A 115,343-nucleotide genomic window follows, 5' to 3' on the forward strand; every position below is an offset into this window, starting at 1 on the left:
TGTTGTCGGAAGTAAGAAAATTTCAGATTTATTGAAGACTTTCCAACAAAAGAAACAGCATTTAGCTATTGTAATTGATGAATTTGGTGGTACTGAAGGTATCATTACTTTAGAAGATATTTTGGAGGAGCTTGTAGGTGAAATTCAGGATGAAGAGGATGATGAAGAAAAATTGGTAGATAAAATTGGTGAAAATACGTATTGGGTACAGGCTACACAGCCTTTAGATGAAATCAATGAACATTTACCGAAGAAATTACCTCTTTCTGAAGAAAGTGAATATAACTCACTAGCCGGTCTTATTCTTCATGAATTAGAAGATATTCCGGAAGAAAATCAGGAATTCGACTTATTAAATTATCATTTCAAGATTTTGAAAATGAATAACAAGAGCGTTGAGCTTGTAGAATTGGTTTATGATGAACCAAATAGCCTGAGTGATCTGGCTGAAAAATTAGGGGAAGTTTAAAAATAATTAAAAATGATTTTTTATAACAGTATAAAAGATTACGAAGATCCAAAACGCCAATATGAAGAAGAAGTTCTGGTATTGGAAGAAACGGATGATGTTTATAAATTGATCTTGCATAACGATGATATTCATACCTTTGATTATGTAATTGATTCTCTTATAGAGATTTGTAAACATACGTTAGAACAGGCCGAGCAGTGTACAATGTTGGTACATTACAAAGGCAAATGCACAGTGAAAACAGGATCTATGGATATTGTGAAGCCTATGCATGAAAAACTTATTTCAAGGGAATTAACTAGCGAAATCGTATAAAATAAAAGCTCTAACAATTTGTTAGAGCTTTTTTATTGTAGGTTTCATATTTTGTGATATTTTAATGTTTTTTTAATAATTATTGTCAAAAAACATTGGTATTTCGATAATCTTTTTTATTTTAGCTAAATAACATTAAAAAACATCATATGAAATTAAAAATTAACTCTTTAATTCTGGGCTGTGTACTCTCTTGCTCAGCATTAGCGGCGCAGGAATCGTCGTTAGAAGCTCCGGCTAAAAGGTGGCTCACTGAAAATTCCAGAAGTTTGGGAATTCAGAATTTTAGTCAGCTTAAATTAAATTTCGTCAAGAAAGGAAGTACTGGAGAAACATTACGTTTTCAGCAGATGATTAAGGAAGTGCCGGTTTTTCAATCAGAAATCGTATTACACTTTAACAAAGAAGGAAAAATAACTTATACTTCTACAGACAGTTTTAAAAGAGATATTAAAGATATCAATACAAATCCGTCTATTGCAGCTTCAGAAGCTCTTCAAAAAGCTCATACAGCTTCAAAAACTAAAGGAGAAATCACTTTTGAAGAAAATAAATTATTAGTTTATCTTACAGAAAACGGAGAAACTAAATTGGTTTACAGAATTCTTACCAACTCTCACGACAATCCTGGAAGCTGGGAAACAATCATAGATGCACAAAACGGAAACGTATTAAGCGTAAAAGATATTGCAAATTATCATCATGGTAAAAATGAAGCTCCAAAACCGACAAAAAAAAATCAAAAAAAAGAGGTAAGCGCTAAAAAAGTTCTGGTATCTGGTTCAGGATATATTTTCAATCCGGATCCACTTTCTCAAATGCAGGTTGCGTACGCAGGACAGTATCTTGACAACAATGATGCTACCAATGCAAGTTTAGATGCAGCGAGAACTTTAGTTACAATCCCGGAATTGGATTTCACAGGCGGAGTTTATAAATTAAAAGGATCTTATGCAGAGATTAAAGACTTAGAAACACCTTCTACAGGACTTTTTACTCAGGCAACCAATCAATTCTTATTTAATAGAAATGATCAGGGATTTGAAGCGGTAAATGCTTATTGGCACGTTGATAACAGCTTACGTTACATTAATCAAACATTAAATATTGCTTGTATACCATTAACGAATGCAGGAATATTATGGTACGATCCGCATGGATTGGACGGTGATGATAATTCTTATTACAGTAACGGAAGATTAGTTTTCGGAGAAGGAGGTGTAGATGATGCTGAAGATGCAGACGTTGTTTTGCATGAATTAGGACACGGACTTCACGATTGGTTAACCAACGGAAGTTTATCTCAGGTTCAGGGATTAAGCGAAGGTTGCGGAGATTACTGGGCGCAGTCATACAGTAGAAGTTTAAATCAATGGCCTTCATCAGCACCAGCCTATAACTGGATGTTCAGCTGGGATGGTCACAATGAATATTGGGCAGGAAGAATCACCAATTACACTGTTTTGTATCCTGGATCAGGAGCGATTCATACAAGAGGGCAGATTTGGGCTTCTGCATTGATGAGAATATATAATAAAATTGGGAAGGCAAAAACCGACAGAGCCTTTTTAGAAGGATTATCAATGACGGATTCAAGCACAAATCAGCAAAATGCAGCTATTGCTGTAAGACAGGCTGCTATTGATATGTTGGGAACTTTCGGATATACTTGTAGCGATATCACTACAATGACGCAGGAATTTACAGCTGCGGGATATACTTTGCCAGCTTACAATTGCGTCTTAAGCGTAGATGATGTTGCTAAAAAAGAAATTATCGCTATTTATCCGAATCCGGTTACTGATATCTTGAATATTTCAATGAAAGTAAACAAAGAAGAAAAAGTAGAAGTTTATAATATGGAAGGAAGAAAAGTATTGGAAACTACCATTAATAATGGGAAAAACACAATCAATGTTTCTCATCTTCAGACAGGAGACTATATTTTAAATATCAAAGGAATAGATTTATCTACTAAATTTATCAAAAAATAAGACTTAAAAAAGTTGAATTAAAATCCGGTGTTTGCGCATCGGATTTTTTTATTGGATAAATTCCGTACCCATTATTTTATTTGCATTCAACTAAAATAGTATATTTGTAAAAACTATATAGAAACAAAAAGAATGCTTGTAATAGGAATTGCGGGAGGTACAGGATCCGGCAAAACTACAGTTGTTGATAAGATACTTCAACAGCTTGATATCGAAGGAATGAACATCCTTTCTCAGGATAATTATTATCATGATAACCATAATTTAACGCTTACAGAAAGAGAAGCCTTAAATTATGACCATCCAAAGTCGATAGATTTTGAATTGATGCTGAAACACGTAAAAGCTTTAAAGAATCACGAGCCTATAGAACAGCCGATTTACAGCTTTGTGACGCATTCCAGAACCGGAGATCACGTAACTGTAGAACCTAAAAATGTATTGGTCGTAGAAGGAATTTTGGTACTTACAAATAAAGAATTGTTGAAGGAATTTGATCTGAAAGTATTTGTACATGCAGATTCTGATGAAAGATTAATCAGGAGGATCAGGAGAGATACACAGGAGAGGGGAAGAGATCTGAGCGAAGTTTTACACCGTTACCAGACGACTTTAAAGCCAATGCATCAGGAATTTATTGAGCCTTCAAAAAATGAAGCCGATCTTATTATCCCGAACATGAAGCAAAATTCTGTAGCAATTGATTTTCTGACTACCGTCATCAAAAACTCGTTAAGAAAACACTAAAAATGGAAGAGAATAAACTTATTAAAGAAATTAAACCAAAGTCGGAGACATTCATATTTATTAAAAATTATGTTTTAAATAAATATGTACTTACAATCTGTCTGTTCTTGGTTTGGATGGTTTTCTTTGATAAAACTTCGTTTCTTGTTATCAATGAACTCAACGGTGAGATCAATAAATACGAAGAACAATTAGCATATTATAAAACTGAATACGAAAAAAATGATACGTTTTATAAGAAACTAATGAACAATAAATCGGAAAAAGAAAAATACGCAAGAGAAAATTATTTTATGAAAAAACCGAATGAAGAAATCTTTATTCTGGTTGTAGACAGCACAAATGTTGCTAAAAAATAATTAAAAGAAGTGAATTATGAATAGTCAATTCGCTTTGCTTGTCAATTTTTTAAAGATTTATTTTATTACTAATTACCCATTATTCATTACTTATAATTGATATGTCAAATACAGATACTTTTCCAAACTGGGAAAATTTAGTAAAGAAGCAACTTAAAACAGAAGATATTTACACCATTCTGAAAAAAGAAAATTTAGAAGGAATTGATGTAAAACCTTTCTACAGTTCGGTTCAACAACCTTTAGTAAACCTTCCAAAAGTTGAGGAAAGCACACATTTGGTAGCAAAGTATCATGAAAGTTTAGAAGATGACGTTTTTGCGTTTCTATTGGAGCATAACGTTGAAAACCTTGAGGAGAAAACAATTTTCATTAATAATAAAGATTTGGCGGAGCATATTAGTCCCGCAGATAACGATCAATATTTTTCGTTAATCGATGTATTTGATGAAAAAAATGGAATTATTGATGATCAGTTGGCTAAAGAATTATTAGCTAAAGACTTCAAAAGAAATATTTGTGTTGATATTTCTCTTCATCAAAATGCTGGTGCTGCAATCTATCAGCAGTTGGGTATTGCTTTAGCAAAAGCAAAAGAGCTTGTAGAAGTTTATGGACAGGAAATTTTTAATAAACTGATCTTCAAAATAGCTGTGGGAGGAAATTATTTCTTCGAAACGGCTAAATTAAGAGCTTTTAAACTTGTTTTTAACCAATTTTCTAAGGAATACGGTTTAGATGAAATCCCTTACATTTTTGCAGAAACTTCATTAAGAAATAAAGCAGTTGCGGACAGTGAAAACAACCTTATCCGTTCTACATTGGAGCTTGCGTCTGCGATGATAGGAGGTGCCGATGCTGTTTACAGTACGAATTATGCAGTTGAAAAAAGCACGGAAAATTCGGAAGAAATCTCTTTCAAACAACAGATTGTTTTAGCTTACGAAAGTATCATTAATGTATTTGAAGATGCGTCTAACGGAAGTTATTATGTTGAAGATATTACGCAACAGATTGCGGACAAATCTTGGGCTTTCTTTGTTGAAATTGAAGAAGCTGGAGGTTATTTAGAGCTTCTAAAAAATGGAGTTATCCAAAAAAAGATCTACGACCAAGCTGTTGAAGAACAAAATTGGGTTGAAGATGGTAAAATAAAAATAATTGGAGTTAATTTATATCCAAAATTAGACGTTAAAAAGTCTGTTGCTGAATTATATAACGAAAAAGAAATAAAAGCCGTTCGTTGGGCTGAAATGTTTGAATAATGAAAGAAAAACTGATCGATTTATTTGAATATACCTATCATTTCAACAAAGAAATGATTAAAACTATTTCTGAAAACATCTCTAAGATCGACGATAAAACAATCAGTTTGATCAATCACACTTTAAACGCTCAACAAGTCTGGAATTCAAGAGTTTTAGGCGAAAAATCTTTTGAAGTCTGGCAGATTAATCCTTTTGAAAGCTTACAGGAGATTAATCATCAAAACTTTCAGAAAAGCATTCAAATCGTTGAAAATTCAGATTTTGACCTAAAAATTGAATATCAAAATTCAAAAGGAACAAAGTTTGAAAACACTATTTTTGAGATGCTTTTTCAGGCAATAAATCATTCGACATATCACCGAGGGCAAATCAATTCTTTACTAAAGCAAAACGGAATTGAACCTGTATTAACGGATTATATTTTTTATAACAGATAAATTTAAACATAATCATCTGTGTTGATCTGTGAAAATCTGTGGTTAAAAAAAATAACCATACCAAAATATTTAACCACAGATTACACAAATTTTCACAGATGATTGAGCATATAATTTTGCGAAAATTTAAATAAAAACACACAAATACGATGAAAGAAAATGAGATAAGTTTTTATGTCAGGAAATCAATATTTTCAGTATATAACGAACTTGGTCCCGGCTTATTAGAAAAAGTTTATGAAAATGTTTTAGCTTATGAACTTCAAAATAATGGATTACAAGTTAAAACCCAGGTTCCAATGAAGGTCAAATATAAAGATGCTTTTATTGACTCTAGCTTTATTGCTGATATTATTGTAGAAGATAAAATTATTATTGAGGTAAAAGCAGTTACAGAAATAAAGAATATTCATCATCAACAATTGTTGACCTATTTAAAATTAACAGATTTAAAGCTAGGTATTTTAGTCAATTTCTACACTGATTACATCGACAAAAGTATTTTTAGAAAAATAAACGGAAATCTGGATTAATTAAATAAGAAAAAATAAAGCAGAAACATCTATCAAATAATCTTACGAATCTGTGGGAAATAAAAAAATACAAAACAAAGAAATCCAAAACTACATCAATGCAAATCTAACCACAGACTTGCATTCATTACTATTAAAAAAATCCCCATTTCCTGAAGTTTCCATGCAGGAAATTGTTCAACAGATCAAAGGAAAACAAGTCGCACAGAGAAAATTTCCATTTTTATTAAAAGAAGGAATTATTTTCCCACCACAGCTTAATCTAGAACAATCATCCTCAGAAAAAACAGCTTTATATAAATCTGAAATTTTAAAAGGAAAGAAATTCATAGACTTAACAAGCGGTTTCGGAATCGATGCCTATTATCTTTCTCAAAACTTTAAAGACATCACGCTTGTTGAACAAAATTCCGAACTTTTAGATATTGTAGAACACAATTGGAATGTTTTAGAAAAGAAGGCGAAATTCATCAACCAAAAATTGGAAAATTTCCTCAATGAAAATCAAGAAACTTTTGATGTCATTTACTTAGATCCTGCGAGAAGAGATAATAATAAAAACAAAGTCTTCTTATTGGAAGATCTTTCACCAAATATCTTGGAAATTCAGAATAAATTACTATCAATTTCAAATGAAGTAGTCATAAAACTATCTCCATTGATTGATTTGAAGTATCTAGTTTCTGTATTACCGAATATTTTCAGAATTGAAATCATCGCACTCAAAAATGATGTAAAAGAAATTGTCATTTTCTTATCAAAGGAAAATTTAGGGGAGATTATTTGCAAATGTGTGAACTTAGAAAGCGGAGAATCTGACTTTGAATATGAGTTTGGAGACGAAGAAAATGCTCATTCTGAATATTCTGAGCCCGAAAAGTTCATTTATATTCCAAATCATTCGATTTTAAAGGCTGGAATTTTTAATTTGATTTCAGAAAAATTTAACCTGAAAAAACTTCATCCAAATAGTCATTTCTATACTTCTGATGAGAAAATAAATGATTTTCCGGGAAGGGTTTTAGAAGTTAAAGTAATTGATAGTAAGGATGTTAAGAAGAAAGAGCAATTTAATATCATCTCAAAAAATTATCCACTAAAACCGGAAGAACTCAAAAAGAAATACGGACTAAAAGACGGTGGTGAAAGCTACCTTATTTTTACACAATCCAAAAAAGGAAAAATTATTTTAAAATCAATATAAAAATGTTGCCGAAAAAAGCAAGATTTCTTAATTTTGGGCAATCAAAAATTTAGGCATGAGAAAATTAATTATATGTTTAGCTATTGCAACTGTAGCTGTAAGCTGTAAAAAAATACAAGCTGGAGGAAATAAGAATATCATTAAACTTGAAGAAGGTACAGAAAGATATTCTGATGATCACCAGGGAGGTGCTGAAGCTCACGGTCATGGTCACGAAGCTGCTGCAGAGCATAAAGAAGAGGCTACTGCTGAAAAACACGGTGCTGAAGCTCCGAAAACAGACAGTACAGCTGCTGTAAAACCTGCAGAGGCTGATAAAGCTAAAGCTGAACACTAATTATTTAGTAAAAATATAAAGAATGTCCTGCAGAAATGTGGGACATTTTTTTTGAAGCTTTATCCCGCTTTTCGCACTCGCTATTTTGATAGTTTCGGGGCGGTGGCAAAGCCACCGCCCCGAAACTATCAAAATGAGCTCAAACAAATTCTGCAATCGGGGCTAGGGTTGCAGTTGGTTATTTAAACATTTGAAAGATATCCGGAAAGTTTGTCATGCTGAAAGCATCTAGACGCGAATCTTTCCAAACTATTTTCTAATACTATACTTAGATCCTTACAGGATGACAAACTTCGCGGAAATTAGAAAAAAAACTATATAGATAATCCACTTAAAACCTGCATAATAATAAACCTGAGGAAAATTATCTCTTTTTGTTTGCTCCTGCAGGGCATTTTTTTTACTTTTAGCAAAACAAATTTTTACAATGCAAGAGACATTAAATTACATTAACGAAAACAAACAGCGTTTCGTAGATGAGTTATTTGAGTTACTGAGAATTCCTTCTATTTCTGCTGATCCTGCTTATAAAGATGACGTATTGAAATGTGCAGATGTTGTCGCAGAACACCTTAAAAATGCAGGTGCTGATCATGTTGAAGTATGCCAGACAAAAGGATATCCTATCGTTTTTGGAGAGAAAATTTTAGATAAAAACTTACCGACAGTATTGGTTTACGGACATTACGATGTTCAGCCTGCTGATCCGTTGGAACTTTGGACAAAACCTCCTTTCGAGCCTTATATCGAAAAAACAGCACTTCATCCGGACGGAGCAATCTTCGCAAGAGGTTCTGCAGATGATAAAGGACAGTTTTTCATGCATTTAAAGGCTTTTGAAGCGATGATGAAGACCAATTCTCTTCCTTGTAACGTTAAATTTATTTTAGAAGGTGAGGAGGAAGTAGGCTCTGTAAGCTTAGGAGATTTCGTAAACGAAAACAAAGAGAAATTATCTTGCGACTGTATTTTAATTTCTGACACTCATATTTATAGCAACGAGCAACCGACTGTTACAACAGGTTTAAGAGGTTTAAGCTATGTTGAAGTTGAAATCGAAGGTCCAAACAGAGATTTACACTCTGGTCTTTATGGTGGAGCGGTTCCAAACCCGATTCACGTACTTTCTAGAATGATTGCAAAGTTGATCGACGAAGACGGACAAATCACAATTGACGGGTTCTATGACAACGTAGAAGACGTTTCAGACGAAGACAGAGCTGATATGAATAAATTGAAGGATAATCCTGAAGAATTCAAAAAATCTATTGGATTGGAAGGTGTAGAAGGTGAAAAAGGATACACGACACTTGAAAGAACTTCTATCCGTCCTACATTAGACTGTAACGGAATTTGGGGTGGTTACACTGGAGAAGGTGCAAAAACAGTTATTCCTTCTAAGGCTTCTGCTAAAATATCGATGCGTTTGGTTCCTTATCAGACTCCGGAAGAAATCACTGAAAAATTCACGAAATATTTCAATAAAATCGCTCCGGATAACGTAAGAGTAAAAGTAACTCCACATCACGGAGGAATGCCTTACGTTTTACCGACGGATACTAAAGAATTTGCCGCTGCAAAAAAAGCGATGGAATCATCATTCGGAAAAGAAGTTCTTCCATACAGAGGTGGAGGAAGTATCCCAATTACAGCAATGTTTGAGCAGATCTTAGGTGCTAAGTCTGTGTTGATGGGATTCGGATTAGATTCTGATGCGATCCACTCTCCAAACGAACATTACGGATTATTCAACTTCTATAAAGGAATTGAAAGTATCCCATTGTTTTTTGAGAATTATTCAAAATAATTTAAAATTATAAAATGATAAAACGCTCTTATTTTAGGGCGTTTTTTTGTTGTCTAAATGTTTTTCATCTTAATATAAATGACTGATAAGTGATAAATCTTAGTATGAATAAACCATTTTTATTGACAGGTTTTATTTATTTTAGGGAATTAAAATTAATCTTATGTTAGAAAATAAAGTTGCATATATAACAGGTGGAACCAAAGGCATAGGTTTCGGAATCGCAAAAATTTTACTTGAAAATGGTATTTCGGTGGCATTTTCGGGGAGAAAAAAAGAAGATGTAGAAAAAGCGGAACAGGAATTAAAACAATATTCTCAAAATGTTTTAGGAGTAGTTTCTGATGTGAAAATTCTTGCAAACGAAGAAGGAGCTGTAAAACAAGCAGTTGAAAAATTTGGAAGATTGGATTTTGTGATTGCCAACGCTGGGTTAGGAATCTTTAAACCTGTTGATGAATTATCCGCACAAGAGTGGAATGACATGATAGAAACCAATCTTACAGGAGTTTTCTATACTTTAAAGGCTTCTGTTGAAGAATTAAAGAAGTCCGAAGGTTATTATATTACCATCTCAAGTTTAGCAGGAACTAATTTCTTCGAAAGCGGAACAGGTTACAATGCATCAAAATTTGGAGTTGTTGGATTCACACAGGCTGCAATGGTTGACCTAAGAAAATACAATATCAAATCAACTGTAATAATGCCGGGCTCGGTAGCAACCAATTTCAATGGAAATGTACCTTCAGAAAAAGACGAATGGAAGATTCAGCCTGATGATATGGGAAATCTTGTTTTAGATATTTTAAAAATGAATCCTAGGGTTTTACCTAGCAAGATCGAGTTTAGGGCAACAAAACCAGCCAAGTAAATACATCTAATGCTTTGAATAATAAATTAATAAGTATTATGCATGCATAATATATTTTTTATTTATATTAGCAAAAATTAATTAAAACAAAATCTCTTCATAAAACACCTGTTTTTATGGTGTAAAAAGGGAAACAATAAAATAGTACACATGAAAATATTAGTTTGTATTAGTAGTGTTCCGGATACTACTTCCAAAATTAACTTCACAGCAGATAAATCTGCATTCGACAAAAACGGTATTCAATGGGTTATCAATCCATTAGACGAATTTGCGTTGACAAAAGCGGTTAAACTTCAGGAGTCTCAAGGAGCTACTGTAACAGTGATCAATGTAGGAGATACTGCTACGGAACCGGTAATCAGAAAAGCTTTGGCAATCGGTGCAAATGATGCGGTAAGAGTAAATCTTGATCCAAAAGACAGTTATTCTACAGCTAAAGAAATTGCTGCTGTTGCTCAAAATGGGGGTTATGATTTAATCCTTTGCGGTAAAGAATCTATCGATTATAACGGTGGATCTGTTCCGGGAATGGTTGCTCAGTTGTTGAATCAGCCTTTCGTAAATGCATCTGTAGGTTTAGACGTAAACGGAGCTGAAGCTACTGCAGTAAGAGAAATTGAAGGAGGTAAAGAAACTATTTCTGTGAAATTACCTGCTGTAATTGCGGGTCAGAAAGGATTAGTGGATGAAAAAGATTTGATCATTCCAAACATGAGAGGGATTATGTCTGCAAGAACAAAGCCTTTGCAAGTTGTAGAGCCTACTTCTTCAGAAGTGAAAGTTCAGGGAGTTTCTTATGACAGCGTTCCTCCAAGAGCTACTGTAAAGCTTGTTTCTCCGGATAATTTAGATGAATTGGTAAGATTACTTCACGAAGAAGCTAAAGTTATCTAAAAGCCGGAAGCTGGAGGTAAGAAGTATGAAGTTTAATTCGATTTCTAAATCCACTCTAATCTTTTAATTATTAAATTTTTTAATCTTTTAATTTAAAAAAAATGGCAGTATTCGTATACGCAGAAAATATAAATGGAGTTTACAAGAAAGCAGCTTTTGAAGCGGTTTCTTATGCTAAAGCTGTTGCAGATCAGGCTGGAGATACCGTTACAGCGATCTCTGTAAACCCTACAGATTCTTCAGATTTATTATATAAATATGGAGCATCAAATGTTATCAATATTAAAGACGAAGGTCTTAAAAGCTTCTCGGCTAAAGCTTATGCTCAGGCTGTAAGTGAAGTAGCAAACGGAAACATCATCGTTTTCCCTCACACTACAGATGCCTCTTCAGTTGCTCCAATGTTGGCAGTAATGAACGGACATTCTTTAATTACTAATGCTTTGGCTGCTCCAGAAAGTCTTTCTCCATTCCAGGTGAAAAGAAGAGCTTTCTCAGGAAAAGGTTTCATGCATGCAAAATCTGAAGCAGCTGGTGTAATTATCACTGTTTCTCAAAATGCTTTTGGTGTTAAAGAAAATGCAGTTTCAGGTTCTGAAGAAGTGAAAAACTTATCAGTAGCTAACGAAGATACTAAAGTAATTTCTCACGAACAGAGTTCTGGAAAACTAGACCTTAAAGAAGCTGAAGTTGTAGTTTCTGCAGGTAGAGGTATGAAAGGTCCTGAAAATTGGGGAATGATCGAAGAATTAGCAAACGTTTTAGGCGCTGCTACAGCTTGTTCTAAGCCAGTTTCTGACATCGGTTGGAGACCTCACACAGAGCACGTTGGACAAACTGGTAAAGCAATTTCACCAAATCTTTACATTGCAGTTGGTATTTCTGGAGCTATTCAGCATTTGGCTGGAGTTAACTCTTCTAAAACTATCGTTGTAATCAACAGTGATCCTGAAGCTCCGTTCTTCAAATCAGCTGATTACGGTGTAGTTGGAGACGCTTTCCAGATTATTCCTGCATTAACTGAGAAGATTAAAGCAATCAAAGGATAAGAAAGTGAATTGTGAATTTTGCGTCGAAAGTCAATAGTGAATTTTTAAAATTGACAACGAAGTGAATTGACATTTGACTATTCACATTCAAATAAATACAATAAAAGCTCGGCTTCCGGGCTTTTATTTTTGTCTAAAAAGTAAATCCTACAATAAAAAATTAATTTATATTTGTAGTTATGGATTATAAACAGCTAATTATTCGCGGAATATCGTACAGCCAGACCCAATCAGGGGCGTACGCTTTGTTATTGGAACATGAAGAAACACACATAAAATTACCTGTTGTTATAGGAAATTTCGAGGCACAATCCATTTCTCTTGGTCTGGAGAAAGACATACATCCGCCTCGTCCTCTTACACACGATTTATTCACCAAATTTATAGTTTCTACTAATTATGAATTGATCTCTGTGATCATTTATCAGATCGTAGACGGCGTTTTCTTTTCAAATATTAATTTTAAAAATAAAGTTAATGATGAAGAGTTAATTCTTGATGCCAGAACTTCCGATGCTGTTGCAATGGCAGTAAGATTCGATGCTCCTATTTTTACCACTCAGCAAGTTTTAAATGAAGCAGGAATTTTGCTGGAACTTGAAGATGTTGCTAAAGAAGAACAGCCGTTTTCTGAAACCATTCAGTCGGAAGACAACTTAATATCTCTTTCTATGGAGGAGCTTCAGAAATTATTGGATGAGGCCGTAAAAGAAGAAGATTATGACACCGCTTTGGAGATCCAGGAGGAGATCAAAAGAAGGAAAAAGAAAATTGACTAAAAGAGATATTTTACACTAACTATGAATTTAAAACTACGACTTACCATCCTTAGCTTTCTTCAGTTTTTTGTCTGGGGAGCATGGCTAATTACGATGGCTAATTTCTGGTTCGGTACAAAACATTGGGACGGAACTCAGTTTGGGGCTGTTTTCGGAACAATGGGGATAGCTTCTATTTTTATGCCGACCCTTACAGGAATTATTGCCGACAGATGGGTGAATGCAGAACGAATTTTTTCTGTTTTACAAATCCTTTACGGGATTACACTTTTCATTTTACCACATACAGAGACTCCCAGTTCTTTTTACTTAATAATGCTTGTTGCGATGTGTTTTTATATGCCGACAATCGCTCTTGCAAACTCTATTTCTTATACTGTTTTGAAGAACAGTAATTTGGATGTTGTTAAAGATTTCCCCCCTATTCGTGTTTGGGGTACAATAGGTTTTATTGTGGCCATGTGGGTTACCAATCTTACAGGAAATAAGGCTACAGAAGGACAATTTTATATTGGAGGAATTGCAGCCATTATTTTAGGAATTTACGCATTGACTTTACCGAAATGTCCGCCACAGAAATTAATAGATAAAAGTACATCTATATTTGAACAATTAGGTTTGAATGCATTCAAGTTGTTTGCTAATTATAAAACGGCTTTATTTTTCGGATTTTCTATGCTTTTGGGAGCTGCATTACAGTTGACAAACGCTTATGGAGACGTATTTTTGAGTGAATTTTCTCATTTCCCTAAATATGCAGATTCTTTTGTAGTTCAAAGATCAACCATTGTAATGTCGATTTCTCAGGTTTCTGAGACGTTATTTATTTTGGCGATTCCTTTCTTTTTAAAGAGATACGGAATCAAAAAAGTAATGTTGATTTCAATGTTTGCATGGGTGTTAAGATTCGGATTCTTCGCATACGGAACTCCGGAAGGATATGGTGTTTCATTAATCATTTTATCTTGTATCGTTTACGGGATGGCTTTCGATTTCTTTAATATTTCGGGATCACTTTTTGTGGAAACGACTACAGATAAGAAGATGCGTTCTTCAGCACAGGGATTATTTATGATGATGACAAATGGTTTCGGAGCGTATTTCGGAAGTAATATTGCGGGTTGGGCAATTGATAAATTCTTTACCCATAAATTTGTAAATGCTACAGAATTATCAACTTATCTTGATACAACACCAAGCAATCCTACTTTTCTTGAGATTCTTAAAAATACATTCAATTCAGCTGTAAATGCAGATGGAACTTTAACTTCTGCAGTAATGCTAAGAGACTGGACAAATATTTGGCTAGCTTTTGCGGCTTATGCATTGGTTTTAGCTATTTTGTTTGCTATTTTATTCAGACATGAACATAAACCTGAAGATGTTTCTGTTGTAAAACATTAATTTATTTCAGTTATTAAAATATAAATGCACTTTTGAGAAAAGGTGCATTTTTTTTGTTCTGAAGTAAACTTGAAAAAATTATATCAATAATTTGATCTTTATATGTTCTTAATGAAAGTTGAATATGAATTTACATCAGCATTTAATAATAAAAATCATATTGAAGAAGAAATATGGCTTAAAAGTAGATGTTAAAATCTTTAATGTTAATTTTTAATTAAATAATAAAATAATGTTTTTATTGTGAAATATTTAAAATTATAATATTTATTTTGAAACTAACAAATGTTTGTATGCAAATAATTTGTTTTTAAAACACACTGATATAAAGTGTGTTTTTTTTTGTATTTTGGCACTTTAAGAATTATGAAAAATATTCAGTTATTAGGATTGTTATTGGTGGTTGTGGGTAGTTTTTTACCCTTGGTCCATGTTCCGATTATTGGTAATTGGAATTACTGGAAACTAGACCATTTTCTGGCCATTGCATGCTGGGTTCTCTCTGCCTGCGCCCTTTTCGGGATCGTGAATAATAGTGCGAAAATCGTAAGAAGTTTTGCGGTTCTTTTAATCCTTTTATTCATCCTTAGTTTGATTGCCATTAAAGTTCAGTCTTTAGATTATTTCAGCTTTCTGCCGTTTAAATCTTGGAGAGAAACTTTCGCTGGGGTTGTAAAGCTAAAGTGGGGTTGGGCAATTGAATTTTTAGGGGCTTTCCTAATGATTTTTGCAAAAAATAATAAAGTAAAATAACACACAGATATGAAGTACATAAAAACAATCTCAGTTGCAATATTGTTTTTGGGTGTTTCCCAAATAAACGCTCAAAAGAAAACAACTGACACTAAGAAAAAAGAAGTCGTACAGCAAAAAACTATAGATAATCCTGCCAAATGTAATAATATAAAGGAAGGAACATTTTTACGATCTAATTACCCTCAAAGCCTGTGGTATATGACGGTGAAAGATAATGTTCAGACAGAATATTTTAATGATGGAAAAGATTTTATAAAGTCTACAATGGTTTTTGTTGATGACTGCAACTATAAATCAATTGTACTTGAGAAAACAGATGCAACCAACCCTATAAAAGTAGGAGATGTTTTCAGTAATAAGGTTCTTGCAACTCAGGATAATTATTTAAAAATTCAAACAAAGATTGATCAGGATCAATTTGATCTTGTTCTAATTAAAGTAAAATAGAAAGTTAGCTCGAAAGGGTTTATAAAAAATAGAAAAAATAAAGATATACACATGAAAGAAGTATTCATCGTTTCCGCAGTAAGAACACCAATGGGGAGTTTCTTAGGAAGTTTATCAACTGTTCCGGCTACAAAGTTGGGATCGGCTGCAGTAAAAGGAGCATTAGATAAAATTAACCTTGATCCTAAAAACGTTCAGGAAATCTATATGGGGAATGTTTTACAGGCAGGTGAAGGACAGGCTCCGGCTCGTCAGGTTGCTTTAGGAGCGGGACTTTCAAATGAAACGATCGCTACAACGATCAATAAAGTTTGTGCTTCAGGAATGAAAGCGGTAAGTATGGCTGCACAGGCGATCAAAGCTGGTGATGCAGACGTAATTGTTGCGGGAGGTATGGAAAACATGTCTTCAGTTCCTCATTATTACAATGCAAGAAACGCTACAAAATTAGGAGACGTTAAAATGTTGGACGGAATGGTTCTAGACGGTCTTACAGACGTTTACAACAAAGTTCACATGGGAGTTTGTGCTGAAAAATGTGCAACTGACTACAATATTACAAGAGAAGAACAAGATAATTTCGCTATAGAATCTTACAAAAGATCTGCAAAAGCTTGGAGCGAAGGGAAATTTGCTGATGAGGTTGTTCCTGTATCAATTCCTCAAAGAAAAGGAGATCCTATTATTTTCGCTGAAGATGAAGAATACAAAGCGGTAAATTTCGACAGACTACCTACACTTCCAACAGTATTCAAAAAAGAAGAAGGAACGGTAACTGCAGCTAATGCATCTACTCTAAATGACGGTGCTTCTGCATTGATTCTTGTTTCTAAAGAAAAAATGGAAGAATTAGGTCTTAAGCCTTTAGCGAGAATTGTTTCTTATGCTGATGCTGCTCACGAGCCTGAAAACTTTACAACTGCACCTTCAAAAGCTTTACCAATTGCTCTTAAAAAAGCTGGTTTAACGCTTGCTGATATTGATTTCTTCGAATTTAATGAAGCTTTCTCTGTGGTAGGTTTAGCAAACAACAAAATTTTAGGATTAGATGCTGCTAAAGTAAACGTGAACGGTGGTGCGGTAGCTTTAGGACACCCACTTGGAAGTTCAGGTTCTAGAATTATTGTTACTTTGATTAATGTTTTAAAGCAAAACAATGCAAAATATGGTGCTGCAGCGATCTGTAATGGAGGCGGTGGTGCATCTGCAATTGTTATTGAGAATTTATAATACTTTTTAAAGTATATTTACAACCATTAAGGATTTGATAATTTTTTTAAATTGTTATCAATTTCTTAATGGTTTTTTTATTTTTGCTAAATTAATACTATTATAAATGTCTGAAACAGGGAATCAACCATCACAAAATATTAAGAATAATCCAAAGATTATGAAAGCCTGGGCAGTCTATGACTGGGCCAATTCTGTTTACTCTTTGGTAATTACCTCTGCAATATTTCCTATTTATTACACAATTCTTACCACTGCTTACAACAAAAAGGAATATGTTGCGGCGGCAGGTGAAGTTCAGGAAATTCCTGTGAGAACGATGATAAAAATATTTGGAGAAACTTATGAACCGGATGCTGTTCTGAGTTTTTCTTATGCTTTGTCATTCTTCTTAGTCGTTTTATTATCTCCATTTCTGTCTTCTTTGGCAGATACAATTGGTAATAAAAAATCTTTTTTACAGTTTTTCTGTTATTTGGGAGCTACTTCTTGTATGGGATTGGCGATGTTTACGGGAATGCACAATTTCTTTTTAGGACTTCTTTTCAGTGTAACGGCGAGTGTCGGATTCTGGGGTAGTCTTGTGTTTTACAACTCATTTTTACCGGATATTGCAACACCGGAAAAGCAGGATTCACTCTCTGCAAAAGGATATATTTACGGTTATGTCGGGTCGGTTGTATTGCTTATCATTTGTTTGGTTTTAATACAGGTTGTTGCTAAAGGTGCACATCAGCAGAATATATTTATCCGAATTAGTTTCTTATTAACAGGAGCTTGGTGGTTTGGTTTTTCTCAATATACTTTTAAACATTTACCTCAATTTGGAGATGTTAGAGAAGAGAAACTTCCAAAAGATTTAGTATTATTAAATTATAAAAACATCTTCAAAAAACACGAAGAGCAAGGTGGATTTCTTGAAGTTTTAAAAGATAACATCAGCTTTTATAAAGATATTGCTAAGGAAAGTTTTAGAGAGCTATTTAGAGTCGGAAATAAACTTTTCGCAGATAAAAGCTTGAAGTTTTTCCTATCAAGTTTCTTCTTTTACAGTGTTGGAATGCAGACCATATTTTTAATGGCAACCCCATTTGGAAGTAATGTAATTTTCCCTAAACAGGATGAAAAGTATAAATTAATCATTACTATTTTAGTTATACAAATCATCGCTATTTTTGGAGCATTTTTATTCTCAAAAATTTCAAAAAAGATCGGAAACAAAAACGTGATTACCATTGCTGTAGTTATTTGGATCGTTTGTTGTCTTTCTGCATTCTCATTAAATAAAGAAAATCCGAATCTTCAATATCAGTTTTATGGTTTAGCGGCGCTTATTGGCTTGGTAATGGGTGGTTTGCAGGCAATGTCGAGATCTACTTATTCCAAATTATTACCTGAAAATTCTATGGAAAACACAACGTTTTTCAGTTTCTATGACGTTCTGGAAAAGCTTGCGATTATCTGTGGAATGCTAATATTCAGTGTGCTTATTCAAAAGTTTGGAAATATGCAGTATGCCTTTATTGCAATGTCCGGATTCTTTGCAGTAGGAGCAATTTTAATACGTTTCTTAAAAATTGATTCTCATAAAAGTTAAAAATAAAAGTAAATCCTAACCAAGAAATTAATAAAAACAATAGTTATTAAATTAAAAGCCTGATGATTTCAGGCTTTTTTGCTGATTTTAAACTAATAAATAATAGTTTTAAGATTTAATTAAAAATAGTTTAATATATTCTGATTATTTGATCTTTATTTATACTTTTATAATAAAAAATTAATAATGAAAAGAAAATTTTTACTATTTGGTGCTTTATTTTGGATTGTTTTAAATTTTGCACAAGACTTAAAGCCTGTTGCTAAAAGAATATCAGAATATGAGAAAAACAATAAATCAATTAATTATGATTTATTTGAACTAAATAATTCTAGTAAAATAATTGATTACAGAAAAACAGCAACAGACGCAACAGTTTTTGATGTTAAATCATTAGAATTAAAAAAACTAATGAAAGATAAACTTGAATTTATTGAATTGTCATTCCCCTTTGATGGTGATAAAGAAATAACTGTTGAGCTTTACAAAAACGAAATTTTTACATCTGATTTTAAAGTAAAAACAAAAAAGGATGAAATAGTATCTTACACTCCAGGAGTTTATTATCAAGGAATTGTAAAAGGTGATTATAACTCTGTCGTATCTTTTAGTTTTTTTAATGATGATGTAGTTGGAGTTGTATCAACCTTGAATCTGGGAAATGTAGTTCTTGGAAAACTTAGAGATTCAAACAATTTTGTGAGTTATTCAGAGTCTAAATTAACAATAAAAAATAATTTTACTTGTGAAGTTGATGAATTACCGGAAAATACAAATCTGAAAATAAAATTTGATCTGGGAAAAACCAATAAGAAAACCTTAACGGATAATTGTGTCAGAGTGTTTTATGAGCTAACCAAGAAAGTTTACGAAAGTAATGGCTCTAATACAACTGCAACAATTAATTGGATGACTGCGCTCCATAATAGTATAGCTACTATTTATTATAACGATGATATTAAAATCGCTCTAAGCGAAATCTATGTATGGACTACTCAAGATCCTTATATCGGAGATCATTATACAAATTTAGATATGTTTAGAAATACTAGACCAGTTTTTAATGGTGATATTGCAGAATTGATAGCCGCTCCAGTGGCTTCGGGATTGGCTTTTATAGATTCACTTTGTTCGAATTTAAAGTTTTGTTATGCTCCGGTAAGTGTGAATTACGCTCAATTTCCTTTATATTCATGGAGTATTAATGTTACAGCGCATGAATTGGGACACGGTTTAGGCTCGCCTCATACTCATGCATGTGCATGGAATGGTAATAATACTGCTATTGATGGCTGTGGTGCATTAGTTGGTTCTCTGGGAAGTGCTTGTCCAGGTCCAATGCCTAGTAATGGCGGTACTATTATGAGTTATTGCCATCAAATTCCTAGTATTGGAATAAATTTCGTTAATGGATTTGGCTTTCAACCGGCTGAACTAATAAGAAATATAATTAATTCTAGATCCTGCTTAGGTACAGACTGTATTTCTTCCTGTGCAGAGACGATAGATGAAGTAATTCTTACAAACATAACTCAAAATTCTATGACTATCTCTATTATAGATGGAGTTTCAACATCATGGAAATATAAACTTTCCAAGGTTGATGGAACAGTTATTGAATCCGGAATTACTAATTCTAGTATTTTCAGTTTGAATAATCTTGATGCAAATTCTTATTACAATTTATATATAGGAACGGCATGCTCTAGTGCATCTGCTTATCAAAAATATCAGACAGTTTTAACTGATGGAAATTGGTGTGGAGGCTCCTTATTTACAGATTCTGGCGGTATTTCCGGAACGTATAGTAATAATGAAAAGCTTATTAAAACTTTTTATCCTCTTTCTAATTCGATGTTAAGATTAACATTTACAGAATTTAATTTAGAAAGCTTTAAAGATTACATGTATGTATATAATGGGCCGATAGGTTCACCAGTATTTCCCAATGGTAATGATTTAACAGGTACGGTTTTACCATCTATATTTGTGTCTACGCATCCTACTGGTGCTATTACAGTAGAATTTTTCTCCAATGAGTCAGGTGTAAGAAACGGTTGGAAAGCCAATGTTACATGTAAATTTCTGGGAGTAGAGGATATAGCTATAAAAGATAATACAATAGATATTTATCCTAATCCTGCGAAAACAATGATTGTAATTTCTTCAAAAGAAAAATTAAAATCCTATAAAATTTATGATGAAGCTGGAAGATTAGTAAGTTCTGCAGGTTCATTAAAAGGTAATAAAACTGAGGTAAGCCTTTCCTTAATCCAAACAGGAAATTACGTAATTTCCATAGAAACAGAAAAACAAACTGTAAGCAAGAAATTAATAAAACAATAGTTATTAAATTAAAAGCCTGATGATTTCAGGCTTTTTTGCTGATTTTAAAATACTAAATAATAGTTTTAAGATTTAATTGAAAATAGTTTAATATATTATGATTATTTGATCTTTATTTATATTTTTATAGTAAAAATTAATAATGGGAAGAAAATTTTTACTATTTGGCACTTTATTTTGGATTATTTTAAATTTTGCACAAGACCTAAAGCCTGTTGCTAAAAGAATATCAGAATATGAGAAAAACAAAAGATCAATTAATTATAATTTATTTGAACTAAATAATTCTGATAAAATAATTGATTACAGAAAAACAGCGACAGACGCAACAGTTTTCAATGTTAAATCATTAGAATTAAAAAAGCTAATGAAAGATAAGCCTGAGTTTATTGAATTGTCATTCCCCTTTGATGGTGATAAAGAAATAACTGTTGAGCTTTACAAAAACGAAATTTTTACATCTGATTTTAAAGTAAAAACAAAAAAGGATGAAATAGTACCCTACACTCCAGGGGTTTATTATCAAGGAATTGTAAAGGGAGATTATAACTCTGTCGTATCTTTTAGTTTTTTCCAAGATGATGTGGTAGGAATTATTTCAACACCGAGTTCAGGGAATATTATTCTTGGAAAATTTAGAGACTCAGATAATTTTGTAAGTTATTCAGAATCAAAATTAACTGTACAAAATAATTTCGCTTGTGACGCAGATAAATTACCGGAAAATATAAATCAAAAAATATCATTTGATCCCGGAAAAACAAACAAGAAAACTTTAACTGATAATTGTGTAAGAGTATATTACGAGATAAGTAATAAGGTGTATCTGAATATTGGTTCTAATACAACTTCAGCAATTAATTGGATTACCGCTGTTCATAATAGTGTTGCCACAATCTATTATAACGATGATATTAAAGTTTCTCTAAGTGAAATTTATGTATGGACAACACAGGATCCATATATTGGAGATACTAATACTAATTTGGATATATTTAGAAATACAAGACCTGTTTTTAATGGTGATGTTGCGCAATTAATAGCATATCCTATTAATGTAGGTTTGGCTTCTATAAATACTCTTTGTACTAGTTGGAGACATTGCTATTCGCCTGTTACCATTAGTTATGATCAATTTCCAATATACTCTTGGGATATTAATGTTACGGCACATGAAATGGGACATGTTTTAGGATCTCCTCATACACATGCCTGTGCTTGGAATGGCAATAATACAGCTATTGATGGGTGTGGAGCAATAGCAGGCTCTTTAGGCAGTGTCTGTTCTGGGCCAATACCTGCTACTGGTGGAACTATTATGAGTTATTGTCAAGTAGTTTCTGGTGTTGGTGTAAATTTCGCTAATGGATTTGGTTCTCAACCGGCTGAATTGATCAGAAATACAGTTAACTCTAAATCATGTCTGGGTACAAATTGTATTTCTCCTTGTTCAGAAACGATTGATGAAGTACTTCTTACTAATATTACACAAAATTCAATAAGTATTTCTATCATAGATTGGGTTTCTTTATCCTGGAAATATAAACTCTCCAAGGTAGATGGAACTGTTGTTCAATCTGGAGTTACAAATTCTAGTGTTTTCAGCTTAAATAATCTTGATGCAAATACTTATTATAATTTATACATAGGAACAGAGTGTTCCGGTTCATCGGCTTATCAAAAATATCAAACAGTTTTAACTGATGGAAATTGGTGCGGAGGAACACAATTTACAGATTCTGGAGGAACTACCGGTACCTATAGCAACAATGAAAAGCTTACTAAAACTTTTTATCCTCTTACTGATTCAAAATTAAGATTAATTTTTACAGAATTTAATTTGGAAAGTTTTAAAGATTATATGTATATATATAACGGTCCGGTAGGATCTCCCTTATTTCCAAATGGCAATGATTTAACAGGTACGGTTTTACCGGGTATATTTTCATCAACACATCCTACAGGAGCTATAACGGTAGAGTTTTTTTCTGATGAGCTAGGTGTAAGAAATGGATGGAAGGCAAATTTAACATGCCGTTACTTAGAAGTTGAAGATATAAATGTAAAGGACAATACAGTTGATATTTATCCAAATCCCGCAAAAACAATGATTATAATTTCATCGAAAGAAAAATTAAAATCATACAAAATATATGATGAAGCAGGAAGATTAATAAAATCTGCTGGTTCATTAAAAGGAAATAAGACAGAAGTAAATCTTTCATCAATACAAACCGGAAACTATGTAGTTTCCATAGAAACAGAAACAGAAACCCAAACCATAACCAAGAAATTAATAAAACAATAATTTTTGAATAATTAATAAGAAAAGCCTGATTTTGTCAGGTTTTTTTGCTAACTTTAAGATATTAAATAAGGTTTTTAAGATTTAATTAAATACTAAGAATCAATTTTCTGTTAAAATAAGTTATAATTCGGCGTGGATTTTGCTTATACTGAGCAGAATAATTTTAACTTTGCAAAAAAGATTTATTATATAATGACAAACCCTTTATTTTACGCAAAAATTCTTTTGTTCGGGGAATACGGAATCATTGAAGATTCCCAAGGTTTGACATTACCTTATAGTTTCTATAAAGGTACCCTCAAGTTCTCAGCATTGGATTCTGATTTTGAAAAGAAATCTAATGAACACCTTACAAAATATGCAGAATATCTTCTGAATTTGGAGCTTCCGAAAGGTTTTGAAATTAATGTTTCAACATTTAAGGAAGAGATTTCAAAAGGTTTATTCTTCGACAGTAATATTCCTCAAGGATATGGAATAGGGAGTTCAGGTGCTCTAGTTGCTGCTATTTTCGAACGTTATTCAATTACAAAACGTAATCCTGAGAACATTGCTAAAGACGAACTTAAAAATTTAAGAAGCGTTTTTGGCTTAATGGAAAGTTATTTTCACGGAAAAAGCTCTGGAATTGATCCGCTTATCTGCTACATGAATCTTCCGATTTTAATCGAAAGTAAAGAAAGTGTAGATAAAGTAGCGATTCCTAGAAGCCAGGAAGGTAAAGGAGCAATTTTCTTAATTGATTCCGGAATGACAGGCGAAACAGGGCCAATGGTTCAGATTTTCTTTGAAAAAATGAAGACTGAAGGTTTCCGTAAAACGTTAAAAGAAGAGTTTATCCGTTACAATAATGCTTGTATCGAAGCTTTCCTTAAAAAAGATATGAATCCTTTCTTTAGGAATTTAAAGAAACTTTCTCATTGGGCATACGAACATTTCCGTCCGATGATTCCTGAAAGTATTTTTAATGTCTGGAAAAAAGGATTAGACTCAAATGCTTATTACTTAAAACTTTGCGGAAGCGGAGGTGGAGGTTATATTTTAGGTTTCACTAAAGACTACGAAAAAGCTGAAAAAATGCTTGATGGCTTCCATAAAGAAGTGATTTACAGATTTTAATTGTATTGGAAATGAATTCTGAAAAAGAAACTTTCCAACAAAAAAACTTTGTCCAAAAATCTCTATTTTACAGATTTTCACAATTCGTGGGCTTTCTTTTGGGCGCACGATTTTTTGTGGCTATTCTGCTCACTTTTGCACTGTATGTTTCTACCTTTTTCTTGTTTAATCAGGATGAAAGTTTCAGAAAATTTGTCTTCGATTTTAAAGTTCACGGCATTATTTTCTGTACCGTTTTAACCATTTTGGCGGGTGGAATTATCAACCAATTCTACGATTTTGAAAAAGATCATATCGTAAAACCGTTCAGAACACGAGTTCAAAGCTTCATAAAACAGAAATATTTCCTTTACGCTTACTTGTTTTTAAGCATCATTTCCTTGGGAGTTGCATGGACAATTTCACATAATGTCTTTGTTTTTTTTGTCGTTTATCAGTTTTTTATGTGGTTTTACAGCCATAAATTAAGTCGAGTTTTAATACTAAATAATCTCACTTTTGTAAGCCTTACCCTATATCCTTTTTTCGGAATGATGGTCTATTATGAAACTTTTTCAAAGAAGGTTTTGCTCATGGCGATCTTTCTTTTTTTGATGCTTTTATGCATTGATATTGTAAAAGACACGCTCACAAAAAGCGTAGATAAAGCCTTTGGATATACTACAATTCCTAATTATTTTAAGACGAAAACAACAAAAGGAATCATTATTTCTTTGCTGGTTATTACGATGGCAGTTTCCATGAAACTCATTCTCAGAACAGGAATTTCCGGTTTTATGGCTTATTATTTTTCTGGTGGATTGTTTGTTTTCATCTTTTGTATTTATTTACTTTTAAATTCTTCAAGAAAAAGTAATTTTTTGACAATCAATATATTAAGACTTTGGGTTTTCGTAGGAATCATTGCAATGCTTCTGAACGGAATTGAAGGTAAAATATAGCAGAAAATGTTGGAAAAAGATTAAGGTTATCCTTACCTTTGCAAAACTAAATTTAATAAAAAGGAATGCCCATTTTTAACGATACCAAAGTTGCATTTGCAGATAAATCTGATGCACAGTTAAGAAAAGCGTACTGGATGTTCAAAATGATTGAACAGCCCGCTCTTACAAGTCTTGGAACTTCTATCCTTAATTTCACTGTTCATAATAATTTCCCTTTCGTTACCGGAATTGTAAAAAACACTTTGTTTGATCAATTTTGTGGTGGAGAAACGCGTGAAGAAAGTATGAAAGCCGTGAAACAGCTCTTCAAAAGAGGTGTTGGAAGTATTTTCGATTACTCAATTGAAGGTAAAGAAGATGAAGAAACATTTGATGCTGTTTGCAAAGAAATTAAAGATATTGTAAGATTTTCTGTAGGAAATCCTGCGATTCCTTTTATCGTTTTTAAGCCTACGGCTTTCGGTAGAATTGATCTTTATGAAGCTGTTGGAAAGAATGCAGAGCTTACTTCAAGTCAAAAAGAAGAGTGGGAAAGAGTTGTAAAAAGATTCGATGAAGTATGTAAACTTTGCCATGAACACGACAAAAAAGTAATGGTAGATGCCGAGGAAACCTGGATGCAGGATGCAGCCGATCACTTGTGTGAGGAGATGATGGAGAAGTACAATCAGGAAAAACCTATTGTTTGGAATACAATCCAAATGTACAGAACCGGCAGATTGGAATACATGGAAGGAAACCTTCAGAGAGCCAGAGAAAAGAATTATTTCATTGGATATAAGATCGTTCGTGGAGCTTATATGGAGAAGGAAAGAGCAAGAGCGGCAGAAAAAGGATATGCAGATCCAATCCAGCCAAATAAAGATGCTTCCGATAAAAATTACAATGCAGGAATTGATTTTGTAATGAATCATTTGGATAAAGTTTCGGCGTTTTTCGGGACTCATAACGAGGTTTCTTCCGAGCTGGTAATGGATAAAATGAAGGCTAAATCTCTTGATAATAACAATCCTCATATCTATTTCGGACAGCTTTACGGAATGAGTGATAACATTACATTCTATTTGTCTGATAAAGGCTATAATGCAGCAAAATATCTTCCATACGGACCCGTAAAAGATGTTGTTCCATATCTTACGAGAAGAGCTAGAGAAAACACTTCTGTAGCAGGGCAAACAGGACGGGAATTAGGTCTTATTCAGAAAGAATTGGACAGAAGAAAGAAGAAATAATTTCATTTAAAATATAAATACCTCGCATTTTTTGTGAGGTATTTTTTTATCTATAGTTTAAATTGATAATATGTATTAAATAATTTATTATGTTAATTATATAATATTAAAATAAAAATTTTATTGTCAAGTTCGTAAACTTTTTGTAATTTAGTTGAGCAACATGAAAAAAGCAATAAAATGAACGCTCATTTTACTTTAAATAGCTGAAAAATATAAAGCTTTAGCTTTAGTTTTCTTCTTCAAATATTTTTTTGCCTGATCATTTTCTTTGATCAGGCTTTTTTATGGCTCAAAACTTTCAAATTTTCCGTTTTCGTAGAACAGGACAATACGTTTTATCTTATTAGATTGATTTCCAATTACTTGATCAAGTATTTGCTGATTAGATTTTTCTAATCGCTGAGAATCGAATATTTTCTCCTGAGGTACACTTTGGTGCGGTATAAAAGATTCCTGAGGCCTCTCATTGGGAAGCTCAATTTCTGTTTCATCTGCTCCAAAATCATCGTCATTATTCATCATCGTAAACAGATCGGGAAGTGAAGTAGGCTTGGCTTTATCTTCGTCGATTTCCAATTCTAATTCTTCCAAATCGTTAGTTTCTGGTAATTCGGATTTCAGCATTTCGCCATCGCCGTTCACCAACCAGTCCCATAAAATCTCCGGAAATCGGGATTTTATTTTTATGATAAATTCTAACGACGGTTTATTTCTTCCTGAAGTAACATGAGAAATAGAAGATCGTTGTACATCGATCTCATCTGCAAATTCAGAAGACGTCAATTTTGAATACTCTATAACTTTGGAAATTCTTTCATTTAAACTCATAAAATAAGCTTTTAATCACTTTACAAATGTAAAGATAGTATTTACAATTGCAAAATACAAATGTAAATCAAAATAAAGTTATTGACAATACATTTGTAAACTAATATATTTTACTAAATATCAGATGTTTACATTATGGATAAAATTAAATCGCAAATTTTATTTAACATTTTATCCGCAAAATTCACTTTTTAAGATTTTACCTAAAGTAATAGGCGAAATAAGCTGATTATTGACCGTTTTAACATTGTATCGGCCATTAAATAACCTATTAAGGAGGATTCATCTAAACATCAGCTCATAATTTTAACATATAGAGTAGGAGATTAGCTAAATACCTGATTTTGTATATATTTACTGATTACAAATGTATGTTTTGGATTATTTTACCTCCGTAAACACCCAATATGGGCTCATTTTAGTGTTTAATTATAGTTAAACAACAAAACCTATTTTAAATAAATTTAAAAGCGAGTTACGCTTTTAATTTAATTCAAATTAAACACTGATTTTTAAGGTAGTTTTCTGAATAATTAACAATTTACATTTGTATATAAAAAGTAATTAACATACTTATCCACTATCCACATGTTTAAGTTAATTACACTCATTTCTTGATAAATAGGGTTTTTCACACTTAAAGTGAAGTTCTAAATAACATTTAAGTAGATTTTATAATTGACTGACTTTAAGTTATTTAAATATGTTTAATTAAATTATCCACAATCCACAATTTTATCCACAGACAATCTGTCATTTTACATTGTTTAATAAGTTTACAAACGTTAATTTTATTTTTTGACTAAAAATGGTTAAATTTGACTCTTGTAAACTATTCCACAATGAATTTTGAACAGATCTATTTAGAAAACCCTAATTTTCCAAACCGCTATATTTCCCCTGAAAAATTATTTTCATACTTACAGACGAATCTCGCAGACTATATTCAGGAGATTGGAAAATCGTATTTGGAAAAACCTATTTATAAACTAAGCATCGGAACCGGAAACATAAATATTCTGGCCTGGTCACAAATGCACGGAAATGAGTCGAACGCTACACATGCCATGTTAGACTTGTTGATCACTTTAGATAAAGCTCCGGAACTGAAGGAAGAACTTTTCAGTAAGATCAAACTGGATTTTATTTTTATGCTAAATCCTGACGGCTCTGAAAAATGGACAAGGCTCAATGCTTCGGATATTGATCTTAACAGAGACTTCCATAACGAGTCGAGTAAAGAGATTAAATTTCTGAAAAATGCTGTTGCTTCAAAGAAATATGATTACGCTCTGAATTTACATGAGCAGAGAACAATTTTTACAACAGACGGAATCCATCCTGCGACTTTATCATTTTTGGCACCTTCGGAAAATGTAGAACGTACGCTTACCGAAAACAGAAAAAAATGCATGGCGGTAATTGCGGAAGTTTATCATCATCTGAAAGAATTAATTCCAAATCAGATTGGTAGATATTCGGATGAATTTTATCCGACTTCTACAGGCGATAATTTCATCAAAGCAGGAATGCCTACGATTTTATTTGAAGGCGGACATTTTGTAGATGACTACACGAGAAAAGGAACTAGAAAATATTATACGATTGCATTCTATTATGCACTAAAAGCAATCAGCGAATTAAACTCTGATATTACAGGTTGGGAAGCTTATCTTGAAATTCCCGAAAATCAGGAAACGCATTACGATATCGTTTACAGAAATGTAAAGTTGAATACCGATCATGAATGTATTTTAGATGTCGCTGTTCAGTACCGCGAAATTATGGAGGAGGGAAAAGACGAAATATCTTTTGTACCGTTTGTAATGGAAGTCGGAGATGTGAAGAAAAGAAAAGGCTGGCTCGAGATTGACTGCACCGGAAAGAAATTTATTTCTGCCACTAAATATCCAAAACTGGATGCTGTAGTAGGATTTAAAATAGAAGACTAAAAAAAGCGGAACAATTTGTTCCGCTTTTGTTTTATGTAATTTTTTAGACGTCGCTTTATCAGCAAATTTATTTGCCATTCTTTGCTCCTTAAAAATTGGAGGCATAAAAATAAAACTTTGCGTTTAAAATTTTAGAATTATTAGTTCACAACTTTAATTCCGTTCGCTACAAATCTGATCTCTTCTTTCGGAGTCGTAATCGCGTCAATTTCAGCTTGAGGTTTTTTAGCATCTTCTGCGTAATGTTTTTGCTCATCGATAGAAGTTACTTTTCTTTCAGCGCTTCCGTCTAACACAACAGTTTTACCTTTCAAAGCAGTCGGAACGAAAAATGCATAATCTTTCATTTTTACGAAGAACTGAGAATTATCTTCAGTCTGGATCGTTAACCAACAACCTTTTTTATCACAAACATCAACAACTTTTCCTTTGATAGCTACGTTTTCTACTTTTTTGTTCTCTTTTTTAAGCTTTTTGCTTAATTTATCTACAGAAATAGCTTTAGATTCCACTCCGGAAGAAACTGCGCTTCCGTAAGTATCACCAACTACTGCATTTCCTGCAGGTGGACCGAATTTCTTTGTCTCCTGTGCAAAAGCTAAAGTGGATGCACTTACAGCGACTGCAAATAATATTGCTTTGAATTTCATTTTTAATATTTTTTCCAAAAATACTAATAAATATTGAATCAGAAATCGTTAAAAACTTGATAAAAAACAGGTCAGCATTTCTCATGTTTAAATTCATTTTAAATAAATCTATTTGTTGGAATATCATTTTTTAACGCAATATCCGCAAAGGTATTTTAAACTAATCTTGAAAAAAAAATCGATCGCGAGGGCACTTCGTTCAGCAAATGATAACTATAAAATTTAGTTTAAAGAAACACATTTGTGTTTGAGAAATTTTTAAGTTTAATCCACAAACAAGCATTGTACTAAAAGAAATAATGAATGAATAAATAAATAATTTATTTACTGCTATCATTTGCTGAACGAAGTGCCCTCGCGATCGAAAAAAATAAAAACTATTTATTACAAAAAAACCTTGCGATCGTTGCGTTTAAAACAATAAATATACTTTTTCATTCCAACTAAGCTTAATTTTAAACAAAATCCGAAACGAATCACATATTTATTTATATTTGACGCCTATACTTGACTATGCAAAAAAAACTAAAACTTTGGGACGCCATCATGCTTGTAATGGGTTCCATGATCGGAAGTGGAATCTTCATCGTAAGTGCCGACATGATGCGGAATCTAGGTTCGGGATATTGGCTTATCGTTGTTTGGGTGATCACGGGAATCATGACGGTGGCTGCAGCGATCAGCTATGGTGAACTATCAGCTTTATTTCCTAAAGCAGGAGGGCAATATACCTATCTTAAAGAGATCTTCGGTAAAAAGATGGGGTTCTTGTACGGGTGGGGATTATTTACGGTAATACAGACAGGTACAATCGCTGCGGTGGCAATGGCTTTCGGAAAGTTTACGGCATATTTGGTTCCTGCTCTTAATGATGCAGCACCCATCTTTCAAAGTGGAGAATTTAAAATCACCTGGATACAGATTTTAGCCATCGGAACAATAATTTTATTGACTTATTTTAATACAAGAGGTGTTGAAAGTGGAAAAATATTACAAAATGTTTTCACAGGTTCTAAAATCATAGCCATATTAGGCTTGATTGCTGCTGGATTTATTTTAGTTGATTTCTCTCATTTGGCGGAAAATTTTAGCTTGGGATATGATTCTTTCAGCAATCTTAAAAAAGATGCTCTCGGAAACTTCCTGAAAGAAGGTTGGGAACCTATCGGCGGAATGACTCTACTGGGCGGAATTGCAGCAGCAATGGTAGGTTCCGTATTCAGTTCTGTGGCTTGGGAAAGTGTGACCTTTGTTTCGGGGGAAATTGAAAATCCCCAAAAAAACGTTGTAAAATCTATGATTTACGGAACATCTGCCGTAATGATTTTATACATCGCAGTGAATTATGTTTACTTAAATGCTTTAGACAGAGACGCGATCGCCTTTGCAGAAAATGATAGAGTAGCGGTTGCTGCTTCACACTTTATTTTCGGAAGTGCAGGTACGGTAATTATTGCCGTTTTGGTAATGGTTTCTACCTTCGGATGTAATAATGGATTGATCTTAGCCGGAGCAAGAGTTTTCCAAACTATGGCTAAAGACGGAATGTTCTTCAAACAGGCCGAAAAAAACAACAAAAACGAAGTTCCCGCTAATGCACTATGGATGCAGGGAGTTTGGGCTTGTTTGCTGTGTTTAAGCGGTCAATACGGCAATCTTTTAGATATGATCTCATTCGTGATCGTTTTATTTTACATGATAACCGTTTTTGGAGTTATTTATTTAAGATTTAAGCAACCTGATCTTGAAAGACCTTATAAAACGTGGTTATATCCGGTTACACCGATCGTTTATTTACTTATTGGATCTGGTTTTTGTATTTTATTATTAATTTACAAGCAACAATATACTTGGCCCGGATTCGTAATGGTCTTGCTCGGACTTCCGGTTTATTATTTTATCAATCGAAACAAGAAAATAGAAGAATAAATTTCAAAAGCTGTTTGACTAAGTCGGACAGCTTTTTTTATTACTCATTGCCAATTGCTCATTATTTATATTTAGGAGCTATTTCCCGCTTTCCACTATATCTTTTTCATTACGGCCTCCGCTTCGCTCCGGCCGCAACAAAAAAGGATGTCGTTTCAATCAGGGCTAGGACTGTAATGATTTCAACTACTGTTTGTCTTTTGATAAACCTCATAGGTTTTTAAAACCTATGAGGTTTGAATAACGATGCAGAAAGAATTTTAAACAACAATTTTAAAATATTACAATACTCTATTTCGTGAAAAATGTTTAATTTGGTATTTCGTTTTAAGTAAACAAGACTATGACGTAAAAAATAAAGCTGAATCATGGACACACCAAATTATAGAATGCCTTTTGTTCCATCAACATTAATGACGGAGGGAGGAAGTATCGACACCTGCGACATGGGTGAAAGTATTGCCCACAACATCATGTTGCTGATAACCACCAAAAAGGGCGAAAACAGATATGATGAAAATTACGGAAACGACGTTTGGAATCTGGAATTCGATAATGGAGTTACAAGTGCCGTCTGGGAAAATATTTTTATCAAAAGTCTCAAAAGACAGATACAGGAATATGAACCCCGAATCGTTCAGCCGCAGATCGATGCGCATATACAAATTGTAGAACACAACTACGACACAAAAGAACATACGGAAATCAAAAAAAAAGTAAAAATCGCCATTAATGCAAAAATGGAAGAGTCGGGAGAGCGTTTCAGCTTTTCTACAGAATTATTTTTGAGCCCGATGTCTATCGACTAAATATTTTTATTGTAATTAGAATTTATGAATTTAGACCAGAATATTTATTCCAAAGAATCTGTAAAAGCAAGAATGCTTCAGAACGCAACCAAAGTTTGGGGATTAAAAAGTCCGCAGTCATTGGATCCTTTCGTTAAATTACTGATCGATGCGTTCAGTACAGAAGTTTTTAAAGCAAACAACGAAATACAGACGGTAAACGCCCGCATTTTAGAAAAGCTGGCGAAATTATTGACGCCGTCCATTTATACTCACCCGATTCCTTCGCACGCAGTTGCCTTTACACAACCTTACGAATCTTCGGAAGTTTTGTTGGAGCATACCGAGTTTTTCTTCAAAAAGCAAATGACTTCCACGGTAAAATCGGAGTCGGACAAACAGGTGAATATCCCTTTTACACCGATCGGGAATGTGAGAATCAATAAAGCTCAGACATCAATCATGTTTGTAGGAAATACATGCTACAGTATTGATGATCGATTAAATAAAATTCCAATCTCAAGATTTCAGGGAAAACCTGAGGATTACAGAAAAGTAACCATCGGAATTAATGTCAGCAAATATGCAAGCGAAAATTTTCCTAAATATTTAAGCATTTTCTGTTCGAATCCAGCTTTCGAGCATTTGGATTTTGTTTACAAACTGTTGCCGTACATTACAGTTACCAGCAATGGAAATCCTTTGTTTGTGAGAGAAGGTTTATCTTATCTGAAAAGCAGTCAGCCGGAAGGGTATGAGCAGATGTTTCGTGAACAGTCGATCAGAACAAAAACGATTGAAGATATTAAAAGCATTTATCATCATAAATTCATTGAGATCACAGGAACTTCGGACAGTCTTTTTTCGGAACCCGGAAAACTTCCACAAAATCTGGATTTCCTTGAAGAAAAAGATGAAATTTCAAAACATATTGAAGGAAAACGTTATTTATGGTTGACGTTTGAATTTCCACCACAGTTTTCTGCTGAAATTTTAGATAATTTTTCTTTTGTTTTAAATGCTTTTCCAATTTATAACAGAGCCTGGAAAAAAACAGAGTACAGTCTGGATATTATGGGAAATAATATTCCTTTGGTAACGGATGAGGGCGAGCATTTCCTTTACGTTGATGAAGTTCAGGACGGAGAAGGAAGAAGATATACGGAAATTCCTTTTACTCCGGCAGATGATTTAAAGAAAGGGTTGTACACCGTCCGAAAAGGCGGAATGGAACGTTTTACCAACAGAAATGCAGTCGATATGATTGCAAATGTGTTGGAACTGACAAGAGATGAGATCGCAGCGTTTTCACTTTTAAACAGAGACAATGTAAAAGGTGTCTTGAGCGAAATGTCCGACAAAATGAAATCAATGGTTCAGAAAGTGAATAATGCGAAAAGAAGTATTAAACAGGAACTGAATTATGTGATCATGGAGCCTGTAGAGAAAACGGATCATACGTACGCCTCATTTTGGGTTACACATTGCACGTTGGCCAATCACATGCGTCCGGGAACGGAACTTTCCAATCAGTTAAAATCGCAGTCGTTGGTACTTTTAACGGAAAGTATCGGCGGATCTGAAGAGCAAAAAGGAACCGACAGTATTCAGGCTTATAAATACGCTTTGACGACAAGAGATAAGATTATTTCTTTGGAAGACGTTAAAAACTATTGCAGAATGGTTCTGAAAGACGAAGTAAAAGATGTAAGAGTAAAAAGAGGAACTATGATCAGTAACCGACCAAAAGAAGGTTTCGTGCGAACCGTTGAGGTTGAAATTATTCCCCAAAATTATTCTTTCTACGGAAGAGCTTATTGGGAAAATATGGCCAATATTCTCAGAAACCAAATTATTTCAAAAGCGATCGACGGAATTGAATACGTTGTAAAAATAAGCAACGAAGATGTAGATTTTTTTGAAAATTAAAAATATTAAAACAAAAAATTCCGGAAGCTCAATAGTTTTCCGGAATTTTTATTTTTAAAGAATCATTAAAAAAGCTGATCCATAAGAATGACTTCTCTATTTTCAAGCAAAGGGATAATTTGCTCTGCTACCAAACTTTTATAATGTTCAGAATTACGGTGAATTTCTACTGCAGATTCATCTTTATATCCTTCAAATAAAATCAATGTATTTTCATCGGATTTGCTTTGATGTAATTTATAAAACAAATTTCCTTCTTCCTGACTACTTTTTTGAGCGGCTTCTTTCATAATTTGCAGTACAGCATTCAGCTTCCCTTCTTTCACTTGCCATTTGGCGTATACATAAACAGCTTTCTGATTCATTTTCTTTAGATTTAATATTTAATATTTTGTTTTAACCACAAAAGAGATAAAAGATTAACACATTAGTATTTTAAGTTCATCATTAAACTACAAATAAGAACACATAAGTTTTAAAAATCTTTGATTTTTTAATGATTAATTTATTCTAATGGCTTTTGTAACTTTTGTGGTTAAAATACTTTTTTAGATTCTAAAATTGCCACAATCTTTTCACCAACACCTTTTGCAGAGGCAGGATTCTGTCCGGTTACAATATTTCCATCCGTAATACTGTTGGCAGACCAAGCTTCGGCAGCATGAAAAATAGCACCTTGTTCTGTCAATGCAGTCTGAAGATCAAAAGGAACATCTTCTCTTGCATAATTATCCTCTTCTTCTGTTGTAAAAGATGCAATGTTTTTTCCGTTTACGAGATAAGAACCATTGCTTAATTTTACATTTAATAAAGATACGGGACCGTGACAAACTGCGCCAACAACAGCACCGCGTTCGAAAGTTTCAGCAATTACTTTTTTAAGTTCAGAATTTTCAGGCATATCTACCATAGGAGCCAGACCTCCGGGGATAAAAACAGCATCATAATTATTTACATCTACCGTAGATAGTTTTGAAGCTTTGTGCATATCTTCCCAACCTTTACCTGTTAAGAATTTTAAGTTATCAGGATCGTCAGCTAAATTTAAAGCATCTAAAAATGGTGATTCACCGGTAAGGCTTGCAAAATCAATTTGATAATCTGCTTTTTCAAATTCTGCGTAAGGATGTGCTACTTCAGATAAAAATGTACCTGTTCTTCTGTTATTTGTTCCGATGGTGTTGGCATTAGAAACAATGATTAAGATTTTTGATTTCATGACTTAAAATTTTTTTGTTATTAAATAATTGGATTGATCTTTTTGAAATTGTGTTAATTTCTATAGCAAATGTATGTCGATCCAATGCCTTAACAGAAGGAGCAAAGTCACAAAAAAAGTGTGATCGAAATCACACTTAGTAATAAATTGGTTTAAACTATATAATTTTAACCACAAAAGGGACAAAAGCTATTTGGATAAATTAATTATTAGAAAATCAAAGTTCTCAAAAGAATAAAAAAATCAAAGATTTTTAAAACTTCTGTGTTCTTGTTTGCAGCTTAATGATGAACTTAAAATAACTAAAGTGCTAATCTTTTGTCTCTTTTGCGGTTAATGTAAGTTTATTTATTATTGGAATATAATCTGCTTAATGTTTCCCTGCTTACTCCCAAATATTCCGCAATATACTTTTTAGGGATTTGCGAGATGAGGTCAGGATATAGTTTTGAAAATTCCTCATATCGTTGCTGAGGTGTGGAAGATAGTAAAAGAGTTATTCTTTGTTGTAAAGCGATGTAACCGTTTGTCAATTTTACTCTGAAGAAATTTTCCATTTTATGAAATTCTGAAGCTAACCTTTCTCTACCTTCTAAAGTAAGACACGCAACTTCACCATCTTTTAGGCATTCTACAAACATGGTGGCATTATTTTGTTTAAAAAATCCTATATAATCTGTCATCCACCAATTTTTTTTCGCAAACTGTAGAATATGTTCTTTTCCGTCTTCATCTATATAAAAGACTTTGAAAATTCCGTCTAAGGCAAGAAATTCAAATTTCACTTCATCACCTTCATGAATCAGGAATTGATTTTTACGGACTTTTTTTAGAGTGAAAAATGTTTTAATATAATCAAACTCTTCTTCTGTAATTGGGGTTATTTCCTCGATATGTTCTCTTAGCCTGTTCATGGTTTTGGATTAATAAATGTAAATTTAAAAACAATAAGCTTATTTGAACTTTTAATATGTGAAATTTATTTTAAAACAAAAGATTTTATCTATTTTACAGTTGATAAACTAACATTTTTTAACACAAAAAATTCCATAAAATTCCGTAATTTTGCACAGCGTGATTTTCAGGTAAGATCACATCAAATTATGAGTAAATCAAAAGAATATATAGAAGTTTACGGTGCACGAGAGCATAATCTTAAAAACATTAATGTCAAAATTCCTCGTAATGAATTAGTCGTAATTACCGGACTTTCCGGAAGCGGAAAATCTTCATTGGCTTTTGACACTATTTTTGCAGAAGGTCAGCGTCGTTATATTGAAACATTTTCAGCATATGCCCGTCAGTTTTTGGGAGGTTTGGAGCGTCCTGATGTAGATAAAATCGAAGGACTTTCGCCCGTAATTGCAATTGAGCAGAAAACGACCAACAAAAATCCGCGTTCAACAGTAGGAACCGTTACAGAATTGTACGATTACCTTCGTCTTTTGTATGCGAGAGTTTCCGATGCCTATTCATTATCTACAGGAAAGAAATTGGTAAGCTATACCGAAGATCAGATCTTAGATACGATCAAACAAAATTATAAAGGGGAGAAGTTAATGTTGATGGCGCCTGTTGTACGTTCCAGAAAAGGTCATTACCACGAACTTTTTGTTCAGATGGCTAAAAAAGGATACGGACAGGCAAGAATCGACGGAGAATTACAAGATATTGAATATGATTTAAAGCTTGACCGTTACAAAACCCACGACATCGACATCGTAATCGACCGTTGGATCATCGGAGAAAGTGCTTCCGAAAGCAGAATGGAAAAATCATTACGTACAGCAACGGAAATGGGAGAAGGGCTGATCGGAATTCAGAAGTTGGGAAGTACGGAAATTGAATATTTCTCAAAAAACTTAATGGATGCAGAAACTGGACATTCATTAGCGTTGCCAGAACCCAATACTTTTTCATTTAATTCACCGAAAGGAAGCTGTCCGGATTGTAAAGGTTTAGGAACAATCAAAAAAATCAACACCGATTATTTTGTTGAAAATAATAAATTATCGATCAATCAGGGAGGTTTACTTCCTTTGGAAGATATTAAGTCTAATAAATGGATCTTGTCTCAGATCAAAAGTATTCTTGAGATCTTCGGACTTGGTTTAACGACTCCTTTTAAAGATATTCCTGAGGAAGCATTAGACTATATATATAATGGTTGTCATAAAGAATTCAATAAAGATCTGAAATATGCAGGAATTGCCAAGAAGATAAAGGTCAGTTTTGATGGTTTGATTCCTTTTATGGAAGAAATGATTGATGAAAGAGAATCTTACGAAGCGATTTTATTGGAAAGGCATTTCACAACAGAAGAAACTTGTCCATCATGTAATGGAGCTCGTCTTCAGCCGGGAAGTTTAAGTTTTAAAATTGATGGAAAAAATATTGCTGAGGTTAACGGATTAAGTTTAGCCGACCTGAAAGATTGGTTAGCTGATATTAAAGATAAGTTTTCCGAAAAACATAAAATCATCGCTCATGAAATTTTAAAGGAAATCGAAACCAGACTTCAATTCTTATTGGATGTTGGTTTGGATTATTTAAGTTTGAGTAGAAGTTCAAAAACGCTTTCTGGAGGAGAATCTCAAAGAATTCGTTTGGCAACACAAATTGGTTCTCAGTTGGTGAACGTTTTATATATCCTAGATGAACCAAGTATTGGACTACATCAGAGAGACAACGAAAGATTAATTAATTCATTAAAAAATCTTAGAGACATTGGAAACTCTGTTTTGGTTGTTGAACACGACAAAGATATGATTCTTGAAGCTGATGAGGTTTTAGATATTGGTCCAAGAGCCGGAAAATTCGGTGGCGAGATTCTTTGGCAGGGAAAACCAAAAGATTTATTAAAAGCCGATACAATAACAGCGGATTATATTACAGGAAAAAGAAAAATTGAAGTTCCTAGCGAAAGAAGAGCCGGGAATGGAAAAAATATAGTTTTAAAAGGAGCAACAGGAAACAACCTTAAAAATGTTAATCTTGATATTCCGTTAGGAAAATTAGTGGTTGTGACAGGAATTTCAGGAAGCGGAAAATCTTCCCTGATCAACGGAACTTTGTATCCGATTCTTAACAAACATTTTTACAGAGCGGTTCAGGAGCCTTTACCTTACAAGAAAATCGAAGGTCTTGACAACATCGATAAAATTGTAGATGTAGACCAAACTCCGATCGGAAGAACACCTCGTTCAAATCCTGCAACTTATACGGGAATGTTTACAGACATCAGAAATCTTTTTGCAGAATTGCCGGAAAGTAAAATCCGTGGTTACAAGCCGGGAAGATTTTCTTTCAACGTAAAAGGCGGAAGGTGCGAAACCTGTCAGGGTGGAGGCTTGAAAGTCATTGAAATGAATTTCCTGCCTGATGTGTATGTTCATTGCGAAACCTGCAACGGAAAACGTTTTAACAGAGAAACATTGGAAGTTCGTTACAAAGGAAAATCTATTTCTGATGTGTTGGATATGACAATCGATGAGGCAGTAGATTTCTTCCAGCCGATTCCAAAGATTTTTGCTAAAGTGAAAACTTTGCAGGATGTTGGTTTAGGGTATATTACTTTAGGACAACAATCGACAACTCTTTCCGGTGGAGAAGCTCAACGTATCAAGTTAGCGACAGAATTAGCAAAAAGACAAACCGGAAATACATTATACATTCTCGATGAGCCAACAACCGGACTTCACTTTGAAGACGTTAAAATTCTAATGGAAGCAATCAACCAATTGGTAGAACTAGGAAACTCATTTATTATTATTGAACATAATATGGATGTAATAAAATTAGCAGACCATATTATTGACGTTGGACCAGAAGGAGGGAAATATGGTGGTGAAATTGTTGCCAAAGGAACTCCAGAAGAAATTGTGAAGTCTAAAAAGAGTTTGACAGGGAAGTTTTTGAAGAGGGAATTGGAGTAAATCTTAATACATGAACACATTAGCACAAAAAGATGGAAGAAACTCAAAGTATTTTGAAATTCAGGAAGACGGAGTTTTTATAAAAAATAATTTTGCAAAAGAAATAAATGAATATAAGGCCTATTTTTCTGATATTCAGGATGATGAAACTGTATTTAGAAAAAAGAAAGATTCTGTATTAATTGGAATAGTCATTTCTATGGTATTTAATTCGATATTGTTAACTATCTTTATTAATGATAGTTATCAACTTTCCTATTCAATAGGCATGATCGTTTTTGTAATTGCATTGTTTCCTACTTTGATTGTAGGTGGTATATGTAATAATGAATTCAGAAAGGAAAATTCTAAAAGTCTTACAGCTTCAAAGCCTATTATTTTTTCTTACAGAAAAAAAGAAATGGAAGAGGTTGATTCTTTTATTCTCAGAATTAAAGAATGCAAGAAAGAGTATTATTTAAAAACCTATTATAAAGTTGATAATTTAATTCCTGCTCATGTACAAATTTCTAGAATTCATTGGCTCTATGAAAATAAATACATTAATGAAAGTGATGCAAAATTTATTTTAGATGAAATTGATAGTAAGAGGATTATAGAAGGTTTATAATTTTAAAATATAGGCTAAACAGACAATGTTTAGCCTTTTTCATACTCAATATTAACTCCCAATGTTAAATTTTCAATTATTTTAAAATTTTATTTAACTGATAATCAATGTTTTATATTTCAATATTAACCCAATGTTAACAGCATGTGAATTTAGTATTAATTATTTTTAATACCTTTGGTCAAGAGATACAAAATAAGTTTAATATAATATTTAAAACCAAAGAGTTATGAAAAATAAAATTCAAATATTCGTTGCTACAGTTTTCGTTTGTGGATTTATGGCAGTTGTAAATACAGTTAAAGCTCAGACCACTTCAAATAATACGATTCAGGAAGTACAACTGAATAAGAATGATGCTTTCAGTGAGATAAGAAATCTTTTGATCGATAATTTCGACTTTACAAATTCTGATTACAAGCAAGGTGTTGTGAATTCTCAGGTACAGTTTGACGTTGCAGAAAACGGAAAGATTGTAAATGTACATTCTAAAGGAGATTGCAAAAATGTAAGTAAAGAAATTGAAAAAGTATTAAGCAACCTTCAATATAAAATTGACAGCAAAAAGCTTAATGAAAATATGATCGCTTCGACCTACGTGATGCCTGTAAAAGTAGACATCAACAACAGATAATATTCATAAAATCTTTTTATATAAAAACCACACAATCAATTTGTGTGGTTTTGTTTTTATCAATGAAATTAATTATTTAAAACTGCAAATAGTGAAAATTTTAAACATAAAATTGTAATAATCGAGTATGAATTTCGTTTTAACTTTAACCAACAAAATTAAAACGATATGAAAAATTTAAAGAAACTTAACAAAGAAGAACTAAAATCAGTGTACGGAGGGCAGCCAAAAAAGTATTGCGTGTACTGTGAAAGATTAAATCAGACAGTATGCAGCGAGGTTCCAATTGCTCAATGTCCTTAAAAAACAAAAACTGCTTAAATTAAGCAGTTTTTTTATGTTGAAAATGTAAATCTATTTTTTAACTTGAGAAATAAAACTCTTTAAATTAGATTGTAAATCATTTTTTCCTCCAAACTTTTCAGAAAAAGTAATATTATCAACTTTCCATCCGCTGTCTAGGGCGTTTATTAAATTTACAGTGTCGCTCCAGGTAATTTTTGGAGAAACTTGTGAGTTTTCAAAATCAATGGTAACATCAGCAGCCATACCCAAAGGTTTTGTGTTTTCCATTAATTGAATTGACTTTATTTTGTAAGTCGTATATCCTTCATAAAGACTTGTAAACATCGATCCTTCCATTAACAAAGGCTTATCTGTAGGATGATCACTCTTTTTTACTTTCTCAATATCAGCTTTTGAAGTGTTTATTGCTTCCTGAAAAGTTTTTTCAAGCTCAGGCGAGAATAGGTCTTTGGGAATGGGCTTGTTATAAATTGCATCACTCGACTTTCCATAAGTGGAATACAAGGTTTTTACTTTCTGAGTGATCTCGGCATCAGCTCCCAATGCCTTGGGTTTGGGCTCGTTTTTTATACAGCTTGTTAAAAGCAGAAAAATACTTAGGTAAAAAAATAATTGCTTCATAATTTGTGTGTTTTCTTTAATTTTTTCGAAAAAAGAATTTCAAAACTTATGCCAACAATCATATACAAAATACTTTATCTATTTACGACTTCATATTTCTTTTTAAGGTTTAAGAAAAATTTTTCATACGTTATAAAAGATATCCATGAGATAAAGATCGTGCTAGATAAGATGGTAGAATATAATACAGTATTATATAAAAAACTATTATCTATTTTCGGAATGTATTTTACCAATAAAATAACAATAATCCAGTGATAAAGATAAATTCCGTAAGATATTTTTCCTAAAAATCTTGTAACCTTATTGTCAATATTTATGTTGGGATGCTGAACAATATTATAAATTGAAAAAGCAAAAAGCACGGCATAAATTTCATCATTCAAATGATTGGTTCCAAATTTAAAAAACCATAAAATGAATGGAAGCAAGGTTAAAATTATGGTTAAGAAATTATATTTAAACAAGATTTTATTAATGTATTCTTTATTTCTAAAAAATAAGAAACCAATCAAAGTTCCAAGTCCTAAACAATTAAATTTTGTTCCATAAAAAAATCGACTAATCAGAATATAAATTTCTTCACTTTTAAAAAAGATCTGATTAATAAACTTTAGACCAAAAGGAAGAAGCGTAAAAAATGCAATTAATGCAATAATATAATTTAATGCTTTTTTCCTTTTTGAAATAAACATGAAAATTAATGGCCACACAATATAAAACTGTTCCTCAACGCCTATCGACCATATCTGCGGGCTGATGTCCCATGTTTTCTTAAGCGCATAAGCTACATTGGGAAATATAAATAATGGCAATAAAATTCTGCTCAAAGAATAATCCGGACTAAAAATAATGTAAGACAGAAATAAAACCAAATAATACAAAGGCCAAATCCTTAAAACCCGCCTCATGTAGAAGTTTTTGAGATCTATGCCACCGCTTTTTTCCTGTTCTGCTAATAACAAATAAGTAATAAGAAAACCACTGATAACAAAGAAAAGGATTACAGAAAGATGACCGTCAGGATAGATTAGGGTAGGGCTATCAATAAAATTACGAATCCCGTTGTCTTTTTTGATGATTTCAACATGATCCACCACGACAATTGTCGCGGCTAATGCTCTTAATGTATCTAATCCCTTTAAATGTTTCATCATCTATGACCTGATTGACGGCAAATTTAATGTTTATATTTAAAACTAAAGTAATTCCTTTAAACTTGAAATTATTATCAAAGCAAATCATAAAAATCAATACATTTGATACTATAAATAAATTCTTGTGAATCCCATTCTAGATGTAGTTGTCCGCTCGCTATGTGTTTACCTTTTCATGATGGTAGCCATTCGGTTGTTTGGTAAAAATCAGCTTTCTCAACTTAATGCAGGAGACGTGGTTTTGTTGTTGCTGATTTCCAACGCGGTTCAGAATGCAATGGTAGGGCAGGATACTTCTTTACAAGGAGGATTAATTGCGGCTTTGGTTCTTTTTGCAGCCAATTTTATTGTAAAAAGATTAATGTTTGCCAACAAATCATTCAAAAGTTTTATGGAAGCAGATCCTGTAATTTTGGTGAAGGACGGTAAGGTAGATGAAAAAGCTTTAGATGATGTTAAAATAACCATAGATGAACTTGAAGAAGCCGTCCGCGAACACGGTGTTGACGGAATTAAAAATGTAAAATTATCTATTCTTGAAGTTGACGGAAATATCAGCGTAATTTCAGAAGATGAAAAAGATAAGCAGACGCATTATTCCAGAATTAAAAGGAAAAATAAAAGAAAATATCATTAAATACAATGAATTACGAAATACGAGAAATGCTTCCCGATGACGAACCAAAAGTTCTGGAAATTTACAAGCAGGGAATAGACGGTGGTATGGCTACTTTTGAAACAGAAGTTCCCAATCGAGAAGTATGGAATACAGAGTTTTTTAACGACTGCAGATGGGTTTTGGAAAACGAAAATAATGAAGTGGTTGGTTGGTGTGCCCTAAAACATGTAAGTAAAAGAGAATGTTTTAAAGGCGTTGCAGATGTGAGTATTTATTTGGACAATAAATATCAGGGACTAGGTTTAGGTTCAGTTTTGCTTAAAAAGATGATTTTGGATAGCGAAAACCACGGATTCTGGACTTTACAGGCTAACATCTTCCCCGAAAATGAAGCGTCGATCAGATTTCATCAAAAAAACGGCTTTAAAAACGTTGGTCTCCATAAAAAAATCGCAAAATTAAACGGAGAGTGGAAAGATCTTATCTCGTATGAAAGAAGAAGCGAAATAATTTCTTAGATTAGGTTTAAGTCGATAAAATTATAAAGTTTCTTAAAATTTATATAGAATCAAATAATAAAGCGTTATTGGCATCAGACTTGCAAGTTTTCATATCGTAATTTGAAAATAGTTGATTTATGAAAATGCTAACTAAAATAGTAGGATTTTTCTTACTGATTTTTTCTTTTGCTTATTATCAAGCATCACCCCTACAAAAAGGACGTCATCATCGAGGCCACGGACCATCGAAACATTATTATCACGGGCCGAGACCGCATTACAGACCTGTTGCTTACAGGCATCACAGACCTGCAAGACATTATTATAAACCCAGACATTATTACAGACCGGTAAGACCTCATAGATATTCTCATCACAGAGAATACAGAAGACATTACGCACCGTCTAGACCGGTAGTTGTCGTAAGATTATAAAATAAAAAGCACTGATAATTTCAGTGCTTTTGTTTTATGTTTAATTTAAAACAATAATTGTATCAATAGGAACGGGCTTTAGCCCGTTTAAGATAAAAAATCATCTTCAGAATTGGCTTTAGCCAAAACCTACTATTAATTTCAATTTTAAAATCTAGACTTCTTCGGATTTAAAAAAGTATTAAAGATCATTACTTCCTGTCCAAATTTATTTTCAACGATTTCAGTGATATTTAAAAGCTCACTTTCCATAAAATCATTTCGGACATCATCATTATCGAACATCAAAAGGAGATTGTAATTTTTTCCATCTTCGATATAATCGCTGTGTACTTCAGAAAGGATATATTTGTCTACATCCAGTAGGTTTTCAGTCATTAAAACCAATGTTTCATCCATATAATTTTCCCATTTTTCGATATTATCTTTTGTGCAGTGGAAAGTTATACTTAATACGCTCATATTTTATGAATTTTTAAGATTTTGTTGGTAAATTCTAGGGCAAAAATCGACAAATTTTTCGTAAATTAGCACGTTAATAAAAAATCAAAATAGATAATTTTCAGACTCACAGCTAATGGTCTGAATATCATTATAATAAAATTTGTTTATGCAAAAAGAAGGAGAAAGACTGATTCCTATCAACATTGTTGATGAAATGAAGTCATCTTATATCGATTATTCGATGTCGGTTATCGTGTCAAGAGCGTTACCTGATGTAAGAGATGGCTTGAAACCCGTTCATAGAAGAGTGCTGTATGGTATGTATGGATTAGGGGTTTTTTCTAATAGAAAATATTTGAAATCTGCGAGAATTGTTGGGGATGTTTTAGGTAAATATCACCCGCACGGAGACTCTTCAGTATACGATGCAATGGTAAGAATGGCTCAGCCATGGAGTTTACGTTATCCTCAGGTTGATGGTCAGGGTAACTTTGGTTCAATGGATGGTGACCCGCCTGCAGCAATGCGTTATACGGAAGCAAGATTGAAAAAAATCTCTGATGATATTCTTTCAGATTTAGATAAAGAAACTGTTGATTTCCAGAATAACTTTGATGATAGTTTAACTGAACCTACAGTTATGCCTACAAAAATCCCTAACCTTTTGGTTAACGGAACATCAGGTATTGCAGTAGGTATGGCAACAAACATGGCTCCTCACAACTTATCTGAGGCTGTAAATGCTATTGGTGCATATATCGACAATAGAGATATTACGATTGACGAATTAATGCAACACATCATTGCTCCCGATTTCCCTACAGGAGGGATTATCTATGGTTATGATGGTGTAAGAGATGCTTTCCATACAGGTAGAGGTAGAGTAGTTCTTAGAGCTAAAGTAAGCTTTGAAGAAGTACATAACAGAAATGCAATTATCGTTACTGAAATTCCTTTCCAGGTTAATAAGGCTGAAATGATTGCCAGAACAGCCGAATTGGTAAAAGACGACAAGATTGTAGGAATCTACGAAATCAGAGATGAGTCAGACAGAAATGGTCTTCGTATCGTTTATGAATTGAAAAACGATGCAATTCCTAATGTTGTTCTGAACTTATTATATAAATATACGTCACTTCAAACATCTTTTAGTGTTAATAATATTGCTTTGGTACACGGTAGACCGGAACAATTAAACTTAAAAGATATCATTCACCACTTCGTTGAGCACAGACATATTGTCATTGTAAGAAGGACTCAGTACGAGCTTAAAAAAGCGAAGGAAAGAGCTCATATCTTAGAAGGATTCATGAAGGTGATCGGAACTCAGGATTCGTTAGATAAAGCGATTGCTATCATCCGTCACAGTGCAAACCCTCAAGGTGCAAAAGAAGGGTTGATTCAGGAATTTGAACTTTCTGATATCCAGGCTCAGGCAATTCTTGATCTTCGTTTGGCTCGTTTGACGGGAATGGAACTTGATAAGATCCGTGATGAGTATGATGCAATCATGAAAGAAATTGCAGATTTAGAAGATATCTTGGCAAATGAACCTAGAAGATTCCAAATCATTAAGGATGAATTAGCTGAGGTTAAAGAAAAATACGGAGACGAAAGAAGAACTGAAATCGATTATTCAGGAGGAGAAATGTCTATCGAAGATATTATTCCGAACGAGGCGGTAGTTCTTACAATTTCTCATGCAGGTTATGTGAAGAGAACGTTGCTTTCAGAATATAAAATTCAAAGTAGAGGTGGTGTAGGAAACAAAGCGGCTACAACAAGAGATTCAGATTTCTTAGAGTATATTGTTTCTGCGACCAATCACCAATACATGTTGTTCTTTACAGAAAAAGGTAAATGTTATTGGTTAAGAGTGTTCGAAATTCCTGAAGGGTCTAAAACCGCTAAAGGTAGAGCCGTTCAAAACTTAATTAACATCGAACCGGACGATAAGATCAAAGCATATATCAGAACCAACGACTTGAAAGATGTAGACTATATCAATCAAATGAGCGTTGTGATGATTACTAAAAACGGTACGATCAAGAAAACATCTCTTGAAGCGTATTCTAGACCGAGAGTAAATGGTATCAACGCTATTGAAATTAGAGAAAATGATCAACTGTTAAGTGCGTATTTAACCAACGGAACTTCTCAGATTATGATCGCTACTAAAAATGGTAAATGTATCCGTTTCCCAGAGGAAAAAGTAAGAGAAGTAGGTAGAGGATCTATCGGAGTTCGTGGTATCACGATGGAAGATAGCGATGAGGTTATTGGTATGATTGTTGTGAACGATGTAGAAAATGAAACGGTTCTTGTAGTCTCTGAAAAAGGATACGGAAAGAGAACTGCAGTAGAAGATTACAGAATTACCAACAGAGGAGGAAAAGGAGTTATTACCTTAAATATTACTGAAAAAACAGGAAATCTGATTGCCATTCAAAACGTAACAGACGACGATGGGTTGATGATTATCAATAAATCTGGTGTTGCCATCCGTATGAATATGGATGAAATGAGAGTAATGGGTAGAAATACTCAAGGGGTAAGAATGATCAATCTTAAGAAAAATGACGAAATCGCAGCCATTGCAAAAGTAGCGATGGATAAAGATGTAGAAGAAGATTCTGAAGAAATTCAAGAAGGAAGTGAAATTGTAGCTGATAACCAAGAAGACAATACAGCACCTCAGGTTGAAAATGAAAATCCTACAACCGGGGAAACAGAGAATTCTGATTCTGAAGAATAAAATTGTACAATTAATATAAAATAGTGATTATGAAGAAACTAATTTTAGGTATGGCTATCGTAGCATCAGCTTTAGTTTTCGGACAAAAAGAAGATGCAAATGCTAAGCTACAAGTTGCTAACAAAGCAGCTATGGATGCATACAGTGCGAAAAACTATACCGCTGCGGCTCCTAAGTTTTTAGAAGTTTATAACTTATTGAAAACTAATGGTCAGGATGATAAAACGTATATGTATTATGCTGGATTAAGCTATGCTTTGGCAAACAACAGTGATGAGGCGATTAAAATCTATACAGAATTGATCAATTCAGGATACACTGGAGTTCAGACAACATATACTGCAAAAGATAATAAATCAGGGCAGGTTGCTAATTACGATAAAAGTACTTGGGAATTATTGAAAAAATCTTCTTCAAAAGATTATTCTGATTTCAAGACTGAGCAGACTAAAAGTGTAGAACCGGATTTATATGAAACTTTGTCAACACTACTTTTAAATGCTAAAAAGAATGACGAAGCAGTAGCTATCATTGAAAAAGGATTGGCTAAATATCCTAATAATGCTAAATTAAAAGAATATCAGGGAACAGCATATTACCAATCAGGTAATAATGATAAGTTCTTGGCGAATTTGAAAGAACAATTGGCTAAAAACCCTAATGATGCTACAAATTGGTATAATTTAGGAGTTTTACAGTCTAAAGATCCTGCCACAACTGCTGATGCAGAAGCTTCATTCAAAAAAGCAATTGAGCTTAAGCCTGATTTTTCAAACGCATACCAAAACTTAGTTTTAATAACGATTGGAGATGATTCTAAGGCTGTAGAAGAAATTAATGCTCTTAGAAAATCGAAACCGGACGATGCTACTAAATTAATTGAAGCAAGAAAAGCTAGATTTGAAAAAGCGATACCATCTGCAGAAAAATGGTATCAGGCAACACCAAATGATTTAAATGCTGTTTCTACATTGAAAGACATTTATAACATCACAAAAAACCAAGCTAAAGCTGCTGAAATGAAAGCTAAAGAAGCTGAACTTAACGCTAAAGCAAAATAATAATTCAACCTTAAAGGTAGAAATTAAACCGGGACAAAATTGTTCCGGTTTTTTTTGTGAAAATTTTTCATATCATTCAGAACAAAGCGAAAGCAAAGTGAAGGATCTATTTTTTTAATTAAATCATTAAAATGTATCAATAGGAACGGGCTAAAGCCTGTTTAAAAAATATATAATATTCAATCTGGCTTTAGCCAAAACTTAATTTAAAACGAAAAATACCATAAATATTTTCACAAATAAACACAATCATCTGTGTAAATCTGCGAAATATGTGGGAGAAAAAAATAAGACAATTTCTATCATTTCGACGAAGGTGAAATCTATCTTTTTTCTTTGCTGAGTGAAACGCCTTTGCGATCGAAAATATCCTCAATATTTTAAAGAAAACTTAGCGCTCTTTGCGTTAAAACTAATTTTATCTAAACCAATTTAAAATATAAATTTCAACCTAAAAAATTCAACAAACTTTCCAATGATTATCATCAAAAATCAATGTTAAAATTCTCTGTAATTCCGTATCTTTGGGAAAAATTTTTACAAGATGATCGAGTGGAAAACCGTCAAAGAATACGAAGATATTACCTATAAAAAATGTAATGGTGTAGCAAGAATTGCCTTCAATAGACCGGAGCTTCGAAATGCTTTTCGTCCAAAAACTACTTCCGAATTATATGATGCTTTTTATGACGCTTCAGAAGATTCGTCAATAGGCGTTGTTTTGCTTACGGGTGAAGGACCAAGTCCTAAAGATGGAGGTTGGGCTTTCTGTAGTGGAGGAGATCAAAAAGCTAGAGGACATCAGGGGTATGTTGGTGAAGACGGCAGACATCGTTTAAATATTTTGGAAGTTCAGCGTTTGATCCGTTTTATGCCGAAAGTTGTTATCGCGGTTGTTCCGGGATGGGCTGTGGGTGGCGGACATTCACTTCACGTGGTTTGTGACCTTACTTTAGCGAGTAAAGAACATGCTATTTTCAAGCAGACGGATGCTGATGTTACAAGTTTCGATGGAGGTTACGGTTCAGCTTATTTAGCAAAAATGGTTGGACAGAAAAAAGCCCGTGAAATTTTCTTTTTAGGTAGAAATTACTCTGCTCAGGAAGCGTTGGAAATGGGAATGGTAAATGCTGTAATTCCTCACGACGAATTAGAAGATACTGCTTACGAATGGGCTCAGGAAATTTTAGCTAAATCTCCAACTTCTATCAGAATGCTGAAATTCGCCATGAACTTAACGGATGACGGAATGGTTGGTCAGCAGGTTTTTGCAGGCGAAGCAACCCGTTTGGCGTACATGACGGAAGAGGCAAAAGAAGGAAGAAATGCATTCTTAGAAAAAAGAAAACCGGACTTCGGAAAAGATCAATGGATATCTTAACATAAACAATTGGTAATAAGTAATGAGCAATATTGGCATTACTTATTACCAATTACACATTACTTATAAATTATGTCGGATTGGATAAAAGCCGCAAGGCTAAGAACATTACCGCTTTCTTTAAGCGGAATTATCATGGGAGCTTTCATTGCAAAATGGAGGCTTTATGGAGAAGGTGGAATTTGGGACTGGAAAATTTTTGCTCTGGCACTTGTCGTTACTTTGTTGTATCAGGTACTTTCAAACTACGCCAATGATTATGGTGATGGAGTAAAAGGAACGGATGCAAAAAGAGCAAAAGAAGCAGAATCGAGAGCAGTAGCTTCAGGAAGAATTACGGCAAAACAAATGAAAAATGCGGTGATTCTTTTCTCAGTTTTATCTTTTGTAGCAACGATTGCACTTTTATACATTGCTTTCATTCCAAAATATATGAATGAATTTTACATTTTCATAGGACTGGGAATAGCAAGTATTTTAGCGGCAATTGGTTACACAGTTGGAAAAAAACCTTACGGATATATGGGATTGGGAGATCTTTTCGTGTTTATCTTTTTTGGATTAGTTTCAGTTTGCGGAAGTTATTTTCTGTTTACAAAATCGTTCAGCTGGGATATGCTATTACCTGGAACAGCAGTTGGAATGATGAGTATGGCTGTTCTTAATCTTAACAATATGAGAGATATAGAAAGCGACAGATTATCAGGAAAAAATAGCTTTGCATTAAGAATAGGTTTCAAAAATGCAATGATTTATGAAATGATTTTATTGCAGCTTCCTTTGATTCTAATTATGATATTTTTAGGATTAAATGGTTTCATTCAGAATCAAAATTATTACGTTTTCATCGTGATGATCTTATTGATTCCGTTTGCAAAACTGAGAAGAAAAATCATGGCCGTAAAAGAGCCTAAAGAATTAGATCCATTCTTAAAACAAGTTGGAATTCTGACATTTACAATGGCCGTTCTTACAGCAATTGGACTTAACTTCTTTAAATAAACGTCTAATCTTTGCTAAGTGTTAACGCCTTTGCGAACTTAAAAACATTTAGTTTATTAAAAATCTTAGCGCACTTTGCGTTTAAATAAAAAACACAAATAACACCAATATTTACACGAACTTTCACTAATATTTTAATTGTGTTATTCGTGAAGAAATTAGTGTTATTTGTGTTTAAAGTTTAAATAAAAATTAAAAAATAAATTAGAAATGAAAATACAATACTTAGGACAAAATTGTTTTTTGTTCAATTATAAAGACAAAACTATTTTGAGTGACCCTTTCTACAACTACAAAAAAGCAGAATCGGGATTTGATATTTCAGCTCAAAAAATTGATTATATCTTATTAACTCATGCGCACGGAGATCATATTGCAGACGTGGAAGAAGTTTTACAATTTCACCCAGATGCTACGATAATTGGAGTTCCGGAAGTTTGTGCATATTTTAAAACAGCTAAAAATAAAGACGATGTGAACTTAGGAGGATCGGCAAAAATCGACGATCTTAAAATCTCTATGGTAACGGCTCATCACACGAGTTCTTTCCCTGATGGAAGCTATGGAGGTGTTCCTGTAGGATATATTTTCAGATTACCTGAAGGTAAAAACCTTTATATGGCAGGAGATACAGGTGTAATGGCTGATATGGAGTTATTCCCGAGACTTTTCGGAAACATCGATCTATCAATCTTACCAATCGGAAGTCACTACACAATGTGTCCAAGAAAAGCAGCTTTCGCAGCAGCTGAATTATTGAAAACGCCAAAGGTTATCGGATGTCATTTTGATACTTTCCCTGCAATTGAAATTAATCACGAAAGTGCATTAAAGCATTTTGCAGATAAAAATGTAGAACTTGTTTTGCCTAAACTAGGAGAGGAGTTCGAATTTTAAGTAAAGATAAAAGGTAATTTGAAAATGAAGATTGAAATGTTGAAACGTATAGAAACAAAAAAAGATAATTATAAAATTACCTCTGTTCAACTTAAAAATAAAAAAATGGCAAGCTACCTAAATCACACCGCTACGACCAATTACCTTTGCTGCGTTCCCACCCTGGAGGGTTCTCGGGAGCTGGTTGTTTAGGACTTGCCGTTGCAAAGGTAGGAATATTTTATAAACTTCAAAATAAAATCAAAGAAAAATAATCTGAAAAATCCTTTATTGAAGCTAAATTGCTGAAATTTAGACTAATAATTTTTCAAAAAATTTCTAAAAAATTAAACATGACGAAAAGTCCAACTACAATAGGAATTATACTTTTTATAGCCACTATGATCGTTTTTTTCATAGTATATTACTTCTTTTCAGGAATACATTATTTCGATATTTCGCTGAAAGCCAATGCTTTCGTTTTACCAGTTTTATATGCCGGAGCTGCATTTTGGTCAGTAAAAGTGTATTGGAATGATCACCGATTAAATTTCAGACAAGCTTTTAAAAGAGCATTTATCCCGATGTTTATTGGAGGGATTCTTTCAATTTTCAGCATATATTCGTTCTTAAATTTTGTTGATACAGATGCAAAAAAGTTGTTAAATTACCAATATGTTCAAAGACAAAAATCGGAATTGGACAAAGAATATCTGTCTGCCAAGAAGATTTTAAAGCATCAAAAAGATATTGACGAATTAGAACAAAAATATAAAGAAAGACTTCCAAGTTTTACACCGGAAGCTGTGAAAGGAAAAGATATGCTTACGGCAAGTCATTTTTCAGGATATTTTGCGGCAATTCTTATATTTTACGTAGTTTTGTCTTTGTTTTTCGGAGCATTTTTCAGAACAAGAAGTGTTCACGAGGAACCAATAAATCAAGAATAATTTTTTATTAAAATTAAATGAATCTATCTATAGTTATTCCGTTACTTAATGAGGAAGACTCTCTGGAAGAGCTTTTTTCGAGGATTGATAATGTTTGTAAAACAAGCAGTTTATCATATGAAATCTGGTTTGTGGATGATGGAAGTACGGATCTATCATGGAATATTATTGAGAATTTGAAGATCCAGCATCCTCAGATTCATGGAATTAAATTTTCCAAAAATTACGGAAAATCTCAGGCGCTTCATGCAGCTTTTGAAAGAACAAACGGAGATGTAATTATCACAATGGATGCTGATTTACAGGATTTTCCGGAAGAAATTCCTGAATTGTACGACATGGTAATTAAAGATAATTACGACATCGTTTCCGGTTGGAAAAAGAAGCGTTTTGATAATGTGATGACGAAAAATGTTCCGTCAAAATTATTCAATGCAGCTGCCCGAAAAGTTTCTGGGGTTGAGCTTCATGATTTCAATTGTGGTTTGAAAGCTTATAAAAAACAGGTGGTAAAAACAATCGATGTGTATGGAGATATGCACCGATATATTCCTGTTTTGGCTGCCAATGCAGGTTTCAGAAGAATTACTGAGAAAGAAGTTCAACATCAGGCAAGACCTTACGGAACTTCAAAATTCGGAACAGAAAGATTTATCAGAGGTTTTCTGGATTTGGTAACGCTTTGGTTCGTAAGTCGTTTCGGCGGAAGACCGATGCATTTCTTTGGAGCAGTAGGAACAATCATGTTCATTTTAGGTTTTCTTTCTGCAGTCTGGTTAGGAGTTTCAAAATTAATTGATGTTGCAAGAGGAATTTATGGTCATTTAATCACCAATAATCCGTGGTTTTTCATTGCTTTAACGATGATGATTATGGGAACTTTGCTATTTATTGCAGGATTTTTAGGAGAAATGATCATTAGAACGAATAGAGAACATAAAAATTACAATATTGATGAAGTGATTTAAGAAATGAATAAAAAATTAATTCTGACATTAGTAAATATTATAATTATCTTTTTCTTTTTTGAATGGTTTTTAAATTATTTTAAACTAATTGAATCATTTACAGGAGTTTGCAAAAAGAAACCATTTGTATTTTTAATACCAGTTCTACTTTTTATATTCATTTTTTATTTTGAAAAATATGTTATTAAAAATGAAAAATTTCTTTTAACAAAGATTTTAATAACATTAGATTTGGTTATCCTTTTTATTCTTCTAGGATATCCAATATTTATAGAAAATTTTAGCTGAATGAATTAATAAAAATGAGTAAAAAAAGTTGTTTAAACTGCGGTCACACGATTTCCGGTGAGTTTTGTTCTCATTGCGGACAAAAATCGGACACAGCTAGAATAACTCCACATTCTCTTATCAAAAATGATATTTTAGGATCGATTTGGCATGTTGAAGCCAAATTTTTCCACACACTAAAAGATGTTTTGTTCAAACCTGGACAAACAGTGATGGATTACATTTCAGGGAAAAGAATTAAATATTATAATTTATTTTCCCTGTTACTTATCTTGTTTGGATTCAATGTTTTAGCACTACATTTTTATCTGGATTTAAATCCTCAGGAGATCCCCGCAGACAGCTCAAATATTATGAGTTTTTTCTCAAAATATTCTAAAACAATTTTATTTGCGCTCATCCCAATTCTTGCCTTAAATGCTTTTATTATTTTTAAACGCATGAAGCTGAATTTTGCGGAACATATAATTATTGCATCTGTCAGTCTTTCAGCAATTTTGACGATTTTATTATTAGATGATATGATTAGTATCATCGGAATATATGATCCTTTGTCGAAGATTATTAATATTTTAGATAAAATTTTAGTGTATGGACTCCTTTTATTTCCTGCTTTTACCTATTTTAATGCCTTTAAAAATTCGTATTCAAAATCAGGATTATTATGGAGATTGTCTGTATTTTACGTGATATTAGGAATCGAAATTTTTACTATAATTATACTTATATATAAAATATTTTAATAAAAATAATGAAGAATATATTTTATGCAGTTGCTGTTTTTGCTTTAGTTTCTTGCGGAAAAGTATCTCCGAAAGGAAAAATTGAAACTAAAGATATTGATGTATCGGAATTTGTAAACCTTGAGCTTGAAGGTAAATTTCGAGTTTTCTACGCAAGAGGAACCAAAAATTTTGTTGAAATAGAAACGTATCCGAATGTCGCCAATAATTTAGATGTTGATGTGAAAGATAAAACACTTTTCATCAAAGAAAATAGAGGGACGAAAGGCATTGATTTCTATAATGTAACGATTTATTCAAAATATAATCTTGAGAAAGTATCTATCTCAGATTCAGTGGAAATGAACATTTCAAGTGAAATTAAAACTGATAATTTTAGGCTTAATTTAAAAAATAACGCTACTTTTATGGGTTCCGTGAATACGAGAAGAGCAGAAGTAGATATGCAGAACAGAAGCCGTGCAAATTTTCTTGGACTGACAAAAGATGCTGTCATCAAAATATCTGATACAGCAAGTTTAATTGCTCCTTACTGGAAAATCACCAATCTGAAAATAGATTCCAAAAATGGAAATTATGCAGAAGTAAATGTAAAAGATTCATTAAAAGGGCAAATTCAGAATACTGCGAAATTTATTTATTATGATAACCCAATCAGAGCATTTAAAATAGATAAAATGGCAAGGGTTGAGAATAAAAAACTGGATTAAAGCGGTCTGTTTGTCATTCAGAACGAAACGAAGTGTAGTGAAGAATCTCTTTTTGTAATAATTAAGTAGATTTCTCGTTCCTCGAAATGACAAATAAAAATCAAATAAATTAAACTAGAACTTTACAAACTATAAAAGAACAAAATACACATATGACAACATTAGAAAAAGCAAAACTTTGGTTAAGTGACACATTCGATAATGAAACAAGAGACGCTGTTCAATCATTAATTGACAGCAATTCGCCTGATCTGGAAGACTCTTTTTACAGAGAATTAGAGTTCGGAACAGGAGGGATGCGTGGAATTATGGGTGTCGGAACCAATCGTTTAAATAAATACACGTTAGGTCAAGCAACACAGGGACTTGCGAATTATATGTTAACGCAGTTTCCTAACGAGGAAATCAAAGTTGCGATCGCTTATGACGTACGTCACAATTCAAAAGAATTTGGGAAATTGGTTGCTGATGTTTTAACGGCAAACGGAATTAAAGTGCTTCTTTTTAAAGATCACAGACCAACTCCTGAATTGTCTTTCACGGTTCGTGACAAAAAATGTAACGGAGGAATTGTATTAACGGCTTCTCACAATCCGCCAGAATATAACGGTTATAAAGTATACTGGAATGACGGAGCTCAAATCGTTCCGCCACATGATGAAGCGATTATCAATGAAGTATATTCTGTAAAATTTGATGAAATTAAATTTGAAGGAAACGATGATTTAATTGAATGGATTGGGCCTGAACAAGATGATGTTTACATCGATGCTTGTATAGAAAACTCTACATATCAGAACGTTGGAAAAGAAAATTTAAACATAGTTTTCACTTCAATCCACGGAACGACTTATACAACAGTCCCTAAAGCTTTAGAAAAAGCAGGTTTCAAAAAGATTGATCTTGTTAAGGAACAGATGATTCCAAGCGGAAATTTCACAACGGTAGAATCTCCAAACCCTGAAGAGCCAGCAGCATTGGAAATGGCAATGGATTTAGCAAAAATCACAAATGCTGACATCGTTATCGGAACAGATCCTGATGGCGACAGGCTAGGAATTGCTGTAAGAAATCTTGACGGAGAAATGCAGTTATTGAATGGTAATCAGACGAATACGATTCTTACTTATTATATTTTAAATGAATGGAGAAAATTAGATAAAATCACAGGTTCTGAATTCATTGGTTCTACGATCGTTACTTCGGATATTTTCTTTGATATTGCTCAGAAATTCGGGGTTCAGTGTAAATCTGGACTTACAGGTTTCAAATGGATCGGAAAAATGATCCGTGAAGCAGAAGGAAAAGAAAAATTCATTTGTGGTGGTGAAGAAAGTTTCGGGTTTATGACGGGAGATTTCGTTCGTGATAAAGATTCTTGCGGAAGTATTCTTGTTGCATGTGAGATCGCTGCATGGTGTAAAGCTAATGGTAGAACGATGTATCAATATCTGATCGAGATCTATCAGGAAGTAGGAATGTACTATGAAGGGTTGGTAAATCTTGTGAGAAAAGGTAGAGACGGAGCAGAAGAAATTCAGAATATGATGAAGAATTTCCGTGAAAATCCACCTAAAGAATTAGCAGGTTCGCTAGTTGAAGAAGTGAAGGATTTCAAAGAGCAGACTAATTTTGTTGTTTCCAAAAATGAAAAATTGGTGATGAACGAAATTCCAAAGTCAAACGTACTAATTTATTATACTCAGGACGGGACAAAAGTTTGTGTAAGACCTTCAGGTACAGAACCAAAGATTAAGTTTTATATTTCAGTAAAAGACGAAATTACTTCTGAAGCAGATTTCAAGAAAAAACTGGAAAGTTTGGAAGAAAAAATTCAGGAAGTAAAAAAAGATTTGAAACTGGATTAATTTTCCAATATCAGAATTAATGATAAAAAAGAGTTTAGTAATTTTTGTTCTGTGTATTTCTTTATTTTCCTGTAAAAAAGAGGTGTCAAAAACTTCTGAAATAAAACAGGAAAATGATTCTATTGCAAAAGTAGAAACAAAAGAAGATTTATATAAACCTATTGATACTGCGTGTTCTCCTCAAAATAAAACGGAGGATTATATTATTGCACTTCAATGGTATCAGACAAAAACACAAAAAGAAATTGCTGAAAACTCACCGGAGCAGAATGATAAATTATACGAAGATTATGTGAAAATTCGTAATAAATACATCGGTTGTCTCAGTAATACTCTTGGTGATGTTTTGGAAAAATATGTCAATTATTATGATTCTGAAAGCGAAAGCTACAAGTTTCCTGAAAACATAAAGAAACTTACAGCCGAGTTTAAAAAAGGAGGTCTTGAATTCAGAGAAGTAGGAGAAGGGTACACCGAAATTTGGTCTAAACCGGATCATTATTTTTCTGTTTTTAAAAATAAAGTAACTCCTGATTATGAAGCATATATCTCTCAGACTACAAAAGAAAATGAGGTGAATTATGCTGCCGATGCAGGTTTAATGATTACTTGGAAAGAATTGGGTGACCGATTGATATTTTGGGAGAATTTTATTAATAAATATCCTAAAAGTCCTTTAATTTCCAGAGTGAAAGAAGATTATAATAATTATCTGTACGATTATCTGTTTGGAATGGACAATACACCGACTTATGAAAATTCAGACGGAAAATTGTACGATGAAAACCGGGCGGAATTCAACAGAATGATTAAAAAGTATCCAAATTCGTATATTGCAAAAAAAGCAGAGGAACTTTTGAATCTATTTGATTCTAAAACTCCGACAGAACAAATTCGTGAGAAAATAAATATCGAGAGAAAATATTAGTAAATTTTAAATAAAAATAAAGTGAAAGTTTCAAAATTAGCGGCGAACCTGATTGGTTCTGAAATTGTAAAAATTGGTAATGAAGTAAATGATTTAAAGGCAAAAGGAGCGGAAATAGCCAATCTTACCATTGGTGACCTGAATTCTAATATCTACCCGATACCTGCAAAGTTGAAGGAAGAAGTTCAGAAAGCATATCAGAACAATCTGACAAATTATCCGCCGGCAAATGGACTTTTATCTTTAAGAAATGAAGTTTCTAAAGACTTGAAAACGAGATGGAATCTTGATTATTCTGCAAATGATATTTTAATCACAGCAGGTTCAAGACCTTTGATCTATGCGGTTTACAAAACGATCGTTGACGAAGGTGATAAAGTGGTTTACCCAACACCATCTTGGAACAATAATCACTATGCTTACCTTACTTCGGCAGATGCTATTGAGGTAAAAACAACTCAGGAAAATAACTTTCTTCCGACTGCGGACGATTTAAGACCACACTTGGAAGGAGCAGTTTTGGTAGCTCTTTGTTCACCATTGAACCCTACAGGAACGATGTTTACAGAAGAACAGCTTTCTGAAATCTGTGAATTGATTTTAGCTGAAAACAAAAAAAGAGGTGAAGACGAAAAGCCGTTATATTTAATGTATGACCAAATTTATTCTAACCTTACTTTTGGAGCAAAACATTTCGATCCGGTTTCTCTTTTCCCTGAAATGAGAGAATATACGATCTATATTGACGGTATTTCTAAGTGCTTGGCAGCAACTGGTGTTCGTGTTGGTTGGGGATTCGGTCCGGCTCATATTATTGATAAAATGAAGGCTCTTCTGACTCACGTTGGAGCTTGGGCACCAAAACCGGAGCAGGAAGCTACTGCAAAATACTTCGAAAATCCAGACGATGTAAATACTTTCGTTGATGATTTCAAAGGTAAGCTTGAAGCGAGTTTAAAGGTTCTTCACCAGGGAATCCAAGATCTGAAAGGAAAAGGATTGGCTGTTGAAAGTATCGAGCCAATGGGTGCGCTTTACCTTACCATCAAATTAGATTATATCGGAAAAACAAAACCTGACGGAACTGTTATCGAAAATTCTTCAGACTTAGTATTTTACTTAATTAACGAAGCTGGAGTTGCATTAGTGCCGTTTTCAGCGTTCGGAGAAGAAAAATCTGAACCTTGGTTCCGTGCTTCTGTTGGAGGATTGCCTATCGAAGAAATTTCAGGTATGATGCCTAAATTGGAAAATGCTTTAAACAAATTAAAGTAATTTCATATAAATAATGAATGCTTCGACTAAGTTCAGCATGACAAATCTAATACTATCTGCTTTTTAATAGCATATTTTTAGCGATGTCATGCTGAGCGGAGTCGAAGCATTTTTATAATTAGCAATCAGAATCAGCAGATTATTAATGAAATTTCCAAAAAAATCTTTTTTAGAAACTAAACTCCTCAGCTATTCAACATTGGGAATTATTGTTTTGGTAATTCTAAGTGTTTGGCTTTCAGGAAAAGGTTCTCATAGATCTTTATTTCTAAATTCTATTTTGTCAACTTCAATTTTAGCTGGTGCATTTTTTCTGTTCATCAGTTTGGGATTGTATTATGGGTTGAAATTAAAAGATAATGTTGGAAATGTTTTAAATCATGAAAGAATAAAAAAGGTTTCAGACAAAACACCAACAATTGATGGTTTTGACTTCGATCCTCCTGATATTGGAGACGGAATTGGAGGAATAATAGTTTCAATCATTGTTTGGTTCGTGTTTTCAATTATTATTACATTTTTATTTTATATTCTTGGAGTTTTCTTTTGGGCTGTAATTTTATTATTCATAGCAATGTTATATTGGATTTTTTTCCGAGCTTTACGTTTGGTATTTAAAAATTCAAGGCATTGTAAAGGAGATTTATTAAAAAGTTTAGCATTTGGATTTTTTTATTCATTTCTTTACATTTCATGGATTTATGGAATTATCTTTTTAGCTAATTATTTAAATTAAAAGAAACTCATAATTAACAACTTATAACGATTTTACCTTATGAAAATCATCGCTGTTATTCCTGCGCGTTACGAAGCAAGCCGTTTTCCGGGAAAATTAATGCAGATTTTAGGAGAAAAAACTGTAATTACGACAACGTACAAAAATGTTGTTGAAACAGGTTTGTTCGACGAAGTTTTTGTTGCTACTGATTCCGAAATTATTTTTAATGAAATTGAAAATAACGGCGGAAAAGCTGTCATGACAGGACAACACGAAACAGGAAGCGATAGAATTGCAGAAGCCGTACAAAATATTGATTGTGATATCGTTATCAATGTTCAGGGTGACGAACCGTTTCTTAAATTAGAGCCCTTAAAACAGTTAATTGAAGTTTTTAAAGAAGATGAAAATCAGGAAATTTCTTTAGCTTCATTAAAAATACAACTGACTGAAAAAGAAGAGATCGAAAATCCTAATAATGTAAAAGTTATTACTGACAACAGCGGTTTTGCTTTGTATTTTAGCCGTTCCGTGATTCCTTTTCACAGAGAAATCTCTTATGATGTAAGTTATTTTAAACATATTGGCGTATATGCTTTCAGAAAACATGCTTTACTTCAATTTTCAAAATTAGAAATGAAGCCATTGGAAATATCAGAAAAGATAGAATGCATCCGTTATTTAGAATATGGCATGAAAATCAAGATGATAGAAACAAATTTTGTCGGAGTTGGAATTGATACACCCGAAGATCTTGAGAAAGCCAGAAAATTACTGTCTAATTAATTGGTAAATTGTTAAACTGATACACGGATAAGTTAATAAAGCCTTATATTTGAATTTATAAATTGAATTAATGAAGAAATTACTTTTAGTATTCGTCCTGATTTATTCGCAAACTTTTTTTGCACAGACGGCAAAGGAAATCATAGAAAAAAACATCGAATTATCCGGAGGATTAACCAATTGGAAACTGTTAAATTCAGTATTACTTCAGGGAAAAGTAGTCTTAGGAATTAAAGATGAATATCCCATTAAAATTTTTCAGGAGCGTCCGAATCTTACCAAAACCGTTCTTACAATAAATAATAAAGAAACAGCCATTGAAGGCTACGACGGAAACAAAGGATATGCAATGAACTATGCAACCAATAAAGTTCAGGAATATCCAAATTATGTGCCGGAAAGTTTCGATAACGACTTCATAGACTGGGAAAATAAAGGTTTTGATGCAAAATATTTAGGAAAAGAAAAAGTAGGAGAAATCTACTGTCATAAAGTTGAATTGACGAAAAACGTAAATAAAAATTACTATTATTTCGACACCAAAACCTACATGCTTTTGAAAGAAATTAAGAAAGACGAAACCCTAAATTATTCTGATTACAAGAAAGTTGGAAACCTGGTGATGCCTTTCAGAATAGAATCTTCAAGCCCTAAAAAGGACGGAGATTATGTTATGTTAATTAATAAAATTGACATCAATAAAGTATTTCCTACGAATATTTTTAAATTTTAATTAAAGAAAATAAAATATACTAAAATGAAAAAGGTTTTCTTATTGATGCTTTCTTTCGTAGCATTTCTACAAAGTTGCACCAACCAAAAAAGTGAATTGTCTAAAACTAAAACCAACGAACTTATGGGAAAAACAATATACGATTTCAAAGTAAATGCTTTGGAAGAAGGTAAAGAGATCAACTTTGCAGATTTCAAAGGAAAGAAAATTCTTATTGTAAATACAGCTTCAGAATGCGGATTTACTCCACAATATGCTGATCTTGAGAAAGTTTATGAAGAATATAAAGATAAATTAGTAATTGTAGGTTTCCCTGCAAACAATTTTGGTGGACAGGAGCCAGGAACAAACACTGAGATCGGTGCTTTTTGTCAAAAAAATTATGGAGTAACATTTCCATTAGCTGCCAAAGTTTCAGTGAAAGGTGATGATACCGCTCCAATATTTAAATATTTAACTGAAAAAGATTTAAACGGAGTAAAAAATACAACCATTCTTTGGAACTTCACGAAATTTTTAATCGATGAAAATGGTAAATTAGTTGATAGTTTTATCAGTACTACAAAACCTACTGATCAGGCGATTACAAAATATTTGAAATAAAACAATTTTATAGCTATTTTTTCAATATGGATCTTCATGACAGGTTTGAAGCTAGTATAATTAGCGGAGCTATTGGTGATTCTTGGGGAAGTAGCTATGAAAATGAAATTTTAGTTGATGATTCTGAAATTTACTATCTAGGTAAAAAGGATATTAAATTTAGAAGGTGGCAAATAACTGATGATACTCAATTAACACTTGCTACTTGTGAAGTTTTATCAAATAAAGAATTTGATCCTGAAAAACTTATAGACAAGTTTATTGAATATTACAGGAGTAAAAAATTAATTGGATTGGGTTCTTCCACTCTTAAAGCAATTATTGATAAAGAAGCTGGTCTTCATTGGACACAATCAGGACGAACTGGAGATTATGCCGCAGGAAATGGTGCGGCAATGAGAATCGCTCCATTTGCGTTTTTCCAAAATATTACTAGAGAAAATATCTTTGATGCCTGTAAAATTACTCATAAAAATGATGAAGCTTTTGCAGGTGCTTTGGCTGTGTACTTATCTATAAAAGCAATTTTAAGTTCAGAATGGAATGGTATTAATAACCTTTTTGATATAATAATCCCTGAACTTCCCGATACCAATGTAAGAGATCGGTTAATTGATATAAATAATTATGATGCAACAGCTACAATTTCTGAGATTGCAAAATTAGGAAATAACGGATATGTTGTAAATTCTGTGCCTTTTGCTATTTTTTGTTCGACAAAAATTATTGATCTTGGATTAGAAAAAATATTTCAGGAAATAATAAATTCTGGTGGAGATACAGATACTAATGCTTCTATTGCAGGACAAATTACAGGAGCATTAATTGGAACTGATAATATACCAGAGCAATTATTAATTAAGCTTAAAAATTTAAATGAATACAATTGGATTAAAGAAATTATTAATAAAACTAAATTAAGTATTATTTAATCTTCTATTAATTACTCTTCTCCGCAAAGCAAAAAATATTACCCAACTTAATACTCGAATAACCATTACTTTTTATTTTAGCAGAATTAATCATCGCTTTGGCTAAAATATCTGTCGGAAGCGGTTTCTGACTTTCCAAAAGTCCTAATTTATTAGCAAATTTTATAATTCTGCTTCCAAGAACTTCTCCGGTTCTTTCGGAATCTTTTCTTTCTAACATTCCGGGTTTGAAGATTGTAATTTTATTGAAATGTAACTGTTTTACAGCTTCTTCCAGTTCTCCTTTCATTTTAGAATAGAAAATTTTAGACTTAGAATTAGCTCCATAAGCAGAAACTAAAACATAATCATCAACCTCATTTTCTTTTGCAGCTTTTGCAAATTCATATTGATAATCGAAATCAACTTTTCTTTGAGCCTCTTTACTTCCTGCGCTTTTCAAAGTCGTTCCAAGACAGGAAAAAGCAACATCACCTTTTACGGAATCTTTCCATTCATTAGGTTTTTCGAAATCAACGACATGAACTTTCAATTTATTATCCTGAATATCAATAGGTTTTCTCACAAAAACATTTACTTCTTCAAAATCTTTATCGTTAAGTAACTGATTAACCAAATCTTTTCCTGTAGCACCTGTAGCGCCGATTACCAAAGCTTTCATATTAAATATTTTAAGGTGGATGATGTTTCTTTCTTAAATTTACTAAATTTGAAATTAATATCAACGATCATTAATCACTTATCATTTATTAAAATTCATGGATGCCAACGAAATACTAGATTATTGCCTAGCAAAAAAAGGAGTTACAGAAACATTTCCTTTTGACAATGAAACACTTGTGATGAAAGTAGGAACAAAAATGTTCTTATTGATGGGACTTGAAAGACAGCCGTTAGGAATCAATGTAAAAACAGATCCGGAATGGAGTGCAGAACTTCGCGAGCAACATCCACAAATTACAGGCGCATTTCATATGAATAAAACGCATTGGAATTCGGTTTCTGTAGATGGATTAAAAAGAGATTTGATCTTTAAACTAATCGATCATTCTTATGAATTGGTATTTAATTCATTAACAAAGAAAGCAAAAGAGGAAATTGTAAATAGTTAGAAATTAAACTCTTGGGTTAATTTTTTATCTTTATCCAATCTTTCAACTAATTTTTCCAGCCCTTCGAATTTAATTTCCTCATGAAGAAAATCTCTGAATTTCACTGTGATATTTTCATCATAAATATCTCCGTCAAAATCAAGGATATAAACTTCTACAGTTAATTTTTCTCCGTTTACGGTTGGATTGGTTCCAACGCTTAACATTCCTTTATATTGTTGATTTTTAATGAAAACTTCAACGATATAAGCTCCTTTTTTAGGTAAAAGTTTGATAGTTTCAGTTCCGATATTGGCTGTAGGATAGCCGATTGTTCGTCCTAATTTTTTCCCATGAACCACCGTTCCGGAAACAGAGTAGGAGTAACCCAACATTTCGTTGGCTTCCTTAATATTACCTGTTAAAAGTGCATTTCGGACTTTCGTAGAACTGATATTGTTCTCATGAATATTGATAGCTTCCATTTGTTCAACCTCAAAATCTAATTCTTTAGATAATTTTTGAAGCAATTCAAAGTTTCCGCTTTTATTTTTTCCGAAAGAATGATCATAACCTATAATTAAATACTTTACATTTAATTTTTCAACTAAAATCTGACGAACGAATTCTTCACCCGTTAAGTTTCTAAACTCTTCATCAAATTCTTTAAGGAATAAATTATGGATATTATATTTTTCCATTAATGATTTTTTTTCCTCTAGAGTATTTAGAAGCTTTAAATCTTCATTTGGATTAAATATAAAACGCGGATGTGGCCAAAAAGTAAGGATAGCAGTCTCTAAATTGTTCTCTGAACCTACTTTTTGTAATTCATCGATAATACTTTTATGCCCCAGATGCACCCCATCAAACATACCTAAAGACAATGCTAGAGGCTTTTGAGAAGAATAATCACTAAAATTCTTGAAAACTTTCAAAACGGAAAAATTTTGACTGCAAATATAAAGCCTTTAAAATGATCTATTATAATATAGTAAGAGTTATTTTCAATAAGAAAATTCGATAAATTATTAATTTGAAAACAGGTTGATTTAAAATATTCTAAATGAATATCAATATTAATTGTTAAATATTTAAATATAGACCTGAAATCTGCAATTTTAGATACAAGTCATCTCAACTCAATCCTAAATCTTAATTCCTTTTGTTTAATACGAAAAGCATGATAAAAATCTTTTTTTTAGCAATTGCGGGTTTGGTAAGAATCATTATATTTGCACCAAGAAAAAATTTAGCAATGGCAAACCAAATTAAAGGAAAAATTTCTCAAATTATTGGTCCTGTAATCGACGTAGTATTTAAAGATGTGGAAGCAATTCCAAGTATTTATGATGCATTGGAAATTACAAAAGGAAACGGTGAAAAAGTAGTCTTAGAGGTAGAACAACATATTGGTGAAGATACTGTAAGATGTATCGCAATGGATGCTACAGACGGTCTTCAAAGAGGGCAGGATGTGATCGGATACGGAAATCCTATTACTATGCCAATCGGTGATGCCGTGAACGGAAGACTATTCAACGTTGTTGGTGATGCTATCGACGGGCTTCAAAATATTTCTAAGGAAGGTGGTCTTCCAATTCACAGACCAGCTCCAAAATTTGATCAACTTTCAACTTCTGCAGAAGTTTTATTCACAGGTATTAAAGTAATCGACTTAGTTGAGCCTTACGCAAAAGGAGGTAAAATTGGTTTGTTCGGTGGTGCAGGTGTAGGTAAAACAGTATTGATCCAGGAGTTGATTAACAATATTGCAAAAGGACACGGAGGTCTTTCTGTTTTCGCCGGAGTAGGTGAAAGAACGAGAGAAGGAAATGACCTTTTGAGAGAGATGCTAGAATCAGGTATTATTAAATACGGTGATGATTTCATGCACTCTATGGAAAACGGAGGTTGGGATCTTTCTAAAGTAGATTTAGAAGCTATGAAAGAATCTAAAGCTGCATTCGTTTTCGGACAAATGAACGAGCCACCAGGAGCAAGAGCTAGAGTAGCACTTTCTGGTCTTACATTAGCTGAGTATTACAGAGATGGAGGTGAAACTGGACAAGGTAGAGACGTACTTTTCTTCGTAGACAACATCTTCCGTTTTACACAAGCTGGTTCTGAGGTATCTGCACTTCTTGGTCGTATGCCATCTGCGGTAGGTTATCAACCAACATTGGCATCTGAAATGGGTGCAATGCAGGAAAGAATTACTTCAACTAAAAATGGTTCAATTACTTCAGTACAGGCGGTTTACGTACCTGCGGATGACTTAACTGACCCGGCTCCGGCAACAACGTTTGCTCACTTGGATGCAACAACAGTACTAGATAGAAAAATTGCTTCATTGGGTATTTATCCAGCAGTAGATCCATTGGCTTCAACGTCAAGAATCTTGGCTCCGGAAATTATCGGTGAAGAGCATTATAACTGTGCTCAGAGAGTAAAAGAAATTCTTCAAAGATACAAAGCGCTTCAAGATATTATCGCGATCCTTGGTATGGAAGAACTTTCTGAAGAAGATAAATCTGTTGTTTACCGTGCTAGAAAAGTTCAGAGATTCTTATCTCAGCCTTTCCACGTAGCTGAACAGTTTACAGGTATTCCGGGATCATTGGTAGATATCAAAGATACTATCAAAGGATTTACAATGATTATGGACGGTGAATTAGATCACTTACCAGAAGCTGCTTTCAACTTGAAAGGAACTATCGAAGAAGCTATCGCAGCAGGACAAAAAATGTTAGCTGATAACGCTTAATTAAAAATATAGAATAAAGGAAAAAGAGTAAAGATATTTCTCACTCTTTTTTCTTTTCTCTTTACTCTTTAATCTGAGAAACAAAATGAATATAAAAATTTTAACACCAGAATACGTAGTTTTTGAAGGAGAAGTAGACTCAGTATTATTGCCTGGAAAAGATGGTGAATTTCACATCATGAAAAACCACGCAGGAATCGTTTCTTCTTTGATCGGCGGTAAAGTAAAGCTTTTTACTCCATCTATTGATGAAGCTTTTGCTAAAAACTTAACTAAAGAAAATGAGAAAGACTCTGTTTTTTCTTATTCAATCAAAAGCGGTGTTGTAGAATTTAATCATAATAAAGGAATCATCCTTTGCGAATAATTAAATGAAAAGCTAAATATATTTTCAAAAAGTGTAACTTTGGTTACACTTTTTTTATGTCATGTAAAAATCTGATTCTATGAAGAAAAATATAATCATGTTGTTTACAATTTTGAGTATTTTCCTTAATGCCCAAAGTATTAAAACTAAAAGAGGAATTGTAAGTCTTGATGGAGTGCATGTTGCAAAAATTTCCAATAAATCAAATGAATATACTTTTTTAGATTTAAAGGAAACTCCGATTTATACAATGCAATTTATTGATAAAGGTATAGTTGATTCTGTAAGAGATAGTTACATTACTCTCAATCGTGTTTACAACAGAGATAAAACACTGGATCTGGATTATATTTCGCCATCTGCATTTTCGGGTGAAGAAAAATCGGCAGTATACACTTCAATAAAAGGATTGAAAATTATCGATGAAAGAGGGATCAATATTAAAAATTTAGATGACATTTTTAAAAATCCACCTAAAAGAAAGCTTGATTCTAAAACCAAAGATGCTTACACAACAAGAAGCAAAATTGATAGACTGAAAATTGAGATCAATAATGTTGGTGAAATCCTCAGCAATGGAGTTCCGGTAGGATATTTTACCAATTTACCGGTAAGTTTCGGTTCTGATGATACCGTTTCTGAGAAATCTTTTTTGGATATTGAGATCTATGATGCTAAGAGTAAGTACATTGGAAAGTATATTACAACAACAAAACAGATTAAAACTGCTGGTGGAAAGACTTTCACTCTTTACAGGGAAATGTCTGGAAGAGCTTCAATTTTAAAGTTTCCTACCTACAAAGCTATCGCAGAAAGAATGGCTATAATGGATCCGAGCTTTATTAAAATTCAGGATAAAGTTACTGTAGGAGAGGTTGTAAAAGATGGTGTTCAAAAATAAAAAGATCAATAGGAACGTGCTTTAGCCCGTTTAAATAAGGAATAAATTCAATTGGCTTTAGCCAAAATCTATAAAAAACTCTTGAAAATTAATTTTCAAGAGTTTTATTTTTCCATTCATTTTGTCATTCCGTAGGAATCTTATCATAGTTTTGCCAAAATTGGAATTTAGATTCCTACGGAATGACAAACTAAATGTATATTTTAATGATATTAAACCTTAAAACTATAAACTCAAAACAACTCCATTATCTTTAAGCTGTTGCATTGGTTTTGAAAACCAAAATAATTCAAAGTCTTCTAAATTTTCTTCAAACTGAATCTTCAATTGTTGAAGTGTAATTTTTTTTGCGTTATCAGTAGAATTTTCTTTAAGCGTTTTTATCAGCCATTCTGCTTTTTCCTGCTCCAAATCTATTTTTACTATATTGGTTTTTAAATGGAATGTAAGTTGTGTATACGCCCATGAATTCTGCTTTTTTGTTTTTATGTAATTCTCAGCGATTACGTTTTTGTCCAGAAAAACAATCTTTGAATTTCCTTTAAATTTAAAATCATCTTGTTCCAAAAGACAATCGTGAATATAATCGGGATGAATCGTTGTTTTCGGAATTTTAAAATCAAACCAATCATTTAGCGGAATTTCAAAATTAATTCCGTGCATATAATTGAAAAGAGATTTTTTTAAACCAAAACTAAATTTGCTATGATCAATTCCCGTTTTGTCTGTAAAATCAATATCATTATTGGCAAATAAGATTTCCTGCTTTATTGGAGTAACTCCAAATTCCTCAGGATTCAATCCGACAGGCGAGTGGGCAGTCATTGCAAACTGATGCCAAAATCCACTTTGTAGAATTCCCATTTCGAATAACTGTCGAACCATTTCTAAAGAGTCAATCGTTTCCTGAATGGTTTGGGTAGGGTAGCCATACATCAGGTAAGCATGAACCATAATTCCTGCTTCAGTAAAGTTTCTTGTAACCTTAGCAACCTGTTCTACGGAAATTCCTTTATCGATTAATTTTAGCAGTCGATCACTTGCAACTTCAAGTCCACCCGAAACGGCAACACAACCGGAAAGTTTCAATAAAAAGCAGAGATCTCGCGTAAAACTTTTTTCAAAACGAACATTTGTCCACCAAGTCACGACAAGGTTTCTTCGTAGAATTTCCAACGCAACTTCTCGCATCAAAGCGGGTGGAGCTGCTTCATCTACAAAATGGAATCCTGTTTCGCCTGTTGTAGCGATCAATTCTTCCATTCTGTCAACCAAAATTTTGGCAGAAATGGGTTCGTAAATTTTAATGTAATCTAAAGAAATATCACAAAAAGTACATTTTCCCCAATAGCAACCGTGCGCCATCGTTAATTTATTCCATCTTCCGTCGCTCCATAAGCTGTGCATCGGATTGGCAATTTCAATAACGGAAATATATTTATCAAGCTGTAAATCAGTATAGTCGGGAGTTCCGATATCTGCCTGTTTATAATCGTGTCTTTTAGAATTATTTTTATAAGTAACTTCTTGATTTTCAATTAAAAAAGTTCTTTTGAATTCTGCTGCTTCAACTTCAATATTAATGTTTTCATGAAGCAATTCAATTGGAAGTTCACCATCATCCAACGTAATAAAATCAAAAAATTCAAAAACTCTTTGGTCTTTGATTTCTCGTAATTCTGTATTCGGAAAACCGCCACCCATGGCTGTTTTGATGTGAGGATAATTTTCTTTGATGAACTTTGCACATCTAAAAGAAGAGTATAAATTTCCCGGAAAAGGGATTGAAAAACAGATCAAATTTGGCTGAACAAGTTCGATTTTCTCTTGAAGAATTTTTAATGTAAAATCATCAATAAATGTTTGATTATCTGATAGTTTTAAATATAATTCATCAAAAGAATTGGCACTTTTTCCTAAACGTTCCGCATATCTGCTGAAACCAAAATCTGAATCCACATTTTCAACAATATAATCAGATAAATCTTCTAAATATAAGGTAGCCAAATGCTTAGCTTTATCCTGAAGTCCCATATTTCCGAAAGCGTATTCCATATCATCCAATTGATTGAAACGGGAAGCTTCTGGAAGGAAATTCATTGAACAAACCTGTCTTGCCAATGTAGGATTTTTACCTTGCAAAAATGAAATAACCTGATCTATTGTTTTTAAATATTCTTCTCTTAAAGCAAAAATTCTCTGGGAGTTTTCTGAAATATTTTGAAGATCAATTTCTGTATTAAAAATTTTCTGAATTCCGTCTTTTGAAAATAATTCCAAAATAACCTCAATCCCCAAATCAATCTGATAGCTAGAAATATTTTTTGTGTTCAAAAAACCTTTGATATAAGCCGTCGCGGGATAAGGAGTGTTAAGTTGGGTAAAAGGCGGAGTGATAAGAAGTAGATCTTTCAACAGTAAATTTTTTGTAAAGTTATTTTAAATATTTTAAATTTTATGAATGGGCAATTTTTTTACTTCCCGCCAGAACATTAAGAATGACTCCAAAAAGAATTAATGAAATTCCAATGAATAAATTAAAGGTAAATTTTTCATGAAAAATCATAACGCTCACCATCACAGCAACCACCGGTTCTAAAGCTCCTAGAATTGCAGCAGGAGTCGAACCAATACTTTTAATCGCATACACCAAACATAAAGTTGAGATGACCGTAGTCAGAAACGCGAAAATAGTCAGGTTAAAAAAAACAGCTGTTGATGGAATTTCAAAAGATTCTTTTCCTATCAATGCTTTAATCATAAAAAATCCTGAAGTAAAAAGCATGGAATAAAAGGAAAGCTTAAACCCTGAAACTTTAATATTTGATTTATTGACAATAATAATATAAAGTGCATAAAATAAAGAACTTAACATTACAATTCCAAGTCCTGCATAATTGATTTCCAAGCCTTTTCCTTTCAAACATAAAATAATTACGCCTGTAAAAGCAAAAAGTAAGGATAAAATGGAAAGTTTTGTGAGCTTCTCTTTATAAAAGAAAAACATGATCAATGCTACTATGACTGGATAAATGAAAAGCACGGTTGAAGCAATTCCGGCCGTAAGATAATCGTATCCTAAAAATAATAGTTCGGAAGAAAATGCATAGCATGTTCCCAATGCGGCTAAAATTAATCCTTCTTTTTTATTGATAGAAAGATTCTCTTTAGAATAGAGTAAATATCCACCAATCATTAAGGCTGAAAATAAAAATCTATAAAATAAAGTAATATCTAACGAAAAATGTGCTTGCTTCACAGGCAAGATAAAAATCGGAATCAAACCATATGAAACCGCTGAAATAATTCCTAAAGCATAACCCTTAATCTTCATTACTCTTATTTTATAAAAAACCACTGAAAATGATCAGTGGTTTTTTGTATTTATATGATGATATCGAAATTACATTTGTTTGTACTCGATGTTCATCTGTTTTTCCATTTCTGCGTAGGCTCCTGAATTTAATTTTTCTTTGATGCCATCAAAAGCAGCTAAAGTTTCATTAATTTCAGAATCTGTATGTGAAGCTGTAGGAATTAATCTTAATAAAATCATTCCTTTTGGAATCACGGGATATACAACAACTGAAGTAAATACACCGTAATTTTCTCTTAAATCTTTTGCTAAAAGAGTAGCTTCAATTGTAGTTCCTTCAATAAAGACAGGAGTTACACAAGTGTTTGTGTTTCCAAGGTTGAAACCTCTTTCTTTTAGTCCGCTTTGAAGTTTATTTACGTTTTCCCACAATTTATCTTTAATTTCCGGGCGAGTTCTCAATAATTCCAATCTTTTCAAACCTCCGATTACCATTGGCATTGTTAAAGATTTAGCAAAAATCTGAGAACGAAGATTGTATTTTAAGAATCTGATGATCGTTTCATCTCCCGAAAGAAATGCTCCAAAACCTGCCATAGATTTAGCAAAAGTTGAGAAATATACATCGATCTGATCCTGGCAGCCTTGCTCTTCACCTGCTCCAGCTCCGGTTTTACCCAAAGTTCCGAAACCATGTGCATCATCAACCAACAATCTGAAGTTGAATTTTGATTTCAAATCACAAATCTCTTTCAGTTTCCCCTGCATTCCTCTCATTCCGAAAACACCTTCAGTGATTACCAAAATTCCGCCTCCGTTTTCTTCTGCTACTTTAGTTGCTCTTGCTAAGTTTTTTTCTAAACTTGCAATATCATTATGTTTGAACGTAAAACTTTTTCCCATATGAAGACGAACTCCATCTACAATACAAGCGTGAGAATCAGCATCATAAACAATCACATCGTGTCTTGTAACCAATGCATCAATAGCCGAAACCATTCCCTGGTAACCGAAATTTAAAAGATAAGCAGACTCTTTTTGAGTAAATTCTGCCAATTCTTTTTCCAATTGTTGATGTTGTTGTGTTTCACCAGACATTGCTCTTGCACCCATCGGATAAAACATTCCGTATTCTGCAGCAGCTTTTGCATCAGCTTCTAAAACTTCCGGATGGTTACAAAGACCTAAATAGTCATTCGCACTCCAGAAAATTACATCTTTACCCTGAAATTTCATTCTTGGACCAATCGGACCTTCCAATTTTGGGAAAACAAAATATCCTTCTGCATAATCTGCAAATTGTCCCAATGGACCTGGATTTTGTTTAATACGATCAAAAATATCTAACATTTTATTAATATTTAAGTAAAAAAGCCTTCTGTAATCTACAAAAAAGGCTTGATTTGTATAAAATTATTTATTCTTATTTAATGAATTCTGTCTTGAAAACTTCATCATAGTTGTGTACACAATTATTAACGAAACCTTGCTCAGCCATCCATTTATCACTGTAAACTTTGGTGATATATCTTGAACCGTGGTCAGGATAAATTAAAACAACCACATCATCTTTAGAAAATTCGTGAGACTGTGCATATTGTATTAATCCCTGAGTTACTGCTCCTGTTGTATAACCTCCCATAATTGCTTCTTTTAAAGCGATTTCACGGGTTCTGTAGGCAGACATTTCATCATTCACTCTTACAAATTCGTCTACTTTGTCAAAAAGCAGGGCAGAAGGGATCAAATTTTTTCCCATTCCTTCGATCTGGTAAGGATGAACGTCTTCTTTGTGAATTTCTCCTGTTTCGTGGTAGCTTTTTAAAATAGAACCATCAGCATCAACACCAATAATCTTGATGTTGGGATTTTTTTCCTTTAAAAACTTAGCCGAACCGGATAACGTTCCACCTGTTCCAGTGCATGCAAAAAGGTGAGTGATCTTACCTTCTGTTTGCTCCCAAATTTCAGGTCCAGTACTTTGATAATGTGCATCAATATTCAACTCATTAAAATACTGATTGATATAAACTGAATTTGGCGTTTCTGAAGCAATTCTTTTTGCTACTTCATAATATGATCTTGGATCGTCCGCAGGTACATTCGCAGGACATATATATACAATAGCTCCAAGTGCTTTAAGATAAGCAATTTTTTCTGGCTTGGTTTTGTCACTTACCGCAAGAATACATTTGTATCCTTTGATGATGCAAACCATTGCAATAGAAAATCCGGTATTTCCTGATGTGGTTTCAACCACTACAGAATCCTCCTTTAATAAACCTTTTTTCTCAGCGTTATCAATAATATGAAGTGCGATTCTATCTTTAGTGGAATGTCCAGGATTATATGATTCTAACTTGGCATAAACGGTTGCAGGAATATCTTTCGTCACAGCATTTAGCTTCACCATAGGCGTGTTCCCTATTAGGCCAAGGATATTATCGTAAACATTACTCATTATTTGTTATTTTTCAATAAAAATCTGACCGCAAAAATACAAAAAAATAAATAATTTCTAAACTTTTGTTTGATTTGTAAGCATTGTTTACTAAATATTCTTTCTTTCTTTTGCAATCTAGCTCTACTATGTTCGCAAATACTGCGCCATTTTTTTTAAATTTTGTTAAAATCGACACAGAATCATATAAAAGCCTTATTTTCGCGTAATTGATTTAATACTATGAAAAATTGGACTTTTAGGCAATGGAACACCATTTTAGGATGGGTGATTTTCGTCATTGCATTTTTCACGTACTTGTCAACTATTGAACCTAATTTTAGTTTTTGGGATTGTGGTGAGTACATTTCTTCTGCAGTAAAATTAGAAGTAACGCATGCTCCCGGAGCGGCTTTATTTCAAATAGTGGGTGCTGTGGCAGCCATTTTTGCATTTGGAAAAGGTGAAAATTATTCTATTGTAATCAATGCAATGTCTGCATTGTTTAGTGCGTTAACGATTTTATTCTTGTTCTGGACGATCACGCATTTCGTGAGAAGACTCTTGAATAAGGATTTTGAAGAAATTACGAAACATCAGGAAATCTCTATCCTTTTTGCCGGAATGGTGGGAGCTTTATGCTTCACGTTCTCAGATACATTCTGGTTTTCGGCGGTGGAAGGGGAAGTTTATTCGATGGCTTCAATGTTTACAGCACTTTTGGTCTGGTTGATCACGAAATGGGAAAATGAGTACAAAGCAGTTGATAATGAAAGATGGATTATCCTTATTTTCTTTATTTTAGGAATGTCTGTTGGGGTGCACATGATGTGTATGTTGGCGATTCCTGCAGTTTGTTTAGTATATTATGCTAGAAATTATAAGTTCACTTGGAAAAATTTCCTTTGGGCTAATGCGATAACATTAGGAATTTTAATTATTGTTTTCAAAATTATCTTCCCGTTGATTATGTCAATGTTTGGTAAGTTGGAAATTTTCTTTGTTAATGGTTTAGGACTTCCTTTCCATTCAGGAACTATTGTTGCGTTTATTTTAATGGTGACGATCTGCTATTTCATTATTAAATATGCCAGAAGAGCAAAAAAGAATATTTATCAGACGGCTGCACTTTCTGTAGTTTATATGATGATTGGTTTCTCTTGTTGGATGGTAATTCCTATCAGAGCGAATGCAAATCCTCCAATGAACCTTAACGATCCTGATACGGCGATCGGTATGTTGGATTATTATAACAGAGTTCAGTACGGAGATTGGCCAACAATTTACGGTCAAAACTACACAGCTTTCCTTGATGCGAACGGAATTGAGAAAAATGAAGACGGAAGTTTCAAGACGACTAAAACTGGAGATATTTACGAAAAAGACGAAAAAACAGGAACATACAGAAAAACTGGCGACAGATTCAATTATGTTTTCAGTAAGTCTCAGGTAAGTTTAATGCCAAGGATGTTTAATGAAGATAAAGATGTAATGGCAAATTACATTTCTATGTATGGAGCTCCGGATTTTACTTTTAATTATGCAAACGAAGATGTTGCAGATAGCCCTCAGGCTAAGCAGATCTTTGACGAATTGAGAGGTAAATATGAAGATAAAAGCATCACAGCAGCCGATTATTTAAAGGTAAAACCTTATAACTTGATCAATGTTCAAAAGCCTTCATTAGCTCAGAATATGGATTATTTCTTCACTTTCCAGAACGGATATTACTTTGTAAGATACCTGATGTGGAACTTTGTAGGTAGACAAAACGACCTTGAAGGAAGCTATGAAGATACCAAAGGAAACTGGATCTCAGGAATTTCTGCGATAGATAATGCAAGATTAGGAAATCAGGATGCAATGCCTGCAAAATTCAAAAATGAAAGTACGGTTGCGTTTTTCTTTTTACCATTAATTTTAGGTTTAATAGGATTCTTTTTCCAATTAAACAGAGACTTCGGAAGATTTTACGCAATATTATCTTTATTTATATTAACAAGTGTCGGAATTGTTTTCTACACAGGAGTAAAACCTTTCGAACCAAGAGAAAGAGATTACGCAATGGTAGGCTCGTTCTACGCTTTTGCAATCTGGATCGGGATGGGTGCCGGAGCAATTTTATGGTTCCTTCAGGCTAAAGTAAAATCTAATGTCGCAAATATTGTTGCAGGAGTAGTTTTATTGGGAGTACCTTTTATGATGGGCTTCCAGAACTATAATGTACATGACAGAAGCAACAGATATACGGCTTACGATTATTCTTATTCAGTATTAAAATCATTACCGAAAGAAGATATTTTATTTGTTTACGGAGATAATGATACGTATCCGGTTTGGGCAATTCAGGAGACTGAAAATTTCAGAGATGATGTAAAAGTGGTCAACTTTACCTTAGCTTCAACTCCTTGGAATATCGATCAGATCAAGAGAAAAACATACAACGCGAACGCTATTCCAAGTCAATTGACACACGATGACTATAGAGATGGTGTGAACGACCAAATCTATCTGATGAAAAAAGATGATTGGGAGGGAATTTTCTCAATGCTAAAAGAGCAGGGCGCACCCGCAACTGAGTTTGCAGAATTTAGAAAATATCTTACTCAGGATTCAATGACGATGAAGGAGGCAATGACCTTTATCAAGCAAAAGTCTGCAACAAAAGACGAACTTTTAAAAATGTATTTCGGAGAAGAGAAATTTGAAAAATATAATATTCTACCGGTTAACAAATTCATTTTACCTGTAAATAAAGACAACGCTTTAAGAGCCGGAATCATCAATCAGGCTGATCTTCCGAACACGGCAAATCAGATCATGATTAGTTATAAAGGAAATACGCTTTTCAAAAACAACTTAATTATGCTTGATATTTTGGCTAATTTTGATTGGAAAAGACCGATTAACTTCTCTTCAGGAGGTATTTATGACAGCGAAAATATTTTCTATCTTGATGAATATCTTCAGTTTGATGGTTTCAGCTACAGATTAGTTCCTATTCATACGCCACAGACTCCGGATGGGGAAATGGGAAGAGTAGATGCCAATTCTTTATATAATGTGGTGAAAAACTTCAGATGGGGTAATTTCAAGAACTTAAATGTTCATTTTGATGAGACCGCAACGTCTAACATTATGAGCTACAGAAGTTCTGCAAGTAGAGCTGCATCAGCATTAGCTTTAGGTGGACAAAAAGCAAAAGCAATTGAATTATTAGATTTAGCTTCAAAAGAAATTCCGGCTGAAAAATATAATGATCCTCGTTCTTTAAGTTCAATGGTTTACGGATATATCGTTGCAGGACAAGAGAAAAAAGCATTACAATTGGCGGAAACTTTGAAAAAAGGAATTTTTGAAGAATATGACTATTATTCAAGTCTTACTCCTTATGAGCAGCAGTTTGTAAGAAGACAAATGAGAACAAAACCAATGGAATATTCATTAGTTGTTTCAGGTGTTACGGACGCTTATGTGAAAATCGGACAGAAAGATAAAGCTTATAATTACCTTGTAAAATCTATTGAACCGATTGATAAAAAATTCAATAGATTTGTTGAAAATCTTAAAGAAATGGGTAAAGAAAAAGCGATGAAAGAATCTGAAAATATTCAAAAAATAACGCCTTTCTATCAATATTTATTTGATGTTATGCAGCCTTTCGATTCTACCTATTCAAAAGAAAAAGAAGAGCAGATCACAACGTCAATTATCAAAGCAACACAATAATCAAAACGAATTTTTGAAAAAATGATGAATATTTTAAAAAAAACAAATTTTCCCTTTACTGTTTTTTTAATAGCAATCGTTACATGGATATTTTTAGCTGTAGCGGTATTTTTAATAAATAAATATGTGGTATTTACCGGAAACAATCTATTATTTCCGTTTTCGGTAATCTATCCATCCTCATTTCTAATAATAGGCAGTTTATTCTGCCTATTATTTTTGGGTACAGGGCTCTTGGCTTACCAATATCATCCAAAGCTCAATTTCTTTGTGATATATATGATCTGCGCTTTATTAATCATATTTGGGAATATGGGGCAGGGAAATGTAGATATTGCATTTTTACAACCTTTCTACCTTAAAGGAAGGCAGTATTACTCCGACGCCATCAATATTACAGATTGGAGATTATGGATATTGAATTTCAATCATAATTTAGAGTCTTTCCAGATGCATACACGCACACATCCACCTTATACAACTTTGATTCACTATGCTTTTCTTGAGCTGTTTAATGGAAGCATATTAGGATTGAGCTTGTCATTTCTGATAATCTCACTTTGTAGTTTTCCGTTAATGAATTTATTAATGAAAAACTTTAGGTTTGATAAAACGAAAAGGAAATTTTTATTGATATTATTCGCTGTAATTCCATCAGTAAATATCTATCTTTTGGTTTCTATTGATGCTTTAGTTCTTACTTCAACTTTATTATTTTTATGCGGAATTTCTACGATTTTCATTAAAAATAAATTGAGCTTTTTAGGAATTTTAATGAGTGTTTCGGGATTAATTCTTACCAATATGCTAACGTTCTCAGGACTGTTTTTATTTGCTTTTCTTGGGCTTTTAGTGTTGGTAACATTGTATAAAAAGCAGTATTCTGTTTTTTTTAGCTCAATCATTTGTCTCGTTTTAACGGTAGCTTTCTTCTATGGAAGTTATGAAGTTACAGGAAGCAATCATTGGGAAACTTTTAGAGAAGCTAGCCATTCTGAAAATCCAAATGGTTTTATGTTACTGCATTCGCCTGTTGTCTATTTCTTCACAAGATTGGAGGATATTGGAGAGATTTTAATTTTCCTTTCTTTTGCTTATATGGCCTTATTTTTTAGCTTTAAAAATGAAAATTTAGGATTATTTTCAGATAAACAAGTTAATATTTTTTCATTCGCTGGAATCGCAGCTTTAGGAGTAATGTTCCTTACAGGCGCTTATGGAACGGGAGAAACAGCGAGAGCCTGTTTGTATATCGTACCGTTTTTTCTGTTATTTTTGAAAGAATTAAACAATAACAGAACCCTTAAAGTATTATACATTCTTTGCTTATTACAGACGTTCGGAATGCAACTTATAGGCAATTATTATTGGTAAAAACATAAACTATGAAATACTGTGCTTTTCTTCGTGGCGTGAATGTAAAAGGAACTAACATGAAAATGGCAGACGTTTGTCAGGTTTTCAAAGATGCTGGAATGGAAGATATTAGTTCAATTCTAGCTTCGGGAAATATTGTTTTTTCGTCTGATAAAAAAGCGGATGATTTAAAGAAAATCCTTGAAAAAGCAATGTCAGAGCATTTTTCTTACGAAGCATTTTTATTCATAAAATCTCAGGATGAAACAGAATCTTTTTGGAAGAACAATCCATTTGAAAAGAATGAAAACTTGCATATTTACACTTTTGTAGGAAGTTCGGAAGTTGAAAATATTTTAATGAAAGAGTTTGAAAATGCTGCAAAAACAGAAGACGAAAAAGGAGAAATCGTCAATAATATTTTTTATTGGCAGGTTCCAAAAGGAAATACATTAGACTCAACTTTCGGGAAAATTTTAGGCAAAAAAAGTATGAAAGATCAGTTTACAAGCAGGAATATCAATACTTTTGAGAAGATTCTTAAAAAGATGAACTAAATCTTTTATTTAATTTTACTGTTGATTACATTTGTTAGCTAATTATAGTTTATTATGAAATATTCAAAGGAATACACGGTTAAAGATGAACATATTTATGTACAGGGAATTATGGATGGATTGTATTATCCGTTTTATATGGAGTACTGCAGACATTCTTTCATTGACGAAGTTTTAGGCTTTAATCTGGAAAATGAAGCAAAAAACGGAGTCAATATGGTTTTATCTGAATATACGATCAACTTTGTCAGATCATTAAAAAAAGATGATGTTATTACAGTAACATGTGAATTGCACCGCGACAAAAATAATATTCCTAAATTACACTTTAAGCAATCTATTATTTTGAATAATAAAGTGGTAACAAAAGCAGTTTTTTCAGGTACATGTGTTCCTGCGACGGGAGGGCGACCATTTATTCCGGAAACATTAAAAACAATCATTGAAAATGCTCCTGTTTTAGAGTAAATAAATCTCTATGAGTAAATTTTTCTTGTTTTTAAATTCTTTGGAATACTGAATTATAATCGGCGAAGGATAGATTATGGTAAAACCATCAAATAATTTCCGATTCTGAAACTTTATAAGTATTTTTACTGAACTTTTAATTTACAATAAAATGATTCAGTATTTAGATAATATCCACCACAAAGATTCCAAAAACTTTTTCCTTATTGCCGGACCTTGTATTATTGAAGGTGAAGACATGGCATTAAGAATTGCCGAAAAAGTAATTGAATTAACCAATAAATATAACATTCCCTACATTTTCAAAGGAAGCTTCAAAAAAGCCAACAGAAGTAGAGTAGACTCTTTTACGACGATTGGCGAAGAAAAATCTTTGGAAATTCTTAAAAAAGTAGGTGAAACTTTTAATATTCCTACAACGACAGATATTCACGAGAACGAACATGCTGCTTTGGCGGCTCAATATGTTGATGTTCTACAGATTCCGGCATTTTTGGTACGTCAGACAGACTTATTAATTGCTGCAGCAAAAACGGGAAAATGTGTTTCTCTGAAAAAAGGACAATTTCTTTCTCCGGAATCAATGAAATTTGCAGTTCAGAAAATTACAGATTCTGATAATCAAAAAGTTGCAATTATTGAAAGAGGAAATTCTTTCGGATATACAGACTTAATCGTTGACTACAGAGGAATTCCAACGATGAGAGAATATGCACCTGTTATTCTGGATGTTACGCATTCTCTTCAACAGCCCAATCAAAGTTCAGGAGTTACTGGTGGAAGACCGGATCTTATCGAAACTGTTGCAAAAGCAGGAATCGCAGTAGGTGCAGACGGAATTTTTATCGAAACTCACCCAACACCGGAAACCGCATTATCAGACGGAGCCAATATGTTGAGACTTGATTTACTAGAAGATCTTTTACAAAAACTGACAAGAGTAAGAGAAGCGATTCTGTAATTCTTTAAGAAAAATACATTCATACTTATCTAAATTGTTTTCAAAGTTTTGGTTTAATAGGCAAAATTTAGAAAATATTATATAAAGATCATTTTAATAAATGTTAAATAAAGTTTAAATAAGTTAAAATAAAATTTATATATTCACGTTTGAAATTTTAAAACATTTCTTTTGAAAAAACTAGTTTTACCACTGAGCCTTATGGTTCCCATGTTAGTATTCTCTCAAACAAAAAAGAGGGATACAGCAAGAACAACAGATATTGAGGAAATCGTTTTCCAGAAAAAAGTGACCGGAAAAACGAATGACCTTACTGCTGTAAAAATTTCAGCAAAAGATGCTCAGAATGTAGCGAGTATTTCTGGAGGTATAGAAGGTGTTATTAAAACTTTACCTTCCGTAAACTCCAATACAGAGCTTTCTTCACAATATATGGTTCGTGGTGGAAACTATGATGAAAACCTTATTTACATTAATGATATTGAAATTTACAGACCTTTCCTGATCAGGAATTCTCAACAGGAGGGCTTGAGTATCATTAATCCCGATATGGTTTCTACCGTTAACTTCTCTGCCGGAGGTTTTGAACCGAAATACGGAGATAAAATGTCTTCTTCATTAAATATCTATTACCGCGAACCTGAAAAATTTGAACTTTCAGGAGAAGCGAGTTTAATTGGAGGAAGATTAACGGCAGGTTTAGCTTCGAAAAATAAAAAATTAACCGCTTTATTTTCAGGAAGATACAGGAATACGAATTTGGTTCTTAATACTTTAAAGGAAGATACCAATTTTAACCCTAGATATTTTGATTTCCAAACGTATCTTAATTATCATATCAATGACAAATTTTCACTTTCGTTCATAGGATATTATTCTAAGAACGATTATGAAATGATTCCTAAAGAGCAGAGTATAGACTTTGGTTCTTTGCAAAGACCTATCAATCTTAGCGTTTTTTATAACGGTAAGGAAGATGATAAGTATAAAAATATGATGGGAACATTCTCTATGAATTATAAACCATCAGACAAGTGGAAATTTACTTTAGATGCTTTTTCTTATCAGAACAGAGAAAAGGAATATTACACGATTTCATCGAGTTATATTTTACAGACTTTTGACCCTATTACAGGAGATCCAACGACTTCATATGACGCTGGTGGGCAGATAGAACATGCAAGAAATGATTTGTTTGTAAGAACATATGGAGCCCAATTCAGATCCCGTTTTTCACCTAATCCGAATACGGATATTGAAGTTGGATTTAAATATGAAAAAGAAAATCTAAAAGATCTTACCAACGAATGGAAATTGGTAGATTCTGCAGGATACAGCCTTCCACATGAAGCGTTCGTTGACCCAAGAAATCCAGGGAATTTGGAACTGATGTATAATATTTCCGGAAACAATCATATTGAACCGACGAGAATGTCTGCTTATGCGCAATATTCTCAGAAGTTTTATTGGGGTTCAAGCAAGGTTTTTGTAAATGCAGGAGCGAGAGTTTCAAATTGGAGTTTTAATAAAGAAACAATCTTTTCTCCAAGAGCTCAGTTTGCCATTAAACCGGATTGGGATAGTGACATGTTGTTTAAACTTTCTGGAGGTATTTACTATCAGTCGCCTTTCTATAAGGAAATCAAAGACTTAGATGGTGATTTTAATAGTAATATAAAATCTCAGCGTTCAATTCAGGCTATTTTAGCGAATGATTATGAATTTACAATGTATAACAGACCGTTCAAGTTAACGACCGAATTATACTATAAAAAAATGAATAATCTGATTCCTTATTACATGGATAATGTGAGGATTCGTTATTCAGGTCAGAATAATGCAACAGGTTATGCGTACGGGATTGATACAAGGTTATTCGGAGAATTTGTTCCGGGAGTAGATTCTTGGTTATCTGCAAGTTATGCTAGAGTATACGAAAATATTGAAGGAAAAGGAGATATTCCTAGACCAACAGATCAAAGGTTCAGATTTGCGATGTTCTATCAGGATTATATGCCGGAATTCCCTTCTATGCGTGTGAATTTAACGCTAACCTATGCAATGGGACTACCAACGGGTGCACCGGTTCTAACAGATCCATATACATACCAAAGAACGTTACCTTCTTATAAAAGAGTAGATATCGGACTTTCTAAAGTATTTATTGACAGAAAAGACAATAAAAAAACTTACGGTTTTTGGGGTAATTTTGAAGAATTGACGTTAGGAGTTCAGGTTTTCAATGCCTTTAATATCAGAAATACCGTTGCTAACCAATGGATTACGGATGCAAATACTAATTTAATGTATCCTGTTCCTGTTCGTTTGACAGGCCGTTTTTTCAACGTAAAACTTGAATTTAAGATTAAATAATCAGGTTATAGGAATTAGGAATTAGGGCTTAGGATTTAGTTTAACAATTAAACACAATCATCTGCTCAATCAGCATAATCTGCGAGAGATAAACTATCAATTAAAAATCTTCTGAAATTATTCAGGAGATTTTTTGTTTCCTGAATTTTATAACAACATCACAGAATTTTATAACAGTCATTCAATACTTATTTCTACCTTTGCTACAGCATATGAAAAAGATTCTTGCCATATTGTTTTCTATTTTCTACTTCGGATTTTCTTCCGGAGCGGTTGTTAGTGTACATTATTGCATGATGGAAATGATTTCTGTAAGTCAGAAAACAGATGATCTATGCAGCAAATGTGGTATAAAAACTAAAAAAAACTGTTGCAAAACAGAAATCAAAGTTGTAAAAGTTGATGATTCTCAGAAATCAGATCTTTTGAAAATCGATTTTTTTAAACAGATTTCAGAACTTCCAACTCATCAGTTTTTCTTTGTAGACAGGTCTTTTTCAGCTACAAAATTTACCCAGATTCAGATCAATGCACCGCCTGAAAACAGGACGGTTCCCATCTTTATAAATCATTGTAATTTTAGAATTTAGAATTTGTCAGTCGTTTGATATTTAAATCATTACGAACGACATGTTATGTCGCAATAGGCGATATTAAATTATTCTTTATTAATTAATTCTAAATTTTAAAACAATGAAAAAATATATCATTACAGCAGTATTCTCTTTATTTTCAATTATTTCTATTGCAGCACAGTCAAAATCTAATGCTCAGGTTTCTAAGTTGTATCAAAATTACATTACGATAAAAGCTGCCTTGGCTTCTGATGATGCCGATAAAACTTCGAAAGCGGCTTCTGAATTCATTAAAACGGCTTCAGCGATCGATTATAAAGTAGTCTCTGAAGGGAATTTAAATGTCCTTAGAAAAGATGCAACAGCGATTTCTGATGCCAGAAGTATTGCTGCTCAAAGAGAAACATTTTCTAATCTTTCAGACAATATGATTGAGTTAACGAAAGAATTCAAACTTTCAGATAAATCAGTCTTCGTTCAATATTGTCCAATGGCTGATGCAAGCTGGTTGAGCAATGAAAAACAAATCGCAAATCCTTACTACGGAAGTTCTATGCTTACTTGCGGAAGTGTGAAGTCAGAGATAAAATAAGTATTGTACTTATCTTTAAATTAATAAGTTGTGTAGTTTAAGTTATAATTAACTTTAAGCTATGCAACTTGAAAAATAATTCGAAATATTATGAAAAAGCTAATCCTGTTTCTGATATTTTTGTTCTCTGTTTTTAATTTCGCACAAACAACCAAAACGTATTATACTTGCCCGATGCATCCGGAAGTAGTTTCCTCAAAACCTGGAGACTGCCCGAAATGCAAAATGACATTGGTAAAAAAGACAGTTGTTATAAAACCTGAGGTTACTCCAAAACCGGTAGCGAAGCCAATTCTAAAACAAGAAACAAAAGTTGTAGAAACAAAGAAAAAACTTCCAACTAAAGTTAAAGCAAAGGTTGAGTCTAAAATAAATACAAAACCAAAAACAAAGGAGGTTCAAAAATCAGATAAAAAAGAGACAAAAATCTCATCTAAACCATTATCTCAACAATCTCAGAACCAGTCAATGTATGTTTGCCCAATGCATCCCGAAGTTACTTCAAATAAACCCGGAACATGCCCAAAATGTGGAATGGATCTGGTTGAAAAAGAACGTAAAGAGGATAAAGTAGTTGACAATCCTGAAGATAAGAACTTACAGTTTAAAAGAAATTCCGAGAACGGAAAAGTAAGTTTTGGAGGAAAAACGGTTCGTTATGATTTGTATGTAAAAGACACGATTGTCAATTTTACAGGTAAAAACAGAAGAGCAATTGCGGTAAATGGTAAACTACAGGCTCCAACTTTATATTTTACAGAAGGAGACACAGCAGAGATTTATCTTCACAATATGTTGAAAGAAAACACTGGTTTTCACTGGCATGGCGTGATTTTACCCAATGAACATGACGGTGTTCCTTATCTTACTACAAAACCTGTAGAACCTGGTGAAACGCATTTATATAAATTTAAAATTTCACAAAACGGGACATATTGGTATCACTCTCATGAAGGTTTGCAGGAGCAGATCGGAATGAATGGAATTTTAGTTTTCAATAAAAGAGAAGGTGAACCAAAGGTTCAGTATACTAAAGAAATTCCAGTATTATTGGGAGATTGGAGTGATGACGATCCCATGCAGATCGCAAGAAGACTTCACATGGCCAATACAGATTGGTATGCGATCAAGAAAAATGCAGTTCAAAGTTATTGGGAAGCTATAAAATCCGGAAATTTCGGAACAAAAGCATTGAATGAATGGAAAAGAATGGAAGCAATGGATGTGAGTGATGTGTATTATGATAAATTTCTCATCAACGGGCAGCCAAGTTCTGATTATTCAAATTTAAAAGTTGGCGATAAAGTAAGGCTGAGAGTAGCTAATGGAGGTTCTTCCACTTATTTTTGGTTGAATTTTGGAGGCGGAAAATTTAGAGTAGTTGGTAATGACGGAAATGATGTCGTTCCTGTCGAAGTAGATCGTTTGATCGTCGGTGTTTCCGAAACCTATGATATTGAAGTCACTATTCCTGAAAATAAAAGTTTTGAATTTCGGGCGACTTCAGAAGATAGAATTGGTCATGCCTCACTTTGGCTGGGTTCTGGTGAAAAAATTGAAGCTCCGAATTTACCAAGATTAATGCTTTTTGAAGGGATGAAAATGATGAACGGAATGATGGAAATGAGCGGAAATATGAAGCCCATGAACATGACAATGGGAAATCAAATGATGGATATGAACGAAGTAATGTATCCCGAACTTACTGAAAATCAGAGAAAAATGACGACTAAGCATATAAATGAAATGATGGGGGTGAAAGAAAAGGAATCTAAGAAAGAAGAAGATCATTCGAATCATTCAGAAATGAATATGAAAGAAGAAAAATCTATTAAAAGATTATCTTATAATATTTTAAAATCTCCTGAAAAAACCATTCTTCCTACAGAAAATGTAAGAGAAATGAAATTTACATTGGAAGGAAATATGAATCACTATCTCTGGACGTTAGATAATAAAACGGTTACCGAGACAGATAAAATTTTGGTAAAGAAAGGGGAGATTTTAAGAATTACGCTCTATAACAACTCAATGATGCGTCACCCGATGCACTTGCATGGTCATGATTTTAGATTGATCAATTCAAAAGGAGAATATTCGCCGTTGAAAAATGTAGTTGATATTATGCCGATGGAAACAGATGTAATTGAATTTGCGGCGAATCAGGATGGTGACTGGTTTTTTCACTGTCATATTTTATATCACATGATGGCAGGAATGGGAAGGATTTTTAGCTATGAAGATTCAAAACCTAATCCTCAACTTCCGAATAGAAAATTAGCTTGGAAAGATTTTATGAAAGACAACAGAATGGTAAGTTCTATGGCGATGCTGGATATTGCAAGTAATAAAATTCATGCAGAAACGATGACGATGTTCGGACCAAGATGGGCTAATTTAAATGAATTTCACACCAATTGGAATATGGATCATTTTGACGGAAACTTTAAAGTGGGAAGATTTCTAGGAAAGTTCCAGTGGGCATTGCCTTATGCAGGTTTCAGGATTCAAAAAAATCATGAGATCATGGAAAGAAAAATGGCAGAAGAAATGGGAATGGATTTCCACGGTAAGAAAACCTGGTTTGGGCAGCAAAAAGCTTCAAAAAACAAAGCGACCTTTATTATGGGGGCTCAATATCTTTTACCGATGTTGGTTACCGCTGATGCCAGTGTGGACCAGAATGGAAAGGTTATATTAGAACTGAGCAGGGAAGATATACCGATTTCCAGAAGGATTAGAGGAAATTTCAGCCTTAATTCTGATGGAGAATTTACAACCGGATTGAGATATATTGTACAAAAATGGTTCTCAGTCTCCGGAAATTATGATAATGAAATGGGTTGGGGAGCTGGGCTTACCCTAACTTATTAAAAATAAAGGCTGTTTCAATTTTGAAGCAGTCTTTTTTATTTCTCCCACAGATTTCACAGATTAACACAGATGTTTATGTTGTATTTTATTCTTTATATAAAAATTATGCTCAATCATCTGTGTTAATCTGTGAAATTTGTGGGAAATAAATTACATTTCCAATTGTATAACTTTTTCAACCAATTTCTGATTAGTACTTTCTGGAATTAATCTCATAAAGAAATTTCGTAGAGAATTTCCCCGTTCCCATTGTGAGATTTGCCCGATTTTCCAGCTGGTGTTCACAACATCATCAACCTTTTTTCTTCTGATTTTCTGAAATTCCTCAAAAACAGTATTAAAATCTTGATGAGTTTCAAGTAATTTTCCAATAATGTAGGAATCTTCAATGGCCTGACAAGCACCTTGTCCCATATTTGGCGTTGTTGCATGAGCTGCATCACCAATCAGGCAAAGGTTTTCAGAATACCATTTTGGAATAGGAGACAGGTCTATAATATCATTAAGAATAATATTTTCTTTTGGAGTAGATTCTAAAATTTCTAAAACTAAAGGATCAAAATCTCTAAAATTTTCAGCTAAACTGTTGTACCTTTTATGTTTTCCGTGATTAATCAACGCATACCAATACACTTTTTTCTCTGAAAGTTTCACAAAACCAAAACGCTTTGCTTTTCCCCAAATTTCAAGGGCTTGATGATGAAATTCCTCAGGTAAATCAAAATCTAATAAACCTCTCCAACACATTTGCTTCGCATTTCGGATAGTTCCTGTTTTAAAAATTTGATTTCTAATTTTAGAATGAATTCCGTCTGCTCCAAAAACTATTTTACTTTCGACTTCAATTCCATTTTCAAAGTTTAAAATATAGTTTTCCTCTTTCTGAATTGAATGTAAAGAATGATCAAGTTTAATATGTTCGAAACCAATGTTTTCTGCTAATATTTTTTGTAATTCTGCTCTGTGAATCGCTACGTTGCAGGAATTATATTTCTTTTCTAATTCAAGAATGTTGGTTTTTGTAATAGGTTTAAGTGTTTCATCAGTAATAGAAATTCCGTGAATTTTATTTCCTGCTTTCTCAATTTTCTCTTTTAATCCTAATTTCTCAAAGATCTGCATAGCATTGATGGCCATCATAATTCCGGCTCCGACAGGTTTTATTTCTGGTGCAGATTCATAAATTGTGAAGTCTAAATTATTTTGTTTCAGAACATTTCCAAGAGTTAAACCGCCAATTCCCGCTCCGATTATTGAGATTGAATTCATTATTTCAAGTTTTTCAATTCGTTCAATAATGCGTTTTGTTTATTGATGAAATTATTCAAACTGTCTGTTTTCAAAGGATGAGCATTTTGGTATTTTTCGATTTCGGGAAGCGTTTTTCTTATTTTGAAAGCATCATAAAAACTGGAAATTTTATAATTATTAAGATTGACTAGCTTTGTTAATTCTTCCAATTTTTTCTTTTTTAAATTAAATTTCTCTGAACTATTTTGTAAAAGACTAAGAATTTCTTTTTTTAATGCAGAGTCTCTAATTACTTTAGCTCTATTTTCAGCGATGCTATAATAATCTTCAGAATTAGTAATTATGTCTTTATAAATATTTTGCATTTCTCGGCTGTCTTGCTGAATTGATAAAATCTTTTCATCTAGTTCTTTTAAATCTTTATTATTTTTAATTTGCTCAGAATAGATTCCTTCTAAAATATCCTGACTATTACCTAATCTTTTTATAGAAAAGCTTGATTCTGTGTTTTCTGCTGCTTTTTCTACAATTTCATTTTGTTTAGGTTTATTTTCTGAACAAGAAAGTAATGATAATGCTAGGATAGAGGAGAAAAGTATTTTTTTCATAGTTTGTTTTTTAGTTTAACTGTCATTTCGACGATAGGAGAAATCTCTTAATCTTCTTAATAGCTTAAATAAAATCTTAAAGGTTAATTAAATTAATTGTTGAGATTCTTCACTCCGCTGCGCTTCGTTCTGAATGACAAACGCGATGGTCAATTTATTATTTCAATTAGTTGAAGATACTTCCAATATTGTTACAAAAAAAACGGAGCTTGAAAAATCAAACTCCGCCTAATAAATTGTTGCGCTAAAATTATTTACCTAAATAAGATTTCAGGATCTTGCTTCTGGTATTATGCTTTAGTCTCTTAATTGCTTTTTCTTTGATCTGACGCACTCTCTCTCTTGTAAGATCGAAAGTTTCACCAATTTCTTCTAAAGTCATTGGATGTTTTCCGTTCAATCCGAAGTATAATCTTACCAAATCAGCCTCCCTTGGAGTCAAAGTATTCAATGCTCTTTCAATTTCAATTTGAAGAGATTCAAGCATTAGATCTTTATCTGGACTTGGAGATTCTCCTGAACGCAATACATCATAAAGATTAGAATCTTCACCTTCAACTAAAGGTGCATCCATAGACAAATGTCTTCCGGAATTCTTCATAGATTCTTTAATATCTTCCTCGCTCATATCAAGAACTTCAGCCAATTCTTCCGGAGAAGGAGGTCTTTCATTTTCTTGTTCTAAGTGAGCATATGCTTTGTTGATCTTGTTGATGGAACCAATTTTGTTCAACGGCAATCTTACAATTCTTGACTGTTCTGCCAAAGCCTGTAAAATCGACTGACGAATCCACCAAACCGCATAAGAGATAAATTTGAAACCTCTAGTTTCATCATACCTTTTTGCTGCTTTCATCAATCCTAAGTTACCTTCATTAATTAAATCGGGTAAAGAAAGACCTTGATTTTGGTATTGCTTAGATACGGAAACTACGAAACGAAGGTTGGCCTTGATTAATTTCTCCAGTGCAGCTCTGTCGCCCGCACGTATTCTTTGTGCCAAATCTACTTCTTCGTCCGCAGTAATTAGTTCCACTTTACCAATTTCCTGCAAATACTTGTCTAATGAAGCAGTTTCCCTGTTGGTTACCTGCTTAGTGATTTTTAATTGTCTCATTTATTTTATCCTCAAAATAGAGTTACTATATATTATACGTTTGAAAAGGTAAAAAGGTTACACAGGTTTCAATTATTTTTTATTTAATTAAAATAAATTTCGAAAATTAGTTGTAAATTATCGCTCTTGTAAATCTGGGAGAGGATTTTGAATCATTAAGATTTTATTTAAGGAGTTGGACTTAATTAAGATAAATCATTTTGATTTTTTAAGATTAAGGTTAATATTTTTATTTGAAGCTTTATCCCGCTTTCCACTATATCTTTTAGGTTACGGGCTCCGCTTCGCTTCGCCCGCAACCTAAAAGGATGCCGTTACAATCGGGGCTAGGATTGCAGTCGTTTTTTCAGAATCAGTCATTGCGAGGAACGTAGTGACGAAGCAATCTCTTAATAGTCTTAACTTCTTAAATCAATCTTAATGGTTTAAGTTTTTAAGTATTTAATTTAGATTCTTCACTCCATTTCATTTCGTTCTGAATGACATTGCGAATGCTTTATTTATAAGAGTATTAGTGTTATTTGTGAAAAGAATTAGTGCAATTTGTGTTTAAAAACAAAAAAAGCGAAACCAAAGTTCCGCTTATATAATTTTAAATTGACAATCAACTAAAGACCATCAACGATCAACAATTAAAAAAGATCATTCAACAATTTCGCCAGTCTCAAACCTCCGTAAAGAAGCTGTCTTTCCATTGTATCATTGAATTTGTACTGATAATCGTAAGATAATTTTGAATCATTTGGAGTTTGTGCATAGATTTTATTTGCAATTTTGTGAGAATCATACAACCAATCTTCCAAAGTTCCTGTCTGAATTTGTTTTACTTCATCATCAGTTTTGATATCCAATAATTTTGAATATTCTGTGTAGCTGTATTTTTGAGAATCTACTAATTTTCCGTCCCAAACTGAGTGTAAATTTGTTTTTTCTCCAAAATAAGTTACATTGATTTTGTTTCCACCTAAATCTTCAGATCTTCCTGTGTGCATAGGCTGAGCAAGATCTCCCATAATGTGAATCAAGAAAATTAAAGCAATTTTTCTGTCTTTTTCAGACGTTTTTTCGTCTTTTACCTGAGCAGATAATGTTTTCACCTGAGTATACAAGCTCGGACCAGCCTGGGCTTTCAGATTTTGCTCAAATGCTTTGAAATCTGCCTGTGGATCAATGTTTACGTAATGCCAAGCTGAAGCCTGCTTCCAAGCTCCTGTAGTGTCAGATTTAATGAAATCCGGCCAGTTTGCCCAATACGCAAGACGCTCTCTCCCCATTATTTTTTTAATCTCTCTTCTTGCTTTCCCGGAAAGGTGGTTTTCAGCGATTTCTGCAATAATTCTGTGCCCCGTCAATCCCCACGCATAAGAATACAGTGAAGATGTGATGAATGCTAACATCAGAATTTTAGAATAAATACTTTTCATTTTATATAACATTTTTCAGATCGCAAAGATACGGCTCGCTTTCCGAAATAGAATTAAATATGATGAATTTCTTATTATTAATGATGTTAATAAAATTTAATTTAAATAAAAGGTTTGGGTTAAATCATTCTTACTTTTTAATAAAGATTAAAAAATTAAAGCACAGAAACTTAGTATTCTTAACAACTTGAATAAATCTTAATGGTTAAATTTTTAAATATTAATGATATACAAATCTCAAACTTATACTTTTACCGTATTTTCACGGAAATTGTAATATATTATTCTATTAAATGTTAATAAATTAGTATTTTTAGAAGAAATTTATTGAGAAAATGCTTTTTCAATAATTAGAGATATATTACCTTTACAAGCCAAATAATCACAGGAAACACTATGTATGAGAATAATATTGTAGATATGTATTACAATAAGCTGCAAACAGATTTCAAGGCTGAGGCTGTTGCGGTGAATCTGTTGAAATATCAGAGAGCAGTAAGTAATATCTTTATTGACAGGATCGGGATCAATGACAGGGCTTATTTAAAGGATATTAAAAATATTTCAAGCAATTATTTAGGTTTTGATGAAGAAGTTTTTACGATAGAAACGTACAGAGAAGGGATTTACGATTACCTTCCTGAAGGGCTTTTTCATCCGCCTTCATTGGGTGCTACGAGAAAAAATGTAGAAAGCGTTGTTAAAGAAATACGCAAGCAAAAAAGGGTAGAAGAAGATGCCAGAAAATTTTTCCAACCTTTTGAATTGGAGATTTTCTTTACGGAAGTCAGTGCTTTGCTTAAAGAATTCGATTTTGACCTTACCAGTGACACCGATACATTGCTAGAAACTGTCAGCGAACTTTGGCCTTTGGTGAAGATGCTTGATAAACAAAATGCCTATATTTTTATCTATATTTTACCGTTTTTTCATCAGATAAGAGGAGATAAAAAGTGGTTTGAAAGATGTATGACAGCATTTTTACAAGTGCCTGTAGAAGTAACTTTTGCCCCAAATATTATCGATGGAATAGAGCAAAATGATGATTCTATGTTATTGGGAAATTCAAAATTAGGAGTTACTTATATTCCGAGTGGGAAACATATGGACGGACAGCGAAATTGGGTAGTCAATATCGGCCCGATTCCGTATTCGGATATGAAAAAATATATTCATGGAAACCCGTTCAGGAAAGTACTTCAGGCTTTATACGATTATTTTCTTCCTGTAAGCGTAGATGTGGAAGAAAATTTTATCACAGAAAAGAAAGAATATTCATTTATGCTTGAGGATGATGGCAGAAATGCAAACCGCCTCGGATACTCTACCTTTCTGTAAAATATTTTATTATATTTACAATCACCAACAAAATATAAATTCGAAAAGAAACAAATGGAAATTTCTTCAGTTAAAGGGATCTTTTTTAGGTATATTTTAATGCCGTTAATAGCAGTTATTATGATGGTTATCCTCGGGGTAATCAGAAGAAACAAACCTGCTATAAAAATTAAAGTAATCATTATATACGTTCTGCTTTGCAGTTTGTGTCTTGCTTTGCCTGGTTTTTTCGGGTTCGCAGGGAATTTATTTAATCCGTACTGGTATCTTATTGCGCAGATTATTTACCTTATTTTTGGGATTATTCACGTTAATTTATTAGATAAATATTTCAAAAAACATATTGAATCTGTGTCGATGAGTATTTTGTTTGAATCAATACTTTCATTGACGTGTATTGCTTTCGGGGGATATCTTTTTTATCTGATTTTCAATTGGATGAGTAAAGGAACGGGGTACCCCATTATGTCGGCAACGAGTATGCTGATCTTTTTGGTTCCGATGGTATTTTACTATTGCTATATTCAGTTCATCAGTATTCCGTTTGATATTTATAAAACCTGGAGATATTCACCGGATCAGAGACTTCCGGACTTTGAAGGCGCGGATTTTGATAGATTAATGGTGTTGAATGTTGAGTTAAGCAAAAACCTTGAAGACGCTAATAGATTTAGAATTAAAGCTAAAACTTTACCAACCGGAGTAACTTTCGGAGATTGGTTTTATAGAGTAGTGGATGATTACAATCACAAGAATCCGGGATCTATCATTCATTTATCAGACATTGAAAAAGAACCGTATTACTGGATCTTTTATACAAAAAAATCGTTTTTCAGCTTCAGAAGGTATATTAATTTTGATATGGATATTTCTGCAAACGGCATTTCAGAAAATGAAGTGGTGATCTGCAAAAGAGTTATCCAGCATGAAGAAGAAGGAATTACGAGAAAACCATAATCACAAATTTTAAAAGTATTAACTATGATACAGCCTATAAAACATTTTGCAATCAATTGGGTAGATGGGATGAAAGTTTCCCAAAGACACCTGAATGATCAGGATAATTTTCTAATAGATACCATCAGAGATTCAAATTCTTTGGCGATCACAACATATAATTACGGACTTTTACCAATCCCGAACGAGTTTACGGACAAAACTATTTTTGATGTTCACAATACAGCTACAAATGATGTTCAATTAGTCATAAAACATTGTAGTGCAGTGACTTTGGCAGGTTACAGAGTTGAATTGAATGATAGGAGAGTAAGCGTAAAATCATTAGCCAAATCAATGAATGAAGAACAGGCTGATGGTGAATATTATATTCTAATTTCCGTTAATCCGTTTGATAAAGTTCCGTTTGGAGATATTGATCCTGAAGAAATTCCGCCTCGCCATCCCAATGCACAACCGAATCATCATATCGAATTACTTCCCGTAACTTCTTTGAACAGCAGCTACTCAGGAGGAAATTATCTGATAGTCGGAAAGGTCGATTTAAAGGGAAATATTGCTCAGGTAGATTCTAATTTTATTCCGCCTTGTACGTCTATTCAGAGCCATCCGGCTTTGTTGGATTATTACAATAGCTATGCAAAATCTATCGGTAATTTACAGCAATATGCTTTTAAAATCATTCAGAAAGCATCTCATAAAAACCAAAATACAGCATTAGCTCAGAACGTTAAGTTTCTGTGTACTACAATGGTAAATACTTTTGGAGATATGTATTTCCAATTCAGAAATATTATTCCTTGGCAACCGCCTGTATTTTTAATTGAAAATTTTGCAAAATTGGCACTTCATTTATACAATTCAACTCAGGTTTTGGTTCCTGCAGAATTGGAAGAAATGCTGAATTATAGCTTAGAATGGAGTGAAATTGCTCCTCACACTTTATTAAATCAGTTATCAATCGTTGCTGAAACGAACTACGATCACCATAATTGTGGCGAACCACTTCTTTATATCCAACAGATGCTGAGAAGTTTAGAAACAATTTTCTCAAAATTAAGCGAGCTTGATTATATTGGTCAAAGAAAAGAAAACATCATTGTTAACGAACAGGAAGTTTCTTCAAACAGCAATCCGAAAAGAGGTTGGAGTGTTCTAGATTAATTTTATAATCACTTTCAAAAAATATTTAATCCCGAACGCAATAATTCGGGATTTTTTGTATAAAATTGTCAGATTAAATTCTCACAGGTTTTTAAAGAATATCATGCGCAATCATCCGTGTAAATCCGTGAAATCTGTGGGAGAAAAAGATAAAAAAATGAATTTAGACCAAATAAGACAAGACACAAAAGGACTATCCGATAATAAAATATTTCTAAACAATGCCGGTTCATCATTAATGCCAAAAGTTGTTGTAGAATCAATGGTTGATTATTTTCATCAGGAAGAACAATTTGGAGGATATGAAATAGCAAATCGAAATGCAACTTTACTCGAAGAATTTTATGAAGAGACAGCAAAACTGATCAATTGTAAATCATCAAATATTGCTTTTGCAACAAGTGCTACAGATGCTTATGCAAAGGCTTTGGTGAGTATTGTTTTCAAAGAAGGAGATGTTATCATTACTACAGTTGATGATTATATTTCGAATCAAATTACTTTTATTTCGCTTCAGAAAAAATTAAATATAAAAGTAATAAGAACAAAAAATCTTTCAGATAATGAATTGGATTTGGAGGATTTAGAAAATTTAATCAAGAAACACAAACCAAAATTAATTGCCGTAACTCATATTCCCACAAATTCAGGTTTGATTCAAAATGTGGAAGGTGTTGGAAAAATCTGTCGTCAATATGATATTTTGTATTTGGTTGATGCCTGTCAGTCTGTTGGACAAATGGTTGTTGATGTCAAAAAAATTGATTGTGATTTTCTGACGGCAACAGGAAGAAAATTCATGCGAGGACCAAGAGGAACTGGTTTTCTATATGTTTCAGATCGAGTTTTAGAGCAAAATTACGCCCCATTATTATTAGATATGCGAGGTGCAAACTGGACGGAATACGATGATTATGAATTATTTAAAACCGCAAAAAGATTCGAACATTGGGAAATTTCTTATGGTTCTTTGCTAGGTTTTATGGAAGCTGTAAAGTATGCAAATAATATTGGTTTAGATAATATTGAACATTCTAACAAAAATTTATCTCGAAAACTTAGAGAAAATCTTAAAAATAGTGGCTTCAAGGTTTGGGATTGGGGAAATAAACTGAGCAGTATTATTACTTTTTCTGAATCTAATGGCGATCTTGAAAATATTCAAAAAGTTCTAAAAGAGAATAATATATTTTTCTCAGTAACCTACAAAAATTCCGCTTTGATTGATTTTACAAATAAAAATATACATGGAATTGTGAGATTATCACCACATTACTTCAATACAACAGAAGAAATTGAAACTGTTTCTGAAATTTTAAAGAATAGTTTGAAGTAATTTATAACTTTATAGATTTAGATGCTTCGACTTCGCTCAGCATGACATTGCGAATACTAACTGTTTTATAATAACGTACTTTTTAGCGATGTCATGCTGAGCGAAGTCGAAGCATCTCTATAAAATTAATGGCTAAAAAATAATTTACTTTTTCACCAATATTTTCTCAGTCGCTTTTTTACTTAAAACTTCCTGTTTTCCTTCAACTTCAACCGTTACAGATCTGTCAAAACTTTCAATTTTAATAACTTTTATTTTGGTATTCAGAAGGAGTTTTCTTTCAGTTAAATAATTAAGAAAGGCATCATCAGAAAGAGTAACAGACGCAAAAACTACTGTTTCGCCAACATTGCAGCTACTTAATTTCTGTAAATCCTGGGAGATAATATTTCCATCTTTATCGGGAATAGGTTCTCCGTGCGGATCGAACTTTGGATGGTCTAAAATTTCATCCATCTTATCAAAGAAAATAGTAGAATGCACATGCTCAAGCTGTTCTGCAATTTCGTGTACATTTTCCCAGCCGAAATTCATTTTTTTAACCAAAAACATTTCGGTAAGCCTGTGTTTACGTACCACCAAAGCGGCTTCGCGTCTTCCTTTTTCGGTGACTCTGAGAGGTTTATAAGTTTCGTAAATTACCCAACTTTTGTCGGCAAATTTTTTCATCATGTTATTGACACTCGGCATTTTTACATTTAAAAATTTGCTAAGCTCGTTAATCGTAACCTTTCCCTCATTGTCAACTAAATGAAACAAAGCTTTCAGATAATTTTCTTCTGTTAATGTTGTTTTCAAAATGTTAGATGATTTTCAATACAAATCTAACAAAATATTATTAAAATTCAGGTCTTGTTAATTTAACTTTTTTTAATTTTACTGTATGAAATTTTCATTTAAAAACGACTATTCAGAGGGATGCCACCCGAATATCTTGCAGGCACTTTTACAAAGTAATCTCAATCAGCAGGCTGGCTATGGCGAAGACAAATATTCTTTACAGGCTAAAGAATTAATTAAAGAAAAAATTAAAAATCCAAATTCGGACATCTATTTTGTTTCTGGAGGAACACAGGCAAATTTAATTGTCATCTCTTCTATTTTAAGACCTTATCAATGTGCAATTTCGGCTTCTACAGGGCATATTTTAAATAATGAAACTGGTGCCATCGAAGCTACAGGACATAAAATTTTGAATATTGAAACGGAAGACGGGAAATTAAGTCCATCGGATATTACTCCTGTTTTAGAAAGTCATCAAAATGTTCCGCATCAGGTAATGCCAAAGTTGGTTTATATATCGAATTCTACAGAGCTGGGAACGATTTATAATGCAAAAGAATTAGAAGAATTATCTACTTTTTGTAAGCAAAACAATCTGTATTTATTTATGGATGGAGCAAGGCTGGGACATGGTTTAACATCAGAAATAAGTGATTTGACTTTAGAAAAAGTGGCGGAACTGACCGATATTTTTTATTTAGGCGGAACCAAAAACGGAGCTTTGATTGGAGAAGCAATTGTTATTAATAATCAGGAACTTAAACAGGATTTTGGTTTTAATATCAAACAAAAAGGAGCGTTATTAGCAAAAGGAAGATTGCTTGGAATTCAGTTTTTGGAACTGATGAAAAATGATTTGTATTTTGATCTGGCAAAACATGCAAATAATCAGGCGATGAAGATTAAAAATGCAATGAAGAATAAAGGAGTACAATTTCTTTCCGACACTTATACCAATCAAATATTTCCGATCTTGAGTAATGATTTAATTGATATTTTATCTGAAAAATTTGAGTTTTACATTTGGAAGAAAATTGATGAAAATAATTCTGCAATTCGTCTTATAACTTCTTGGAATACAGACGATGAACCCGTAGACAGTTTTATAGAAATCATTAATAGTGAATTATCATAACTAAAAAAACAGCCTGATTACAGGCTGTTTTTATTTTAATCTTCGACAAGTATTTTTTTGATACCTTCAATGACTTCATTTTCAAGTTTTTTAATCTTTTCCTTTTTCATGTACATATAAATACCGATTGGGAAACAAAAAATAAGATATAACAAAGCAGAATCTGAAGCTGTTTCTGTGGTTACTTTTCCAATCTCAGGTTTTGCATTTATTTTCACATTTCCTGTTAATGTAAATCCACTGGTTCTTACTTGAAGTGCTCCAAAACTTGTCTGAATTTTATATTGTGGAAATGTTTTCTTCAGTCCATCAATCAATTCATTTTTCGAAAACGGTTTAAAATTTAAACTTTGCATAGTGTTTATTATTAATAATTTTTGTTAGTATGAGTGTGAGCCCGTACTATAGCAAATACCATGCAATATATTTCAATAATTAGGGAATAATTGATGTTTTATTTTAATACTTTTGAAACCAATTTGCAATCAACTAATTTATAACCTGTTCCCTCATATTTTATCTTGTTTTCATGAACGAATTTAGTGCCTGTCTGAGAATCTCTTTCACCAACACCTTCAATTATTGCGTCTTTTTTCTGTAGAAAATAAATGTCGTTTGTGTTTCCTGATTTTCCTTCTGCGGCAAATTCATAAGTCAACTTCAGCGTATCACCAGATTTTATTCCGGATAGAGTTCCCGTTGAACTGTCTTTTTCACTGTTTTTATAAGATAATTTTCCCGTAATGGTTCCTAAATTATCATCAATAGTAGCAAAAACACTGTCTTTTCCAACAACTCCTAAATAACAGAATGATTTTGGCCCCAGCGTATCAACCACAGGTTCAGTTGTTGCCACTGTATCCACATCTGTTTTTGGAGTTATAGTTTCCGTTTTTTTATTACAGTTCATCAAAAAAAATGATACCGAACTTAATAAGATTAATTTTTTCATACCTTTTTTATTATGTTAAATCAAATTTCGTGCTGCTAAAATAATAATACTATTTTTAATATAATTAAATATAAATTAAAAATAATATTTAGTTTTAAATGTATTTATGATTTTAATTTAAGCAATAATGATAAAATTATGAATGATTTTCCTAATCGCTGAGAATCGCTTAAAAAAAATATTTCCGAATAAATATTCGTACACCAAAAAATAATTTGAGGCATGATTAATGTTTCCATACTATTAAAAATTCATTGTTATGAAAAGTTTGCTTAAAATTATTTTTGTTGTTGTATTTACTTTTGGACTTAATCAATTAAAAGCAGAAACTCCACAAAATTATATTTACACTTCCTCAGGAGATCTTCAGAAAATTGAACAGCTCATCACCCGAAAAGATATTGGAGGAGTTCAAATCGTTTATAATTGGAAATCTTTAGAAACGGCGAAAGATGTTTATGATTTTTCTAGGATTGAAAAAGATCTTAATTATTTAACCAAATTGAATAGAAAATTATTTATTCAACTTCAAGACAGATTTTTTGAACCGGAAGCGAGATATGTGCCGGATTATATTTTAAATGAAAAAGAATATAAAGGAGGCTTGGTTCAGCAATTTGATAATCCCGGAGAAAATAAACCGATTGGAAACGGTTGGGTTACTCAACAATGGAATTCTGCAGTTCAGCAAAGATTTCAAAAATTGATAGGAGAGTTGGCTAGAAAATTTGATGGAAAAATCCAAGGAATCAATTTGCCGGAAACTGCGATTGACATTGATATGAAAAGAGATAAAACAGGTTTCAGTTGTGATAAATATTTTCAGGCTGAGCTTGATAATTTAAAATTTGCAAGAAGTGTTTTCAAAAAATCATACGTTTTACAATATGTAAATTTTTTTCCGTGTGAATGGGAAAACGATCATAAATATATGTCCAGATTATTTGAATTTGCGAAAGAAAATAATGTAGGTTTGGGCGGACCAGACATTGTTCCGAATAAAAATGCACAGATGAAAAATTCATATCCATTCTTCAATAAATATAAAGGAAATTTGCCTTTGGTAGCAATGGCTGTGCAGGAACCGACTTTAACCTATAAAAATCCAAAGACTAAAAAACCTTTTACAAAAGAAGAGTTTGTAGAGTATGCCGAAACTTATTTAGGAGTTAACATAATATTTTGGAGTGTAGAATCTCCATGGTTGAAAAATTCCTAATTGATTTTAAACCATTAAGATTTATTTTATTGTAATTATAAAACTTAATATTCTTAATTACTTAATTGAATCTTAATGGTTTAATTTTTTTTATTATACTATCAAACAACCACGAAAACCTCTTGCAGCATAATAAGAATCTGCGCCGTTATGGTACGTGAAAACCGTATTGTAACGGCGATCACAGAAAATCGCGCCACCCAATTCTCTAATATTCGCAGGAGTTTTAATCCAGCTTGAAGTTTTTAAGTCAAATTTTCCGAGCTGTTGAAGTTGGCGATATTGCTCTTCTGATAATAGTTCAATACCCATTTCTGAGGCTTTATCGATCACATTACTTTCAGGTTTATTGGCTTTTCTTGATTCCCAAGCCTGATAATCGTAGCAAAGACTTCTGCGTTTTGGACTTTCTGCGGAACAATCAAAGAAGATATATTCATCATTTTTTTTGTCATAATCAACAACATCTGGTTCGCCTTCAGTTTCTTCCATTTCGTTCAAAGACCAGAGTTTATCAGGATTTTCTTCCAGTTTTGACTGAATTTTATCCCAATCAAGACCTTTATGACGATTCATATTCTTTTCAAATCGGTTTCTTAAAGTTTTAAGTAAAGCTCGTGCCTGTTCTGAGGGTAGTTTTTTATTGTTTTTCATACGATGATATTTGTGTTAGAAATTAAAGTTTAAATGTATTCAAAAATAATTAAATAAATTTTCTGTCTGATGGTCGGAAATACCAAGAAATACAAGTAATAATAAGAAGCAATAATGGCGGAAAAGTCCTTCCAATAGGATCTCCGACAAGAATATGAGAAACCAAAGCTCCGGACATAGCGAAGAAAAATCCGGCATACGCCCATTCTTTTAATAATGGATATTTCGGGATTAATGCAATAATAACTCCCAATATTTTCCAGATTCCGATGATGGACATCAAGTAAATTGGGTAACCTAGTTTTGTGAAATTTTCTACTTCATCCTTATTTTTCATCAGTTGAACAATGGCTGTTGAAACCATTCCCAAAGACATCCAAAGAGTGAAAACCCAGTAGATAATCTTGTTCCTTTTTTGTGATTTATTTTGTGTTTCCATTTTTATAATTATTTAGTAATTAATCATTTATACCTTTTCCGATAAGGATATCAGGAATACATTTTTTAATCCTTGACTCGCGGGTTTTCGTTTGTTTTGCAGATGAAAAGTAGAGTAGATAAGCTCTTTGTCTTCCAGGAGTTAATGCTTCAAAAGCTTCTTTTAAGGCTGAATTTTCCACTAATTTTTTTTGAAATTCTTCAACCATTTCAAACTGTTTGGTTTCTTTCATTTCTACTTTTATGCCTGATTTTTCTACTTCAAGAGCTTCAAACATATAGTTTTTAATGATTTTCTCTAAATCAACAATTTCTTTTAATTCCGTAAATCGAATTTGTCTTACAGCCTGCACATTTTCAGATTGTTGGATTAAAATATTGTCTGAATCATTCATCAAAGCACCTTTGAAAAATAGGAGTGCGCAATATTCTTTAAATCCGTGGATCAAAAAAATATTTTTACCATGATAGGTATAACACGGACATCCCCATTTTAGATCTTCCTCAAGGCCTGTGTCCAGAGCAATTGTTCTTAATTTTTCAAATTCTTTCTGCCATTGTTTGGCATTATCAAAGAAGAAATCAACTTTAGGATTCATAATTTATGAGTGATAAGTAATTGGTAATGAGTAATATTTGTCAATCATTAATTTTAATGGCTAGCTTTTAAGCTTCCTTAGAAAAAATTTCCTGCAGGCGATTATGAGCCATATTTAATCCTTGTGCAAATGGAAGCTTAAGGATTTGATCTCTGTAATCGACTGATTTGTAAATAGTTTTAATTACTATTTTGCTTGTATTTTCCGTTAATTTTTCAAATTCTAAAAATTCTAGCTGAACGGGAAAAGGAGTGTTTTCCATTTGGAAAGTTCTTGTAATCTTTTGATTTTGAACAAATTCGTGAATTGTTCCATTGGCACGGAAAACGACATCGCCTTGAGGATTTGATGTTTCAAACTGATATCCGCCATGTTGTTGATTTTCAAGCTTTAAAACTTTTGTTCCCATCCATTGTTCAACCAATTCGGCTTCTGTATAAGCTTTGAATAATAATTCTAAAGGTAAATCAAACTTCCTTGTAATAAGGATTTCCTGTTTGTTGTCTTCGGCTTGAATTTTCGTTTTTAGTTCCATATTTTCTATTTTTTCTGTTGATAGGCTTTCATTACGCTTTCTAACTTATTGAATTTTTCATCCCACATTTGACGGAAAGGTTCAATAAAATTGGCAATTTCTTTCATTTTATTTGGATTAAGATGATAGATCATTTCGCGGCCATTTTGTTCCTGTGTTAATAATTCACATTCTGTAAGGATCTGCAAATGTTTTGAAACAGTAGGTCTGGCTGTATCAAAATTTGAAGCAATAGCACCGGCAGTCATAGATTGCGTGGCAACCAACATAAGAATTGATCTTCTTGTAGGATCGGCTATGGCCTGAAAAACATCTCGTCTTAAATTCATTATGTAGTTATTTGACTACAAATATATGTGGAGTTATTTGACTACGCAAATTTATTTTTATAAAATGCTGATTTTTAATGATTAATGGAGCGGAATTAAAATAGTACTCAAATAAAGCACTTAATTTAAGTCAGGTATTATGCTATCTAAGTGCATTAATAGTGGGTAAATGGCTGAAAATCATCTAAAGATAATTTTGCCGTTTTCTGGTTGGAATATAGTAGGTGTACTCTTCTTTTTCGGAAAAATATAAAAGTCCTATAATTAATATTATGTTAAATTGAATATATCGACAGTTTTTATTCAACTATAAATTGTATCTATAATATATTGATTAGCTTATTTTTTACACTTGAAGTTTCTAAAGATCATTCACAGTCTTTTAGAAATATCGGCTTTTGTTTTTCTTTGTAATGTTGTATGAAATCCCTATTTTAAATTTGTGATGTGGTTAAACCAAATTTTTCTTTGAACGATGCATAAAAATGAGATAGATTTTCAAAACCTAAATCCAAATAAAATTCGGCGGGCTTTTGTTTTTTGTGCTTGATTAAATAATGTGCTTCTTCCAAACGTTTTGCAAGTAACCATTGTTTTGGCGTAGCATTAAATGTTTTGGTAAAATCACGTTTAAATCCTGAAAGACTCCTCCCAGTAAGCTTTGCGAAAGATGATACCGAAATATTGAACATATAATTTTGGTTCATAAACTCTTCCAAATCTATTTTGTAAGGTTCGGAAAAATCGAACAAAATTTGTTTAAAATCAGGGTTGCTTTGGAGTAATAATTCTATCGCTTCCCTGATTTTTAAATCTGCCAAACGTGAAGTTGCTTCTTTGGTCTTATTGATGTAAGGAACTAATGAACTGAAATAATTTTGCAAAAAATCATCGGGTTCAAAAAACAATTTTTGCTTGCCAGCATATTTTTTATCAATAACGATTTTGTTTTCTAAAGCATATTGTTGCAAGGTTTCCTTGTCCAACGTGATCGACAAAAACTGGTATTTTCCTGATTTTGCGGGATATTTAATTGTTCTTATTAATTGGTTTTTACGAACTAATACGATGGTATTTTCAGGAATTACAGTATTTCCATTTGCGTGAAAAGCGTGTGTTTCACCCGATAGTTGAAATCCTAAAAAATGCTCGGGAATAAATTCTTCATTTCCTCTGTGCTTTTCAAAAACACAGGAATAGACCAACTTATCGAAAATGATTTCACGCTTTGCTTCCATACTACAAATATCTTAAAATTTAATTGAGTAAAACCGCTCCTGCACTCGTAATTTCCTTATCTTGTTCTGGTGAACCGCCCGAAGATGCAATAGCTCCGATGATTTTGCCTTCTTTGTTTTTAATAACAACTCCACCAGCAATGGTCAATAATCCGTCGTTTGAATTCAACATTCCGTAGCCGTGAATGTCTGCTTCAGAAACAATTGTTCCCATTACGTCGCTATCTACGCCAAACATTACTGCAGTTCTGGCTTTTTTTAAGGCGAATTCTATCACGCCAAAGACGCTGTCTAATCTTGCAAATGCAACCAAATGTCCGCCTGTATCTACCACAGCAATACTAACGGGAATATTTAAAGTTTTGGCTTTTTCAATTGAAGCATTCAATGCTTTTGCTGCTTCGTTATAGTTTATGTTCATCCTTTTTAAATTTAATTAATGATAAAAAAGAAAGCACAGTTTTTTGAACCGTACTTTCTGAATTTTTTTAGCTTTTTGCCGTCCAGGCATCTGCTTGTAATTGTTTTACAAAATCTTCGGTTTCTTTTGGATGTACATTTCTGAAATTTGAATTTTCATTCAAAGCCACATCAACAATACATTCTGCCATTGATTGTGGGTCTAATTGATTTGCCAAAGCTTCAGCAGTACCGTCGAATGCCGATGAAGGTGTGAAATTGGTTTCAGGATTGTACCAACGGTTGATGGTATCAACTCCCCGATCGTTAAAACCAGTTCCAAAAATGCCCGGATTACAAGTTGCAATTTTGATATTGAAAGGTGCTAATTCTGTTTTCAGACCTTCCGCAATTGAACCCATTGCGTGTTTAGATGCACAATAAGCGGCAACATAAGGAACCGTCCATAATTCGCCCATAGAAGTTGTGAAAACAATTTTTCCTGGTCTTTTTTCGTCAATAAATTTTTTGATAAAACCTTGAGCCAACTGCAATCCGCCAAAGACATTTACATCAAACATCGAACGGATTAAATCTAAAGGCTGCTCCGCAATTGGACCGCCTTCCATTATTCCTGCGTTGCTGATTAAAATATCGATGTCGTATTTTTGAGTGATATAAGCAATGTCTGTTGTGTTCGTTACATCCAATTTATCGACGGTCAATTCTACTCCTTGTTCTTTGGCTTCTCTTATCAAGTCGCTCATTTGTGGATAAACTTGTGCCGTAGCAATTACTTTGTGTCCTTTTTTAGCTAAATCAAAAGCAGCAATTTTTCCAAATCCACTTGCAGCTCCTGTAATTAAAATTCTTTTGCTCATATTTTCTATATTTAAAAGTTATAGAGCAAAATTGAACGAATTAGCGATGAAATTAGTTTGTGAGAGGCTCAAGTTTGTATTGGTGGGAAGCTCAATAAAAACTTAGAGCTACCCTATCATTTTTGTTTTATAGTAGAAGTTTTAATGCATATAACTTCAACATTCGTCAAAATAATTCAAATAGATCTCTCTCTCTAATTAAGAGCTTGTATCTAAACAAAAAAAATCCCGAATTAACGGGATTTTAATTTTTTGTATTTAAATTATTTTATCTCTACAGGAACTGAGATTTTATCCCAATCCATTGTGAATCCATTATTATTTACTTTATAAACTAAAGTTTCCTGTTTTGCTGGTAAAGCTTTTGTTTTTACATTAACACGTAAAGCATCTTTAGCTTGTTCGTATTTATACAGCACCTTGTTCTGTCCCTAATAGATTCTGACCACCATCACCTCTGGTTAAAGACAAATAGCCCGTTTCTACATTTTGATCGTTGATTAACAAGGAGAGCAGTCCTGTATTTTCATCATCTGGATGAGCTGCGAGGTATAAAACTTTAGGTAGGTGTTTTAGGGTTTTGAGTTCGCGGTAAATTTCAGATGATTTTGAAGGTCGAACCTGTTGGGCCGAACAAAAAACCGTATAAAAGCCAAGAATAAATGCAGTGCTTACTTTTTTGAACATTTGAATTTGCTTTGCGGGGCAAATATAAGTAAATCATCTTTCTTTCAACCTTAAAAGGAAAAAACAACACTTTTTGCTGACGATTTATAAATCTGTTTTTATGGCTCATGATTTATCATCAACTTAAATAAGGATACAACTTTATAATTTAGGATTAATTTAGTTTTAAAAAAAATCTTATTAATTCTAGTTATTAGCTCAAATCTATTTCGATTATTATAGTATATTAATCAAAATTATAATATTTATATTTGCTCAAAATTAATAATTATGAAGAAATATGGAGCATTTTTATTATTTGCTTTTATCTTATTTACACAGAGTATTTCAGCACAAACAGTTCCTATTGAATGGCAAAAGAACTATGGTGGAAGCTACGATGATTCTGGTACCGCTATAGATAATACTCCTGATGGAGGTTATATATTGTTGGGAACAACGAGATCTTCCGATCGCGATGTAACGGGGCTACATGGAAGTCTTTATGATGTTTGGGTAGTTAAAACCAACAGTGTAGGAAATATACAATGGAAAAAATGTTTCGGTGGTACAGGAACAGATGTGGCAAGATTAGTAAAATCAACAAGTGATGGAGGTTACATTTTTGTAGCAGATACTAACTCTAATAATGGAGATCTTACTGGTCATTATGGAAATTTAAATGTTAAAGATGCTTGGATTGTAAAGCTTGATGCTTCCGGTAATCTTCAATGGCAACATCATTTTGGTGGGACTTCAGAAGATTACGTTTCCTCTGTTGTTGAAACTCCGCAAGGATTTTTAATGGTAGGTTATTCTTATTCATCCAATGAAAATATACCCGCAAATAAAGGTGGAACTGATGCTTTTGCTGCATTTTATGACAAACAGGGAAATCTTCAGTGGGTAAAAAATTATGGTGGTGCGCGTTATGATTATGCTTCTTCTGTAGTGGCTGATAATAACGGGTTTGTTATCGCTGGAAACTCCGCATCCGTAGATGGGGATCTTTTAAATGCTAATTATCACTTAAATGGTAGTGGGGTTTTTTATTCTGATTATTGGGTATTTAAAATTGATTTTTCAGGAAATATGATGTGGAGCAAATATTATGGGGGGCCCGCGGAAGATTTTGCAACCTCTCTTGTAAAAACCACGGATGGAGGATACATTGTCGCTGGTAATGTACAAGCGTATGGAGGAGATATTACACAAAACAATGGAAATACTGATTTTTGGGTTGTTAAATTAGACGCTAATGGGAATATGCAATGGCAAAAGACCTATGGTGGCAGTGGTTCTGATGTACCTGAAGAGATTAGACAGACCTCGGATGGTGGATATATATTGACAGGTATTACCTATGGTAATGGGATAGATGTGACGGGTTACCATATTGGAATCCCGGGTGATATGTGGGTTTTAAAAATTAATAACAGTGGTGTCCGAGAATGGCAAAGAGCTTTAGGAGGTTCTAAAATAGACAGGGGAATGGGAATCGTTGAAGCTACTGATGGAGGCTTTATGGCTTTTGGTACTACGGCTTCTCGTAATGGGGATGGAGATGTGGTTGGCAATCCTTACGAAGTTGCTGATTTATGGTTAGTAAAACTAAATGCAGGTATTTTAGATGTTTCTGAAATTTCTACAACAGTAAAAGATCAAATAAATATTTATCCTAATCCAGCTACTGAACATTTTTTTGTTGACAGTAAAAGTTCAGTGACCCAAGTGAGTCTTTATACTGCTTCAGGAAAATTAATTTCAGAATATTTATCTCCGGATAAACCTATTGATACAAAAAGTTTTATACCTGGAGTGTATTTTGTTCACATTAAAACAAAAGAGGGCATTACTATAAAAAAACTTATAAAAAAATAAATAATTGTTTTTCAATTATTATATACCGTAAAGTAACTTAACTTCTTATGATTAAAACTAATAAACCTCTCATTTTTGAGAGGTTTATTTTATTATTACTTTGATATTAAATTTTACTTATATCTAAATAAAGCGCAGTAATTTTACAATTACGTAATATATAATCTATTTTAATGTAAATATATTAATAGTTAAATAAAGGGAAGTAGAAAAAATCGAGATGACTTCATTATCTTAAGTTGTAAATTATCATTTCCTTTTTGTCGGTACAAGAAAGAATATTTTTTTATTAATTCAAGCTTCTAAAAGCATTCGGTGTCATTCCTGTTTTCTGCTTAAATAATCTTGTGAAATGCTGAGGATATTTAAAACCTAACTCATACGCAATTTCACTAATTGATTTATTAAGATCAAACATTTCCTGTTTCGCAATATCGATAAGCTTTAACTGAATATATTCCTGAGCAGATTTTCCTGTTTCTTTTTTGATAAGATCTCCAAAATAATTGGCTGATAATCTAAGTTCTTCTGCACAGTAATTTACATTTGGCAGACCTAATTCTAAAGGTTTATCAGAACTAAAATAGTTTGTCAATAGACCTTCAAATCTCTCTACAATACCGTGATTTACAAAATCCCGTGTCATAAATTGTCGGTCATAAAATCTTGTGCAATAATCAAGAAACATTTCAATATTTGATACAATTAAATGCTTACTGTGCTTGTCTATAGAATGTTTTAGCTCATATTCAATCTTTTCCAGACAATCCATGATGATTTTTCGTTCCTGTTCAGATAAATGTAAAGCTTCATTTACGGCATAGGAAAAAAAGCTGTACTCTCCTATTCTTCCGCCTAATGATGTTCCGTGTATTAAGTCGGGATGAAAAACCAATGCAATGCCTTGTGGCTGGTAATACTCGTCCTTATTTTCACCAATAACCTGTCTCGGAGCCAGAAATATTAAAGTTCCTTCTTCATAATCATAATAATTAAGTCCATATCGGAGGTCACCACATTTTATCTGTTTTAAGAAAATGGTATAAAATTCATATCGTAACCGTCTAAATTGTCTTGGATGGGCATGTTGGAGGTCAACGACACTTACCAATGGATGCAGCGTTTCAACATTATTGAAATCATTATACTCTTTTATACGCTTGAAATTTACAATATCATCCATTCTTATATATTTTGATTGACAGGACAAATTTATTGAATAATCTACGAGTAAACCTATATCTCTCAGGTCAATCAGTGATTTTGGTAAGCAATCGGTAATTGGGTTAATAGATTGAGTGTTTATAATCCTGAATTTTGTAAAAATAAATGATAATGAACCAATTAACAGATAATACATACTTAAATAATTAATTAAAAATGGAAAAAATCACATTAAACAACGGCGTAGAAATGCCCATATTAGGTTTCGGAGTTTTTCAGGTAGCAGATCCTTTAGAATGTGAAAAAGCAGTTTCAGAAGCTATTGAAACAGGATATCGCTTAATAGATACCGCAGCCTCTTATTTAAATGAAAAAGCGGTAGGAAATGCCATCAAAAATAGCAATGTTCCGAGAGAAGAACTGTTTATCACGACCAAGCTATGGATTGAAGATACCGGTTATGAAAAAACAAAAGCCGGCTTCCAAAAATCATTGGATTTATTGCAGTTAGATTATTTGGATCTATACCTAATTCACCAACCTTATGGTGATATATTCGGTTCATGGAGAGCCATGCAGGAATTGTATCATGAAGGAAAAGTTAGAGCAATTGGTGTTTCAAATTTTCATCCGGACAGGATGATAGACTTGATTGTAAATAGTGGCTTTACCCCTGCTATCAATCAGATAGAAACGCATCCTTTTCATCAACAAACAGAAAATCAGAAATTTCTTCAGGAAAACAATGTCCAAATTGAATCTTGGGGACCTTTTGCAGAAGGAAAAAATGATATTTTCAAGAATGAAATTTTAGTGAAAATTGCAATTCAATATAACAAATCGGTTGCCCAGATCATTCTTCGTTGGTTAACGCAACGAGAGATAATTGTGATTCCTAAATCCGTTCGTAAAGAAAGAATGGCGGAGAATTTTGACATATTTGATTTTGAGCTTTCTGCTGAAGATATGGAAATCATCAAAACATTAGATACAAATGCCAGTTTATTTTTTGATCATAGAGACCCAAATATGGTAAAATGGTTGAGCGAACGAAAAATAACCAGATAAAAATTTAATATGAATATGTATTTCAATAAAATTTTAACAATTTCAGCATTCTTTGCAATTTCGTTGCTATCGTTAAATGCACAAACTTTAAAAAAGCAGAATCCTTTAATTATAGAATCCCAAGGAAGTTTTGCCATTGGCGGAACGGTTGTTACAACACCCGGAACCTTTGATCCAATAAAGCAAGGCGCTTATAATCCGGCAGGAACAGACCCAACAGGACAGACATTGCACGGTGATCATGCGGCAGTTTATTATCAAATTCCTGCAAAGGCAAAGAAATATCCTATTGTATTCTGGCATGGTCATGGCGAAAGCTCAAGATGTTGGCAAACTACACCGGATGGCAGAGAAGGTTTTCAGAATATTTTCTTACGAAAAAATTATCCTGTGTATTTAATAGATCAGCCAAGACGTGGAAATGCAGGACGATCTACTCTATCAGCCACAATAAATGCCGTTCCTGATGAACAGTTATGGTTTGGTATTTTCCGTATCGGTGTGTATCCTGATTATTATCCTAATGTTCAGTTTTCGAAAGATCCAAAAGCGTTGGAACAATTTTATCGTCAAATGGTTCCAAATACAGCCAATTATGATGCTAAATTAAATATCAATGCTGTTGACGCTTTATTTGATAAGATTGGTAAAAGTATTTTGGTTACTCATTCTCAAAGTGGTGGCCCTGGATGGCTTAGTGTTTTGAAGAATTCAAATATCAAAGCAGTTATTTCTTACGAACCGGGTGGCGATTTTGTTTTTCCTGAAGGTGAAGCTCCAACATCTATCGTATTATCTGGACGAACCATTACTCCACCCACTATTCCGATGGAAGATTTTATGAAGCTTACCAAAATCCCGATTGTGATTTATTATGGAGATAATATCCCAAATACACCAAGTACCAATCCCGGCCAAGAACAATGGAGAGTATTTCTTGAAGTTGCAAAAAAATGGGCTGAAACTGTAAATAAACACGGTGGCGATGCTACAGTAGTACATCTTCCGACCATTGGAATTAAAGGCAATACTCACTTCCCTTTTTCAGATCTAAATAATATTGAAATTGCAGATCTTACCTCAAAATGGCTGAAAGATAAAGGATTGGATTAAATAAAAATCAAACTATGAAATATGTATCAATTTTCGCTTTTATGGCAATGGTAATCTGTTCGTCATTATTTGGTCAATCATTAAAAACAGAATCAATGGTAAAAAATAATCAAAGTTTAAGTGTAAAAGAAAAAAGCATCATTAAAATTTCTTCTTTCACAGCAAAGGGTGATTTAAAACAATTAAAAAATGAATTGAATACTGGTCTTGAAGCTGGTTTGAGTATTAATGAAACGAAAGAAATTCTCATTCATTTATATGCTTATTGCGGGTTTCCTCGCTGTATTCGTGGATTGCAAACTTTTATGGAAGTATTGGATGAAAGAAAATCAAAAGGAATACATGATATTGTTGGAAATAATGCGCTACCAATTAATCAAGAAGAAAGCAAATATGAACGTGGTAAAAAGATATTAGAACAGCTTACAAAAACACCAGAATCTGAAACACTTACAGGCTATTCGGCATTTGCTCCGACCATAGATGTTTTCCTTAAAGAACATTTATTTGCCGATATTTTTGAAAGAAATGTTTTGACTTATGCTCAAAGAGAATTGGTAACGATTTCCGTACTCAGTACAATTGGTGGTGCTGAACCGATGCTACAATCCCATTTAAATATTTGTTTGAATATAGGGTTAACTCCCGAACAGTTAAATGAATTTGTAAACACTCTTCAATTAACTAAAAAAGAGACTGAAACGTTGAAAAATGTATTAAAAGAAGTCCTAAATAGCCGAAAATCTCAATAATTTTTAATAATAGAAAATGAAAAAAATAACTTATTTATTCATCAGTATACTATCATTAACATCAATCAAAAATACCTCCAATGCACAAATTCCCATGGAAAATAAGAAGCAAACAGAATTTCCAAATACGAAGATTTATCCGTTAAGAGATACTGAAAACGGAGTGAAAGTTCAAAAAGTATCTTATCCGAACAGAATTCAGATCAATGTAGTTGCCAATGTTTTTTATCCGCCAAATTACGATATCAATAAAAAATATCCTGCCATTGTTGTCGGCCCTCCGTTTGGTGGTGTAAAGGAACAAACTGCCGGTTTACATGCTCAGAAATTAGCAGAATTAGGCTATGTAACGTTGGCTTTTGATCCTGCATTTCTTGGTGAAAGCGGCGGTTATCCCCGCTATATTGAAGTTCCTGAAATAAAAGTTGAAGACTTTAGTGCTGCCATAGACTTTTTGAGCAATCACTCCTTGGTCGATAAAAAGCGTATTGGTGTTTTGGGGATTTGCGGAAGTGGCGGATATTCTGTAGCTGCTACGGCAATTGATCATAGAATTAAAGCTCTAGCAACCGTGAGTATGTATGATATGGGACGTGCAAGACGTGAAGGCATTAACAATTCAACTTCCTATGATCAGAGAATGAAAATTCTGGATGAAATCGGCGAACAGCGCACCAAAGAATTTGCAGGAGCAGAAAGAAAAGATATTCGTGCATTGCCTGAAAAAGTAGATGCCAATACTCCAAAATTTGCCTTGGATTTCCTTGATTACTATGATACTCCAAGAGGAAATCATCCCAATTCTACAGCCTATTATTCGTTTACAAGTTTGGCTCCGATGATGAATTTTTTCTCTTTTTCTAATATTGAAACCATATCTCCGCGTCCTCTTTTATTCATTGCAGGAGAAAAAGCAGTCTCAAAATATTTCAGTGAAGATGCTTATCAAAAAGCAAAAGAACCGAAAGAATTATTTATAGTTCCGGGAGCAACGCATGTTGATTTGTATGACAGACCGGAATATCTTAAAACTTCAATTAAAAAATTAGATGATTTCTTTAAACAATATTTAAAATGAAAAATACTCTAGTAATAAGCGGTGTAATTATGACATTAATGGCTTCCGGTTGCAAGGAAACATCAGATAAAAGAGAATTGATTTTCCCAAAAGGTGAAAAAATAAGCAATACTAATTTCGCAGGAACAGCTTGGTTAAATACTTTAGTTGAAGGAGACAGCAGTAACCAAAATTCTGTTGGCAGTGTGACTTTTGAAGCCGGAGCAAGAACAAAATGGCATTCTCATCCTGCAGGACAGATTATTTTGGCATTAAAAGGAGAAGGATATTATCAGGAAAAAGGAAAATCAAAAATCATTATTAAAAAAGGAGATGTCATTACATGCAAACTCAATATTCCTCATTGGCATGGGGCAAGTTCAGATTCAGAATTTGTTCAAATTGCTATAACGGGAAGAGAAAAAGGGCCAACTTTATGGCTGGAAGAAGTAAGAAACGAGGAATATAATGCAAAATAGACCTATTTTTCAATATTTAGGAGAAGGTTTTACTCTAAAATTGATGTTCTCCTTTAAACAATTTGTATTTTCGCGGATCTAATTTTTAATAATGTCAATTTTTTCAGATAACATCAGGCTTTTGCGAGGTAAATTAGGAATCACCCAACGCGAATTGTCTGAGCAAATTACCATAACCACTTCACGATATATTTCCTACGAAAACGCCAGATCAAAACCTCCTGTCGATGTATTGATCAGGATTTCAAGATTATTTCATGTCAGCATCGATCTTTTACTTTCTGTAGATTTGATAAAATATCCTTTAGACGATATGCTGAAACTTCCAGATAACAGGATTGTATTGCCTGTTGTGGTAGATCAGAATGGAAATGAAAGTATTGAAATTATTCCGCAAAAAGCTTCTATGGGCTATTTGAGAGGTTATAGTGATCCTGAATATATTGAAAGTCTGGAAACTATTTCTTTACCTTTTCTGAAGAACGGAAAATTCAGAGCTTTCCCTGCCAGTGGAGATTCTATGCCGCCGTTTAAGGATGGTTCATTTATTATTGGGAAATATATGGAAGGAATTAATGATCTAAAATCAGGAACTTCTTATATTTTTGTGACTTCAAATGACGGAATTACCTACAAACGATTAAAGGCAAAAAATTCAGGTTCTATCACGGTTTCTTCTGATAATACATTTTATGAGCCTTATGAAATTCCTTTTGAAGAAATTTTGGAGGTCTGGAAATATGCATCCGGGATTTTTCCGGAAGAGTTTTAATGTAAAATAAAAATATTATATTTATTTCCGAAAAAAAATGATAGGTTATGCCGACTGATGCGTCTCACAAGCTGATTCCG

The 115,343-nt window shown here is 33.0% G+C and carries 112 protein-coding genes and 1 other RNA gene (2 of these 113 cut by a window edge); 80 read left to right on the forward strand and 33 right to left on the reverse strand.

The genetic code is table 11. From position 1 onward, the window contains the following. From AC1Q7L_RS02085 to AC1Q7L_RS02205, 25 genes are all read left to right on the forward strand, one after another. Positions 1–469: the end of a hemolysin family protein gene (locus AC1Q7L_RS02085; protein WP_410690694.1), read on the forward strand. Its footprint begins 890 nt before the window's first position; the window shows 469 of its 1,359 coding nt (coding positions 891–1,359); the start codon falls outside the window, past its left edge; it ends in the stop codon at positions 467–469. Between the two features lie 12 nt (positions 470–481). Further along, the gene (locus AC1Q7L_RS02090) at positions 482–787 is read left to right on the forward strand and encodes an ATP-dependent Clp protease adaptor ClpS (protein WP_072406158.1); all 306 of its coding nucleotides are present in this window, start codon (positions 482–484) and stop codon (positions 785–787) included. A gap of 149 nt (positions 788–936) precedes the next feature. Continuing rightward, the gene (locus AC1Q7L_RS02095) at positions 937–2,781 is read left to right on the forward strand and encodes a T9SS type A sorting domain-containing protein (protein WP_492305628.1); all 1,845 of its coding nucleotides are present in this window, start codon (positions 937–939) and stop codon (positions 2,779–2,781) included. 132 nt (positions 2,782–2,913) lie between these two features. Continuing rightward, a complete protein-coding gene (udk, locus tag AC1Q7L_RS02100; protein WP_066758117.1) occupies positions 2,914–3,528 on the forward strand; it encodes a uridine kinase in 615 nt (204 codons plus the stop codon). A 2-nt stretch (positions 3,529–3,530) separates the two neighbouring features. Then, entirely contained in the window at positions 3,531–3,887 is a 357-nt protein-coding gene (locus AC1Q7L_RS02105; protein ID WP_066758120.1) for an FtsB family cell division protein, read from the forward strand. A 101-nt stretch (positions 3,888–3,988) separates the two neighbouring features. Further along, on the forward strand, positions 3,989–5,152 hold the full coding sequence (locus AC1Q7L_RS02110) for a methylmalonyl-CoA mutase family protein (protein WP_492305627.1): 1,164 nt from the start codon (positions 3,989–3,991) through the stop codon (positions 5,150–5,152). After that, positions 5,152–5,592 (forward strand): DinB family protein, encoded by a 441-nt coding sequence (locus AC1Q7L_RS02115; protein ID WP_492305626.1) that lies wholly within the window; start codon positions 5,152–5,154, stop codon positions 5,590–5,592. The genes AC1Q7L_RS02110 and AC1Q7L_RS02115 overlap by 1 nt, the downstream gene beginning before the upstream one ends. Before the next feature lie 149 nt (positions 5,593–5,741). Next, positions 5,742–6,125: a GxxExxY protein gene (locus AC1Q7L_RS02120; protein ID WP_492305625.1), complete on the forward strand. Its 384-nt coding sequence runs from the start codon at positions 5,742–5,744 to the stop codon at positions 6,123–6,125. A gap of 52 nt (positions 6,126–6,177) precedes the next feature. Beyond that, entirely contained in the window at positions 6,178–7,329 is a 1,152-nt protein-coding gene (locus tag AC1Q7L_RS02125; RefSeq protein ID WP_492305624.1) for a class I SAM-dependent methyltransferase, read from the forward strand. A gap of 55 nt (positions 7,330–7,384) precedes the next feature. Next, the gene (locus tag AC1Q7L_RS02130; protein ID WP_066758129.1) at positions 7,385–7,666 is read left to right on the forward strand and encodes a hypothetical protein; all 282 of its coding nucleotides are present in this window, start codon (positions 7,385–7,387) and stop codon (positions 7,664–7,666) included. A gap of 427 nt (positions 7,667–8,093) precedes the next feature. Then, positions 8,094–9,473 carry a dipeptidase gene (locus AC1Q7L_RS02135; RefSeq protein ID WP_492305623.1) on the forward strand — a complete coding sequence of 460 codons (1,380 nt, stop codon included), beginning with the start codon at positions 8,094–8,096 and terminating at the stop codon, positions 9,471–9,473. A 163-nt stretch (positions 9,474–9,636) separates the two neighbouring features. Continuing rightward, positions 9,637–10,344 carry an SDR family oxidoreductase gene (locus tag AC1Q7L_RS02140; protein ID WP_492305622.1) on the forward strand — a complete coding sequence of 236 codons (708 nt, stop codon included), beginning with the start codon at positions 9,637–9,639 and terminating at the stop codon, positions 10,342–10,344. Positions 10,345–10,494: 150 nt separating this feature from the next. After that, complete coding sequence (locus AC1Q7L_RS02145; protein ID WP_492305621.1) at positions 10,495–11,241, forward strand: electron transfer flavoprotein subunit beta/FixA family protein; 747 nt, start codon at positions 10,495–10,497, stop codon at positions 11,239–11,241. A gap of 101 nt (positions 11,242–11,342) precedes the next feature. Beyond that, the gene (locus tag AC1Q7L_RS02150; protein WP_492305620.1) at positions 11,343–12,290 is read left to right on the forward strand and encodes an electron transfer flavoprotein subunit alpha/FixB family protein; all 948 of its coding nucleotides are present in this window, start codon (positions 11,343–11,345) and stop codon (positions 12,288–12,290) included. A 179-nt stretch (positions 12,291–12,469) separates the two neighbouring features. Next, positions 12,470–13,069, forward strand: coding sequence for a bifunctional nuclease family protein (locus AC1Q7L_RS02155; RefSeq protein WP_410690685.1), 600 nt, complete (start codon positions 12,470–12,472; stop codon positions 13,067–13,069). A gap of 21 nt (positions 13,070–13,090) precedes the next feature. After that, on the forward strand, positions 13,091–14,473 hold the full coding sequence (locus tag AC1Q7L_RS02160; RefSeq protein WP_492305619.1) for a nucleoside permease: 1,383 nt from the start codon (positions 13,091–13,093) through the stop codon (positions 14,471–14,473). 366 nt (positions 14,474–14,839) lie between these two features. Then, positions 14,840–15,226: a hypothetical protein gene (locus tag AC1Q7L_RS02165; RefSeq protein ID WP_066758150.1), complete on the forward strand. Its 387-nt coding sequence runs from the start codon at positions 14,840–14,842 to the stop codon at positions 15,224–15,226. 9 nt (positions 15,227–15,235) lie between these two features. Further along, the gene (locus tag AC1Q7L_RS02170; RefSeq protein ID WP_492305618.1) at positions 15,236–15,676 is read left to right on the forward strand and encodes a hypothetical protein; all 441 of its coding nucleotides are present in this window, start codon (positions 15,236–15,238) and stop codon (positions 15,674–15,676) included. Positions 15,677–15,727: 51 nt separating this feature from the next. After that, entirely contained in the window at positions 15,728–16,906 is a 1,179-nt protein-coding gene (locus AC1Q7L_RS02175) for an acetyl-CoA C-acyltransferase (RefSeq protein ID WP_492305617.1), read from the forward strand. Between the two features lie 106 nt (positions 16,907–17,012). Then, on the forward strand, positions 17,013–18,503 hold the full coding sequence (locus AC1Q7L_RS02180; protein ID WP_492305616.1) for an MFS transporter: 1,491 nt from the start codon (positions 17,013–17,015) through the stop codon (positions 18,501–18,503). A gap of 186 nt (positions 18,504–18,689) precedes the next feature. Continuing rightward, positions 18,690–20,849, forward strand: a complete 2,160-nt coding sequence (locus AC1Q7L_RS02185) for a T9SS type A sorting domain-containing protein (RefSeq protein WP_492305615.1) — start codon at positions 18,690–18,692, stop codon at positions 20,847–20,849. A 142-nt stretch (positions 20,850–20,991) separates the two neighbouring features. Next, complete coding sequence (locus AC1Q7L_RS02190) at positions 20,992–23,157, forward strand: T9SS type A sorting domain-containing protein (protein ID WP_492305614.1); 2,166 nt, start codon at positions 20,992–20,994, stop codon at positions 23,155–23,157. Positions 23,158–23,349: 192 nt separating this feature from the next. After that, positions 23,350–24,276 carry a mevalonate kinase family protein gene (locus AC1Q7L_RS02195; protein WP_410690679.1) on the forward strand — a complete coding sequence of 309 codons (927 nt, stop codon included), beginning with the start codon at positions 23,350–23,352 and terminating at the stop codon, positions 24,274–24,276. Between the two features lie 11 nt (positions 24,277–24,287). Beyond that, positions 24,288–25,217: a UbiA family prenyltransferase gene (locus tag AC1Q7L_RS02200; RefSeq protein WP_492305613.1), complete on the forward strand. Its 930-nt coding sequence runs from the start codon at positions 24,288–24,290 to the stop codon at positions 25,215–25,217. Positions 25,218–25,282: 65 nt separating this feature from the next. After that, positions 25,283–26,452 (forward strand): proline dehydrogenase family protein, encoded by a 1,170-nt coding sequence (locus tag AC1Q7L_RS02205; protein WP_492305612.1) that lies wholly within the window; start codon positions 25,283–25,285, stop codon positions 26,450–26,452. Between the two features lie 285 nt (positions 26,453–26,737). Here AC1Q7L_RS02205 and AC1Q7L_RS02210 read toward each other — a convergent pair whose 3' ends face one another. Continuing rightward, complete coding sequence (locus AC1Q7L_RS02210) at positions 26,738–27,283, reverse strand: helix-turn-helix domain-containing protein (protein WP_492305611.1); 546 nt, start codon at positions 27,281–27,283, stop codon at positions 26,738–26,740. A gap of 842 nt (positions 27,284–28,125) precedes the next feature. On the opposite strand from AC1Q7L_RS02210, the gene AC1Q7L_RS02215 reads away from it, so the two are divergent. Continuing rightward, complete coding sequence (locus tag AC1Q7L_RS02215; protein WP_492305610.1) at positions 28,126–29,235, forward strand: M14 family zinc carboxypeptidase; 1,110 nt, start codon at positions 28,126–28,128, stop codon at positions 29,233–29,235. 140 nt (positions 29,236–29,375) lie between these two features. On the opposite strand, the gene AC1Q7L_RS02220 is transcribed toward AC1Q7L_RS02215, so the two are convergent. Continuing rightward, the gene (locus AC1Q7L_RS02220; protein ID WP_066758175.1) at positions 29,376–29,885 is read right to left on the reverse strand and encodes a DUF4920 domain-containing protein; all 510 of its coding nucleotides are present in this window, start codon (positions 29,883–29,885) and stop codon (positions 29,376–29,378) included. A 513-nt stretch (positions 29,886–30,398) separates the two neighbouring features. Here AC1Q7L_RS02220 and AC1Q7L_RS02225 point away from each other — a divergent pair. The 3 genes from AC1Q7L_RS02225 to AC1Q7L_RS02235 all read left to right on the forward strand — a co-directional run bounded on the left by AC1Q7L_RS02225 (position 30,399) and on the right by AC1Q7L_RS02235 (position 34,531). Further along, positions 30,399–31,814 (forward strand): APC family permease, encoded by a 1,416-nt coding sequence (locus tag AC1Q7L_RS02225; RefSeq protein ID WP_492305609.1) that lies wholly within the window; start codon positions 30,399–30,401, stop codon positions 31,812–31,814. A 368-nt stretch (positions 31,815–32,182) separates the two neighbouring features. Beyond that, complete coding sequence (locus tag AC1Q7L_RS02230; RefSeq protein ID WP_410690671.1) at positions 32,183–32,623, forward strand: GPW/gp25 family protein; 441 nt, start codon at positions 32,183–32,185, stop codon at positions 32,621–32,623. A gap of 24 nt (positions 32,624–32,647) precedes the next feature. Beyond that, entirely contained in the window at positions 32,648–34,531 is a 1,884-nt protein-coding gene (locus AC1Q7L_RS02235) for a type VI secretion system baseplate subunit TssF (RefSeq protein ID WP_492305608.1), read from the forward strand. A gap of 65 nt (positions 34,532–34,596) precedes the next feature. Here AC1Q7L_RS02235 and AC1Q7L_RS02240 read toward each other — a convergent pair whose 3' ends face one another. The 3 genes from AC1Q7L_RS02240 to AC1Q7L_RS02250 form a co-directional block, all read right to left on the reverse strand. Then, positions 34,597–34,896 carry a putative quinol monooxygenase gene (locus AC1Q7L_RS02240; protein ID WP_492305607.1) on the reverse strand — a complete coding sequence of 100 codons (300 nt, stop codon included), beginning with the start codon at positions 34,894–34,896 and terminating at the stop codon, positions 34,597–34,599. A gap of 170 nt (positions 34,897–35,066) precedes the next feature. After that, positions 35,067–35,750, reverse strand: a complete 684-nt coding sequence (locus AC1Q7L_RS02245; RefSeq protein ID WP_492305606.1) for a type 1 glutamine amidotransferase domain-containing protein — start codon at positions 35,748–35,750, stop codon at positions 35,067–35,069. 344 nt (positions 35,751–36,094) lie between these two features. After that, a complete protein-coding gene (locus AC1Q7L_RS02250; RefSeq protein WP_492305605.1) occupies positions 36,095–36,664 on the reverse strand; it encodes a Crp/Fnr family transcriptional regulator in 570 nt (189 codons plus the stop codon). 189 nt (positions 36,665–36,853) lie between these two features. Here AC1Q7L_RS02250 and uvrA point away from each other — a divergent pair, with 189 nt between their 5' ends. The 4 genes from uvrA to AC1Q7L_RS02270 all read left to right on the forward strand — a co-directional run bounded on the left by uvrA (position 36,854) and on the right by AC1Q7L_RS02270 (position 41,232). Continuing rightward, on the forward strand, positions 36,854–39,685 hold the full coding sequence (gene uvrA, locus AC1Q7L_RS02255; RefSeq protein WP_492305604.1) for an excinuclease ABC subunit UvrA: 2,832 nt from the start codon (positions 36,854–36,856) through the stop codon (positions 39,683–39,685). A gap of 10 nt (positions 39,686–39,695) precedes the next feature. Further along, entirely contained in the window at positions 39,696–40,295 is a 600-nt protein-coding gene (locus AC1Q7L_RS02260) for a hypothetical protein (RefSeq protein WP_492305603.1), read from the forward strand. Positions 40,296–40,524: 229 nt separating this feature from the next. Then, positions 40,525–40,929 (forward strand): hypothetical protein, encoded by a 405-nt coding sequence (locus tag AC1Q7L_RS02265; protein WP_492305602.1) that lies wholly within the window; start codon positions 40,525–40,527, stop codon positions 40,927–40,929. A gap of 168 nt (positions 40,930–41,097) precedes the next feature. Beyond that, positions 41,098–41,232, forward strand: coding sequence for a bacteriocin-like protein (locus AC1Q7L_RS02270; protein WP_082891208.1), 135 nt, complete (start codon positions 41,098–41,100; stop codon positions 41,230–41,232). Between the two features lie 51 nt (positions 41,233–41,283). Here AC1Q7L_RS02270 and AC1Q7L_RS02275 read toward each other — a convergent pair whose 3' ends face one another. Continuing rightward, on the reverse strand, positions 41,284–41,856 hold the full coding sequence (locus AC1Q7L_RS02275) for a hypothetical protein (protein WP_492305601.1): 573 nt from the start codon (positions 41,854–41,856) through the stop codon (positions 41,284–41,286). A 74-nt stretch (positions 41,857–41,930) separates the two neighbouring features. Then, a complete protein-coding gene (locus AC1Q7L_RS02280; protein WP_492329372.1) occupies positions 41,931–43,010 on the reverse strand; it encodes an acyltransferase family protein in 1,080 nt (359 codons plus the stop codon). 127 nt (positions 43,011–43,137) lie between these two features. On the opposite strand from AC1Q7L_RS02280, the gene AC1Q7L_RS02285 reads away from it, so the two are divergent. The 3 genes from AC1Q7L_RS02285 (at position 43,138) to AC1Q7L_RS02295 (ending at position 44,566) form a co-directional block, all read left to right on the forward strand. Further along, positions 43,138–43,650 (forward strand): DUF421 domain-containing protein, encoded by a 513-nt coding sequence (locus AC1Q7L_RS02285; RefSeq protein ID WP_410690660.1) that lies wholly within the window; start codon positions 43,138–43,140, stop codon positions 43,648–43,650. Between the two features lie 5 nt (positions 43,651–43,655). Continuing rightward, a complete protein-coding gene (locus tag AC1Q7L_RS02290; RefSeq protein ID WP_492305599.1) occupies positions 43,656–44,150 on the forward strand; it encodes a GNAT family N-acetyltransferase in 495 nt (164 codons plus the stop codon). A 119-nt stretch (positions 44,151–44,269) separates the two neighbouring features. Then, positions 44,270–44,566: a hypothetical protein gene (locus tag AC1Q7L_RS02295; RefSeq protein ID WP_410690658.1), complete on the forward strand. Its 297-nt coding sequence runs from the start codon at positions 44,270–44,272 to the stop codon at positions 44,564–44,566. A 147-nt stretch (positions 44,567–44,713) separates the two neighbouring features. Here the strand turns inward: AC1Q7L_RS02295 and AC1Q7L_RS02300 are convergent, their stop codons facing one another. Continuing rightward, a complete protein-coding gene (locus AC1Q7L_RS02300; protein WP_410690657.1) occupies positions 44,714–45,028 on the reverse strand; it encodes a DUF4286 family protein in 315 nt (104 codons plus the stop codon). Between the two features lie 148 nt (positions 45,029–45,176). Between AC1Q7L_RS02300 and gyrA the strand changes: the two genes are divergently transcribed. The 5 genes from gyrA (at position 45,177) to AC1Q7L_RS02325 (ending at position 52,106) form a co-directional block, all read left to right on the forward strand. Continuing rightward, a complete protein-coding gene (gene gyrA / locus AC1Q7L_RS02305; RefSeq protein ID WP_492305598.1) occupies positions 45,177–47,765 on the forward strand; it encodes a DNA gyrase subunit A in 2,589 nt (862 codons plus the stop codon). A gap of 29 nt (positions 47,766–47,794) precedes the next feature. After that, on the forward strand, positions 47,795–48,826 hold the full coding sequence (locus tag AC1Q7L_RS02310; protein ID WP_492305597.1) for a tetratricopeptide repeat protein: 1,032 nt from the start codon (positions 47,795–47,797) through the stop codon (positions 48,824–48,826). Between the two features lie 544 nt (positions 48,827–49,370). Continuing rightward, a complete protein-coding gene (locus tag AC1Q7L_RS02315; RefSeq protein ID WP_073294135.1) occupies positions 49,371–50,207 on the forward strand; it encodes a 1,4-dihydroxy-2-naphthoyl-CoA synthase in 837 nt (278 codons plus the stop codon). Between the two features lie 72 nt (positions 50,208–50,279). Continuing rightward, a complete protein-coding gene (gene menA / locus AC1Q7L_RS02320; protein WP_492305596.1) occupies positions 50,280–51,209 on the forward strand; it encodes a 1,4-dihydroxy-2-naphthoate octaprenyltransferase in 930 nt (309 codons plus the stop codon). Positions 51,210–51,419: 210 nt separating this feature from the next. Beyond that, a complete protein-coding gene (locus tag AC1Q7L_RS02325; RefSeq protein ID WP_492305595.1) occupies positions 51,420–52,106 on the forward strand; it encodes a metal-dependent hydrolase in 687 nt (228 codons plus the stop codon). A gap of 103 nt (positions 52,107–52,209) precedes the next feature. Here AC1Q7L_RS02325 and ffs read toward each other — a convergent pair. Then, positions 52,210–52,307, reverse strand: an RNA gene (ffs, locus tag AC1Q7L_RS02330) — signal recognition particle sRNA small type. A gap of 131 nt (positions 52,308–52,438) precedes the next feature. Here ffs and AC1Q7L_RS02335 point away from each other — a divergent pair. The 12 genes from AC1Q7L_RS02335 to AC1Q7L_RS02390 all read left to right on the forward strand — a co-directional run bounded on the left by AC1Q7L_RS02335 (position 52,439) and on the right by AC1Q7L_RS02390 (position 63,587). Continuing rightward, positions 52,439–53,035, forward strand: a complete 597-nt coding sequence (locus AC1Q7L_RS02335; protein ID WP_410690650.1) for a DUF4199 domain-containing protein — start codon at positions 52,439–52,441, stop codon at positions 53,033–53,035. Positions 53,036–53,052: 17 nt separating this feature from the next. Continuing rightward, the gene (locus AC1Q7L_RS02340) at positions 53,053–54,003 is read left to right on the forward strand and encodes a glycosyltransferase family 2 protein (protein ID WP_066758222.1); all 951 of its coding nucleotides are present in this window, start codon (positions 53,053–53,055) and stop codon (positions 54,001–54,003) included. Between the two features lie 302 nt (positions 54,004–54,305). After that, positions 54,306–55,034 carry a DUF3667 domain-containing protein gene (locus AC1Q7L_RS02345; RefSeq protein WP_492305594.1) on the forward strand — a complete coding sequence of 243 codons (729 nt, stop codon included), beginning with the start codon at positions 54,306–54,308 and terminating at the stop codon, positions 55,032–55,034. 8 nt (positions 55,035–55,042) lie between these two features. Further along, positions 55,043–55,744, forward strand: coding sequence for a GIN domain-containing protein (locus tag AC1Q7L_RS02350; RefSeq protein WP_492305593.1), 702 nt, complete (start codon positions 55,043–55,045; stop codon positions 55,742–55,744). 152 nt (positions 55,745–55,896) lie between these two features. After that, positions 55,897–57,612 carry a phospho-sugar mutase gene (locus AC1Q7L_RS02355; protein ID WP_492305592.1) on the forward strand — a complete coding sequence of 572 codons (1,716 nt, stop codon included), beginning with the start codon at positions 55,897–55,899 and terminating at the stop codon, positions 57,610–57,612. A 19-nt stretch (positions 57,613–57,631) separates the two neighbouring features. Further along, positions 57,632–58,540, forward strand: a complete 909-nt coding sequence (locus tag AC1Q7L_RS02360; RefSeq protein WP_492305591.1) for a hypothetical protein — start codon at positions 57,632–57,634, stop codon at positions 58,538–58,540. Between the two features lie 21 nt (positions 58,541–58,561). Then, positions 58,562–59,815, forward strand: coding sequence for a pyridoxal phosphate-dependent aminotransferase (locus AC1Q7L_RS02365; RefSeq protein WP_123984567.1), 1,254 nt, complete (start codon positions 58,562–58,564; stop codon positions 59,813–59,815). Between the two features lie 145 nt (positions 59,816–59,960). Continuing rightward, a complete protein-coding gene (locus AC1Q7L_RS02370; RefSeq protein ID WP_492305590.1) occupies positions 59,961–60,551 on the forward strand; it encodes a hypothetical protein in 591 nt (196 codons plus the stop codon). Positions 60,552–60,590: 39 nt separating this feature from the next. Then, positions 60,591–61,319: a 3-deoxy-manno-octulosonate cytidylyltransferase gene (kdsB, locus tag AC1Q7L_RS02375; RefSeq protein ID WP_492305589.1), complete on the forward strand. Its 729-nt coding sequence runs from the start codon at positions 60,591–60,593 to the stop codon at positions 61,317–61,319. A gap of 70 nt (positions 61,320–61,389) precedes the next feature. Next, complete coding sequence (locus tag AC1Q7L_RS02380; protein ID WP_492305588.1) at positions 61,390–62,052, forward strand: histidine kinase; 663 nt, start codon at positions 61,390–61,392, stop codon at positions 62,050–62,052. Between the two features lie 24 nt (positions 62,053–62,076). Beyond that, positions 62,077–62,655, forward strand: coding sequence for a glutathione peroxidase (locus tag AC1Q7L_RS02385; protein WP_066758267.1), 579 nt, complete (start codon positions 62,077–62,079; stop codon positions 62,653–62,655). A 26-nt stretch (positions 62,656–62,681) separates the two neighbouring features. After that, positions 62,682–63,587, forward strand: coding sequence for an ADP-ribosylglycohydrolase family protein (locus AC1Q7L_RS02390; protein WP_492305587.1), 906 nt, complete (start codon positions 62,682–62,684; stop codon positions 63,585–63,587). Positions 63,588–63,594: 7 nt separating this feature from the next. Here AC1Q7L_RS02390 and AC1Q7L_RS02395 read toward each other — a convergent pair whose 3' ends face one another. Further along, complete coding sequence (locus AC1Q7L_RS02395; protein WP_492305586.1) at positions 63,595–64,248, reverse strand: NAD(P)H-binding protein; 654 nt, start codon at positions 64,246–64,248, stop codon at positions 63,595–63,597. 97 nt (positions 64,249–64,345) lie between these two features. Between AC1Q7L_RS02395 and AC1Q7L_RS02400 the strand changes: the two genes are divergently transcribed. Beyond that, positions 64,346–64,699 (forward strand): MmcQ/YjbR family DNA-binding protein, encoded by a 354-nt coding sequence (locus AC1Q7L_RS02400; protein WP_492305585.1) that lies wholly within the window; start codon positions 64,346–64,348, stop codon positions 64,697–64,699. Here AC1Q7L_RS02400 and AC1Q7L_RS02405 read toward each other — a convergent pair. Beyond that, positions 64,696–65,616 carry a bifunctional riboflavin kinase/FAD synthetase gene (locus AC1Q7L_RS02405; protein WP_492305584.1) on the reverse strand — a complete coding sequence of 307 codons (921 nt, stop codon included), beginning with the start codon at positions 65,614–65,616 and terminating at the stop codon, positions 64,696–64,698. The two genes, AC1Q7L_RS02400 and AC1Q7L_RS02405, sit on opposite strands and share 4 nt — an antisense overlap. Before the next feature lie 320 nt (positions 65,617–65,936). Here AC1Q7L_RS02405 and atpD point away from each other — a divergent pair, with 320 nt between their 5' ends. The 3 genes from atpD (at position 65,937) to AC1Q7L_RS02420 (ending at position 68,713) form a co-directional block, all read left to right on the forward strand. Then, entirely contained in the window at positions 65,937–67,445 is a 1,509-nt protein-coding gene (gene atpD / locus AC1Q7L_RS02410) for a F0F1 ATP synthase subunit beta (RefSeq protein WP_492305915.1), read from the forward strand. Positions 67,446–67,530: 85 nt separating this feature from the next. Next, complete coding sequence (locus AC1Q7L_RS02415) at positions 67,531–67,812, forward strand: FoF1 ATP synthase subunit delta/epsilon (RefSeq protein WP_492305583.1); 282 nt, start codon at positions 67,531–67,533, stop codon at positions 67,810–67,812. Positions 67,813–67,891: 79 nt separating this feature from the next. Continuing rightward, a complete protein-coding gene (locus tag AC1Q7L_RS02420) occupies positions 67,892–68,713 on the forward strand; it encodes a hypothetical protein (RefSeq protein WP_492305582.1) in 822 nt (273 codons plus the stop codon). Positions 68,714–68,938: 225 nt separating this feature from the next. Here AC1Q7L_RS02420 and AC1Q7L_RS02425 read toward each other — a convergent pair whose 3' ends face one another. The 4 genes from AC1Q7L_RS02425 to AC1Q7L_RS02440 form a co-directional block, all read right to left on the reverse strand. Next, positions 68,939–71,128, reverse strand: coding sequence for a B12-binding domain-containing radical SAM protein (locus AC1Q7L_RS02425; RefSeq protein ID WP_492305581.1), 2,190 nt, complete (start codon positions 71,126–71,128; stop codon positions 68,939–68,941). 40 nt (positions 71,129–71,168) lie between these two features. Then, the gene (locus tag AC1Q7L_RS02430; protein WP_492305580.1) at positions 71,169–72,047 is read right to left on the reverse strand and encodes a DMT family transporter; all 879 of its coding nucleotides are present in this window, start codon (positions 72,045–72,047) and stop codon (positions 71,169–71,171) included. A gap of 69 nt (positions 72,048–72,116) precedes the next feature. Beyond that, positions 72,117–73,379 carry an aminotransferase class I/II-fold pyridoxal phosphate-dependent enzyme gene (locus AC1Q7L_RS02435; protein WP_066758299.1) on the reverse strand — a complete coding sequence of 421 codons (1,263 nt, stop codon included), beginning with the start codon at positions 73,377–73,379 and terminating at the stop codon, positions 72,117–72,119. 73 nt (positions 73,380–73,452) lie between these two features. Further along, positions 73,453–74,490 carry a PLP-dependent cysteine synthase family protein gene (locus AC1Q7L_RS02440; protein WP_072406276.1) on the reverse strand — a complete coding sequence of 346 codons (1,038 nt, stop codon included), beginning with the start codon at positions 74,488–74,490 and terminating at the stop codon, positions 73,453–73,455. Positions 74,491–74,712: 222 nt separating this feature from the next. Between AC1Q7L_RS02440 and AC1Q7L_RS02445 the strand changes: the two genes are divergently transcribed. The 9 genes from AC1Q7L_RS02445 (at position 74,713) to AC1Q7L_RS02485 (ending at position 87,954) form a co-directional block, all read left to right on the forward strand. Next, complete coding sequence (locus AC1Q7L_RS02445; protein ID WP_492305579.1) at positions 74,713–78,198, forward strand: glycosyltransferase family 117 protein; 3,486 nt, start codon at positions 74,713–74,715, stop codon at positions 78,196–78,198. Positions 78,199–78,477: 279 nt separating this feature from the next. Next, positions 78,478–79,572, forward strand: a complete 1,095-nt coding sequence (locus AC1Q7L_RS02450) for a hypothetical protein (RefSeq protein WP_492305578.1) — start codon at positions 78,478–78,480, stop codon at positions 79,570–79,572. A gap of 11 nt (positions 79,573–79,583) precedes the next feature. After that, positions 79,584–80,111, forward strand: a complete 528-nt coding sequence (locus AC1Q7L_RS02455; RefSeq protein ID WP_492305577.1) for a DUF1697 domain-containing protein — start codon at positions 79,584–79,586, stop codon at positions 80,109–80,111. Between the two features lie 54 nt (positions 80,112–80,165). Then, complete coding sequence (locus AC1Q7L_RS02460) at positions 80,166–80,579, forward strand: acyl-CoA thioesterase (protein ID WP_492305576.1); 414 nt, start codon at positions 80,166–80,168, stop codon at positions 80,577–80,579. 151 nt (positions 80,580–80,730) lie between these two features. Next, positions 80,731–81,540, forward strand: a complete 810-nt coding sequence (gene kdsA, locus AC1Q7L_RS02465; protein ID WP_066758312.1) for a 3-deoxy-8-phosphooctulonate synthase — start codon at positions 80,731–80,733, stop codon at positions 81,538–81,540. 171 nt (positions 81,541–81,711) lie between these two features. Beyond that, the gene (locus AC1Q7L_RS02470; protein WP_492305575.1) at positions 81,712–83,913 is read left to right on the forward strand and encodes a TonB-dependent receptor plug domain-containing protein; all 2,202 of its coding nucleotides are present in this window, start codon (positions 81,712–81,714) and stop codon (positions 83,911–83,913) included. A 212-nt stretch (positions 83,914–84,125) separates the two neighbouring features. Further along, the gene (locus AC1Q7L_RS02475; protein ID WP_492305574.1) at positions 84,126–84,503 is read left to right on the forward strand and encodes an HYC_CC_PP family protein; all 378 of its coding nucleotides are present in this window, start codon (positions 84,126–84,128) and stop codon (positions 84,501–84,503) included. Between the two features lie 103 nt (positions 84,504–84,606). Then, a complete protein-coding gene (locus tag AC1Q7L_RS02480) occupies positions 84,607–85,080 on the forward strand; it encodes a DUF3347 domain-containing protein (RefSeq protein WP_492305573.1) in 474 nt (157 codons plus the stop codon). Positions 85,081–85,170: 90 nt separating this feature from the next. Beyond that, the gene (locus AC1Q7L_RS02485; protein WP_492305572.1) at positions 85,171–87,954 is read left to right on the forward strand and encodes a multicopper oxidase domain-containing protein; all 2,784 of its coding nucleotides are present in this window, start codon (positions 85,171–85,173) and stop codon (positions 87,952–87,954) included. A gap of 150 nt (positions 87,955–88,104) precedes the next feature. On the opposite strand, the gene AC1Q7L_RS02490 is transcribed toward AC1Q7L_RS02485, so the two are convergent. From AC1Q7L_RS02490 to AC1Q7L_RS02505, 4 genes are all read right to left on the reverse strand, one after another. Beyond that, positions 88,105–89,223: an FAD-dependent monooxygenase gene (locus AC1Q7L_RS02490; protein ID WP_492305571.1), complete on the reverse strand. Its 1,119-nt coding sequence runs from the start codon at positions 89,221–89,223 to the stop codon at positions 88,105–88,107. Then, complete coding sequence (locus AC1Q7L_RS02495) at positions 89,223–89,813, reverse strand: hypothetical protein (RefSeq protein ID WP_492305570.1); 591 nt, start codon at positions 89,811–89,813, stop codon at positions 89,223–89,225. The genes AC1Q7L_RS02490 and AC1Q7L_RS02495 overlap by 1 nt, the downstream gene beginning before the upstream one ends. A gap of 250 nt (positions 89,814–90,063) precedes the next feature. After that, a complete protein-coding gene (locus AC1Q7L_RS02500; protein WP_027385416.1) occupies positions 90,064–90,930 on the reverse strand; it encodes a sigma-70 family RNA polymerase sigma factor in 867 nt (288 codons plus the stop codon). 632 nt (positions 90,931–91,562) lie between these two features. Then, positions 91,563–92,354, reverse strand: coding sequence for a S1/P1 nuclease (locus AC1Q7L_RS02505; RefSeq protein ID WP_410690621.1), 792 nt, complete (start codon positions 92,352–92,354; stop codon positions 91,563–91,565). 396 nt (positions 92,355–92,750) lie between these two features. Between AC1Q7L_RS02505 and AC1Q7L_RS02510 the strand changes: the two genes are divergently transcribed. From AC1Q7L_RS02510 to AC1Q7L_RS02525, 4 genes are all read left to right on the forward strand, one after another. Beyond that, complete coding sequence (locus tag AC1Q7L_RS02510; protein WP_492305569.1) at positions 92,751–93,692, forward strand: type VI secretion system baseplate subunit TssG; 942 nt, start codon at positions 92,751–92,753, stop codon at positions 93,690–93,692. A 54-nt stretch (positions 93,693–93,746) separates the two neighbouring features. Then, positions 93,747–94,649: a TssN family type VI secretion system protein gene (locus AC1Q7L_RS02515; protein WP_410690619.1), complete on the forward strand. Its 903-nt coding sequence runs from the start codon at positions 93,747–93,749 to the stop codon at positions 94,647–94,649. 24 nt (positions 94,650–94,673) lie between these two features. Then, positions 94,674–95,813 carry a hypothetical protein gene (locus AC1Q7L_RS02520; RefSeq protein WP_410690618.1) on the forward strand — a complete coding sequence of 380 codons (1,140 nt, stop codon included), beginning with the start codon at positions 94,674–94,676 and terminating at the stop codon, positions 95,811–95,813. A gap of 157 nt (positions 95,814–95,970) precedes the next feature. Next, positions 95,971–97,149, forward strand: a complete 1,179-nt coding sequence (locus tag AC1Q7L_RS02525; protein WP_492305568.1) for an aminotransferase class V-fold PLP-dependent enzyme — start codon at positions 95,971–95,973, stop codon at positions 97,147–97,149. Between the two features lie 144 nt (positions 97,150–97,293). Here the strand turns inward: AC1Q7L_RS02525 and AC1Q7L_RS02530 are convergent, their stop codons facing one another. Next, complete coding sequence (locus AC1Q7L_RS02530; RefSeq protein ID WP_410690616.1) at positions 97,294–97,947, reverse strand: metal-dependent transcriptional regulator; 654 nt, start codon at positions 97,945–97,947, stop codon at positions 97,294–97,296. 85 nt (positions 97,948–98,032) lie between these two features. Here AC1Q7L_RS02530 and AC1Q7L_RS02535 point away from each other — a divergent pair, with 85 nt between their 5' ends. Then, entirely contained in the window at positions 98,033–99,067 is a 1,035-nt protein-coding gene (locus AC1Q7L_RS02535) for a threonine aldolase family protein (RefSeq protein ID WP_492305567.1), read from the forward strand. Between the two features lie 35 nt (positions 99,068–99,102). On the opposite strand, the gene AC1Q7L_RS02540 is transcribed toward AC1Q7L_RS02535, so the two are convergent. Both AC1Q7L_RS02540 and AC1Q7L_RS02545 read right to left on the reverse strand, forming a co-directional pair. After that, positions 99,103–99,423 (reverse strand): hypothetical protein, encoded by a 321-nt coding sequence (locus AC1Q7L_RS02540; protein ID WP_066758344.1) that lies wholly within the window; start codon positions 99,421–99,423, stop codon positions 99,103–99,105. Between the two features lie 98 nt (positions 99,424–99,521). After that, positions 99,522–100,019, reverse strand: coding sequence for a hypothetical protein (locus AC1Q7L_RS02545; RefSeq protein WP_492305566.1), 498 nt, complete (start codon positions 100,017–100,019; stop codon positions 99,522–99,524). Between the two features lie 259 nt (positions 100,020–100,278). On the opposite strand from AC1Q7L_RS02545, the gene AC1Q7L_RS02550 reads away from it, so the two are divergent. Further along, on the forward strand, positions 100,279–101,238 hold the full coding sequence (locus tag AC1Q7L_RS02550) for a hypothetical protein (RefSeq protein ID WP_492305565.1): 960 nt from the start codon (positions 100,279–100,281) through the stop codon (positions 101,236–101,238). Between the two features lie 93 nt (positions 101,239–101,331). Here AC1Q7L_RS02550 and AC1Q7L_RS02555 read toward each other — a convergent pair whose 3' ends face one another. From AC1Q7L_RS02555 to AC1Q7L_RS02600, 10 genes are all read right to left on the reverse strand, one after another. After that, a complete protein-coding gene (locus AC1Q7L_RS02555; protein ID WP_492305564.1) occupies positions 101,332–101,892 on the reverse strand; it encodes a DUF4256 domain-containing protein in 561 nt (186 codons plus the stop codon). A gap of 49 nt (positions 101,893–101,941) precedes the next feature. Next, positions 101,942–102,331: a DoxX family protein gene (locus AC1Q7L_RS02560; protein WP_492305563.1), complete on the reverse strand. Its 390-nt coding sequence runs from the start codon at positions 102,329–102,331 to the stop codon at positions 101,942–101,944. A gap of 19 nt (positions 102,332–102,350) precedes the next feature. Further along, positions 102,351–102,929 carry a YdeI/OmpD-associated family protein gene (locus AC1Q7L_RS02565; RefSeq protein WP_492305562.1) on the reverse strand — a complete coding sequence of 193 codons (579 nt, stop codon included), beginning with the start codon at positions 102,927–102,929 and terminating at the stop codon, positions 102,351–102,353. A 67-nt stretch (positions 102,930–102,996) separates the two neighbouring features. Beyond that, entirely contained in the window at positions 102,997–103,464 is a 468-nt protein-coding gene (locus tag AC1Q7L_RS02570) for an SRPBCC family protein (protein WP_492305561.1), read from the reverse strand. Positions 103,465–103,469: 5 nt separating this feature from the next. Next, complete coding sequence (locus AC1Q7L_RS02575; RefSeq protein WP_492305560.1) at positions 103,470–103,793, reverse strand: ArsR/SmtB family transcription factor; 324 nt, start codon at positions 103,791–103,793, stop codon at positions 103,470–103,472. Positions 103,794–104,227: 434 nt separating this feature from the next. Then, positions 104,228–105,031, reverse strand: a complete 804-nt coding sequence (locus tag AC1Q7L_RS02580) for a helix-turn-helix domain-containing protein (RefSeq protein ID WP_492305559.1) — start codon at positions 105,029–105,031, stop codon at positions 104,228–104,230. Positions 105,032–105,050: 19 nt separating this feature from the next. Then, positions 105,051–105,452 carry a GlcG/HbpS family heme-binding protein gene (locus tag AC1Q7L_RS02585; RefSeq protein ID WP_492305558.1) on the reverse strand — a complete coding sequence of 134 codons (402 nt, stop codon included), beginning with the start codon at positions 105,450–105,452 and terminating at the stop codon, positions 105,051–105,053. Between the two features lie 67 nt (positions 105,453–105,519). Beyond that, complete coding sequence (locus tag AC1Q7L_RS02590; RefSeq protein WP_492305557.1) at positions 105,520–106,311, reverse strand: SDR family oxidoreductase; 792 nt, start codon at positions 106,309–106,311, stop codon at positions 105,520–105,522. Positions 106,312–106,574: 263 nt separating this feature from the next. Further along, positions 106,575–106,730 (reverse strand): DUF2911 domain-containing protein, encoded by a 156-nt coding sequence (locus AC1Q7L_RS02595; protein WP_492305556.1) that lies wholly within the window; start codon positions 106,728–106,730, stop codon positions 106,575–106,577. Next, a complete protein-coding gene (locus tag AC1Q7L_RS02600; protein WP_492305555.1) occupies positions 106,720–106,998 on the reverse strand; it encodes a hypothetical protein in 279 nt (92 codons plus the stop codon). Before AC1Q7L_RS02600 ends, AC1Q7L_RS02595 begins: the two co-directional genes overlap by 11 nt. 270 nt (positions 106,999–107,268) lie before the next feature. On the opposite strand from AC1Q7L_RS02600, the gene AC1Q7L_RS02605 reads away from it, so the two are divergent. Continuing rightward, positions 107,269–108,858 (forward strand): T9SS type A sorting domain-containing protein, encoded by a 1,590-nt coding sequence (locus AC1Q7L_RS02605; protein WP_492305554.1) that lies wholly within the window; start codon positions 107,269–107,271, stop codon positions 108,856–108,858. 289 nt (positions 108,859–109,147) lie between these two features. On the opposite strand, the gene AC1Q7L_RS02610 is transcribed toward AC1Q7L_RS02605, so the two are convergent. Continuing rightward, positions 109,148–110,041 carry a helix-turn-helix domain-containing protein gene (locus AC1Q7L_RS02610; RefSeq protein ID WP_492305553.1) on the reverse strand — a complete coding sequence of 298 codons (894 nt, stop codon included), beginning with the start codon at positions 110,039–110,041 and terminating at the stop codon, positions 109,148–109,150. A 197-nt stretch (positions 110,042–110,238) separates the two neighbouring features. Here AC1Q7L_RS02610 and AC1Q7L_RS02615 point away from each other — a divergent pair, with 197 nt between their 5' ends. The 7 genes from AC1Q7L_RS02615 to AC1Q7L_RS02645 form a co-directional block, all read left to right on the forward strand. Then, on the forward strand, positions 110,239–111,090 hold the full coding sequence (locus AC1Q7L_RS02615; protein ID WP_492305552.1) for an aldo/keto reductase: 852 nt from the start codon (positions 110,239–110,241) through the stop codon (positions 111,088–111,090). A gap of 15 nt (positions 111,091–111,105) precedes the next feature. Next, positions 111,106–112,203, forward strand: a complete 1,098-nt coding sequence (locus AC1Q7L_RS02620; protein WP_492305551.1) for an alpha/beta hydrolase — start codon at positions 111,106–111,108, stop codon at positions 112,201–112,203. 14 nt (positions 112,204–112,217) lie between these two features. Further along, entirely contained in the window at positions 112,218–112,955 is a 738-nt protein-coding gene (locus AC1Q7L_RS02625) for a carboxymuconolactone decarboxylase family protein (protein ID WP_492305550.1), read from the forward strand. 16 nt (positions 112,956–112,971) lie between these two features. Further along, positions 112,972–114,033, forward strand: a complete 1,062-nt coding sequence (locus tag AC1Q7L_RS02630) for an alpha/beta hydrolase (protein WP_492305549.1) — start codon at positions 112,972–112,974, stop codon at positions 114,031–114,033. Continuing rightward, the gene (locus AC1Q7L_RS02635; RefSeq protein ID WP_492305548.1) at positions 114,030–114,491 is read left to right on the forward strand and encodes a cupin domain-containing protein; all 462 of its coding nucleotides are present in this window, start codon (positions 114,030–114,032) and stop codon (positions 114,489–114,491) included. Before AC1Q7L_RS02630 ends, AC1Q7L_RS02635 begins: the two co-directional genes overlap by 4 nt. A 91-nt stretch (positions 114,492–114,582) precedes the next feature. Next, positions 114,583–115,263 (forward strand): XRE family transcriptional regulator, encoded by a 681-nt coding sequence (locus AC1Q7L_RS02640; RefSeq protein ID WP_410690593.1) that lies wholly within the window; start codon positions 114,583–114,585, stop codon positions 115,261–115,263. A 47-nt stretch (positions 115,264–115,310) separates the two neighbouring features. Then, a protein-coding gene (locus AC1Q7L_RS02645; RefSeq protein ID WP_492305547.1) for a hypothetical protein crosses the window boundary here: on the forward strand, positions 115,311–115,343 show its 5' portion. It continues 459 nt past the right edge of the window; the window shows 33 of its 492 coding nt (coding positions 1–33); the start codon lies at positions 115,311–115,313; the stop codon falls past the right edge of the window.

The organism is Chryseobacterium sp. GW823-FHT05E08 (assembly GCF_058795655.1).

Bases quoted from the DNA above. Each gene is read 5' to 3' on its own strand.
- uvrA (WP_492305604.1), top strand. From the start codon at position 36,854: ATGAGTAAATCAAAAGAATATATAGAAGTTTACGGTGCACGAGAGCAT.
- AC1Q7L_RS02270 (WP_082891208.1), top strand. From the start codon at position 41,098: ATGAAAAATTTAAAGAAACTTAACAAAGAAGAACTAAAATCAGTGTAC.
- AC1Q7L_RS02610 (WP_492305553.1), bottom strand. From the start codon at position 110,041: ATGGATGATATTGTAAATTTCAAGCGTATAAAAGAGTATAATGATTTC.
- AC1Q7L_RS02500 (WP_027385416.1), bottom strand. From the start codon at position 90,930: ATGAGACAATTAAAAATCACTAAGCAGGTAACCAACAGGGAAACTGCT.
- menA (WP_492305596.1), top strand. From the start codon at position 50,280: ATGTCGGATTGGATAAAAGCCGCAAGGCTAAGAACATTACCGCTTTCT.
- AC1Q7L_RS02400 (WP_492305585.1), top strand. From the start codon at position 64,346: ATGGATGCCAACGAAATACTAGATTATTGCCTAGCAAAAAAAGGAGTT.
- AC1Q7L_RS02120 (WP_492305625.1), top strand. From the start codon at position 5,742: ATGAAAGAAAATGAGATAAGTTTTTATGTCAGGAAATCAATATTTTCA.
- AC1Q7L_RS02550 (WP_492305565.1), top strand. From the start codon at position 100,279: ATGAAAAGTTTGCTTAAAATTATTTTTGTTGTTGTATTTACTTTTGGA.
- AC1Q7L_RS02150 (WP_492305620.1), top strand. From the start codon at position 11,343: ATGGCAGTATTCGTATACGCAGAAAATATAAATGGAGTTTACAAGAAA.
- AC1Q7L_RS02380 (WP_492305588.1), top strand. From the start codon at position 61,390: ATGAAGAAATTACTTTTAGTATTCGTCCTGATTTATTCGCAAACTTTT.
- AC1Q7L_RS02560 (WP_492305563.1), bottom strand. From the start codon at position 102,331: ATGGAAACACAAAATAAATCACAAAAAAGGAACAAGATTATCTACTGG.
- AC1Q7L_RS02485 (WP_492305572.1), top strand. From the start codon at position 85,171: ATGAAAAAGCTAATCCTGTTTCTGATATTTTTGTTCTCTGTTTTTAAT.
- AC1Q7L_RS02245 (WP_492305606.1), bottom strand. From the start codon at position 35,750: ATGAAATCAAAAATCTTAATCATTGTTTCTAATGCCAACACCATCGGA.
- AC1Q7L_RS02275 (WP_492305601.1), bottom strand. From the start codon at position 41,856: ATGAAGCAATTATTTTTTTACCTAAGTATTTTTCTGCTTTTAACAAGC.
- AC1Q7L_RS02185 (WP_492305615.1), top strand. From the start codon at position 18,690: ATGAAAAGAAAATTTTTACTATTTGGTGCTTTATTTTGGATTGTTTTA.
- AC1Q7L_RS02565 (WP_492305562.1), bottom strand. From the start codon at position 102,929: ATGAATCCTAAAGTTGATTTCTTCTTTGATAATGCCAAACAATGGCAG.
- AC1Q7L_RS02180 (WP_492305616.1), top strand. From the start codon at position 17,013: ATGTCTGAAACAGGGAATCAACCATCACAAAATATTAAGAATAATCCA.
- AC1Q7L_RS02540 (WP_066758344.1), bottom strand. From the start codon at position 99,423: ATGCAAAGTTTAAATTTTAAACCGTTTTCGAAAAATGAATTGATTGAT.
- AC1Q7L_RS02195 (WP_410690679.1), top strand. From the start codon at position 23,350: ATGACAAACCCTTTATTTTACGCAAAAATTCTTTTGTTCGGGGAATAC.
- atpD (WP_492305915.1), top strand. From the start codon at position 65,937: ATGGCAAACCAAATTAAAGGAAAAATTTCTCAAATTATTGGTCCTGTA.
- AC1Q7L_RS02310 (WP_492305597.1), top strand. From the start codon at position 47,795: ATGAAGAAACTAATTTTAGGTATGGCTATCGTAGCATCAGCTTTAGTT.
- AC1Q7L_RS02210 (WP_492305611.1), bottom strand. From the start codon at position 27,283: ATGAGTTTAAATGAAAGAATTTCCAAAGTTATAGAGTATTCAAAATTG.
- AC1Q7L_RS02090 (WP_072406158.1), top strand. From the start codon at position 482: ATGATTTTTTATAACAGTATAAAAGATTACGAAGATCCAAAACGCCAA.
- AC1Q7L_RS02495 (WP_492305570.1), bottom strand. From the start codon at position 89,813: ATGAAAAAAATACTTTTCTCCTCTATCCTAGCATTATCATTACTTTCT.
- AC1Q7L_RS02430 (WP_492305580.1), bottom strand. From the start codon at position 72,047: ATGAAGATTAAGGGTTATGCTTTAGGAATTATTTCAGCGGTTTCATAT.
- kdsA (WP_066758312.1), top strand. From the start codon at position 80,731: ATGATTCAGTATTTAGATAATATCCACCACAAAGATTCCAAAAACTTT.
- AC1Q7L_RS02355 (WP_492305592.1), top strand. From the start codon at position 55,897: ATGACAACATTAGAAAAAGCAAAACTTTGGTTAAGTGACACATTCGAT.
- AC1Q7L_RS02435 (WP_066758299.1), bottom strand. From the start codon at position 73,379: ATGTTAGATATTTTTGATCGTATTAAACAAAATCCAGGTCCATTGGGA.
- AC1Q7L_RS02415 (WP_492305583.1), top strand. From the start codon at position 67,531: ATGAATATAAAAATTTTAACACCAGAATACGTAGTTTTTGAAGGAGAA.
- AC1Q7L_RS02570 (WP_492305561.1), bottom strand. From the start codon at position 103,464: ATGGAACTAAAAACGAAAATTCAAGCCGAAGACAACAAACAGGAAATC.
- AC1Q7L_RS02630 (WP_492305549.1), top strand. From the start codon at position 112,972: ATGAAAAAAATAACTTATTTATTCATCAGTATACTATCATTAACATCA.
- AC1Q7L_RS02475 (WP_492305574.1), top strand. From the start codon at position 84,126: ATGAAAAAGATTCTTGCCATATTGTTTTCTATTTTCTACTTCGGATTT.
- AC1Q7L_RS02135 (WP_492305623.1), top strand. From the start codon at position 8,094: ATGCAAGAGACATTAAATTACATTAACGAAAACAAACAGCGTTTCGTA.
- AC1Q7L_RS02385 (WP_066758267.1), top strand. From the start codon at position 62,077: ATGAAAAAGGTTTTCTTATTGATGCTTTCTTTCGTAGCATTTCTACAA.
- AC1Q7L_RS02290 (WP_492305599.1), top strand. From the start codon at position 43,656: ATGAATTACGAAATACGAGAAATGCTTCCCGATGACGAACCAAAAGTT.
- AC1Q7L_RS02175 (WP_492305617.1), top strand. From the start codon at position 15,728: ATGAAAGAAGTATTCATCGTTTCCGCAGTAAGAACACCAATGGGGAGT.
- AC1Q7L_RS02165 (WP_066758150.1), top strand. From the start codon at position 14,840: ATGAAAAATATTCAGTTATTAGGATTGTTATTGGTGGTTGTGGGTAGT.
- AC1Q7L_RS02510 (WP_492305569.1), top strand. From the start codon at position 92,751: ATGTATGAGAATAATATTGTAGATATGTATTACAATAAGCTGCAAACA.
- AC1Q7L_RS02295 (WP_410690658.1), top strand. From the start codon at position 44,270: ATGAAAATGCTAACTAAAATAGTAGGATTTTTCTTACTGATTTTTTCT.
- AC1Q7L_RS02420 (WP_492305582.1), top strand. From the start codon at position 67,892: ATGAAGAAAAATATAATCATGTTGTTTACAATTTTGAGTATTTTCCTT.
- AC1Q7L_RS02490 (WP_492305571.1), bottom strand. From the start codon at position 89,223: ATGAATTCAATCTCAATAATCGGAGCGGGAATTGGCGGTTTAACTCTT.
- AC1Q7L_RS02250 (WP_492305605.1), bottom strand. From the start codon at position 36,664: ATGAACAGGCTAAGAGAACATATCGAGGAAATAACCCCAATTACAGAA.
- AC1Q7L_RS02345 (WP_492305594.1), top strand. From the start codon at position 54,306: ATGAGTAAAAAAAGTTGTTTAAACTGCGGTCACACGATTTCCGGTGAG.
- AC1Q7L_RS02545 (WP_492305566.1), bottom strand. From the start codon at position 100,019: ATGAAAAAATTAATCTTATTAAGTTCGGTATCATTTTTTTTGATGAAC.
- AC1Q7L_RS02505 (WP_410690621.1), bottom strand. From the start codon at position 92,354: ATGAAAAGTATTTATTCTAAAATTCTGATGTTAGCATTCATCACATCT.
- kdsB (WP_492305589.1), top strand. From the start codon at position 60,591: ATGAAAATCATCGCTGTTATTCCTGCGCGTTACGAAGCAAGCCGTTTT.
- AC1Q7L_RS02200 (WP_492305613.1), top strand. From the start codon at position 24,288: ATGAATTCTGAAAAAGAAACTTTCCAACAAAAAAACTTTGTCCAAAAA.
- AC1Q7L_RS02525 (WP_492305568.1), top strand. From the start codon at position 95,971: ATGAATTTAGACCAAATAAGACAAGACACAAAAGGACTATCCGATAAT.
- AC1Q7L_RS02160 (WP_492305619.1), top strand. From the start codon at position 13,091: ATGAATTTAAAACTACGACTTACCATCCTTAGCTTTCTTCAGTTTTTT.
- AC1Q7L_RS02460 (WP_492305576.1), top strand. From the start codon at position 80,166: ATGAAATATTCAAAGGAATACACGGTTAAAGATGAACATATTTATGTA.
- AC1Q7L_RS02390 (WP_492305587.1), top strand. From the start codon at position 62,682: ATGGATCTTCATGACAGGTTTGAAGCTAGTATAATTAGCGGAGCTATT.
- AC1Q7L_RS02335 (WP_410690650.1), top strand. From the start codon at position 52,439: ATGACGAAAAGTCCAACTACAATAGGAATTATACTTTTTATAGCCACT.
- AC1Q7L_RS02105 (WP_066758120.1), top strand. From the start codon at position 3,531: ATGGAAGAGAATAAACTTATTAAAGAAATTAAACCAAAGTCGGAGACA.
- AC1Q7L_RS02265 (WP_492305602.1), top strand. From the start codon at position 40,525: ATGAAAAATAAAATTCAAATATTCGTTGCTACAGTTTTCGTTTGTGGA.
- AC1Q7L_RS02395 (WP_492305586.1), bottom strand. From the start codon at position 64,248: ATGAAAGCTTTGGTAATCGGCGCTACAGGTGCTACAGGAAAAGATTTG.
- AC1Q7L_RS02515 (WP_410690619.1), top strand. From the start codon at position 93,747: ATGGAAATTTCTTCAGTTAAAGGGATCTTTTTTAGGTATATTTTAATG.
- AC1Q7L_RS02620 (WP_492305551.1), top strand. From the start codon at position 111,106: ATGTATTTCAATAAAATTTTAACAATTTCAGCATTCTTTGCAATTTCG.
- AC1Q7L_RS02450 (WP_492305578.1), top strand. From the start codon at position 78,478: ATGATCTGCGCTTTATTAATCATATTTGGGAATATGGGGCAGGGAAAT.
- AC1Q7L_RS02585 (WP_492305558.1), bottom strand. From the start codon at position 105,452: ATGAACATAAACTATAACGAAGCAGCAAAAGCATTGAATGCTTCAATT.
- AC1Q7L_RS02235 (WP_492305608.1), top strand. From the start codon at position 32,648: ATGAATTTAGACCAGAATATTTATTCCAAAGAATCTGTAAAAGCAAGA.
- AC1Q7L_RS02215 (WP_492305610.1), top strand. From the start codon at position 28,126: ATGAATTTTGAACAGATCTATTTAGAAAACCCTAATTTTCCAAACCGC.
- AC1Q7L_RS02095 (WP_492305628.1), top strand. From the start codon at position 937: ATGAAATTAAAAATTAACTCTTTAATTCTGGGCTGTGTACTCTCTTGC.
- AC1Q7L_RS02190 (WP_492305614.1), top strand. From the start codon at position 20,992: ATGGGAAGAAAATTTTTACTATTTGGCACTTTATTTTGGATTATTTTA.
- AC1Q7L_RS02260 (WP_492305603.1), top strand. From the start codon at position 39,696: ATGAACACATTAGCACAAAAAGATGGAAGAAACTCAAAGTATTTTGAA.
- AC1Q7L_RS02445 (WP_492305579.1), top strand. From the start codon at position 74,713: ATGAAAAATTGGACTTTTAGGCAATGGAACACCATTTTAGGATGGGTG.
- AC1Q7L_RS02130 (WP_066758129.1), top strand. From the start codon at position 7,385: ATGAGAAAATTAATTATATGTTTAGCTATTGCAACTGTAGCTGTAAGC.
- AC1Q7L_RS02535 (WP_492305567.1), top strand. From the start codon at position 98,033: ATGAAATTTTCATTTAAAAACGACTATTCAGAGGGATGCCACCCGAAT.
- AC1Q7L_RS02440 (WP_072406276.1), bottom strand. From the start codon at position 74,490: ATGAGTAATGTTTACGATAATATCCTTGGCCTAATAGGGAACACGCCT.
- AC1Q7L_RS02360 (WP_492305591.1), top strand. From the start codon at position 57,632: ATGATAAAAAAGAGTTTAGTAATTTTTGTTCTGTGTATTTCTTTATTT.
- AC1Q7L_RS02300 (WP_410690657.1), bottom strand. From the start codon at position 45,028: ATGAGCGTATTAAGTATAACTTTCCACTGCACAAAAGATAATATCGAA.
- AC1Q7L_RS02605 (WP_492305554.1), top strand. From the start codon at position 107,269: ATGAAGAAATATGGAGCATTTTTATTATTTGCTTTTATCTTATTTACA.
- AC1Q7L_RS02520 (WP_410690618.1), top strand. From the start codon at position 94,674: ATGATACAGCCTATAAAACATTTTGCAATCAATTGGGTAGATGGGATG.
- udk (WP_066758117.1), top strand. From the start codon at position 2,914: ATGCTTGTAATAGGAATTGCGGGAGGTACAGGATCCGGCAAAACTACA.
- AC1Q7L_RS02625 (WP_492305550.1), top strand. From the start codon at position 112,218: ATGAAATATGTATCAATTTTCGCTTTTATGGCAATGGTAATCTGTTCG.
- AC1Q7L_RS02580 (WP_492305559.1), bottom strand. From the start codon at position 105,031: ATGGAAGCAAAGCGTGAAATCATTTTCGATAAGTTGGTCTATTCCTGT.
- AC1Q7L_RS02205 (WP_492305612.1), top strand. From the start codon at position 25,283: ATGCCCATTTTTAACGATACCAAAGTTGCATTTGCAGATAAATCTGAT.
- AC1Q7L_RS02555 (WP_492305564.1), bottom strand. From the start codon at position 101,892: ATGAAAAACAATAAAAAACTACCCTCAGAACAGGCACGAGCTTTACTT.
- AC1Q7L_RS02480 (WP_492305573.1), top strand. From the start codon at position 84,607: ATGAAAAAATATATCATTACAGCAGTATTCTCTTTATTTTCAATTATT.
- AC1Q7L_RS02220 (WP_066758175.1), bottom strand. From the start codon at position 29,885: ATGAAATTCAAAGCAATATTATTTGCAGTCGCTGTAAGTGCATCCACT.
- AC1Q7L_RS02615 (WP_492305552.1), top strand. From the start codon at position 110,239: ATGGAAAAAATCACATTAAACAACGGCGTAGAAATGCCCATATTAGGT.
- AC1Q7L_RS02590 (WP_492305557.1), bottom strand. From the start codon at position 106,311: ATGAGCAAAAGAATTTTAATTACAGGAGCTGCAAGTGGATTTGGAAAA.
- AC1Q7L_RS02240 (WP_492305607.1), bottom strand. From the start codon at position 34,896: ATGAATCAGAAAGCTGTTTATGTATACGCCAAATGGCAAGTGAAAGAA.
- AC1Q7L_RS02155 (WP_410690685.1), top strand. From the start codon at position 12,470: ATGGATTATAAACAGCTAATTATTCGCGGAATATCGTACAGCCAGACC.
- AC1Q7L_RS02340 (WP_066758222.1), top strand. From the start codon at position 53,053: ATGAATCTATCTATAGTTATTCCGTTACTTAATGAGGAAGACTCTCTG.
- AC1Q7L_RS02635 (WP_492305548.1), top strand. From the start codon at position 114,030: ATGAAAAATACTCTAGTAATAAGCGGTGTAATTATGACATTAATGGCT.
- AC1Q7L_RS02280 (WP_492329372.1), bottom strand. From the start codon at position 43,010: ATGAAACATTTAAAGGGATTAGATACATTAAGAGCATTAGCCGCGACA.
- AC1Q7L_RS02225 (WP_492305609.1), top strand. From the start codon at position 30,399: ATGCAAAAAAAACTAAAACTTTGGGACGCCATCATGCTTGTAATGGGT.
- AC1Q7L_RS02370 (WP_492305590.1), top strand. From the start codon at position 59,961: ATGAAATTTCCAAAAAAATCTTTTTTAGAAACTAAACTCCTCAGCTAT.
- AC1Q7L_RS02140 (WP_492305622.1), top strand. From the start codon at position 9,637: ATGTTAGAAAATAAAGTTGCATATATAACAGGTGGAACCAAAGGCATA.
- AC1Q7L_RS02350 (WP_492305593.1), top strand. From the start codon at position 55,043: ATGAAGAATATATTTTATGCAGTTGCTGTTTTTGCTTTAGTTTCTTGC.
- AC1Q7L_RS02115 (WP_492305626.1), top strand. From the start codon at position 5,152: ATGAAAGAAAAACTGATCGATTTATTTGAATATACCTATCATTTCAAC.
- AC1Q7L_RS02640 (WP_410690593.1), top strand. From the start codon at position 114,583: ATGTCAATTTTTTCAGATAACATCAGGCTTTTGCGAGGTAAATTAGGA.
- AC1Q7L_RS02230 (WP_410690671.1), top strand. From the start codon at position 32,183: ATGGACACACCAAATTATAGAATGCCTTTTGTTCCATCAACATTAATG.
- AC1Q7L_RS02110 (WP_492305627.1), top strand. From the start codon at position 3,989: ATGTCAAATACAGATACTTTTCCAAACTGGGAAAATTTAGTAAAGAAG.
- AC1Q7L_RS02145 (WP_492305621.1), top strand. From the start codon at position 10,495: ATGAAAATATTAGTTTGTATTAGTAGTGTTCCGGATACTACTTCCAAA.
- gyrA (WP_492305598.1), top strand. From the start codon at position 45,177: ATGCAAAAAGAAGGAGAAAGACTGATTCCTATCAACATTGTTGATGAA.
- AC1Q7L_RS02315 (WP_073294135.1), top strand. From the start codon at position 49,371: ATGATCGAGTGGAAAACCGTCAAAGAATACGAAGATATTACCTATAAA.
- AC1Q7L_RS02325 (WP_492305595.1), top strand. From the start codon at position 51,420: ATGAAAATACAATACTTAGGACAAAATTGTTTTTTGTTCAATTATAAA.
- AC1Q7L_RS02600 (WP_492305555.1), bottom strand. From the start codon at position 106,998: ATGTTCAAAAAAGTAAGCACTGCATTTATTCTTGGCTTTTATACGGTT.
- AC1Q7L_RS02170 (WP_492305618.1), top strand. From the start codon at position 15,236: ATGAAGTACATAAAAACAATCTCAGTTGCAATATTGTTTTTGGGTGTT.
- AC1Q7L_RS02575 (WP_492305560.1), bottom strand. From the start codon at position 103,793: ATGAATTTAAGACGAGATGTTTTTCAGGCCATAGCCGATCCTACAAGA.
- AC1Q7L_RS02455 (WP_492305577.1), top strand. From the start codon at position 79,584: ATGAAATACTGTGCTTTTCTTCGTGGCGTGAATGTAAAAGGAACTAAC.